The following is a 91,379-nucleotide window of genomic DNA, read 5'->3' as shown; positions in this document are numbered from 1 at the left end:
GCGGCGGGTTTTTCTGGGCCCCCGGGGCGCTTTTCTTGTAGGGGCCCCCCGGGGGGGGGGGCGTTTCGCGGCCCGACCCACCCGGGGGGGGGCCCCGCGGGGGCCACCCGGGCGCCGGCGGGCCGCACTCCGATCGCGAGCGATATGCACGGCTCCTAGCGTTTGACACGTCGAGGTGCATTTCTGACGCTTTGCGGAAACTCGTTCCGCAAGTGCTCCTCGGGGATCCGGAGGACTCACCCATGCGCGCAATAGGCGTCGCACCCGTCGCCCTGCTCGGCGCCGCCGCTCTCGCCCTGACCGCTCCGTCCGCAACCGCGTACGCCGCGACGTCAGGAGGCGCGTCCTCCGCGACCGGATTCACCGTCACTCCGTCGGTGATCACGCCGGGAAGCCAGGTCACCCTGGCCGCCCGGGGGTGCTCCACAACCGCAACCGCCGGCTCGGGCGTCTTCGACACCGTCACCATTCCCACGGGTGGCTCCGTCACCGCCACGGTCGACTGGGACGCGAGACCCGGCGCCTCCTACGAAGTGACGTTCAACTGCGACACGTCGCCCGACTCCACGGCGAAGGCCGGTCTCACCATCGCCGCGGCTTCGGCACCGACCACCCGTTCCACGGTGGCCGCGGCCGGTCCGCAGGGCGGGCCGGGCGACGCCATCGGCACGCTGAACGCCGTGAAGATCGCCGCCGGAGCGGCGCTGGCGGTGGCAGCGGCCGCCGGCTCCGTCCAGGTGGTACGCCGTCGCAGGGAGAGCCGTTCGCACTGACAGCAGGGGCAGTGCCGACCGAGAAGTCGCCCCGGGTCCTGGTACGGGACTCGGGGCGACGGGCATCCCGGGCCGGTGCCCGTCCCGGCCGGGCCGACGGGACCACCGCCGCTGACGGCCCCTCACCGGTTCATCGGCCCAACGCATTTCGCGGCGTCCGGCAGCCGGGCTGTCCCCGATGAGCCTGGGTGACCCGGGCACCACCCGTTCGCCCCCTCCTGGTCGCCGCCCGTCCGTCCCTCGCCTAGCGTTCCTGTCGTCGCGACGAAGGGAGCACCGTGGAACGGGACAACTGGCGCGTCGAGCGGACCAGGCCCTCACCGTGGGGCGCACTCGCCCTGGTGATCCTCACCGGTCTGGCCCTGATCCGGAACGGCGCGGACGTCTCACCGGACCTGCCCGACACATCGGCGGTCGTCGACCATGTCGAAGCCCGGGGCGAAGCGCCCGGCCCGGTCACGCTCAGCGCCTCTGCGGCACCGTGATCCGGTAGCCGTCGTCGAGCAGTTCGGGCAGGTACCGGCGCAGCGCGGCCACACTCTGCGAACGGTCGCCCCCGGCGTCGTGCGACAGCACGACGACGCCGGGAGCGGCCCCCTTCCGGACCCGGCGGACGATGGTGCCGACACCGGGTTCGGTCCAGTCCAGCGTGTCGACGGTCCAGGCCATCGGCTCCATGCCCATGGCGGCACCGATCTCGAAGGAGTTGCGGTTCCACGCTCCGTAAGGTGCCCGGTACCAGAGCGGTGCGGCGCCGGTGATCTTCTCGATCACCTCGCTGGTGGGGCCGAGCTCGTCGCGGACACCGGCCCGGGAGAGCTTGGTGACCAGGGGGTGGGTCCAGGAGTGGTTCCCGATGGTGTGGCCGTCCCCGGCGATGGCCCGAACCAGGTCCTGGTTGTCGTTGGCCATTTCTCCGCAGACGAAGAACATCGCGCGGACATCGTGTTCGCGCAGGGTCGCGAGGATGTGCGGGGTGTAGAGCGGGTCCGGCCCGTCGTCGAAGGTGAGCACCATGGCCTGCCCGATCCCGGGCAGTTCCTCGATCGGCTTCGTACGGACCGGCGGCGCCGCCGGGCGGAAGCGGATCGGGGTACCGGCCGTCATGGGCCGGAGACGGTAGCCGTCCGGTCCGGACCGGACGGCCGGCGGAGGTCCGGCCGCCCCAGCCGTGGGCGGGGCGAGGTACCGGGCCGGCGTCCCGGCCGGATCCGCGACGATCACGCGCACGGCGGCGGCCGTACCGAGTCCGGCGGCCAGTCGCAGCAGCGTCCTGCGCCCCGGCAGCCTCTGGTCATTCTCCATGACCAACTGCTCGCACGGGGCCGGTCCCGCCCTCGCCATCGACACCGGCCGCGGACGGTTTTGCACCCGATGGAGGGATCACCGGCAGGGCATCCGGCAGCCCCGGCCGAGACCGTGCCGCAGCCCGCTCCGGAGTCGGCCCGGACAGCGGATAGCCTCACTGCCGTGACAGAACCGCAGCCTCATAAGTTCGAACGTGGCACTGACGGTCCGAAAGTGATCGTCGCAGGCCTCGACGGGTCCGATTCCTCCATGCGTGCCGCGGCCTACGCTGCGGGACTGGCCCGCCGTCAGGGCGCCGTGCTCGCCCTCGTCTACGTCCAGCCCGTGCTGCCCGCGGGGGCCGCGCTCGGCGCACCGATCGCCGACGCCACCGGCGAGGTCGCCGAGGGGCTGGTGAGCGAGATCCGGGAGGCGACCCGGCGAATGAAGGACATATGGGATGTGCGCTGGGAATTCCACACCTTCCGCGGCGACCCCTACAACGGACTCGTGACCGCGGCGGACGAACTGAAGGCGGACGCCGTGGTCGTGGGCGCCTCGGAGTCGGCCGGACACCGATTCGTCGGCTCGGTCGCGATCCGGCTGGTGAAGGCGGGCCGTTGGCCCGTAACGGTAGTCCCGTAGGCGTCGCGGAATCCTCCGCTCCGCCGGACGGCACGCCGTCTTCCGCACCGGCTCCGCCTGGGCCATCATGAGCGCCCGTCAGGGACAGCCGTCAGCGGAGAGGTGACTCATGGCAAGGCTCCGAGTGGGCGAGGGTGTACTGCGCCGCAAGCCGATCGAGCACATCGACGAGAAAGGGCCCGCGGGGGAAGCCGCCACCCAGCTCACCAGAACGCTCGGACTGTGGCAGCTCACGGCCATCGGCGTGGGCGGCATCATCGGCGCGGGCATCTTCACCCTGGCCGGCACGGTGGCGAACGGAACCGCCGGTCCCGCGGTACTGCTCTCGTTCCTGATCGCGGGTGTGGCGAGTGCCGCGGCCGCGTTCAGCTACGCGGAGTTCGCGGGCCTGATCCCCAAGGCCGGCTCCGCCTACACCTACGGGTACGCGGTGCTCGGCGAGCTGGTGGGCTGGTTCATCGGCTGGGACCTGCTGCTGGAGTACACGGCGATCGTGGCGGTGGTCGCGATCGGCATCTCCGGCTACTTCAGTTTCCTGCTCGGCGAGATGGGGCTCGAAGTGCCGAAGTGGATGCTGGGCGCGCCCGGCACCGGGGACGGCCACCGGGTCGACCTGTTCGCCGCGCTGCTCTGTCTGCTCGTGGCGTACCTGCTCACGCTCGGTATCAAGAACGCGGCCCGCTTCGAGACCGTCGTGGTCGTCCTGAAGGTCCTGGTCGTCCTGCTGGTCATCGGCGTGGGCGTGTTCCACATCAACACCGCCAACTACACCCCGTTCTTCCCGTTCGGAGTGAGCGGGGCCTTCACCGGTGCGGCCACGGTGTTCTTCGCGGTGTTCGGGTACGACGCCATGTCGACGGCGGCCGAGGAGTCCAAGGACGCCCAGCGCCACATGCCGAAGGCGATCCTGTACTCCCTCGCGATCTCCATGGTCCTCTATGTGGCGGCCTGCCTGGTGCTGACGGGGATGCAGAGCTACCAGGACATCGACCCGGAGTCCGGCTTCTCCACGGCCTTCAAGTCGGTGGGGCTCGCCGGGCTCGCCGATGTGATCGCGGTGGGCGCGATCATCGGCATCCTCACGGTGATGTTCACCTTCATGCTCGGCGTGACCCGGGTGTGGTTCTCGATGAGCCGTGACGGACTGCTGCCGAAGTGGTTCGCCAAGACCCACCCGACCCGGCACGTGCCGACCCGGGTGACCTGGATCGTCGGTGCGGCCTCGGCGGTGATCGCCGGCTTCCTGCCGATCGGCGAGGCCGCCGAGCTGACGAACATCGGCATTCTGCTCGCGTTCGTCGTGGTGTGCATCGCGGTGATCGTGCTGCGCTACAAGCAGCCGGACCTGCCGCGCACCTTCCGTACCCCCGGAATGCCGTTCGTCCCGGCCCTCGGGGTGGTGTTCTCGATCTGGCTGATCACCTTCCTCCAGTGGCAGACCTGGGTGCGGTTCGTGATCTGGTTCCTGATCGGCCTGGTCATCTACTTCGGCTACTCGTACCGGAAGTCGAACATGGCGAAGACGCCCGGAACGGGTACGGGTACGGGCTGACCGGCCGGGCGGGCGGCTGCCGCCCGGCCCCGTGCGCGCGCCGCACCGGCCGCCGCCAGGCCGCCGCCCGACCGTTCACCGCACCATTCGCCGCACTGTGCGACCGCTCGTCGCACGAGGCCGCCCACCGCCTGTTCCTCGGCGACCCGATGCGTTCGTATACGCCAGTCGGCAACGAAGCCGCAGGGACCTCGGCGGGAAGGGCGTTCACGATGACCACCACGACGACCGATGAGCGGGCCCTCGCGGATCTCCAGCGGGAGCACGGGCCCGCCCTCCTCCATTTCCTGCTCGGTCTGACCTTCGGTGACCGGCAGCGCGCCGAGGACCTGCTCCAGGAGACCCTGGTCCGGGCCTGGCAGCACCCGGAGGCCTTCGACTCCGCGTACGACTCGATGCGGCCCTGGCTCTTCACCGTCGCGCGGCGGCTCGCGATCGACGCCCGCCGATCCCGGCAGTCCCGGCCCGCCGAGGTCGGCGACGCCGTGCTGGAGACCACGGCGGCCGAGGACGACACCGCGGAAACCACCGTCGCGGCGCTCGACGTACGCGATGCGGTACGCACCCTCAGCCCGGAGCACCGCGCGGTCCTCGTCCAGATGTACTTCCGCGGGCTCACCGTGGACGAGACCGCCCGGACCCTCGGCATCCCTGCGGGCACCGTCAAGTCCCGGTCCCACTACGCGCTGCGCCAGCTCTCCCGCAACCTCCCCGGCTACTCCAGCAGGTCCTCCTCGCGCACCAGGGCGAGCAGGGAGACGGCCTCCGCGACCTCCACGTAATCGGCGGTACAGCGGTCGCAGGACTGCAGATGACGGGAGACCGTACGGGTCTCGTCGGCCGTGAGCGCGTCGAGTACGTAGGCACCCAGCACATGGCGCACGTGCGGGCCCTCCCCGGGATCGGCGGTCATCGCATCCTCGTGTCGTCGACGCATCCGGTGGTGACGGATCCTCTCCTTCTGGCCACGCGGGGCGCGCTCCCCCGGTTCAATGCTCCGTGAAGCGCGGTGCCGAACAGAGAAAGAGGCGAGACGGGATGCGCCCGGAGCGTCAGGATGGAACCGGTGGGGGCGGCCTGCTGGTCCCGATGGCCTGGATGTACGCGGAGTACATCGCCGATGAGCTGCTGCGGACCGGCGATCTGATGGAGCCGTCCACGCTGGAGTACCGCGCGGGGCGCGACGCCCTGGCGCTCACCATATTCCTCTCCGACGGCTCGGTGGCCGATGCGCTGCCCGCGGCCCGGCTGGACGAGCTGCGCCTGCTGACGGCGTACGGGGCGACGTGGTGCGGCTGGGTCCGGGAGCGGCTGGACGCTCTGGACGCGGCCCCGGCGGGCGGGAGGTCCGGTCCGGATCCCGATCTGGCGCTGGCCCGCGCGGCCTGGCGGTGGCTGGAGGAGACCGAGCTGCTCGCGGCCGACCTCGACGCGATCGCTTGGCCGCCCCGGGAGCCGGTGGGCGAGGAGCCGGACGCGGAGGAGGTGGCCCAGGTGTGGACGCCGGCCTGGCAGCTGGGGCTGCCGCTGGGGCATCTGGCGATCCATCTCCACTGACGAGATCCGTGCCCGCCGGTCAGGAACCGTGCACGCCGGCGCGGTACTTCGGCAACCGTACGGTGATCTTCATCCCGGCGCCGATGCCCGTCTCGATGACCAGGCCGTAGTCGTCCCCGTACACCTGGCGCAGCCGTTCGTCGACGTTGAGCAGTCCGATTCCGGTGGAGTGGCCGCCCTCGCCGCGCAGGATGTGACGCAGCCGTTCCGGGTCCATTCCGGTGCCGTCGTCCTCGATGACGACCTCGGCCTCGGAGCCGGCGTCCAGGGCGCTGATGGTGATGCGGCTGGAGGTGACGGCCCCTTCGAGGCCGTGTTTGACGGCGTTCTCGACGAGCGGCTGGAGGCAGAGGAACGGCAGTGCGACGGGCAGCACCTCGGGGGCGACCTGGAGGGTGACCAGGAGCCGTTCGCCGAAGCGGGCCCGTACCAGTGCCAGGTACTGGTCGATGGAGTGGAGCTCGTCGGCGAGGGTGGTGAAGTCGCCGTGGCTGCGGAACGAGTAGCGGGTGAAGTCGGCGAATTCCAGCAGGAGTTCGCGGGCCCGTTCCGGGTCGGTGCGGACGAACGAGGCGATGGCGGCGAGTGAGTTGAAGATGAAGTGCGGGGAGATCTGGGCCCGCAGCGCTCTGATCTCGGCCTCGATGAGCTGGGTGCGGGAGCGGTCGAGTTCGGCGAGTTCCAGCTGTACGCAGACCCAGCGGGCCACCTCTCCGGCGGCCCGCGCCAGCACCGCGGACTCGCGCGGGGCGTAGGCGATCAGGGTTCCCAGCACCCGGTTGTCGACGGTGAGCGGCACGGCGACGGCCCAGCGCAGCGGGCAGTCCAGGTCGTCGCAGTCGCTGCGGAAGGCGGTGTCCCGGCCGCTGGCGAGGAGGGCTCGCACCTGGTCCATGACGTGGCGGCCGTGGTGTTCGCCCGCGCCGTCCCAGACGAGGACCCGGTCGCGGTCGGTGAGGCAGAGCGCGTCGGTGCCGAGCAGGGAACGCAGTCGCCGGGCGGACCTGCGGGCGCTCTCCTCGGTGAGCCCGGCGCGCAGCGGGGGCGCTGCGAGCGAGGCGGTGTGCAGGGTCTCGAAGGTGGCGTGCTCGACGGGGGTTCCGACGTCGCTGGTGCGGACGGGGCGGGCGGTGCGCCGGCCGAGCAGGAATCCGGCACCGAGCACCAGGAGGGCGAGCAGGACGAGTACGGCGTATCCGGCGCCGGTCATCGGTGCCTCCCCGACGTCAGCGCCTCCGGCAGGTGGAAGCGGGTCATGGCCGCGTTGGTGCCTGGAGGTATCCGGCCCGGCGTGGCGAGGGAGACCAGGATCATGGCGAGGAAGCCGACCGGCACCGACCAGACGGCGGGCCAGGCGAGCAGGGTGTGCGGCCAGCCCGGCGGGCGGACCGCGCCGCTGACGGTGATGGCGACGGACAGGAACGCGGAGCCGCCGCCGAGCAGCAGTCCGGCGATGGCGCCGGGCGGGGTCAGCCGCCGCCACCAGATGCCGAGGACCAGCAGCGGGCAGAAGGAGGACGCGGAGACGGCGAACGCCATGCCCACCGAGTCGGCCACCGGCACCCGGCTGACGATCAGCGACCCGGCCAGCGGCACGCACATGGCGAGGACGGTGGCCAGCCGGAAGTGCCGTACCCCGCGCGAGGGGAGCGCGTCCTGGGTGATGACCCCGGCGACTGCCATGGTGAGTCCGGAGGCGGTCGACAGGAACGCGGCGAAGGCGCCGCCCGCGATGAGCGCGCCGAGCAGGTCCCCGCCGATCCCGCCGATGAGCCGGCCGGGCAGCAGCAGCACGGCGGCGTCCGCGTCCCCGCCGTGGATCAGCTCGGGGGCGTACAGCCTGCCCAGTGCGCCGTAGACCGGGGGCAGCAGGTAGAACACGCCGATCAGGGCGAGGACGGCGACCGTGGTGCGGCGGGCGTCGCGGCCGTTGGGGCTGGTGTAGAAGCGGACGACGACGTGCGGCAGGCCCATGGTGCCGAGGAAGGTCGCGACGATCAGCCCGTAGGTGGCGTACAGCGGGTGGTCGGCGCGGAAGACGGACAGCTGCTCGTCGAAGGTGACTCGGGGCCGTCCGTCGCCCTGCCAGGCGAGCACCAGGAAGATCGCGGGGACGAGGAGCGCGGTCAGTTTCAGCCAGTACTGGAAGACCTGTACGAAGGTGATGGACCGCATGCCGCCGGCGGCGACGGCGATGACGACGACGGACGCCACGAGCACGTCGCCGAGCCAGCCGGGCGCCCCGGTGAGGATCTTGAGCGTGAGCCCCGCGCCCTGGAGCTGCGGTACGAGATAGAGCCAGCCCGCCGCCACCACGAAGACGCTGACCAGTCTGCGCACCTGCCGTGACTCCAGCCGTCCCTCGGCGAAGTCGGGCAGCGTGTACGCCCCCGAGCGGCGCAGCGGTGCGGCGACGAATACCAGCAGCACCAGATAGCCCGCGGTGTAGCCGACCGGGTACCAGAGCATGTCCGGGCCGTGCACCAGCACCAGGCCCGCGATGCCGAGGAAGGAGGCGGCGGAGAGGTATTCACCGCTGATGGCCGCGGCGTTGAGCCGGGGCCTCACGGTGCGTGAGGCGACGTAGAAGTCGGAGGTGGTGCGGGAGATGCGCAGTCCGAAACCGCCGACGAGGACGGTCGCGAGAACGACGGCGGCGACCGCCGCCACCGCGTACGTACGGCTCACTGTGCGGGGCGGCCTTCCACGAGCCGGGCGAAGTCGCGTTCGTTGCGCTCGGCCCGTCGTACGTACCACCAGGCGATCAGGGTGAGCGGCGGGTAGGCGGCGAATCCGAGGACCGCCCAGACGAGCGCGGCGCTGTGCAGGGCCTCGAAGACCAGCGGCAGGGTTCCGACGACCACGGCGAGGACCGCGAACGCGGTCGTTCCGGCGCGCAGTTGGCTGCGCATCAGCGAACGGACGTACGCGCCGCCGAGCGCGGTCTGCTCGTCGATCTCCGACTGGGTGCGGTAGCGGGGCAGCGGGCGCACCCGCCGGGGCTCCCCCGTCACCACTTCGCGCCGGGGTGCTGGCTCTGCGGACATGGGCCCGGAGTGTATGCGGCTCCGGACCGCCGTGGGAAGGGCCGGATCCTGGTAGGCGCTGGTCAGCGGCCGGTCTGGCGCATCAGCAGATCGCGCAGCGCACGGGTGTGGCGGCGGCTGACCGCGAGCTCCGCGGTGCCGATGCGGACGCTCATGCTGCCGGCGTCGAGGCGGAGTTCGTCGATCCGGCCCAGTGCGACGAGGTGGCGCCGGTGGATGCGCACGAAGCCGCGGGAGCGCCAGCGCTCCTCCAGGGTGGTGAGGGGGACGCGGACGAGGTGGCTGCCGGTGGCGGTGTGCAGCCGGGCGTAGTCGCCCTGGGCCTCGGCGTAGGCGATGTCGTCGATCGGGATGAACCGGATGACCCCGCCGAGCTCCACCGGGATCTGGTCGCCCGCGGTGTCGAGCACGGGCGCGGAGCGGTCGCCGACCTGTTCGGCGACGCGGCGGACCGCCTCGGCGAGCCGCTCGCGGCGTACGGGTTTCAGGACGTAGTCGACGGCCTTCAGGTCGAAGGCCTGGACGGCGAAGCCCTCGTGGGCGGTGACGAAGACGATGAGCGGCGGTGCGGCGAACCCGGCCAGCAGCTGGGCGACGTCGAGGCCGGTGAGGCCCGCCATGTGGATGTCCAGGAACACGACGTCGATGGCCGCCGGGTCGTCCGGGCCCGCCTCGACGGCGCTGCCGATGCGGCGCAGCGCCTCGGTGGCCCCGGTGGCTCCCTCGGCGCTGCTGATCCGGGGATCGGCGCGCAGGAGGTAGAGCAGTTCCTCCAGGGCGGGTTCTTCGTCGTCGACGGCGAGTACGCGCAGCATGGGCCGGAGTGTAGAGCGCGCACGGGTGTACGGGGGACGGGTGATTCACCGCATCTTCGCGTACCGTCCGGCCCGTACGCCCCGGCGGGTCATTTGAGCAGCCTGGACAGGCGGCGGTCGGCCAGTGGCTTGCCGCCGGTCTGGCAGGTCGGGCAGTACTGGAGCGAGGAGTCGCTGAACGACACTTCGCGGATGGTGTCCCCGCACACCGGGCAGGGCTCGCCGGTACGTCCGTGGACCCGCATCCCGCTCTTCTTCTCGGCCTTGAGCCTGCCGGCCGCGAGGCCGCTGGAGCGGGCGACCGCGTCCTGGAGCGTGGTGCGCATCGCGGTGTGGAGCGTGGTGATCTGCTCGCCGGTGAGGTTGGCGGTGAGCAGGTACGGCGACATCTTCGCGACGTGCAGGATCTCGTCGCTGTAGGCGTTGCCGATGCCGGCGATCAGCGACTGGTCGCGCAGTGCGCCCTTGATCCGGCGGCGTTCCCCGGCGAGCAGCGCGGCGAACGCGTCGCGGTCGAAGGAGTCGGCGAGGGGGTCGGGGCCCAGCCCGGCGATGCCGGGCACCTCGGCCGGGTCGTGCACCAGGTGTACGGCGAGGCGTCTGGTGGTGCCGGCCTCGGTGAGGTCGAAGCCGTCACCGCCGGTGAGCACGGTGCGCAGCGCCAGGGGGCCCTTGCCGGGGCGCGGCGGCTCGGCGGGGAAGGAGTCCTTCCAGCGCAGCCAGCCGGCCCGGGCGAGATGGGTGATCAGGTGCAGTGGTCCGGCGGCGACGTCCAGGAACTTGCCGTGCCGGGCGATGCCGGTGACCGTGGTGCCGTGCAGGGCGGACAGCGGTGGGTCGTACGTCTTCAGGACGCTCACGTTGAGCGGCAGGACGCGGTCGATCTCCTTGCCGACCAGGTGGTCGTCGAGGAAGACCCGCAGGGCTTCGACTTCCGGCAGTTCGGGCATGGTTCCAGACTGCCAAAGGCGTCGGCGGGCCGCCTATCGGAGGCCGTAGACCCGCTCGGCCGTGGTGGCGAACACCCGGGCCCGTTCGTCCTCGGTGAGGGCGTCGGTGAGGGTGCGTGCCGCGCCGACGACCTCCCCGTACGTCGCCGCGAGCCGGCAGACGGGCCAGTCCGAGCCGAACATCAGCCGGTCGGGGCCGAAGGCGTCGAGGACGGTGTCGGCGTACGGGCGCAGGTCGCGCACGGTCCAGGAGCGCGGATCGGCCTCGGTGACCAGCCCGGAGAGCTTGCAGACGGTGTTGGGGCGGGCGGCCAGCGCCCGGACGTCGTCGGCCCAGGGGCGCAGTTCACCGGCGGCGACGGGCGGCTTGCCGGCGTGGTCGAGCACGAAGGTCAGCTCGGGCAGCAGTGCGGCGGCCTGGACGGTGGCGGGCAGCTGCCGGGCCTGTACGACGACATCGTGGACGAGTCCGGCGTCGGCGACGGCGCGCAGTCCGCGCAGGACGTCGGGGCGCAGCAGCCAGCCGGGGTCGGGTTCGCCCTGGACCTGGTGGCGGATACCGACGAGCCGGTCGCCGCCGGGGAGTTCGCGCAGTGCGGCGAGGGTGTCGGCGACGTCCGGCGCGGTGAGGTCGCACCAGCCGACGACGCCCGCGACGAGGTCGCTGTCGTGGGCGAGGGCCAGGAACTCGGGGGTCTCGTCGGGCACGGTGACGGTCTGGACGAGGACGGTGGCCCGCACCCCGGCGGCGCGCGCCTCGGGTTCCAGGTCGGCGAGGGTGAAGTTACGCCGGAGCGGGGCGAGTTCGTCGCCGGTGATCCAGTCCTGGTCGCGTACCGAAAGGTCCCACACATGGTGGTGGGCGTCGACGATCCGTTGCTGACCCGCCATGTCACAGCTCCCAGGCGACCGGGAGCCCGGCTGCGGCGCCGTCGGCCGAGTAGTCGTGCGACACGTCGAGCAGTTCGTCCATCCTGGCCTGCCAGGCGACGTTGACGGGGAGCTGTTCCAGCTCGGCGAGGAGTGCGGCGTAGTCCTCGCAGTCGATGACGTGGAAGAGGTCGGTTCCGCTGCGCCAGATCGTCCAGGAGGTGGCGCCCGCCGCGCGGATCGCGGCGGTGAGCTCCGCCGGGACTTCACGGTGCGCGGCCTCGTACTCCTCGATGCGGTCGGCGCGGACCTTGGTGTGCAGGGCGATTCTCATGTCAGTGTCCGTTCTCGGTCAGCAGGCCCTCGGCGCGCAGTTCGTCCCAGAGCTCGTCCGGGATCTCGCGGCGGAGCAGGGCGGCGGCATCGCGCACCTCGTCCGGGGAGCGGGTGCCCACGAGGACCCCGGCGACGGCGGGGTGGGCGAGCGGGTAGTGCAGGGCGGCGGCCCGCAGCGGGACGCCGTGGCCCTCCGTGACGGCCTTGATGCGCAGGGCCCGGTCCAGGAGGGAGAGGGGCGCGGCCGCGTAGTCGTACGTGGCGCCGGGGCGCGGGTCGGCGAGCAGCCCGGAGTTGAAGACGCCGCCGACGACCACGCTGCGGCCCCGGGCGGCCGCCTCGGGCAGCAGCTCGGTGAGCGCGGACTGGTCGAGGAGGGTGTACCGCCCGGCGCAGAGCACCACGTCGATGTCGGTGTCGCGCAGGAACCGGGTCAGCATCGCGGTCTGGTTCATCCCGGCGCCGATGGCGCCGACGACGCCCTGTGCGCGCAGCTTCTCCAGTGCCGGGTATGCCTCGTGGAACGCGGCTTCCGCGTGGTCGTCCGGGTCGTGCAGATAGGCGATGTCGATGCGGTCGAGCCCGAGCCGTTCCAGGCTGTCCTCGATGCTGCGGCGTACCCCGTCGGCGCTGAAGTCCCAGCGGCGGCGGTGGGTGGCGGGCACGGCGAAGCCCTCGGAGAGACCGTCGGAGCCGCCCCCGGAGCCGGTGGCCATGGCGGGCAGCGGGTCGAGCACCCGTCCCACCTTCGTGGACAGCGCGTACGAGTCGCGGGGCCTGCCGCGCAGGGCCTCGCCCAGCCGCCGTTCGGAGAGGCCGAGTCCGTAGTGGGGTGCGGTGTCGAAGTAGCGGATGCCCTCGTCCCAGGCGGCATCGACCGCGGCGGCCGCCCGTGCCGGTTCGACGGCGGTGAAGAGATTGCCGATGGCGGCCGCCCCGAAGGACAGCTCGGTGACCTCGACCGCGCTGCTTCCCAGCCTGTTGCGCCGCATGCTTCCGCCGCCCTCCCCGATGATCGCTTCCTGCACACAGCGAATATTCATCGGATCACTTGGGCACGTCAACACCTCCGGCGCCACCGTCTGTGACACTTTCCCCGGCAGCTGTCCGATCTATGACCGATCGAGGCGGCGGTCGCTCAGCGCGTCGGCAGCACCGCGAGCAGCTCGGCCACCTCGTCGTCGGCGCAGCGCGCCAGCCGGTCCAGATCGGGCAGCGCCTTGCCGTCGGCCACCAGCCCGACCCGCACCCGGCCGCCGTACGTGGACAGCGCGATGGCGAGGGACTGTCCCCGGGCGAGCGGCGCCATCGGATAGACGGCGCGCAGCGGGCAGCCGCCGAGCGAGAGCGCCGAGCGCGGCAGCGGCACGCTGGTGACCAGGACGTCGAAGAGCATCCGGGCGGCGTTCCCGGCGAGTGGCGCGCCGAATCGGTGGGCCAGCGACGGGAGTTGGTCGGCCAGTACGGCGACCGCACCGGCGCCGCGGAAGGGACCGGCGGCCTTGTTGCGGTCCATGGCGGTACGGACGAGGGCGAGCCGCCGCCACGGGTCGGGTTCGCCGACCGGGAGCCCGAGGAGATAGGCGGAGAGCCTGTTCCCGCTCGCCGCGGCCTGGCCCGGCCTGCGGCGGGAGACCGGCACCAGGGCGCGCGGATCCTCGTCGGGCAGCGGCTCGCCTCGCTCCAGCATCCAGCGGCGCAGCGCCCCGGCGACGACGGCGAGCAGGACGTCGTTGGTCGTGCCGCCCGCGGCGCGGCGGATCCGCTGGACGGCTTCGAGGTCCAGGTCCGCCGTGGCCAGGCGCCGGGTGCCGCTGGAGCGCGCGGTGAGCGCGGGCGCCCCGCGCGGGTCGAGGCGGCTGGCCCGCACCATGGAGGCACCGACACCGAACGCCCGCCCGAGATCCTCGATCCGGCCGAGCGCGAGACCGGCCACCTGGCGCGGGCCGGGCATCCAGGAGCGGGGCGGCACGGTGCGCGCCCGGCGGGCGGGGGCCCCGGTGCGGGGGCGGCCGGCGGCGATCTCGTCGAAGATCCCGGCGCCGATGGCGACCGCGCGCATGCCGTCGGCCAGCGCGTGGTGGAGTTTGACGAGCACCGCGAAGGAGCCGCCGTCGGCGCCGCCGATCACGTACATCTGCCAGGGCGGCAGCCCCCGTTCGAGCGGCCGCTCCATCAGCTCACCGGCGAGCCGGGTGGCGCCCGCCATGAATCCGCCGCCCTCGTCCCGCGACTCCGCGCCGGTCAGCCGCACCCGCTCGATGTGCCGGTGGACGTCGAAGTCCTTGTCCACGAACCAGGCGGCACCGCCGACGGGCAGCAGTACGTCCCTGACCCGCATCCGCAGCCGGGGAATGGCGGCGGCGCGGGTGCCCAGCAGTTCGAGCACGGTCTCCGCGTCGGCGCCGCGCGCCGGGCCGGGGGCCGGGGAGAAGACGGCGAGTGCGCCGAGGTGCATCGGATGGGCATCGGATTCGAGGTGCCAGAAGGCCAGATCGAGGGGTGCCAGCAGCTCAGTTCCCAACGGGTCCTCATGTCATCGAAGACAAAGACTGACGGATCGCAGTCAATCGCTCGCGATCGGTTACGGTCAAGTACAGACATGTTACGTTCTGTTACTGTCGAGTAGAGAAATGCGCTGTCGGCAGATGGGCGTGCTTCCGTCACTCGTGTTCCGGGATGACGAATTCGCACCAGACGGACTTGCCGCTGCCCCGGGACTCCACGCCCCACAGGTCCGTCAGCCGGTCCACCAGCATCAGCCCCCGCCCGGAGACCCCGGCCTCCCCCGCGTCCCGGCGCCTGGGCAGCGCACTGGACCGGTCCTCGACATCGACCCGCAGCCGCCGCTCGGGGCCGGTGAGCACCCGGATGGTGACGATGGCCCCGCCGTCGGTGTGCATGAGCGCGTTGGTGATCAGCTCGTCGGCGGCGAGTTCGACCTCGTCGGCCCGCGCCTTGGCGCCCCAGGCCCGTACCGCTGCCCGGATCATGTGCCGCGCCGAGCTCAGCGCCTCCGGGTCGCTCTGCGCGACGTGCTGCTGGAGACGGCCGCCCGGCTGGGGCGCGTGGGCGACCTTGCGGCGCAGCAGCAGGACCGCGACATCGTCCTCGCCGCCGCGCTCGTCGACCTCCTCGCAGAGCCGGTCGGCCAGCCGCTGGAGGTCCTGCGGACCGTTGCGCACCATGGCCGTCAGCAGCTGTATGCCCTCGTCGAGATCGGCGCCCGGCAGCTCCACGAGCCCGTCGGTGAACAGCAGCAGGGTCTGGCCGGGGTCCAGCTCGACGGTGCTGACCGGGTATTCGAGCCGCCCGAACTCGGCCGACAGCCCCAGCGGCAGTCCGCCGTCCGCGGGCAGCCTGCGGCAGCTGCCGTCGCTCTCGCGCACCAGCGGGTCGACATGGCCGGCCCGGACCAGCTGCACCACTCCGGTGGTCAGGTCGACCTCGGCGTAGGTGCAGGTCGCGAAGCGTTCCGTGTCCAGCTCGTGGAGAAAGACGGAGGCCCGCGCCATCACCGTGGCGGGGCTGTGTCCCTCGGCCGCGTAGGCGCGCAGCACGATGCGCAGCTGCCCCATGACAGCCGCCGCATGGGTGTCGTGGCCCTGCACGTCACCGATGACGGCCCCGACCCGGCCACCGGGCAGCGGAATGACGTCGTACCAGTCGCCCCCGATGTCCCGGCCCAGCCGGGCCGAGCGGTACCGGACGGCGACCTGCGCCCCCGGCACGTCCGGGATCCTGCGCGGCAGCATGGCCTGCTGGAGGCCCTCGGCGAGGTCGTGCTCCTGCTCGTAGAGCATGGCCCGCTGCAGGCTCTGGGCGATGGAGCTGCCGAGCGCCACCAGCAGATTGCGTTCGTCGCCGGTGAAGCCGTCCTTGTCGCTGTAGAGCAGGCCGAGCGCACCGATGGGGCGGGCCTGGGCGATCAGCGGCAGATAGGCGGCCGAGGTGATGCCGAGGTGGCTGATGTGGGGCCAAAGGATCGGGTACGAGGTGGCGAAGTCGGTGGCGGACTCGATGAAGCGGGGCGCGAGCGTGCGCACCACCTCACTCATCGGGTACTGCTCGTCCGTCCGGGTGTACCGGGTGCCGGGCACGAACGAGTCCTCCGGGCCGTCGGCCACCAGATGGATGCGTCCGGCTTCTATCAGCCCCATCACCAGGCTGGTGGCCCCGAGGTGGGCCAGGCCCTGGGAGTTCTTCAGCACCTCGATGACATCACCGACGGTGCGGGCGTGGGCCAGGGCGGCCGTGGTGCCGTCCACCAGGCTGGTGCGGCGGCGCCGCTCCAGGTCCAGCTCGCGGCGGGCGGTGGAGTCGGCCAGCTCCTGGGTCGCGTCGCGGACGATGCCGATGATGCGGTGCGGGCGGCCGGTCCCGTCCCGCCGGATGAAGCCCTGGGTGTGGGTCCAGCGGAGGCTGCCGTCGCGCCGTTTGATCCTGAAGTACGCGCCGTAGTTGCTCTGCCCGCTCTTGAGCGCCTGCGCGACCATGGCGTCGAGCCGCACGCCCTCGTCCGGCGGCACCCGCTGCCCGAGCGACTCCGGCCGGTCGTCGTACTCCTCGGCCCGCAGGTCGAACACGTCGAGCGCGGGCCGGTCCATGTGCATGAGGCCACTGTCGAGATCCCAGTCGAAGCTGCCCATACGGTTCAGGGCGAGGCTGAGATCCGGGTGGGCGGGCCAGTCGTCCGGGAGTGACAGGGCACCCGCTACCCGATCATCCATGCGGGTCACTCTGCCATCATTTGTCCGATTCTTCGAGCGAACCCCGCGCAGCAGAGCGAATCCTCGCCCGCGCCACCCGAGTGCACTTCAAGCCATTTCGGGCGCCGAACGGTGGCCCTGGACGTCTCGCAGGGCGAACCGCCCCGAGGTTGCGGACCGGCAACGGTTACGGTGTCCCATGGAGCACGGTAAGCCCAGCCTTACCTTTACCCTGAGCTGCACTGCCCGCATCAGCACGTTCTAAGGACCAGCACCTGATGACCCGCCCCGTCCGCGTCGCCATAGTCGGAGCCGGCCCCGCCGGCATCTACGCAGCGGACGCGCTGCTGAAATCCGAGGCCGCCCAGGAACCGGGTGTTTCGATCGACCTGTTCGAGCGGATGCCCGCCCCCTTCGGCCTGATCCGTTACGGAGTGGCCCCGGACCACCCGCGGATCAAGGGCATCGTCCAGGCACTCCACCAGGTGCTCGACAAGCCCCAGCTGCGGCTGTTCGGCAACGTCGACTACCCCAACGACATCGACCTGGACGATCTGCGGTCCTTCTACGACGCCGTGATCTTCTCCACCGGCGCCGACGCGGACCGCGCGCTCGACATCCCCGGCAGCACCCTGGACGGTTCCCACGGCGCCGCCGACTTCGTCTCCTGGTACGACGGCCACCCCGACGTGGCCCGCACCTGGCCGCTGGAGGCGGAGAAGGTCGCCGTCCTCGGCGTGGGCAATGTGGCCCTGGACGTGGCGCGGATCCTCGCCAAGACGGCGGACGAACTGCTGCCGACCGAGATCCCCGCCAACGTCTACGAGGGCCTCAAGGCCAACAAGGCCCTCGAAGTGCACGTCTTCGGGCGCCGCGGCCCCGCCCAGGCCAAGTTCAGCCCCATGGAGCTGCGGGAGCTGGACCACTCGCCGAACATCGAGGTCATCGTCAATCCCGAGGACATCGAGTACGACGCGGGTTCGATCGAGACCCGGCGGAGCAACAAGCAGGCCAACATGGTCGCCTCCACGCTGGAGAACTGGGCCATCCGCGATGTCGGCGACCGGCCGCACAAGCTGTTCCTGCACTTCTTCGAGTCCCCGGTGGAGATCCTCGGCGAGGACGGCCGGGTCGTCGGCCTGCGCACCGAGCGGACCGAGCTGGACGGCACGGGCAACGTCCAGGGCACCGGCGCCTTCACCGACTGGGACGTGCAGAGCGTCTACCGCGCGGTCGGCTACTACTCGCAGGAGCTCCCGAAGCTCCCGTTCGACGTGGTCTCCGGCACCGTCCCGCACGCCGCGGGACGCGTCGTCGACGGCGGGGAGCACATGCCCTCGGTGTACGTCACGGGCTGGATCAAGCGCGGCCCGATCGGCCTGATCGGCCACACCAAGGGTGACGCCAACGAGACCGTGGCCTGCCTGCTGGAGGACCAGGCCGAGGGACGGCTGCCCGCCCCGGTCCGGCCCGAGCCGGAGGCCGTCACCGCCTTCCTGGAGGAGCGCGGCGTCCGTTACACCACCCGCGAGGGCTGGTACCGCCTGGACGCCCACGAGCGGGCGCTGGGCGAGGAGCAGGGCCGCGAGCGGATCAAGGTCGTGGAGCGCGAGGCCATGCTGGATGCCTCCGAGCCCCGTTCCTGACCGTACGGCGTACCGGCCGCCGCCGTCGCGGCCGGCCGGAAGGGCAGCTCCGTCCATCTCGGCGGAGCTGCCCGGTCCGGCGGGGTGCCGCGGGCCTCAGCGGCCCTGCAGCGCCTTGACGTTGTCCCCGAAGGTCCAGCCCTTCGAGCCGTCCCAGTTGAGCGACCAGGTCATCAGGCCCTTGAGGGCGTTGCCGTAGTGGTTCCAGGCCTGTGACACCTGGCCCGTCGGCATGTGACCGCCGCCCGCGCCCGGCTGGGCCGGCAGCCCCGGGACCTGCTTGTCGTAGGGAACCTTGATCGTGGTGCCCTGGATGACGAGCCCCTTGTCCAGGCAGTCGGTCTGGGCCGTGAACCCCTCGACCGTGCCCGCCGAGTACGAGTCTCCGGCGCACCCGTACATGCTGCCGTTGTAGTACTGCATGTTGAGCCACCACAGGCGCCCGTTGTCCGCGTACTTCTTCACGATGGGCAGGTACGCGCCCCAGATCGATCCGTAGGTGACGCTCCCGCCGGTGACATAGGCCGTCTCCGGCGCCATCGTCAGCCCGAAGTTCGAGGGCATCTGCGCGAGTACGCCGTCGATGATGCGGATGAGGTTGGTCTGCGAGGCCGACAGCTGGCTGATGTTGCCGCTGCCGGTCAGGCCGGTCTCGATGTCGATGTCGATGCCGTCGAAGTTGTACCTCTTGAGGATCGGCACGATCGTCTCGACGAACCGGTCGGCGACGGCGCTGGAGTTGAGGTCGATACCGGCGGCCGCGCCGCCGATCGACATCAGGGTGGTGAGCCCGGACTCCTTCGCCCGGCACATCTCGGCCGGGGTCGGGACCTTCACGGTGGAGTCCATCCCGTCCTCCCACAGGACGGTGCCGTCCGAGAGGATGACCGGGAAGGCCGCGTTGATCACGTTGTAGCCGTGCTGCGGGATGCGGCTGTCGGTGACCGGGATCCAGCCGAGCGGCGGGTGCACACCGTTCGCCGCGCCGTCCCAGTTCTCCCAGTACCCCTGGAGCACCTTTCCGGCGGGCTTCGACTTCACCGCGCAGGTCTCGTCCTGCGCGCTGCTCGGCGTCGCACCCACCAGCAGTTGTACGACACATGCCGCCGCGAGGCCGACCCCCAGCAGGCGCGATGTCCGACCGAACATGCTCAGTTCCCTTCCTGTCGCGGCCGGGCGCCGCCGGGGCGGTGCTGCTGCCCGAGGCGGTCCGGCACGGGGCGAGTTGGCGCGTGAATGGCATGCCCCTGACAATCCCAGGCGGAATGCGGTCTCGCATTTCACGGCTCGCCTCACGCTAGGGAGGCCCGGACCTTCCGTCAATAGGTCTGGACCAAAGTAGCGACAAGGCCGCACCCCCGACAGTGACGCCGACCCGGCGCGAGAGGGAGCCGAAAGCGTTCACCAGGGGGCCGGTTGTGGCCGCACAAAGGCTTAGCTTAGGCTTGCCTAACTCCTTGCGATCTGCATCGGGGGCCGCCTGTCGTACCCCCGTACGACCGCTCGTTCGGCATGCCCTCCGACAGTCGCGGGGACCTGCTGCTCCATCCGTTCAAACATGAGGAACATCCATGTCCCGGTTCACCCGCGCGCGTCGCCGGACGCTCGCCGCAACTGCCGCCGCCGCAGCCCTCGTTCTCGCCCTCGGCGGCTGCTCGTCGAGCGACGACGGCAAGGAGACCTCCGGCGCATCCGGGAAGAACGGCGGAGCGTTCCCCGTCTCCATCAAGAGCGCTCTGGGCACCGCGGAGATCAAGGAGCAGCCCGAACGGGTCGTCACCCTCGGCCAGGGCTCCGCCGAGACCGCCATCGCGCTGGGCCACACCCCTGTGGGCATCGAGAAGTACGAGTGGGGAAGCGACAAGACCGGCTATCTGCCCTGGATCCACGAAGCGGTGAAGAAGTCCGGCGACAAGCTGCCGACCCAGTTCACCGGCGGTGAGGACATCGACTTCGAGGCCATCACCGAGCTGGAGCCGGATGTCATCCTCGCGCCGTGGTCCGGGATCACGCAGAAGGACTACGACATCCTCAAGGACATCGCCCCCACCGTCGCCTACCCCGATCTGGCGTGGAGCACGGACTGGGACCAGCAGATCGACATCATCGGCAAGGCGCTGGGACAGACGGACGAGGCGAAGGGCCTCGTCTCGAAGATCGAGAAGCAGCTGTCCGACGCGGCGGCGACGCGGCCGAACTACAAGAAGTACAAGTTCTCGTACATCTACAACACCGGCCCCGGCACCCTCGGCGTGTTCAAGCCCGAGGAGCAGCGCGTCAAGATGCTCACCTCGCTCGGTCTCACGGTCGACCCGGTGGTGAACTCCTTCAAGGAGACCAAGGGCACCGACTCGGCGCTCATCGGCCTGGAGAACGCCGAGAAGCTGAAGGACAGCGACCTGCTCTTCACCTTCTACATGGATGACAAGTCCCGCAAGGAGATCGAGGCCCAGCCGCTGTACGCGGCGATGCCCGCGGTCAAGAGCGGCGCCATGGTGTACAGCAACGACAACTCCTTCGTCACGGCCTCCTCGATCATCAACCCGCTCACCGTGCCGTGGGTGATCGACCGTTACCTGCCGCTGATCGACAAGGCCGTCAAGGCCGCCGACAACGGCTGAGGCCGGCCACCACCACACATGGCCACCACGCACGCACCTCCGAGCGGTGCCGGTACCTCACGGACCGGCACCGCTCGGCGGGTGTTCTCCCTCGTCATCGCAGTTGCCGTCCTGGTGCTCGCCGTGCTCGCGAGTGTCATGTTCGGCAGCCGCACCACCTCGTTCGGCGATGTGCTGGACGTCCTGTCCGGCAGCGCGGACCCGAATGTCACCACCATCGTCGAGAGCCGCTACCCACGGACCGCGCTCGGTGTGCTGGCCGGACTCTGCCTCGCCGTCGCGGGCACCCTCATGCAGGGGGTGACCCGCAATCCGCTGGCCGATCCGGGCCTGCTCGGGATCAACGCGGGCGCCTCCGCGAGCATCGTCGCCGCGACGGCGTTCCTGGGGGCGTCGGGCAGCACCGCCACCATGTGGTGGGCGCTGCCCGGTGCGCTGCTCGCGGGTGTGCTCGTCCATGCGATCGGTTCTGCGGGTTCGGGCGGCGGTCTCGTCCGGCTGGTGCTCGCCGGCGCGGTGCTCTCCGCCGTGCTGATGGCGTTCATCCAGGCGGTGACCCTGAGCCGCCCGAAGGTGTTCGACAGCTACCGGTACTGGGTCGTCGGCGCGCTCGGCGGACGGGACTTCGACGTCTTCTGGTCGGTGCTGCCGTTCGCCGTGGCCGGTCTGGTGGTGGCCGCGGTGCTCGGCCCCGGCCTCAACGCGCTGGCGCTCGGCGATTCGACGGCGGCGTCCCTGGGGGCGAATCCGGCACTGGTGCGGGCGGGCGGGCTGCTCGCGGCCACACTGCTGAGCGCGGCCGCGACGGCGGCGGTCGGTCCGATCGCCTTCGTCGGACTGGCCGTTCCGCATGTGGTGCGGGCCGTGGTCGGCGTCGATTTCCGCATGCAGGTCCTTTTCTCGGCGCTGGTCGGCCCGGCGCTGCTGCTCCTCGCGGATGTCGTGGGCCGGGTGGTCATGCGCCCGCAGGAGCTGATGGTCGGTGTCGTGACCGCGTTCATCGGGGCGCCCGCACTGCTCATCGCCGTACGCAGGATGAGGGGCAACGCATGACGTCGCAGGAGGCCGCGGTCCGCACCGCTTCGCCCCGGAAGGTGCTGAGGGCCGGCGGGAGGGTGGCCGTGCCGGTCCGGCGGGTGTCGGTACTGACGGCCCTGGTTCTGCTGGTGCTGCTCATGGCGGGCGCCGTCGCCACGTTGTCGCTCGGGCGGCTCGGCATTCCGCTCGCCGACCTGGCCGGGGCGGTGACCGGCGGGGCCGAGGGCAAGAACGCGTTCGTGCTGGAGCGGCTTCGCGGCCCCCGGCTGACGGTCGCCGTGGGCACCGGTGCGGCACTCGGGCTCTCCGGGGCGCTGTTCCAGTCCGTCACCCGCAATCCGCTCGGCAGCCCCGATGTGATCGGGCTGGCGTCCGGTGCCGGGGCGGGCGCCGCGATCTCCGCGCTGCTGTTCCCGGACACCGTGCCGGTGGCGCTCGGCGCGCTGCTCGGCGCCGTCCTCGCCATGGTGCTGGTGTATGTGTCGACCGGGACCGGGTTCCGCAACCCGGCCCGGCTGGTCATCGCGGGCATCGGGGTCGCCGCGATCGGCACCGCGATCACCCAGTACGTCGTCTACGCCATGGAGCGGGACCGGGCCGCCGTGCTCAGCGCCTACGTCAACGGCAGCCTGTCGGCGCGGTCGTGGGAGGACGCCACCACGATCTGGCTGGTGCTGCTGGTCGTCGCCCCGCTCACCGTGCTCCTCTCCCGGCGGCTGGACATCGGGGAGATGGGCGACGACATCGCGGCCGCGCTCGGCTCCGAGCCCCGCCGCACCAAGACGGCCGCCGTGGTGCTGGCGATCGTGCTCTCGGCGGGGGCGGTCGGTGTCGCCGGCCCCATCGCGTTCATCGCCCTGACGTCCCCGCAGGTCGCCAAGCGGATCACCCGGGTATCCGGCCCCCACCTGGCGCTGTCGGCGCTGACCGGCGCACTGCTGCTGGTGCTGGCGGATCTCTGCGCCCAGCAGCTGCCGCTCTTCGACAACCTGCCCGTCGGCATCTACACGATGGCGATCGGCGGCGTGTACCTCGGCTGTCTGCTGGTACGGGAGTGGCGCCGGGGAGTTCTGTGAGGCGTGGCGCCGTACGCTACTCGCCGCCGAAGTAGCCGTACGGCGCCACGGACACGCCCTCGACGACACACCTCGGGTCGTCCTCGCCGGCCGTAGGGCCCACCTCACGCGCCTCCAGCACGCGCATGGACCAGACGGAGAACCCGGCGTGGAAGTCGTAGCCGATGTCGCACGGCGTGCTGGTGTACCCCTTGGCGTGCAGTTCGGCGACGACGTCGTCGATCAGCCGGTGGGTCAGCCGGATCCCGTCGCAGCTCGCCTCGGCCTCACCGCCCTGCCCGCTGTAGCCGATCTCGACGAGTTCCACGGTGTCGTCGGACGCGTAGGCGATCACGAGCGTCGGTGTGGTGTCGTACACGGCAGGGCCGACGTCGGCGGGGCCGCGACCCGGCCCGCCGACGCGCTCCTCGACCCGGGTCCGGTGGTCACCGATCATGGCGAGGGCGACGCCGCGTCCAGGGATGATCTCCATGTCGGGCATCCTGCCATCGGCGCCCGGGACTTCCTCTCCCGCCCCTCGCACGCCCAGCTCCTCTCCGCCCTCACTCACCACCACTTGAACACGTTCAAGAAAGCTCGTAGAGTCGGCGCCGAGCACAGTTGAACACGTTCAAGTCGGGGGGCGGCGATGTTTGTACTGGTCAATTCGATCGTGATGCTGGGCATGCTGGTGGTGGTCCCCGCGGGACTGCGACTGACCGCTGCGGCCGAGTTGGACCGGATCCGGCGGCTGTGGCCACTCTTCGCCGTTCCCGGCGCCGTCTCGCTGTGGCTGCCGCGCGGCACCGCCGCCACCGCCCTCGCGCTCTGTTATGCGCTCGGCACCGCACTCCTCGCCCTGCACGCCCCGCACCGGCTGCTCCGCAGTCCGTCGAGGTCCACGGCGCCCGCCGAGATCGCCCTGCTCACCGCCCTGGTCACCCCCTCGGTCGCAGCCCTCGCGCTGGTCGCCGAACGTTCGGGGCACCCACTCTTCGGCTTCGGGCTCGGCATCCTCGCGCTGACCGTGCCGCACTTCCACTTCGCCGGATTCGCCGCCGCGCTGGTCGCGGGGCTCGTCTGCCGGGTCGCCGACAGTGGAGCGGGAAGGTTCGCCGCGCTGAGCGTTCCGCTGGGCACCCTGCTCGTCCTGATCGGCTACTTCATCGGGGACTGGGCCGAGCTGGCCGGCGCGGTCGTCCTGACCGCGGGGATGTGGGCCGTCGCCCTCCTCACCTGGCGCTCGGTCCGTACCGGGCAGCGCGACCCGATCACCCGGACGCTGCTCGCCGTCTCGTCCGCCGTACTCGCCGTCACCATGGTGCTCGCCCTGAGCTGGGCGCTCGGCGAGGCCACCGGACTCCCGCATCCCACTCTGGCCTGGATGGCCGCCACCCACGGCCTCGGCAACGCGCTGGGCTTCGCACTCTGCTCGGTGCTCGCCTGGCAGCGGCTGCGCGATCACACCGACCCCGTAGAAAGCAGGACCGCATGAGCTCCCTCAGCTACCCCGAGGCCGGCGCCACCCGCCTCGGCCCGCTTCCCACCGGCTACCACCACCTCCACCACCGGGCCCCGGTCGGGCGCGGCCGGGCCGACCTCGAAGCGGCGGGCGCCGCGGTCACCGGATGGCGCATGCACCGCACCAGCGGGGCCCGGGTCCGCGCCTCGGCGCCCCGTGCGGGGGACGGGGTGCGCGTCCGGGTGTCGCTGGGCATCGGCCCGATCCGGTTCACGGCGCCCTGCCAGGTCGTCTGGACCGTCTACGAGCAGGACCGCATCGGGTTCGCCTACGGGACCGAGGTCAGGCACCCGGAGCGCGGCGAGGAGTGCTTCGTGGTGGAGCTCGCGGACGACGGGACGGTGTGGTTCACCGTCATGGCGTTCAGCCGCCCGGCCGCCTGGTACACCCGGCTCGCCGGGCCCGTCGTACCGGTGCTCCAGCGGTTGTACGCCCGGCGGCTGGGCAGCACACTGCGCCGCATCGTGGACGAGGAGCGCGGCAAGCGGGGCTGAATCGCCGATACTGGAGGTGATGGAGTGGTTCACCGCAGACGGGTACTGGCTCAGCCGGCTGATCTTCCAGCGGGCCCTGGCCGCTGTCTATCTGGTCGCGTTTCTCACCGCCGCGCTCCAGTTCCGGGCGCTGATCGGCGAACGCGGCATGCTGCCGGTACCCGAATTCCTGCGCCGCACCGGCTGGCGAGACGGACCGGGGCTCTTCCGGCTGCATTACTCCGACCGCTTCTTCGCACTCGTCGCCTGGACCGGCTGCGCGCTGGCCGTCGCCCTGCTCGCGGGCGCGGACTCGTACGTTCCGCTCTGGGCTGCGCTGCTGCTCTGGGCCCTGCCCTGGGCGCTGTACCTCTCGATCGTGCAGGTCGGCCAGACCTGGTACGGCTTCGGCTGGGAGTCACTGCTGCTGGAGACGGGCTTTCTCGCCGTCTTCCTCGGCAACGCGCGCACGGCTCCCCCGGTGCTGGTGCTGTGGCTGCTGCGCTGGGTGCTGTTCCGGGTGGAGTTCGGCGCCGGGCTGATCAAGATCCGCGGCGACGAGTGCTGGCGCAGGCTGACGTGTCTGTACTTCCACCATGAGACCCAGCCGATGCCAGGGCCGCTGAGCTGGTTCTTCCACCGGCTGCCGAAGCCCGTCCACCGCGCCGAGGTGGCGGCCAACCATGTCACCCAGCTTCTGGTTCCGGTGTTGCTGTTCACCCCGCAGCCGGTCGCGAGCGCCGCCGCGGGGCTGATGATCGTCACCCAGCTGTGGCTGGTCGTCTCGGGGAACTTCGCCTGGCTGAACTGGCTGACGATCACCCTCGCACTGTCCGCCGTCGACTGGTCCCTGTTCACCGCGCCGCCCGCGCAGTCCGCGCCGCCCCTCTGGTACGAGGTCGTGGTCATCGCGGTGACCGTGCTGGTCGTCCTCCTCAGCTACCGCCCGGCGCGCAATCTGGTCTCCCGCCGCCAGGTGATGAACCGCTCGTTCGACCCCCTGCACCTGGTCAACACCTACGGCGCGTTCGGCAGCATCAGCCGGGTCCGCCTGGAGGTGGTGGTCGAGGGCACGGACGAGCAGGTGCTCCACGAAGGATCCGTCTGGCGGGAGTACGGCTTCCGCGGCAAGCCGGGCGATCCGCGCCGGATGCCCCGCCAGTTCGCCCCGTACCATCTGCGGCTGGACTGGCTGATGTGGTTCGCGGCGCTCTCCCCCGCGTACGCCCGGCCCTGGTTCGGCCCGTTCATGGAGCGGCTGCTGGAGAACGACCGGGACACCCTGCGGCTGCTGCGTCACAACCCGTTCCCCGATGCCCCGCCCGCGCACGTCCGCGCCAGGGTGTACCGCTACCGGTACACGACCTGGCGCGAACTGCGGGCCACCGGGCGCTGGTGGCACCGGACTTACGTACGGGACTTCATGCGCCCCGTCTCGCTCGGTCCTGCCTGGCTCAGCCCGACCAGGCGATCTTGAACACCCAGGCGTGTTTTCCGGTCCGGCGGGCCGCCGCCGGTACGTCGATCACCAGCGAGCCGCCCCGGACACGCCAGTTGAGCGGCCGGTCGTGACCGAGCAGGGTGACCCGGTCACCGCCGCGGACCGGCACCGGCGCCTCGACGGTGAGGGTCGCGCCGGGCCGTGCCAGGGAGTGGATGTAGAACGCCCGGTTCGGCCGCAGGGTGAACCGCAGGTCCTCACCGAGCTGCGGCATCCGTGACCAGTACGTGGTGTCGTAGACCGCCTCCCCGTTGGTCTTCAGCCACTCCCCCGTCTCGCGCAGCCTGCGCTGCATGATGTCGGGGATCGTGCCGTCCGCCCTGGGCCCGATGTCCAGCAGGAAGTTGCCGTTCTTGGAGACGATGTCGACGAGCGAGTGCACGATCTCCTCGGCCGTCATGTACTTCTCGTCCGGCGTCTGGGCGTTGTAGCCGTAGCTGAACGGGTCGAGGCCGCGGCTGGACTCCCACTTGGCGGTGACGATCTGGTCGTACGTCGTGTACTCGGGCGTGGTGAAGTCGTACGCGCCGATCCCGGAGCGGTTGTTGACGGTGACCTCGACCGGGCGGGCCCGGTTCTTCGCGTGGTTGAAGTACTCGGCCAGCACCCGGTGGCTGTCGTTGTCGCCGCCGATGTCGCACCAGAGGATCTCGGGGTCGTACCCGTGGATCAGCTCCAGCATCTGCGGGCCCTGGAACTGGGTGACGTAGTCCTTGCCCGCTGTGTGACCGGTGTACGGGACGGGCTCCAGGGTGTACGGATTGCGCGGGGCGTGGCCCATCCACGGGTGGTCGGGGTTGAACCATTCGGGCATGGAGAAGTACAGCCCGGGGTGGAGCTCGGGGGTGTAGCGGCGCGAGGCGTCGAAGAGCTCCTTGACCAGGTCGCGCCCGGGCCCCATCTTCACCGAGTTGCGGTCCGAGAGCTTGGTGTCCCAGAGCGCGAAGCCCTCGTGGTGCTTGGAGGTGAGGACGTGGTACTGGGCACCGGCGTCCCGGAACAGCTCCACCCAGGAACGCGGGTCGAAGCGTTCGGCGCGGAACCGCGGGATGAAGTCGTCGTAGGCGAAGGACTCGCCGTAGGTCTCGCGGTGGTGGGCGTGGGTGGGGTTGTTGGGGTCCTGCATCTGGTTCCAGTACCACTCGGCGTACTGCGTGCCGACCGGCGCCCAGGCGGGAACCGAGTAGACCCCCCAGTGGATGAAGATCCCGAACTTCGCCTGCTGGAACCAGTACGGCGCCTGGTGGGTGGAGAGAGAGGCGTCCGTCGGTGCGTAGTCGGGGACGCCGAGGGTGAGCGAGCGCCGGACCGTGGCCGCCCGCGCCCCTCGTCCGTGCGCGACAACGTTGCCTTCCCGGGCGGTGCCGGGTGCGGTGCCGGGTCTGCTGCGGATGCCGATGCGGACGCGGGCCTGTTCGCCGGGGGCGAGGCGGCTGACGCGGGCGGGCGCGACGGTACGGGCTCCGGGCACGTCCACGGAGAGGGTGAGGCCGTCGGCGGCGAGGATACCGACGGTGCCGGCGTTGACGACGGTGGCCTCCACGCTCTGGGCACCGGAGTCCAGCAACGAGGTGGTGGAGTGGGCATCACGAAGCGCCAACGCCCTGCCCTGGGCGGCCGGTTGGAGCGAGAGCGCGAAGATGTGCAGGGACGGCTTGCCGGCCTCGGCGGGCTGGGTGGTCGGCAGGGTGAGCGCCACGGCTTCCCTGGCCGGGTCGAGCGGGATCTCGCTGACCGCGATGGACACCGGATGCTGGTCCTTGGCGCCGTCGGCGGTGTAGCGGTACGCGGCGGTGAGGGCGCCGCTGCCGCCGTACCAGTCGGGCCCGCCGAGCAGCGGGGTCGTCGTGGTGCCGTCCGCGTAGTGGACTGTGGCCCTGCCGGACGCGGCGCCGTAGCTGCACGAGGTGAGGAAGAGACCGGAGAGGTAGCGGCCGGGCGGCAGGTCGATGCGCTGGCCGAGGGCGACGACATTGTTCTTGGTCCCGGCCGCGGAGCCGGGGAAGAGGAAGGCGGTGCCGCCGATCTCCCGTTCTCCGGCGGGGAGTTCCTCACCCGGGAAGGTGTAGCCGGATCCGTCGAAGTCGCCGCCGCGGGCGTCGGCGGTGTCGATTCCGTCGTTGTCGAACCACGTGTCGAGAGGCACGGGGACGGCGGCGGGAACGGTGCCCCACCCGCCGCCGTCCGTGCCGGCTCCGGTGCGCGTGACGGCCGCGGGGTGCGGGGCCGCATCGGCGGTGGCGGGGGTGAGCAGGGCGGCGCCGACTGCCGCCCCTGCCGTCATTCCGAGTACATGGCGCCTGGGAAGTTCGGTCATGACATCCGATGATTAGAGCGCGACGCGAACCTGTCAATGCAATCTTCCAGACAGAACGAAACAGGCTTCCCACATCCATCCGATGACTGAGTGAGGACGCGATCGGGTCGGTCTCTCAGGGCCCGACCCCGGCGGCACACGTCACTTGGACTCCTCCCGGGCCCGCAGCAGCTTGGTGATCTGTCTGACGAGTTCGTCGTCGCTGGTCACGGCCTTGCCGGAGACCAGGGCGCCGAGGCGCTCGGCGGTCTGGAAGTCGTAGGCACGCTCCCGGTCCGTACCGGGAACGCTCTCGTACTCGTCCTCCGCGCGGAAGCCGACGGTCAGTTGGACCACCTTCGCGATGATCCAGGTGAGGATGAAGGAGAACGCGATCACGGAGACGATGGCGACGAGCTGCTTGCCGAGCAGCCCCCAGCCACCACCGTAGAAGAGCCCCTTCTTGCCGCTGATCCGCGCGGTGGCGAACAGGCCGACCATGATCAGGCCGATCAGTCCGCCGACGCCGTGCACACCCACCACGTCGAGGGTGTCGTCCACGCCGAAGCGGTACTTGAGCGTGATGGCGAAGGCGCAGACCGCCCCGACGACGAGACCGGTGATGACGGCGCCGAGTGTGTCGACCTCACCGCAGGCGGGGGTGATGGCGACCATGCCGGCCACGGCGGCGGAGACGACACCCATGGTGGTCACCGTGCCGGTGCGCCACTTCTCGACCAGCGGCCAGGTGACCATGGCACCCGCGGCGCCGAGCTGGGTGTTGATGAACGCGGCGGACGCGGTGCCCTGATCGGTGAGCGCCGAGCCGGAGTTGAAGCCGAACCAGCCGAACCAGAGCAGCCCGACGCCGATCACCACGAGCGGAATGTTGTTGGGCCGCTCCTCGCGGCGGGCGAAGTCGCGCGGTGCCCGCAGCACCAGTGCGACGGCGAGCCCGGCGACCCCGGAGTTGAGCTCCACCGGCAGACCGCCGGCGAAGTCCAGCGCGCCGAGGTGCTTGACGATCCACCCGTCCTGGTCGAACACCCAATGGGCGAGCGGGATGTAGACGATGAGCAGCCACAGGACGACGAAGACGAGCCAGCCCTTCATCGTGGCTCGGTCGGCGATCGAGCCGCTGATCAGGGCGACCGTGATGATCGCGAAGCCCATCTGGAACGTGCTGTAGACGTAGGTGGGAATGTGGCCGGTGAGCGTGTTCAGCTCGATGTTGTGCATGAACACGTGGTCGAGGTTGCCGATGAGCCCGGCACCGCCGACGTCCGGTCCGAACGCCAGCGAGTAGCCGATCACCCACCAGATAAGGGTGCCGAAGGCGAGCGCGGCGAAGCTCATCTTGATCATCATCAGGATGTGCTTGGTGCGCACCATGCCGCCGTAGAAGAACGCCAGTCCCGGCGTCATCAGCAGCACCATGGCGGTGGAGGCGAGCAGCCAGGCGGTGTCGCCGGAGTCGTAGGCGGCCGGCATGGGCGCGGGTGCGGTGTACATCGACGGATACCTCGGGGTCGGGGTCGGGGAGGGAAGTCGGGGGATCGGCAGCGGTACGTCACGGCTTGCGCAGGGCAGGGGCGGGGTTGCCGGTGAGCAGTCGGCGCACGGCGTCCCAGGCGGTGTTGTGCGCTTCGGCGACCCTGACCGGGCTGTCGTCCAAGAGCCGGAGCCAGGCGCCGCAGTCCCGGGGCAGCACGCTGACCCCGTACAGGACACCGAGCCCGGTCAGCGCCTCGTGGAGGGTGTCGGCGATCTCGGTTGCCGGGGCGCGGTCGGTGACGACGAAGAGCGACGCCACATGGTCGTGCCCGGCGAACACACCGGGGCCGACGACGCCGTTGCCGCCCGGTCCCGCACCCGGTGCCAGGCGCAGGGTGTCGATGGCGAGGAGGGTGCCGTCGGGCCGGGCGATGTGCAGATCGGTGGCGAGGACCCGGTAGTCGTGGCGCTCGCCGCGGGCGAGCCGCCCGGCGGTCAGGGTGTCGCCGACGACCACGGTGGCGCCCGGTGCGACCGTGACCTCGGTGCGCTGGTAGAACCGCGAGTCCTTGAACGGGATCAGCGGGTCCGGCAGATACTCCACGTAGGCGCCCTCGTCCGCCGTGAGGTGCACGCGCTGGCTCGCGTAGTCGTGCTCCATGCGGAAGACCTTGGTGGCCGCCTGGGTGGTCAGGTGCACCTCGGTGCCGGGGCCGCAGCGGAAGTCCATCCGGTAGCGGTCGGCCTGGGCGATGCCGCCGCCGGTCGCCATCAGATAGACGTAACCCATGCCGGGCATCGCCGGGTCGATCCACAACGGCCGCATGATCTGCAGCGGGGTCTTCTGGTAGCGCTCCACGAGTTCGGTGCGCCCGCCCCGTACGGCGAAGGCCAGATCGAGGATGCCGACCTTGGCCGGGGAACCGGGCCCGAGCGTGTCGGGCACGGAGGCCAGTGCCGCCACGTCCGGGGGGACGCGGACCGCGGTGTAGTAGTCGGGGGCGAGCCGGTCCGGCCGGGGCGACGACGGGGCGGGGCGCATGTCAGATCAGCGCCTTGCGGCGGGATTCGAGGTAGCCCGCGATGTCCTCGATGCCGGTGCCGGTGAGGCAGTCGGTGAGGACGACGGGGCGGTTGTCGCGGACGCGGTGGGCGTCGGACTCCATGACGCCGACATCGGTGCGCACGTACTTGGCGATGTCGATCTTGTTGATGACGAGCAGATCGGAGTCGGTGATGCCCGGACCGCGCTTGCGGGGCATCTTCTCGCCCTCGGCGGTGTCCAGGACGAAGATGAAAAGGTCGACCAGGGCAGGGCTGAAGGTGAGCGTGAGGTTGTCGCCGCCGGATTCGTAGAGCAGCGTGTCGGTGTCGGGGAAGCGCTCCAGCATCTCGGCACCGGCCGCCAGGTTCATCGTGGGGTCGTCGCGCACTGCGGTGTGCGGGCAGGCCCCCGTCTCGACGCCGACGACACGCTCCGGTTCGAGGACGCCGTCGAGGGTCCGGCGGACGTGCTGGGCGTCCTCCTGCGTGTAGATGTCGTTGGTGATGACGCAGGGGTGGTGGCCGCGCTCGATCAGCAGCGGTACGAGCGCCTCGATGAGCGCGGTCTTGCCGGATCCGACCGGTCCGCCGATGCCGACCCGAAGTACGTTGTCGTCCATGGTGCTCCCTGACTCGTGGGGGTGGTTGGATCAGCTGGCGAACAGCCGTGCCTCTGCGCGTTCATGACGGCCCGACATGACGTCCGAGGCGAAGACGGTGGCTCCTACATCCGCGAGTTCGCGTCGCAGTGCCGCCTCCGTGGCCCACTCGATGACGGGTGCGGCGTCCCGCAGCAGGGTCTGTGCCCTGCGGTGGTCGGTGAGCCGCAGCCGCAGGGCGGCACCCGCGAAGCTGGCGCAGAACGCGAACAGGTCCGCGGCGACCGCCTGGCGGACCGGAACACCGGTCGCGGCGTGGATGACGCCGGCGGCCACCGCCTGGGTGCCGGGTGCCTCACGGCGTACGACACGGTCGAAGTGTTCGGTGATCTCCGGGCGGTCGAACACCTCGGCGGCGAGGTCGAGGAGTTGCCGGCCGGTCCGGGTGGCCGCCTGGCGCATCTCGCGTCCCAGCTTGGTGGCGAACAGGTGCTCGTCGATGCGGACGACGGCCGCCGCGTCGCCCGCCCGGGTCGCCCGGTGGGCGAGCGCGAGCGCGGTGGCGTCGGCCGGGCCGACGCCGTGCAGCAACAGGTCCTCCAGCAGCAGCGGCAGGCTCTCCGGGTCCACCGCCCCGGCGTGGGCGAATCCCTCCAGGCTGTGCGACAGCGTGTAGAAGCCGCTCGGGAACGCCGAGTCGGTCAGCTGGAGGCTGACCAGCAGCGGCCCGAGCGCCGGCTCGGGCGTCCGCACCGGGGCGGTGGAGGCGGCCGACGCCGGGGCGGGGTCGCCCAGCGGGTCGCTCTCGTCGCGGTACATCGCCCTACACCAGGAAGTACAGGTGGTTGAGGGGCAGTTCCTCGGCCGGGTCGATGGTGGCGACCTTGCCGTTGAGCGTGACCTTGAACGTCTCCGGGTCGACCTTGATGTCCGGCAGCGCGTTGTTGCGGATCATGTTGTGCTTGCCGATGGTCCGGGTTCCGCTCACCGGAAGGATCTTGCGTTCCAGGCCCAGTTCGGCCGGTACCCCGGCGGCGATACCGGCCTGGGACATGAAGGTGACATGCGTCGCCTGCAGGGCCTTGCCGTACTGCCCGAACATCGGGCGGTAGATCACCGGTTGCGGGGTCGGCAAGGAGGCGTTGGGGTCACCCATCTGCGCCCAGGAGATGATGCCGCCCTTGATCACCATCTTCGGCTTGGCAGCGAACGAGTGGATGGGCCAGAGCACGATGTCGGCGAGCTTGCCCTTCTCGATCGAGCCCACGTGGTCGGAGATCCCGGTGGCGATGGCCGGGTTGATGGTGACCTTCGCGAGGTAGCGCAGCACCCGCTGGTTGTCGTTGCGGGCGGAGTCGCCCTCCATCGTGCCCAGCTTGTCCTTGCAGTGATGGGCGATCTGGAAGGCCCGGGTGACGGACTCACCGACCCGGCCCATGGCCTGCGAGTCGGAGGAGACCATGCTGATCACACCGAGGTCGTGCAGGACCGACTCGGCGGCGATCGTCTCGGCGCGCACGCGACTGTCGGCGAAGGAGACGTCCTCCGGGATGTCGTGGCTGAGGTGGTGGCAGACCATGACCATGTCGAGCAGTTCGTCCACAGAGTTCTTGGTGTACGGCAGCGTCGGGTTGGTGGAGGAAGGCAGTACGTTCGGCTCGCCGGCGACCCGCAGGATGTCCGGGGCGTGGCCGCCGCCCGCGCCCTCACTGTGGAAGGTGTGGATGGTGCGGCCGTCGAACGCGGAACGGGTGTCCTCGAAGAAGCCGCCCTCGTTGAGGCTGTCGGTGTGGATGGCCACCTGGACGTCGTACCGGTCCGCGACGCTCAGCGAGTTGTCGATCACGGCGGGGGTCGCGCCCCAGTCCTCGTGGACCTTCAGGGCGCAGGCCCCGGCCTCGATCTGCTCATTGAGCGCCTCCGGGAGGCTGCCGTTGCCTTTGCCCATGATGCCGAGGTTGACCGGGAAGGTCTCGGCCGCCTGGAGGAAGCGGGCGATGTTGTACGGGCCGGGTGTGCAGGTGGTGCCGTTGGTGCCGTCGGCCGGGCCCGTGCCACCGCCGATGAGGGTGGTGATGCCGTTGGTGAGTGCCTGCTCGGCCTGTTGCGGAGCGATCAGGTGGACATGGGAGTCGATGGCACCCGCGGTGGCGATGAGGTGCTCACCTGCGATGGCCTCGGTGCCCGGCCCGATGACCAGGTTCGGGTGGACGTTGTTCTGCGTCTGCGGGTTACCCGATTTGCCGATGCCGGCGATGAAGCCGTCCTTGATGCCGATGTCGCACTTGACGACACCGACGACGGGGTCGATGACCACGACGTTCGTGATGACGGTGTCGAGTGCGCCCTGGGAGGACGTGGCCTGCGGGTCGGAGGCCATGCCGTCACGCATGGTCTTGCCGCCGCCGTAGACGACCTCGTCGCCGTACAGGCCCTCGCTGTAGTCCTTCTCGACCTCGACGAGGAGGTTGGTGTCGGCGAGATAGAAGCGGTCGCCGACCGTCGGGCCGAACATGTCGATGTACTGCTTGCGCGGCATGATGGACATCAGCGCGAACCCTTCTTCCTTGCCTTGGCGCCGGCGGCGCCCTTGGAGTCCTTGGAGTCCTTGGAGTCCTTGGAGTCCTTCGGGCTCTTGACGCTCTTGGTGCTCTTGGTGCTCTTGGCGCTCCCGCTGTTCCCGGTGCGTTCCTGGGGTGTGTCGCCGCCGCTCTCCTGCGTGCCCTGGAAGCCCAGCTCGATCGCCTTGCGGACGGCCTCCACCTTGATCGGGTGCGAGGCGAGGCTGCCGTTGAGCAGCCCGCTGAAGCCGACGAGCCGACCGGTTCCGGCGTACGCGCACAGCTTCACGTCGCGCGTGCCGCCGGGCTCGATGCGTACCGACGTGCCGGCTGGGATGTCGAGGTGCATACCGAGCGCCTTCTGGCGGTCGAACGACAGTGCCGAGTTGACCTCGAAGAAGTGGTAGTGCGAGCCGACCTGGACCGCGCGGTCCCCGGTGTTGTGCACGGTGAGCTTCACCGTGCGGCGACCGGCGTTGATCTCGATGGGTTCCTTGCCGTGGATGTACCTCTGACGAGGCGTCATGCGGTGCTCCTGATGACTCGGCCCGCACCATGGACATGCGGGTGCGGATGCGTGTGGTGATGTCCGTGACCGTGGTCGTGGCCCTCGCCCGGCGGGTGGGTGTGGGAGTGGCCGTGGTGGTCCGCGGCCGTCAGTCCGGCCGCGATGCCGTCGTCGCCGCGCTCCCCCCGGTGCCGCCGGGCATCGGCCACACGCTCGGCGAGCACCCGGGCCAGCGCCGCGGGAGCGATCAGCGGACCGGCACGTTCGACCCGGATGCCGGGCACGTCGGGCACCGGCGGCTCGGCGAACGCCGCCGGGAGCAGCACCACGTGCCGGGCACCGAGCAGCCCGCAGCGCCGGACCCCCTCGGCCGGGTCCGGGTCTCCCCCGGTGAAGGCGACCTCGACCAGACCGTGGCTCCCGTAACGGCGGACCAGGCTCGCGACCCGGTACAGCTCGGCGTCCTCGAACGGGTCGCCGGCCGGGGCGGTGACGAGCAGCGCGGCGGCCTCCGGGGCGCGGGCCGCCGCCGCGCGCAGCCAGGCGATCAGGTGCTGGGAGGTGCCGAAGGGCTCGGCCAGCACGGTCCCGGCGCGTTCGGCGGCGGGCAGCGCGCGCAGGGTGCGGGCGGTGTCCGCGACGAGCTCCGGATCGCGGCCGAGCGTCATCGGGACGACGCAGCTCCGCTCGCCCCGGCGGCTCAGCGCGGTGACCCTCCGGAACAGTTCGCGCCCGTTGGGCACGACACTCACCTCGGGGTCCACCAGGCCGTGCAGCGCCTCGCCGTACGCGGCCTCGTGGCCGCACACCGCGATCACCCGGCAGCGGTCGGGCATCGGTTCAGCCGCCGATGGGGTCGTGGCAGGACACCAGCTTGGTGCCGTCGACGAAGGACGCCTCGATCTGGAGCAGCCCGAGCATCTCCCGGACGCCCGGCATGGTGTCCTTCTCGCCGATGACGTGCCGGCCGAGTTCCATGCAGTCGGCGACGCTCCTGCCGTCGCGCGCGGCTTCCAGGATCGCCTCGCTGATCAGCGCCACGGACTCGCTGTAGTTGAGCTTGAGGCCGCGGTCCCGGCGCTTGCGGGCCAGGTCGGCCACGACGTACACCAACAGCTTGTCGATCTCGCGCGGTGCGAGGTTCATCGTCAGTACCTTCCTCTGGGATTCGGGGAGGGGCGAAAGGAGCCGGCGGCCGGGCGGTCAGCCGCTCCTGCGGAAGCGGGGCAGCAGGGGGACGGCCGCCATGAGCACCCAGGTCACGAGGATGAAAGGCCAGGTGAAGGTGTGGCCGCCGAACGGTTTGAAGAACGAGGTCAGTGAGGCCGTCAGGCCGGTGGATGCGGCGGCGCCGAAAAGGGCGTAGGCACCGTTCCACACCGTGCCGGTGAGGAAGACCGCGCCGATGGCGATGGCGACGAGCACGGCGTTGTAGCCGTAGATCCCGTTGGCGATCAGTGAGGTGGGGGCGCCGAGCGCCCAGGCGGCGATGATCCCGACGACGCTGCCGGCCGCCGCGTACAACACCACGCGCGCTCCGGAGCAGGCCAGTCCGACGAGCATGATGAGCCCGACGTACCAGGCGTCCACCAGGAAGACCTGCGAGACATTGGTGAAGAAGGCGTGCCACAGGTCGTTCCAGGAGATCGCGGTGTCGCCGCTGGTGGTGCTGGACACGGGCTTGGGCGCGCCGTGCCAGATCCGCCCGAACGACGGGGCACCGAGCACCATGACTCCGGAGACCAGGCAGAACGGTGCGGTGAGCGCGGTCAGTCGGTACGGCGCCAGCAGGGTGGTCAGCGACATCATCAGGATGGTGCACAGGATCGAGCCGATGACCGCGAGCACATAGGTCGCGGGGTGGTTCCCCAGCGAGGTCACCAGCGCGATGCCGGTGAGACAGCCGGAGTAGCCGTGGAGGCCGAGGGCGATGCCGGTCCGGTCGACGCCGAGCACGTAGGCGGTCAGGGTCGAGACGAGGGTGCCCAGGGTGGCGAAGAGGCCGATCCGCCAGCCCGCCGCCCACAGCCCGGCGAGGATGAACGCGCCCGTCCAGATGCCCGGCTGGAGGTCCACCTGTCCGACGCCGCGCACCGACGCCAGGAGGAAGGCGGTCGGTTGCCGGCTTTCGAGCTTCCGGACGGCGTCCGGCTCGGCAATGGGCAAGGGGAGCTCCAACAGCTCGGCGGGCGACGGCCGCCCTCCTGGCGGAGCGCGGAGGGCGGAAATGGCTTATCGCCATCAATGCATATGCCGGACGGGCCTTCTCGCCGTGCGGAGTTCCGGTGCTCCATTCGAGTCCGGAAATGGGCCGTTCCGCGTGCTGCGCGTGTGTCCACGGGCCCGCTCGTTAGGTTCGCCGAATGTCCCCGCGGATGCGACTGCACCACCACACCCACCCCGATCACCATCCCGGAGCGCAGCCGGCCGTCGTGGTGGCCGTCGCGATCGGCGGTGCCGCGGGGACTGCCGCCCGCTACGGTACCGAGCGGATCTGGCCGACCGGCACTTCGGCGTTCCCTTGGACGGTTCTGCTGGTGAATACCGTGGGCTGCTTCCTCATGGGTGTCCTGATGGTCACCTTGAAGCTGCGCTTTCCCGGTTCGCCGCGGCTTCTCAGTCCGCTGCTGGGCACCGGGGTGCTCGGCGGGTTCACCACGTTCTCCCACTACACGGACAATGTGCGGCAGCTCTTCGAGAACGGCAGGCCCGGCTATGCGGTCGGCTGTCTGCTGCTGACGGTCGTGGCGGCCCTGGCCGCCGTGACGGCCGGCGCCTTCGCCACGCATCTGGTCCTCGGACGTGGCTACGCGGCCCAGGACGGCGCCCGATGACCGACTGGCTGCTCGTGCTCGCCGGTGGACTCGCCGGTGCTCCGCTCCGCTATCTGCTCGGTGTGGATGCCAGGTTCCGTCTCCACACCGCGTTTCCGTGGGGCACCTTCGCGGCCAACGCGGGGGCGGCGCTGCTCCTCGGCTTCTTCTCCGAGGCCGTGACCGACGGAGACCTGGGGCCCCGGCTCCAACTGCTGCTCGCCACCGGCTTCTGCGGTGCCCTGTCGACCTGGTCGACGTTCTCGTACGAGCTGCTGACCCTCGCCTCGGCCCGCCGGCTGGCCATGGCAGCCGGGTATCTGGTGCTCACCGTCGCTGCGGGCGTCGGGCTGTCGTTCGCCGGGGTGGCCGTGGCGGGTGCGGTCCTGTGAGACGGCGGTCACCGCAGCCGAACTCCGGCCCGCGCGATGCGGACCGGAGCTCGGCTGCGGTGCTGTGAGGCCGTGTCAGTCGATACCGGGCAGGATGTGCGGCTCGGCGAGATCGTCCTCGTAACCGGCCAGCCGGATCGGTGCGGACCTGGCCCAGACCTCGATGTTCCGGAGCTTCTCGGGCCTGCGGGGCCGGTCTCCGTGCCGTTCGGCAGGTCGCTTCTCTTGCTTCGTCATTTCCGGTGTCGTCACCGCGCACTCCTTTGTGTCGCGTCACCCCGGGCGTCGCCGATGCTCCGGCCTCATCACCGGGAGATCGACCACCCGTATGGGCAGGGGCAAGAACAGTTCGGTCGCGGTGGCGCCGGGTACGGGGCGGGACGGCGACTTGGTTGACAAGCCTGTCCCGGGACGGTCGAGGAAGGTTTGTGGACTCCTCGATTACGTCCGTTCACATCAGGGTAACCAAATGAGCGCTTCCGTGCTCGATGGAACGTGTGCTCTAGGTCACTTTCAGCCACCGGACCAGCCGCCGGATACGGAGAAGACCCGGTCGGGAGCGACTCCCGACCGGGTCAACGACCGTTCATGCACGCCGCATCGGCGGCGACTACCAGTTGGCGGGCGCGTAGTCCTTGAGGAAGCAGCCGTACAGATCCTCGCCCTCCTCGCCGCGCACGATCGGGTCGTAGACGCGTGCGGCGCCGTCGACCAGGTCGAGCGGGGCGTGGAAGCCCTCCTCGGCGAGGCGGATCTTGTCGGGGTGCGGGCGCTCGTCGGTGATCCAGCCGGTGTCGACGGCGGTCATCAGGATGCCGTCCTTCTCGAACATCTCCTGGGCGCTGGTGCGGGTGAGCATGTTCAGGGCGGCCTTGGCCATGTTGGTGTGCGGGTGGCCGGCGCCCTTGTAGCCGCGGCTGAACACGCCCTCCATCGCGGAGACGTTGACCACGTAGGCCCGCTTGGCGGCGGTCGCGGCCATCGCCGGACGGAGCCGGCTGATCAGGATGAACGGGGCGGTGGAGTTGCAGAGCTGGACCTCCAGCAGCTCGATCGGCTCTACCTCCTCGACCGTCTGGATCCAGCTGTTGGTGTCGTGCAGGTCGGGCACCAGTCCGCCCGCGTCGATCGCCGTCCCGGCGGCGATCCGCTCCAGCGACGCGGAGCCGGTGACCAGGGCCAGCTCGGTGACGTCCTGCGCGCTCAGGCCCTCCTTGCGGGCGGCCGGCAGGGCCGCGACCCGGTCGACGGTGCCGCTGCCGAAGGTGCCGATGACCTCGGCGGCGGGCAGCTCGCCCGCCGGGAGCGGTGCCGACTCGGCGTTGACCAGCTCGCTGTACGCGTTGGCGGAGCGGCGCACGGTCTGCGCCGCGTTGTTGATCAGAATGTCCAGCGGGCCCTCGGCGGCGACCGAGTCGGCGAGGGCGACGACCTGGGCGGGGTCGCGCAGGTCGATGCCGACGATCTTCAGCCGGTGGATCCACTCGTCGCTGTCCGGCATCGCCTTGAAGCGGCGGATCGCGTCGTTGGGGAAGCGGGTGGTGATGGTGGTGTGGGCCCCGTCGCGCAGCAGCCGCAGCGCGATGTACATGCCGATCTTGGCCCGGCCGCCGGTCAGCAGCGCGCGCCGGCCGGTGAGGTCGGTCCGGGCGTCGCGGCGCGAGCGGTTCTCCTTCGCGCACTGCTGGCAGAGCTGGTGGTAGAAGGCGTCCACCTCGACGTACCGGGTCTTGCAGATGTAGCAGGAGCGGGGCCGCTGGAGCACCCCCGCGATCTCGGCGCGGGCGGACGACGACGGCAGGACGCCCTGCGTCTCGTCGTCGATCCGCTCGGCCGAGCCGGTCGCGGTGGCCTCGGTGACCGCCTTGTCGTGGGCGGTCTTGGCGGCGCGGCGCTCCTGGCGGCGGCGCTGCTTCACCGTCCGGTAGATCCCGGCCGTGGCGCGGCGCACGAGGATGGCGTCCGGGTGGTCGATCTCGATGCTGTCGAGTTCGTCGAGCACGCTCAGGCAGACGGCCAGCCGCTCCGGGTCGATACCGGTACCGAACTCCTCAGTTCCGGGAGCGAACTCCGGGCTGTCCTCTGTCACCGTCATTGCCGTTCCTCTGTCATCCGTCTCTCGTGGCGCCGACCGCCGTACCTGCTCCTGCCGGGCCGAACGCCCCGATCAAGTCTGCCATGCACCGGCCGCTGCTCCGTTCGCGTGACTTCCCGCACGGCGCCACGGCCGATCGGCGCGGACGCCGACGGCCGCGGGCCGCCCGCGCCCCGCCGTCTCCTCCACGGATCGGTCACATATGCTTCGCTGCCATACGGCCGGGGTGGGCCGTGCCGTACGTACAAGGGGGGGTGCAGTGTGACCGGGCTCCCCGCGGGCGGCTCTCCGGCGAAACCCGTGCGTTCGGACGCCATCCCCGTACAGCCGGGTCCTCCCCCGGTCGGCAGTGGTTCGGTCTGGGACGTCGACGCCGTGATCCTGCTGGTCGAGGACGACGCCGGCGATGCGCTGCTGGTCGAGGAGATGCTCGCGGACAGCGAGCTGGACTCCGCGCTGACCTGGTGCAAGACGCTGGCGGAGGCACGCCGCTTCCTGGCCGGGAGCCGGACCCCGTGCTGTGTGCTGCTCGATCTGCATCTGCCCGATGTGTTCGGCCTGGACGCCGTCACCCAGCTCGTCGAGTCGGCCCCGGACGCGGCCATCGTGGTGCTGACCGGCCGGGCCGAGGCCGATACGGGCCTGTCGGCCGTGGCGACCGGTGCCCAGGACTACCTCGTCAAGGGGCGGCTCGATCCGGAGGCGCTGGGCCGCTCGGTCCGGTACGCCCTCCAGCGCAAGCAGGTCGAGCGGGCGGCGGCGGCGCTGCGTGCCAACCGTCTGATGGCGCAGGAGAACGCCCGCCTGGAGCGCGGTCTGCTGCCGGTGCCGCTGCTGCTCGACGATTCCTTCGAGGCGGTCGCGCGGTACGAGCCGGGCCGGGCGCACGCCCTGCTCAGCGGGGACTTCTACGACGTGGTGCAGACGTCCGACGGCACGGTGCACGCGGTGATCGGCGATGTGTCGGGGCACGGGGCGGCAGAGGCGGCGCTGGGGGTGTGTCTGCGGGTGGCGTGGCGTACGGCGGTGCTGTGCGCGACCGGCCAGCTCGAACAGGTCCGGCTGCTGGAGGAGATCCTGGTCGCCGAGCGCTCCGACCCGCATGTCTTCGCGACCGTCACCTCACTGGCCTTCGACCCCGACCGGCGCCGGGTGCGGGTGGTGCGGGCCGGGCACCCCGGGCTGCTGCTGCGCGGCGGTGCCCGGGTGAGCTGGGAGGAGCCCGAGCCCGGGATGGCGCTGGGTCTGGTGCCGGGTACGGGGACCGGGCGGTGGAGTGCCTCGGAGCTGTCGCTGCCCGGGGACGGCCGGCTCGTACTGTTCACCGACGGGCTCTTCGAGGGGCGTTCGGGGCCGGGCTCCCGGCTGGGCGAGGAGGGGCTGCTCGCCATGGCCCGCAGGCACGGGGCGCTGGCGGCCCGGGATTTCGTGGACACCCTGGTCGACGAGGCCGCCGCGGCGGCGTCCCCGTACGGCGGTCTCGCCGACGACGTCGCCGTGCTCCACCTGGGCTGGGGACGGAGCGGCGCGCGATGAGCGGCCGCGACGCCCCGCCGGACACCCGGCCCGGGATTGCCTCGCGCCTGTCGGTCCAGCGCTGGGTCCATCTGATACTCGCCGTGTTCGTGCTGATCCTCTGCGCCGGTGCGATCGTCGGCGGCCTGGTGCAGTCCCGGATATCCGACCGCACCACCGACCTGGTGGACCGCATCCAGCCCGCCCGCTCCTCTTCCTTCCAGCTGCAGAACGCCCTGCTGGAACAGGAGACCGGGGTCCGCGGCTTCGCGCTCACCGGTGACGCGACCTTCCTGCGGCCCTACGAGGAGGGGATGCGGGACGAGAGCCTGCGGCTGGCCCGGGTGCGCGCGCTCGTCGGGGACGAGCAGCCCTTCGCCGACGATCTCGACCGGATCGCCGCAGCCGCCCGGGAGTGGCGCGGCCGGCACGCCGAGCCGCTGGTCGCCGCGGTCCGCCGGGACGGTCCGGCCTCCGAGTCCTCGGCCCCGATCCGGCAGAGCAAGGACGAATTCGACACGCTGCGGCGGCTGTACAAGGCCCAGCAGGCCCATCTCGACGCGGCGCGCGACCTGGCCCGCGCCGATCTCGGCACCGCCCGCACCACCCGGGACCGGGTGTTCATCGCGCTGGCCGTGGGTTTCCTGGCGGCCGTGGCCGCGCTGGGACTGCTGCTGCACCGGATGGTGGGACGGCCGCTGAGCCGGCTGGCCGCCGCCTCCGACACGGTCCGGTCGGGGGCGTTCAGCAACCGGATCGAGGTCGGCGGACCGTCGGACGTTCGGGCGGTCGCGGCGGCCGTCGAGGACATGCGCCGCCGTATTGTCGGGGAACTCGCCGATTCCCAGGAGCGCGAACAGCTGCTGGCCGAGCAGGCCCAGGAGCTGCGCCGGTCCAACGCGGAGCTGGAGCAGTTCGCCTATGTCGCCTCGCACGATCTGCAGGAGCCGCTGCGCAAGGTCGCCTCGTTCTGCCGGCTTCTGGAGAAGCGGTGCGCGGAGTCGCTGGACGGCCGGTCCCGGCAGTACATCGACTACGCGGTCGACGGTGCGACCCGGATGCAGGTGCTGATCGACGATCTGCTCGCCTTCTCCCGCGTGGGGCGGGTGCACGACAAGTGGAAGCCGGTCGGCCTCGACCGGACGCTCGACCGCGCGCTGGCCGATCTCGCGCTGATCGTCGAGGAGTCCGGAGCCACGGTCGTACGGGAGTCCCCGCTGCCCGAGGTGACCGGGGACGCGACGGCGCTCTCCATGGTCTGGCAGAACCTGATCGGCAACGCGGTGAAGTTCCGCCGGCCTGACGTGCCGTGCCGGATCACGGTCGGCTGTGTCCAGCAGGGCGAGGACTGGCACTTCTGCGTCTCGGACAACGGGATCGGCATCGCGCCGGAGTCCGCGCAGAAGGTCTTCGTGATCTTCCAGCGGCTGCACGGCAGGGACGAGTACGAGGGCACGGGCATCGGCCTGGCGCTGTGCCGGAAGATCGTCGAGGTCCACGGGGGCCGGATCTGGCTGGACGAGGAGCCCTTGGACGGCACCCGGATCCGTTTCACGCTGCCGGTCTCTCACGCCGCGCCCGCGCGCTCCGCCACGGAGCAACCCCTCGCGGACCCGGCAGCCGGGCGGGCCGGCCATGGCTGAGATCTGCCGGGTTCTCCCCGGAGTGGGACCGTTCGTCGCGGGTAGGCGGACGTCGAGAAGCTGTCACCGAACACCCCTGCGTCGCCCTGGCTGGAGCACATGAACGAACAGGTCACCTCGCGACCGGCCGGCCGCCCCTGCCCGGACCGGTCCACGGAGGTTCTGCACAGCGCCGAGGTGTTCGACGGCGAGCCCGGCTGCATCGCGCAGGCCCGGGCACTGGCCGACCGCTTTCTGGTCCGGCTGGCCGCCGAGTGGCTCGCGGTCTTCGGTGAGCACACCCGCACCGATCTGCTGCTGGCGGTGAGCGAGCTGGTCACCAATGCGGACCGGTACAGCCAGGGCCCCTATCTGCTGGAGCTGGAGGGCACCGCGGAGCGCGTCAGCGTCACGGTGTACGACTCCAGCACCGCCCTGCCGCTGTTCTACTCCCCCGACCCGACGCGCCCCGGCGGCCACGGCATGGAGATCGTGGTGGCGCTGTGCGACCGGCTGACCGCGGAGCGGGTGCCGGTGGGCAAGCGCATCCGGGCCGAGTTCGAACTGAGCAGCTGAGCTGTGGGGCGGGCGGGACGCCGCCCGCCCCACGACCAGGTCAGGTGGCGGGGCACCCCGCCACGACCGGGTTCGACGCGTCGCGGACGAGCGCTTCCTGCGCCGCCCGGATCCGTTCGACGTCGGGTTTCACGATCCGGCGGTCGTAGGTGAGCAGTCCGTTCAATTCACCCTCGACGTCCGAGATCTGGGTGTAGACGGCGCCGTTGCTGCCCTTGCAGGCGAGCTTGCGCACTTCGTCGAGCCGGGCCAGATAGTCGTCGGTGTACGTGGCCGGGTCGACCGCGATGTACGACTGCTGTACGGCCCAGGCGTGCCCCGGCACGGCCAGGCCCAGCCCCCCGTACTCACCGCTGACCAGGGCACGTCTCCCGTCGGGCTGCGGCAGCGCGGGGCTCGGGTAGCCGTGCGCGTCGGCGATGTCGCCGTTGCCGCCGTCCACCGCGCCGCAGCAGTTGAGGCCGCTCATGTTGTTCACCGGCCGGGTCGGATCCCAGGACTTGGCCTGGTCCGCGATGCGGGCCTGGTCGTACTGGCCCCAGCCCTCGTTGAAGGTGACCCACATGACGACGGACGGATGGCCGGCGTGTTCGTCGATCATCTCCTTCATCTCGCGCTCGTACTCGGCACGGGCGGCGGTGGTGGGGTTGACGGTGTTCATCGCGGGCATGTCCTGCCAGACCAGCAGGCCCAGCCGGTCCGCCCAGTAGAACCAGCGGTCGGGCTCGACCTTGATGTGTTTGCGTACGGAGTTGAACCCCATCGCCTTGTGCATCCTCAGGTCGTACGCGAGGGCCTCGTCGGTGGGCGCGGTGTGCAGCCCGTCGGGCCAGAAGCCCTGGTCGAGGGTGGCCATCAGGAAGACCGGCTTGCCGTTGAGGACGGTGCGCGGGGTGCCGTTCACCTTCTCCACGGCGATCGACCGCATCCCGAAGTAGCTCCCGACCCGGTCCGCTCCGACGCGGACCTCCAGCCGGTAGAGATGCGGGTCGGCGGCGGACCACAGATGCGGGTCGGGCACCGGCAGGTCCAGTGCGGCACCGGTGCGTCCGCCGGCGGTCGCGACCTTGCGTTCCCCGTCGTACGCGGTCGCCGTGACGGGCACCCCGTCCCGTACCCCGCGCACCTCGACGGCGAGCTTCTCGCCCCGGACGTCGGGGGTCAGCTTCAGCGAGTCGGCGTGGTCGGCGGCGACCGGCTCCATCCACACCGTCTGCCAGATCCCGGACGACGGGGTGTACCAGATGCCGCTGGGGTCGAGGCGTTGCTTGCCCATCGGCGGGTTCTCGCCGTCGGCCGCGTCGGTCGGGTCGTGGACACCGACGATGAGTTCCTGGGTGCGGCCGGGCTTCAGCGCATCGGTGACGTCGGCGCTGAACTTGTCGTAACCGCCCTTGTGTTCGGTGACCTTTCTGCCGTTGACGTACACCTCGGACTGCCAGTCAACGGCCCCGAAGTTCAGCTGGAGCCGTTTGCCGGAGCCGACCTTCCAGTCCCCGGGCACGGTGAAGGTGCGGCGGTACCACATCCGGTCCTCGTGCCGCTCGATCCCGGAGAGCTGCGATTCGACCGGGTACGGCACGAGGATCTTCTCGCCGAGCTTCCTGCCGGTGGGGGGCCGCTCCCCCGCCTTCGCCGCGGCGAACTCCCAGGAGCCGTTGAGGTTCTGCCAGTTGTCCCGGGTGAGCTGGGGCCGGGGATACTCCGGCAGCGCGTTGTGCGGGCCGACCTCGTCGGCCCACGGGGTACGCAGCTCGTACGTGGAGCGGTTCGGCCCGCCGGCCCAGAAGGCCCCGACGGCCTTTCCGTCCTCCCCGGCCAGGGCGCCCGCGCCGTCGTAGCGGACATCGGCGAGCCCGGTGGCGTCACCGGCCCTGTTTCCGACGACGGGTTCCTTCAGCGCCACCGTCAGGCTGCGCGGGTCGGCCGGATCGGCCTCGACCGCGCCGAGCGGCCACTCGGCGCCGCCGATGACGGCGTCGAGGTGGTTCACCAGCCCGGCGGGCGGGGGTGCGAGCTTCTGCGCGAAGTCCAGCTTGAGCGTGCGGCCGTCGGCGAGGACGGTGGCGGCGACGGCCCCGTCGTACGCGAAGCCGTCGGGCAGCCGGAAGGCGGACTGCGGCACCGGCACCTTGCTGCCGCCGGGTTCGGTCCACTTCAGGTGGAGGTTGGATCCGCCCTGGTGCTCGAAGAACTCCACCTTGAGGTCGTACGCCCGGCCGGCGGTCAACTCCACGGGCGGCGAGGTCTGTTCCTTCTCCCAGTCGTCGACCCAGTGGTCGATGACCGGCCTTCCGTCGATCCAGAGCCGGAAGCCGTTGTCCCCGATCATCGAGAAGAGATGGGTGCCGGTCTTCTCCGGCACGATCTTCCCGGTCCACCGGATGCTCACGTCGTCGTTCTGCCCGGTGGCCGAGGACAGCCGGGGCTCCAGCGTCGGGAAGTCGATGTCCGGGTCGAATCCGGTCGCCCGGAGCTGCCCGAAGTCGAAGGCCCCGGGGGCGGACTGGGTGTAGTACTCGCCCTTCAGACCATGCACGTCGCCGGGGTCGGGAGCGGCCGATGCGGTGGGCACGGCGGTCAGTCCGGCGGCGCCGAGAGCTGCGGCGAGAAGCAGTACCGGTTTCTTTCTGATGCGCACGGAATCCTCCTGGCTGAGGAAGGGTGGCGGCTCGTTGCTGCACGATGTACAACGTTGGAAGGAACGGCAGTTGGCATGACAGCACGACATCCGAGCCCGTGTCCAGGTGCATGACAAGCAGGGAACGGCGGTGGCGTCAGATGCTTCCGGGTCCGGCGCCTTCGAAGACGCAGTCCCCGCACAGGCCACCGGCCGGTGTGCGGTAGTACAGACAGCAACTGCGGCGGCGGAAGGCCGCGTCGTGCGGGGCTCCGGTGTTCCGGAGGTCCGGGTGGTCGAAGAGTTCGGCGGCCAGTGCGCGGGCCCTCGCCGCCGCGTCGGGGCGGTGGTGGGTGCGTGCCCAGGCGAGGAGCTGCCGCAGGGCTCCGGCCAGCGCGGACCCCGCGTTGCCCCACAGCAGCCGGTCGGACAGCGGGCCCTCCCGGTGGATCGCCTCGGCCAGGGGTACGAGGTGGCCGTGCTGGACGACTTCACGGATCCGGCAGGCGGTGGCGGGCAGCGACTCCCTGCCGTCGAGCCACAGGTCGTCGGGGGCCGGGAGCAGGCCGTCCCAGTGGAGGGCGCCCGGCGAAAGGGCGGGGAAGCGGCCGGTCAGTGCCGCCGGTCCGAGTGCGACCGACCAGAGCCGGGAGGCCAGCCCCAGGTGCGCGATCGAGACGGCGACCCTGCGCTCGGAGGTGTCCAGCCGGGCGGAGACCGTGTCGATCCGGGCCGTGAGCGGGGCCTGCTCACCCGCGTACAACCGCGCGAGCGGGCGGTGCGCCCCGTCGGGCGGCGCGGTGGTCCGCAGCGCGAAGAATCCGCCCGGTGAGGCCGCTGTGGTCCCGTCCATCGCACGTGCTCCTTCCCGGCGTTCCGGCCACCGGTCCCGACTGCGCGGCCACGCCGGCATGCCACGGCCCGGCGCTCACCGTAACCCCGAGGGGTGACGGCTCCTGATCCCTACGGGGGAGAACTACCCTCCGGAGGAGGACACTGGGACCACGGCCGTACTACTGAGGCAGTACGCCGAATCGCCGTCTCAAGGACGACGACGCAGCCGCGTCGAAGGGACATCGTGGTGTACATGAGTTCCCTTGCGCTGTCCGTGCTGCTGTCACTGGTCTCCGCGGTCGCGTACGCGGCCGGGGCGATCGTCCAGGAGCGCGTGGCGACGACCGGCGACGGTCACTCACTGGCACCACTGCGCAACCGGGTCTGGTGGGCCGCCGTGGCGCTGAACGGCGTGGGCGCGGTGCTCCATGTCGTGGCACTGGCCTACGGCCCGCTGAGCCTCGTCCAGCCGCTCGGTGCTCTGACCATCGTCTTCGCCCTGCCGATGGCGGCGATCTTCGTACGCCGCCGCGCGGGAGCCACCGCGTGGCGGGGCGCGATCATGGCGACGACCGGCCTGGCGGGCCTGCTCGCGCTCACGGGGAACGCCGAGTCGCATGCCCTGAACGGCCGGGATCAGCTGATCGTCGCCGGGGTGACGCTCGGTGCGGTCGCGGTGCTCCTGCTGATCTCGACGGGGGTGCGCCGGCCGGTGGTACGGAGCGTGGTCCTGGCCGGGGCGGCGGGCATCGCGTTCGGCATCGCCTCGGTGTTCACGAAGACCGTGGCGGTGGGGCTGACGTCCGGTGCGGTGGGGGCCGGGCTGCCGGCGCTGCTGGCCATCGCCGGTTTCGCGGCCACCGGGCTGCTGGTCTCCCAGGCCGCGTACCGGGGCGCCGGGCTGACCGCGCCGCTGGCGACGGTGACCGTGGTGAACCCGGTGATAGCGGCGGTCGTGGGCCTCACGATGTTCGGCGAGCAGTTCCGGCACGGCACGGCCGGGACCATGCTCGCGCTGGCCTGTGCGGTGGTCGCCGCGGGCGGTCTGATCCTGCTCACGACGGAGCGGCTGGGCGCCGAGCACCGGGCCGCGCAGGCGGCGGACGACGGGCTCCCGGACGCTCCGGCGGACGGAGAGCGTGCGGCCGGGGAGCTCGTGAGCCTGGAGCGTGTCGGCGTGAAGTGTGCGGGCATGGAGCGTGCGGGCTTGGAGCTTGAGGACGGGGAGCTTGAGGACGGGGCGTGCGCGGGAGCGGCGCCCGGGCATGCGACGACCGCCGCAACCGTCGGGGCGGTCCGGGGTACGTTCTCCGCGACGCGTCGTCCCATGCCCGTGCTGATGCCGCTGGAGTGTCTGGGCCGGGTGGTCTTCGGGCCGGGGATGTCGCGGTACACCGGACCTGCGGAGCCGGCCGATCCCGATGACGCGGCCGGCCCCCGGAGCGCCGTTCAGACTCTGACGCCGCCCGCCCTGAGGTAGACCAGCGGGTCGATGTCCGATCCGTAGCCGGGGCCGGTACGGATCTCGAAGTGCAGGTGCGGCCCCGTGACGTTCCCGGTGGAGCCCGAGCGCGCGATCCGCTGGCCCGCCGAGACATGGCGGCCCTCACGCACGTGCAGCGCGGAGAGGTGCGCGTACTGGCTGTACTTGCCGTCGCTGTGCCGGATGACGATCTGGTAGCCGTACGCGCCGCCCCAGCCCGCCGAGACGACCGTGCCGGAGGCCACCGCCCTGATCGACGTACCGGTCGGGACCGGGAAGTCGACCCCGGTGTGGTAGCCGCTGGCCCAGGAGCCGGACTGGTGGTACGGGGTGCCGATGCCGGCCGCGACGGGTGCCACGAGACCGGCGTGCTGCTCCGTGCGCGGCTTCGGCCGGTGGCTCTCGGCCTTCTTCGGATGCGGCTTCGGCTTCGGCTGCGCGCTGCTCGGGTGCGGCTTCGGCGTTGCGGTGTCGTGGCGGGGCTTCGCCGTCCGGTGCTGCGAGGCGGCGGCCTGCTGCTTGGGTTCGGCGGCCTGGTGGTGGGGCTTTTCCTTCGGACGCTCCGGTGCCGCCGAGCGCTGCGGTGCGGTGGACTTCCGGGGCTTCGGCTCGGCCTTCGGCTTCGCCTGCGCGGGCGGGCCCGGCCTCGCGGGCCGGGCCGTGTCCAGGCTCAGGCGCTGCCCGGGCAGGATGAAGTCCGGGTCGTCACCGACGACCTCGCGGTTCTGCGCGTAGAGGTGCTGCCAGCCGCCCCGGACGTGCTCGGTCGCCGCGATCGCGGAGAGCGAGTCGCCGCGTGCCACGGTGTACGACTCGCGCTTGCCGGGGATGGTGGTCGGCGTGGCGGGGGCGGAGGTCCGCTTCGCCGTGGGCTTGCCGGAGGCGGCCCTGTCCGGGGAGGTCTTGCCCGGCGCCTTCACATGGCTGGTGCCCTGCGACTGCGGGGCGATGTCGGCGGCGTCACCGCGGCTCCTCAGCCCCGCCTTGGCCGAACAGCTGGGCCAGGCGCCCGGACCCTGCGCTTCGAGCACCTTCTCGGCGATGGAGATCTGCTCGCCCTTGGTGGCCAGATCGGCGCGCGGGGCGTAGACCGTGCCTCCGTACGCCGCCCAGGTCGAGCGGGTGAACTGCAGCCCGCCGAAGTAGCCGTTGCCGTTGTTGATGTGCCAGTTGCCGGTCGACTCGCAGGCGGCGACCTTCTCCCACACATCCGTGGACGCGGCGCCCGCCGAGGCTGCCGCGATGAGCGGGAGCGCGAGGCCCGCACCGCCCGCGGTGACCGTGAGCGAGGCACGGTTGATCCGGCTGGGCTGATATCTGCGGTGCCGTCCGTTCGCGGCCATGACTTGGCTCCCCCACTGGCAGTAGGACACGTCGCAAGCGCCCAACTTATGTGCAGGCAAAGGGCGGTGACAAGAGAGCGGCCGGACTCTCCCGTCACGGCCGGCCCGCCGGTCACCGCCCCCGCCGGGCGGTCACGGTACGGGCGTGCCCTTCCGGGAGGCGGCACGGTGCCGGGCCGCGTCCACGAGTGCGGTCATGACCCGGGTGTCGTGGCCCATCTCGGGATGCCACTGGACCCCCAGCACCAGGCTGTCGTGGCCGGTGAGTTCCACGGCCTCCACGGTGCCGTCGGGGGCATGGGCGCTCGCCGTGAGGCCGGATCCCAGGCGGTCCACGGCCTGGTGGTGATAGGTGGGCACCACGTCCGGATCCGCGACGGCCGCCTCGTACGCCGTACCGGCCACGGGAATGACGGGGTGTTCGCCGAAGACGCCGGGGCCGCCGGTGTGTCCGTCCAGGTGCTGGTGCAGGGTGCCGCCCAGCGCTACGTTGAGCAGCTGCATGCCCCGGCAGATGCCCAGCAGCGGCACGTGCTGGGCGATCGCCGCCTCGATCAGGGCGAGTTCCCACGCGTCGCGTTCGCGTGCGGGCGGACCGGTGCGGGGGCCGGGCGCCTCGCCGTAGCGGGCCGGTTCGACATCGGCGCCGCCCGCGATGACCACACCGTCCAGTGCCGCCACGGCCTCCCGGGCCGCGTCGGCGGTGTCGTCGGGCGGCAGCATCACCGCCAGGCCGCCGGCCGCCCGGACCAGGCGTGGGTAGGCGGCGGGCAGCAGGACGGCCGGTGTGTCCCAGACGCCCCACCGGGCCGGTTCCTGATAGGTGCTGATGCCGATGACGGGCCGGGTCATGGGCCCCTCCTCTGGTTCGTTCGCTGTTCGGTCGTGGTGCCGCCGCGGCCGCGTACGGGTGCGGCGGCGCGGGCGTACAACGCCCCTGTCCCGCGGTCCCGTTCAGTCCCGCGACAGTTCTGCCTCGGCCGCCGCGAGGGCGGCGAATTCCTCCTCAGGGGCGCTCGCGACGAGGCGGTGTCGGCTGTAGAGGGCGAAGTAGGCCAGCGCCACCACGTACACGCCGAGCGCGATGAACGCGGCGTCCCGGTCCACCAGGAAGGTCGCCACCAGGGCCGAGCATGCCAGCACGAAGGCCACGGACGAGGTGAGCGCGCCGCCGGGCGTGCGGTAGGGCCGTTCGAGGTGGGGTTCGCGCCGGCGCAGCACGATGTGGGAGAGCGCCATCAGGGCGTAGCTGATGGTGGCTCCGAACACGGCGACGTTCAGCATCCGGCCGCCGTTGCCGATCCAGGCTGCCAGCGTGAAGCCGATCGCACCGGGGATCAGCAGGCCGAGGTAGGGGGACTTGCGGCGGTTGGTCAGGGAGAGGAAGCGGGGCAGGTAGCCGGCCCGGGAGAGCGCGAACAGCTGGCGCGAGCCGGCGAAGATCAGGGAGAAGAAGGAGGCCACCAGGCCCGCCAGGCCCGCGTAGTTGACGAAACGGCTCAGGGCGGTGGGATCTCCGTCGCCCTCCAGCGCGACCACGAGGGGGTTGCCCGCCTCCTGGATGGCCTTCGCGCCCTGTGCGCCGGTGGCGGAGAGGAAGGTGAGCACCGCGAGGCCCACCAGCACGGTGAGCGAGATGGCAAGCGCCCTCGGCATCGACCGGACCGGGTCCTTGGCCTCCTCGGCTGCGAGCGGCACGCCCTCGACGCCCAGGAAGAACCACATGCCGAAGGGGAAGGCGGCCCAGATGCCGAGGAGCCCGAAGGGCAGCCAGGAAGAGGAGCCGAGTGCGCCGGTGTCGACCGGAATGTCGTTGAGGCGGTCGGCGTCGAATTCGGTGAACGCGCCGATGGCGAAGATCAGCAGGGCCGCCACGGCGACGGCGGTCACGATCAGGCTGAACCGCAGCGCCTCGCCGACACCCCAGAGGTGGATCCCGATGAAGACGGCGAAGCAGGCGAGATAGACGGGCCAGCCGGAGGTGAGCCCGAAGAGGCCGAGGGACTCGACGTAGTCACCGATGAACAGCGAGATGGCGGCGGGGGCGAGGATGTACTCGATGAGGATGGCCGTACCGGTCAGGAAGCCGCCCCAGGTGCCCAGGGCGCGGCGCGCGAAGCCGTAACCGCCGCCCGCGGTGGGCAGGATGGCGGAGAGTTCGGCCAGCGCGAAGACCAGGCACGCGTACATCAGGCCCATCAGCACGGTGGCCGCGGCGAGCCCGCCGAAGCCGCCCTTGGACAGGCCGATGTTCCAGCCGGAGTAGTCGCCGGACACGACATAGGCGACGCCGAGTCCGGTCAGCAGGAGCCAGCCCGCGCTGCCCCGGCGCAGCGTACGGCGGTGCAGGTACTCGTCCTTGCCGGTCATCGCGCCGGCCTTGTCGCCGGGTGGGCTGGTGGATGTGTCGGTTCCCTGGGCCATGGGGCGCTCCGGATGTGTGTCGACGGCGCTGCGTCGAGGCGTGGCAGACGAAAAGGGCGCATCAAAGGTTCGTCGCCACACCTTTGTGGAACGTCAGGGGAAACACAAGGGGCGCGCGTTAAACAGTGGTTACGGATGTGCGCCCTGCTCGTGACGGGTGCGCCGGGCGCCTCCCGAGTCGATCCACCACCGTCGGCCGAGCCCTCTTCCCAAGCAATGGTTCCCTGTCATACCTTATGAATCTCGGTGCACCCAAGGAGGAATCCCGTGGCAGACCGCACACCCCCGCTCGCCGTCGAGGAGCTGCGCTCGCTCGTGGCGAGCGGGGCCATCGACACCGTCGTCCTGGCCTTTCCCGACATGCAGGGCCGGCTCCAGGGCAAGCGGTTCGCCGCCGGGTTCTTCCTCGACGAGGTTCTGGAGCACGGTACCGAGGGCTGCAACTATCTGCTGGCCGTCGACACCGACATGAACACCGTCGACGGCTACGCGATGTCCTCCTGGGAGCGCGGCTACGGCGACTTCGCGATGGTCCCGGACCTCGACACGCTGCGGCTGCTGCCCTGGCACGAGGGCACCGCGCTGCTCGTCGCCGACCTCGCGTGGAACGACGGCGGCCCGGTCGTCGCCGCACCGCGCCAGGTGCTGCGCCGTCAGCTGGACCGGCTGGCCGGCCTCGGTTACCGGGCACAGGTGGGCACGGAGCTGGAGTTCATCGTCTTCAAGGACACTTACGAGCAGGCCTGGGACCGCGGCTACCGCGGGCTGACCCCGGCCAATCAGTACAACATCGACTACTCCATCCTCGGTACCGGCCGCGTCGAACCCCTGCTGCGCCGCATCCGCAACGAGATGCAGGCGGCCGGGCTGACCGTCGAGTCGGCCAAGGGCGAGTGCAATCTCGGCCAGCACGAGATCGCCTTCCGCTACGACGAGGCGCTGGTCACCTGCGACCAGCACGCCGTCTACAAGACCGGCGCCAAGGAGATCGCCGCGCAGGAGGGCGTCTCGCTCACCTTCATGGCCAAGTACGACGAGCGCGAGGGCAACTCCTGCCACATCCACCTCTCGCTCACCGACGCCGACGGTGACAACGCGATGTCGGGTGACGGCCCGGACGGCATGTCCGACCTGATGCGGCACTTCCTCGCCGGGCAGCTCGCCGCCCTGCGCGACTTCTCCCTGCTGTACGCGCCGAACATCAACTCCTACAAGCGGTTCCAGCCCGGCTCCTTCGCGCCGACCGCCGTCGCCTGGGGCCACGACAACCGCACCTGCTCCCTGCGGGTGGTCGGCCACGGCCGCTCCCGCCGCTTCGAGAACCGGCTGCCCGGCGGCGACGTCAATCCGTATCTCGCCACCGCCGGACTGGTCGCCGCGGGGCTGTACGGCGTGGAGCACGAGCTGGCGCTGCCGGAGGTCTGCACGGGCAACGCCTACACCGCCGAGTACGAGCAGGTGCCGACCACCCTGCGCGAGGCCGCCGATCTGTGGGAGGCCAGCCCCATCGCCAAGGAGGCGTTCGGCGAGGAGGTCGTCGCGCACTATCTGAACATGGCGCGTGTCGAACTCGCCGCCTACGACGCCGCCGTGACCGACTGGGAGCTGCGCCGCTCCTTCGAGCGCCTGTGACCGCCGTCCCGCCCCTCACCCCCGATCGAGGCCCGTACGTGTCCCACCAGTCCGCACCGCACAGCCTGGACATCCTGAACCCGGCCACCGCCGAGGTCATCGCCACCGTCCCGGCCGCCGACGCCGCCGACATCGACGCGGCCGTCGCCCGCGCCGCCACCGCCCAGCACGTCTGGGCCGCGGCAGCACCCGCCGACCGCGCCCGGCTGCTCCGGCGGTTCGCCGCCACCGTCGACGAACACATCGAGGAACTGGCCCTGCTGGAGGTCCGCGAGGCCGGTCACACCATCGCCAACGCCCGCTGGGAGGCGGGCAATGTGCGCGACCTCCTCGACTACTGCGCCGGCGGGGTCGAACGCCTGCTGGGCCGGCAGATCCCGGTCGCCGGCGGCATCGACTTCACCCTGCTGGAGCCGCTCGGCGTCGTCGGAATCATCGCCCCGTGGAACTTCCCGATGCCGATCGCCGCCTGGGGCGCGGCCCCGGCGCTCGCCGCCGGCAACGCCGTACTGCTCAAGCCGGCCGAGACCACCCCGCTGACCGCGCTGCGCCTGGCGGAGCTGGCTCTCGAAGCCGGGCTGCCCGGCGGACTGTTCCAGGTGCTGCCTGGCGAGGGGCCGGTGGCCGGCGCCGCCCTGGTGGACCACCCCGGCGTGGCCAAGATCGTCTTCACCGGCTCCACCCGGACCGGCAAGCACATCATGACCCGGTGCGCCGAACGCGTGAAGCGCCTCACCCTGGAACTGGGCGGCAAGAGCCCCAACGTCGTCTTCGCCGACGCCGACCTGGAGGCCGCGGCGGCCGGAACGCCGATGTCCTTCCTGGACAACGCCGGCCAGGACTGCTGCGCCCGGACCCGCATCCTGGTCGAGCGCTCGGCCTACGACCGCTTCCTCGATCTGCTGGCACCGGCTGTCGCCGCCGTGGTGGTCGGTGACCCGTCGGACGAGAAGACCCAGATGGGTCCGCTGATCTCGGCCGTCCAGCGGGAGCGCGTGAGCGGGTTCGTGGATGCCCTGCCCAACGGCGTACGGACGATCCTCGGCTCGGCGCCCGACGGCCCCGGGTTCTGGTACCCGCCGACCGTGCTCGCCGGGGTGTCGCCCGACGCCCCGGTGGCCGTCGACGAGGTGTTCGGGCCGGTCGCCGTGGTGCTGCCGTTCGACGACGAGGCGGACGCGGTACGGCTGGCGAACGCGACGGAGTACGGTCTCGCCGGATCGATCTGGACGCGTGATGTGGCCCGCGCGCTGCGGGTCGGCCAGGGGCTGCGGGCCGGGAACCTCTCGGTCAACTCGCACTCCAGCGTCCGCTACGCCACACCCTTCGGCGGCTACAAACAGTCCGGACTGGGGCGCGAGCTGGGCCCCGACGCACTCGCCGCCTTCACCGAAACCAAGAACGTCTTCATCAGCACGGAGGCCTGAGCACCATGACCGACACCACCGCTGTCTGCCGCCGCCTGGTCGGCCGCACCGCCGTAGTCACCGGAGCCGGGAGCGGCATCGGGCTGGCCACCGCCCGGCGCCTGGCCGCCGAGGGCGCCCACGTCGTCTGCGCCGATGTGGACGAGGCGAGCGGCAAGGCCGCCGCCGAGGAGGTCGACGGCCTCTTCGTACGTACCGACGTCACCGACGCCGAGCAGGTCGAGGCGTTGTTCAAGGCCGCGTTCGACACGTACGGCTCGGTCGACATCGCGTTCAACAACGCGGGGATCTCGCCGCCGGAGGACGACTCCATCCTGGAGACCGGTCTCGAAGCCTGGCGCCGGGTGCAGGAGGTCAACCTCACCTCCGTCTACCTGTGCTGCAAGGCCGCCATCCCGTACATGCGCCGCCAGGGCAAGGGCTCCATCATCAACACGGCCTCCTTCGTGGCCCGGATGGGCGCCGCCACCTCGCAGATCTCCTACACCGCGTCCAAGGGCGGCGTGCTGGCCATGTCGCGCGAGCTGGGCGTGCAGTTCGCGCGGGAGGGCATCCGGGTCAACGCGCTGTGCCCCGGACCGGTCAACACCCCGCTGCTCCAGGAGCTGTTCGCCAAGGACCCGGAGCGGGCCGCGCGCAGGCTGGTGCACATCCCGCTCGGCCGGTTCGCGGAGCCCACCGAGATGGCCGCCGCCGTGGCCTTCCTGGCCAGCGACGACTCCTCGTTCGTCAATGCCACGGACTTCCTGGTCGACGGCGGGATCTCCGGCGCCTACGTCACCCCTCTCTAGACGGCGTGCGGTGAGGCTGCGGGACGCCGCGGCCCCGACCGTACGACCACGCCGCCCTGCCGGGGGCCACCGGACCGACGGCCGGGCGTCACCGGACGCCCGGCCGTCCTGTCTGCCCGTCCCCGATGTCCGCCCACACCTGTCCGCCCACACCACAGGAGTGTCCTCGGCGTGCCCAGATCCCGTCCCGCATCCCGGTTCGTACGGCGTTCCGCCGCACGGCTGACCGTCACAGCGATCGCGCTGGCGGCGGCCCTGGCCACCGTCACCGCGCCCGCAGGGGCCCACGACCGCCCCGGCCATGGCCGTACCTGTCCGCAGCTGTCCGTGTCCACGGGCTGGTACGGGTCCAACCAGGCCCGCATCCAGCGCCTCATCGACCGCTACGGAAGCTGCTCGCCGCACCACCGCGACGGCCGTGCCGCACCGGTGGCCGTCTTCGACTGGGACAACACCGTCATCAAGAACGACGTCGGTGACGCCACCATGTTCTGGCTGCTGCGCAACTCCCGGATCCGGCAGCCCGAGCAGGGTGACTGGCGCACCACCAGCCGCTACCTCACCGACGCGGCGGCCGAGTCGCTGCGCGCCGCCTGCCCGGACGGCACCGGCCGCGACCGCACCCTGCCCACCGCGACCGACACCGTCTGCGCCGACGAGATCCTGTCCGTCTACAGCGAGGCCACCACCACCTCGGGGCAGGACGCGTTCGCCGGCTACGACCGGCGCACGATGGAACCCTCGTACGCCTGGCTGGCGCAGCTCACCCACGGCTGGACGGCCGCACAGGTGCGCTCCTTCGCCGCAGCGGCCCGCGCCGAGAACCTGGCCGCCCCCGTCGGCGCCACCCAGCGGGTCGGCAGCACCACCGACGCCACCGGCTATGTCCGCTACTACGACCAGCAACGCGACCTGATCCGGGCGCTGCGCCGGGCCGGATTCGACGTGTGGATCGTCTCCGCGTCGCCGCAGCCCGTGGTCGACGTCTGGGCCAGGGGTGTCGATGTCGCACCCGGGAACGTGATCGGCATCCGGTCCACCACCGAGCGCGGCCGCTACACCTCGCACCTGAGCGCCTGCGGCACCGCGCGCCCGGGCGCGGACTCGCAGATCACCTACATCGACGGCAAGCGCTGCTGGATCAACAAGGAGATCTTCGGCGTGCGCGGTGCGGCCGCCTCCCGGGTGCAGGACCCCGCGAGGCGCCCGGTGTTCGCCGCCGGGGACTCCGACACGGATGTGTCGATGCTCCGTGACGCGACCGGGCTGCGACTGGCCCTGAACCGCAACAAGGCCGAGCTGATGTGCCGTTCCTACGACAACGCGGACGGCAAGTGGCTGGTCAACCCCATGTTCATCGCGCCGAAGGGCCGGCTGAACGGCGCCTATCCGTGTGCCACCACCGGCTACACCACGTCGGACGGGACCTCGGGTCCGGTGCTCCGTGGCGACGGCAGTGTGATCCCCGATCAGCACGACACCGTCTTCGCGGGCTGAGACGGAAGGGGCACGGTGTACGTCCAGGGGCCGTCGCCGCGGTACTGGCCGGAGGTCACGGTGAACGTGACGGCGCTCGCCGGGGTATTGGTGAGCGTGAACCACAGGGCGGGGTCGCCGGTGTCCGGTGCGTCGGCGTAACGGGCGGCCGGCTCACGGGACTTGCCCGCCGCCGTGGCGAACGGTAGGCGTTGGGGCGCACCGAGAAGTACGCGGCCGGCCTTCGCCGGATTCGGAGGCGTCGTCGGGACGACGAAGCCAGGGTGCCGCTCCACATGGTCCGACATCAGGCCTTTGGCACGATGATTACGTGAATCGTTGCCGACTCGGCAGCGACAGAAGCAGGTTCAAAGGCGTGGGACAGGATGTTTGAGGAACGGCCGGTAGTCCACGACTGCCGCTCGGGCGGCTCTCACACCCCCTGGGGCGCGGGGTCCGACAGCACCTCCCGCAGCCGCGCGGCGAACGCCTCGGGGTTCTCGGCGCAACCGGTGTGCCCGCCGGGGAACTCCACGAGCCTGCCGGTCCCCCGGTCCGCCAGCCGGGCACCGGGAACCGCCGTGAGCAGGGTGCGGGAGTCCTCCCCGACGCCGATGACCAGCTTCTCCGCGCCGCGCCCCAGGGCGGCCGGGTCCGGCACGTAACCGCTGAACGAACACAGCACATGCTCCAGGAACACCGGGAGGTTGACCCGCATCCGCCCGAACGCCTCGGCCTCCCGCGCGGACGGCTCGGGCGCCGCCCGGTGCCCGCCCCCGGCGGGCTCGGGCGCCTCCGGGTCCGTCAGCCCCTCGGTCATGGTGGCCAGCGCCGCGGCCACCCCGTCGCTGCGGAAGGAGTCGCGTACCGCGGCGAAGAGCTTCCGCCCCCGTTCCGGATCGGGCAGCAGTTCCACCAACGGCGGTTCGTGCGCGACCACCCGGTGCAGCCGCTCCGGGTGACGGGAGAGCAGGTCCAGGGCGACGATCGCGCTCGAACTGGAGCCGAAGACGGCCACCGGCCCGCCGTCCGGAGAAAGCAGCTCGATCAGCCGGCGGGCGTCCTCGCTCTGCACCTCCACCCGCTGATCCTCCGGCGCACCGTCGAGAACGCTGCGCGAGTAGCCGCGCGGGTCGAAGGCCGCCACCGTCCAGCTGTCGGCCAGCCGCGCCGCCATCCGGTCGTAGAGCCCCGCGTCACCGCTGCCGCCCGGCATCATCACAAGCAGCGGGCCCTCACCGCGCACCTCGTAGTACAGCGTCGCCCCGGGCACCTTCAGATGTCCGGTGCGCTCCGGAGCCATGTGATCAGCCATTGCCGTTCTCCCCCTCCTCAGTACCTTCGGCCGTCGCGGACGGCCAGTGCTCCAGCAGGAAGTGCAGGGCCTCGACGGACCGCTCCCAGGACGTCTGTACGTCGCGGGGCGCACCGAAGCCGCCGCTCGCCTCCAGGGCGCAGTAGCCGTGGAAGGTACTGCGCAACAGCCGTACCGCGTCCGTGAGGTCGGGCTCGGCCAGTCCGTAGGCGCGCAGCATCGCGCCCGTGGTCTCGATGGTGCGGTGGTACGCGGTCGACTTGGCGACGATCTCGGGGTCGACCCGCATCTGCGTCGCCTCGTACCGTCCGGGCCGCTCCAGCGCGAAGGCCCGGTAGGCATCGGCGAACGCGACCAGGGCGTCCTTCCCGGCCCGGCCGGCGACCGCGGCGCCGATCCGGTCGATGAACTCCCCGGCGGCCAGCAGTGCGACCCGGGTCCGCAGGTCGTGCAGATTCCTGACGTGCGAGTACAGGCTGGCGTCCTTGACCCCGAAGCCTCGGGCAAGTGCGGAGATGGTGACCTTGTCGAAGCCGATGGAGTCGGCCAGATCGGCCGCCGCCACCACCACGCGTTCGGTCGTGAGACCCGCGCGAACCATCCGCCACCTCCATCGAAGCCCACCTAGAACCTCTAGGGGATTTCCTAATATACACAGGTGGCTCCATTCGGGCGACGCCGAACAGGCCGTTCCCGCACCCCGTATCCATACTGAAGATCCCGGCATTCCTGAAGATCCCGGCATCCCCGAAACAGATTGCAGAGCACACAGATGAGCGGCACTGCGCAGATCGGCGTCACAGGGCTCGCGGTCATGGGCCGCAACCTCGCACGCAACTTCGCCCGCAACGGATTCACGGTCGCGGTGCACAACCGGACGACCGCGAAGACGGACGCGCTGGTCGAGGAGTTCGGCGACGAGGGCTCCTTCGTCCCCGCGCACACTCCGCAGGAGTTCGTCGCGGCGCTGGAGCGTCCGCGCAGGCTCATCATCATGGTGAAGGCGGGCGATCCCACCGATGCCGTGATCCAGGAGTTCGCCCCGCTCCTGGAGGAGGGTGATGTCATCATCGACGGCGGCAACGCCCACTTCGAGGACACCCGCCGGCGGGAGAAGCAGCTGCGCGAGCGCGGCATCCACTTCGTCGGCGTCGGCATCTCGGGCGGCGAGGAAGGCGCGCTGAACGGCCCGAGCATCATGCCCGGCGGTTCGGCCCGGTCGTACGAGTCGTTGGGGCCACTGCTGGAGAAGATCGCTGCCCGGGCGAAGGACGGCGCCCCGTGTGTCACGTATATCGGTCCTGACGGTGCCGGACACTTCGTAAAGATGACACATAACGGCATCGAGTACGCGGACATGCAACTCATCGGCGAGGCCTACCAGTTGCTCCGCGACGTGGCCGGATACTCCCCCTCGCGGATCGCGGACATCTTCCGCGCCTGGAACACCGGGCGCCTGGACTCGTACCTCATCGAGATCACAGCAGAAGTGCTCTCGCATGTCGACGCGGCGACCGGTAAGCCCTTCGTGGATGTTGTGCTCGACCAGGCGGAACAGAAGGGCACCGGCCGTTGGACCGTGCAGGTCGCCCTCGACCTGGGCGTTCCTGTCTCCGGCATCGCCGAGGCCGTCTTCGCCCGCTCCGTCTCCGGGCACGCCGCCCTCCGTGATGCCTCACGCCACCTCGCCGGACCGACCGCCCGCAAGCTCGGTGAGGACGAGGCGGCGGCATTCGCCGACCAGGTCGAGCAGGCACTGTATGCCTCGAAGATCGTCGCCTATACCCAGGGCTTCCACGAGATCGCGGCCGGCAGCGAGCAATACGACTGGGACATCGACCTCGGGAAGGTCGCCGCGATCTGGCGCGGCGGATGCATCATCCGGGCCGCGTTCCTCGACAGGATCACCAGCGCCTACGAGGCTCAGCCCCGGATGCCGAGCCTCCTCTCCGACAAGAGCTTCGCCGAAGAGATCGCCGCCGCGCAGAACGACTGGCGCACCGTGATCGCCACCGCCACTGCCCAGGGCGTCCCCACCCCCGCCTTCGCCGCCACCCTCGCCTACTACGACTCCCTGCGCGCCGAGCGCCTCCCCGCCGCCCTCACCCAAGGCCAGCGCGACTACTTCGGCGCACACACCTACCACCGCACCGACCGCGACGGCACCTTCCACACCCTCTGGGGCGGCGACAAAACCGAAGTCGAAAGCTGACCCACACCCGCGGCTTCACTTCGGCCGCGGGAACAACGGGCGAGCCTGCGGGTCCGGGCAGCACCCCGTCCGCGGCGCGGGTCGTCGTCGCGGACATCGGCGTCCGGGGCCGCCGAAGGCCGGCAGCGCACGGGGCATGGCCTGCCGGAATAAGCGGTCTGACAGAATGAGTTCCGAAAACTCAGGCGACGCGCGTCAGGAAACCGGTGTGAATCCGGTACGGTCCCGCCACTGTGACCGGGCTGCGACAGCCCGGAAGCCAGATACTGGCCGCGCCGCCTTCTCGTACGACCCAGGGGACGAGGACATCCCCCGGAAAGGCTCGGCCATGCCCCCGATACGCCGTGTACCCCTCGCGCTCATACCACTGCTTCTGCTGCCGCTCACCGGCTGCGGAACCGACGGCGAGGGCAGGGCAGAGGCCGCACCGGCCGCCGACGGTTTCCCCTACACCGTCACCAACTGCGGTACGAGGACGACCTTCGACGCCCCGCCGGAGCGGGTCGTCACCATGAACCAGCACGTCACCGAGATCATGCTGGCCCTCGGGCTCCAGGACCGGCTTGCCGGGACCGCCTACCTGGACGACAGCATCCTGCCGGAGTACCGGTCCGCGTACGAAAAGACCAAGGTGCTCGCGAAGGAGTACCCCTCCAAGGAGGTGCTTCTCGGCGCCAACCCCGACTTCGTCTACGGCGGGTACAGCAGCGCCTTCGACAAGGCCAAGGGCCAGGACCGGGCGGGGCTCCAGAAGGACGGCATCAACACCCGGCTGAACATCGAGAACTGCACCAAGGGCAAGGTCGGCATCGATCAGCTCGCCACCGAGATCACCCAAGTCGCCAGGGTCTTCGGCGTACCGGAGCGCGGCAAGAAGCTGATCGCCGAGGAACGACAGAAGATCACGAAGGTCGAGACGGCGCTCAAGGGCTCCGCACATCCCTCGGTGTTCGTGTACGACTCCGGGGAAAGCTCCGCGTTCACGGCGGGCGGCAAGGGCGTCGGCAACGAGATCGTCCGGCTCGCCGGGGGCCGGAACGTCTTCGCGGACCTCGACGCCACCTTCGGCGACGTGTCCTGGGAACAGGTCATCAAGCGCAAGCCCGAGGTGGTCGTGATCTACGACTACGGAGGCACCACGGTCGAGGCCAAGAAGAAGCGGCTGCTGAACGACCCGGCACTCGCGGACGTGCCGGCGATCAAGAACGAGAAGTTCGCGGTACTCCCGCTGTCCTCGGCCGTGCTCGGTGTCCGGGTCGCCGACGCCGTACAGGACCTGGCCGGGCAGCTGCACCCCGGCACTCCGTGAGCGCGGGGTCCGCCCGCACCGGCCCGGAGTCCGTCCTCCGCTCGACCCCCGTCGTGATCGGCGCCCTCACGGTGCTGCTGCTCGCGGCGGCGGTGGCCGGTCTGGTGCTCGGCCCGGTACGGATTCCGCCGGGCGAGGTATTGAGGACGGTCCTGGGCGGTGAACGCTCCGGTGCGTTCCCGACGATCGTGTGGGAGGTACGGCTGCCCAGGGTGCTGCTCGGGGCCGTCGTCGGCGCCGGGCTGGCACTGTCGGGCGCGGTGCTCCAGGCGCTGGTGCGTAACCCGTTGGCCGATCCGTTTCTGCTGGGCGCCTCGTCCGGGGCGTCGGCCGGCGCCGCCGTGGTGGTCGTGCTGGGGGTCGGCGCCGGGGTGGCCACCGACGTGGCGCTGCCCCTCGCGGCGTTCGCCGGGTCCATGGCCGCGCTGGTCGCCGTCTACGCGATGGCCCGGCGCGGCGGCACCATGACAACGGGCCGGCTGATCCTGGCCGGGGTGGCGATCCAGTACGTGCTGTCCGCGTTCACCAGCCTGATCCTGGTGCTGTCCTCCCGGGCCGAGCATGTGCGGGCGATCCTGTTCTGGACCCTGGGCGGCCTGGGCGGTGCCCGCTGGGACCAACTGGCGCTTCCCGCCGTGGTATTGGGCGTCGGTGCCGTCCTCCTGATCAGCCTGGCCCGTCCGCTGGATCTGCTGCTCACCGGGGAGGAGGGGGCCCGAAGCCTCGGCCTGGACCCCGGACGCTTCCGGGGCGGGGTCTTCGTGCTGGTGTCACTGATCATCGGCGTACTGGTGGCCTACAGCGGGGCGATCGGCTTCGTCGGCCTGATGGTCCCGCACGCCGCCCGGCTGATCGTCGGCGCGTCCCACCGCAGACTGCTGCCGGTGACGGCGCTCGGCGGGGCCGTCTTCCTGCTGCTGGCCGATCTGCTGGCGCGGACCGTGGCGGCCCCCGAAGAGATTCCCGCCGGGGTGGTCACCGCCCTGGTGGGTGGCCCGTTCTTCCTCTGGCTGCTGCGCCGCTCCAGCCGTACCGAAGGGATCAGCGGATGAGTCCCGCACCGTCCCCGACGGCACTCGCCGCCGACGGGATCGGCTACGAGGTGGCCGGCCGTACCCTGCTCGACGCGGTCACGCTGGACGCCGCCCCCGGCGAGACGGTCGGCCTGGTCGGGCCGAACGGCAGCGGCAAGACCACCTTCCTGCGCTGTGTGTACGGCGCCCTGCGACCCTCAACGGGCCGGGTCCTGCTGGACGGAGCGGACGCCGCAACGCTCGGCGTGAAGGAACGGGCCCGCCGCGTCGCCGTCGTACCGCAGGACAGCCCCGGCACCTTCGGCCTGACCGTGCGCCAGATCGTGGCGATGGGCCGAAGCCCGCACAAACGGTTCTGGGAGCAGGACGACGCCGACGACGCCCGCCGCATAGAGCAGTCGCTCCAGCGCGTCGGAGCGGCGCCCCTGGCCGACCGGCGGTTCGAAGAACTGTCCGGCGGGGAACGGCAACGGGCCCTGATCGCCCGCGCCCTGGTCCAGGAACCGGGGCTGCTGGCGCTCGACGAACCCACGAACCATCTGGACATCCGCTACCAGCTGGAGATCCTCGGCCTGGTGAGGACCCTGGGCACCACCAATCTGCTGGTGCTGCACGACCTCAACCTGGCCGCTTCCTACTGCGACCGGCTGTTCGTCCTGAGCGCCGGACGACTGGTGGCGTCCGGCTCCCCGCACGCGGTACTGACGGAAGAACTGCTGGCCGAGGTCTACGGCATACGATCCCGGATCGGCGTCCACCCGGTCACCGGCTCCCCCAACGTCGTCTACCTCCCGCTGTCATGAGTGACGGCGACTCCCCCGCCTGGACGCCCTTGCCGCACGGGCCACGCTGGCAGGTCACCGAGGGCGAACCGCCCGCGAGCGAAGCGGGGCAGTGGCTGGCAGCCGACCGACTGGCCGATCCGGCGGGCGAGGAGCTGTCCACGCTGCTGGAGCGCGAGCGCACGAGCAGCGGCCACCGCACCGGCCATGCGACCGCGCTGACCCTGATGGCGGTGTACGCGGGCTGGGTCACTGCCGCCGCCGTGCTCCATTGGGCGCTGTACGACGAGGTCCCGGACATGCGGTCCGGCAATGTCCTGGTGCGCCCCGCCGCGCACGGGATCGGCGGAGTCCGGGTGCGCAGGGCCCGGCTGTTGGTGCCCCGGGCCGGGGAGGACTCCGTACGGCTGCTGCACCGCACCGTGCTCGACGGGCATCTGCTGCCCATCGCCGATGCGCTGCACCGCCGTACCCGCGCCGGGGCCAGGCAGTTGAGTGGAGGAATCGCCCATGGCTGTGCCACGGCGCTGTGCGCGTACGGTGCCGAGGTCGATCTGCTGGCCGCCCGCTGGTGGCAGTTCGTGGACACCGCACCCGGCGGACTGGCGGCGCTGGGCGAGGTGGAACGGGTCCGGCGAACGCCGGACGGCCCGGAGCGGCTGGTCTATCTGCGCAACACCTGCTGTCTGTACTACACGAGCACGGAGGCGGTGCGCTGTGCGAGCTGTTGTCTGACAGGCCGCGAGGAGCGGCTACGCGCGTACGCGAGGCCGAAGTAGCACCGGCGGCTCCGAGGTCCGGGCGCCGGTTGCGGCGAGAACGGCGCGCAGTCCCGGCGGACGACCTCGGCCTTGAGCCGTTCGGCGAGCCGGGCGGCCAGGGCGAGAACGACTGCCGCGAGGGTCGAACGCAGCCGCTCGGCGCAACCGGCCGTTGTCCGGAATGCCCGGTGAACGGCCACCGTGCGCGGTCCGGCAAGGTCCGGGCGCGGTGGCCCATGGCTCAGCGGTGGGCGAACACCGGGGGCGCTTCTCCGTGAAGGCCGTCATGCCCTCCTTCTGGTCTGCGGTGGCGAAGACAGCGTGGAAGAGGCGGCGTTCGAAGCGGACCCCTTCGGTGAGGATGGTCTCGAAGGCACGGATCACAGCCTCCTTCGCCATCATCGCGACGGGTGCGGACATCGCGGCCACGGTTGCGGCGACGGCCGGCGCCTCGGTGAGCGTGGCGGCTTCCGCACCCATTACGCCCCCGGAGACCGGCGCGTCGAGTGCGCGGTGCCGCCGCCCAGCAGTGCGTCCCGGGCGACGTGTGCACCCAGTTGACGCCGCGAGGCGATCAAGCCCTCGTATTCCTGCTCGGTGAGCGCGATCCTGGAATCCCCGTCGACCGTCACGATTCTCGGTTCGTGCCCGGCGGCCCCGCCGTCCTCACCGTTTTCCGCCGCGCCGCGCGCAAGGCCCGTTTCCAGGCGCCGATCCGCTTCGTCCGCCGCGATGCGGTACCGGGCTCCGCGACCGGCTGAACCCCGGCGGACTGCACCCTGCCGCCGGTCGCACATCGCACCGCACCGCACCGCACGATCGAGAGGAACCTCATGCGTCAGGACCTGATCCGCCGTGCCGCCGTGACCACCGGCCGTTGCGCGGCGGCGGCGTCGGGTCGGCTCGTCACCGGATGTCCGCGTACCGATCCGTGTGCCGGGTGAGACAGCGGTATCCGGCCCCCCTGAGCGAGCCGGCTTCCCTCCGCAGGCAGCCCACGGCTCTCGCGGTCCATGGGAAGCGCTGCCCATCGGGCATTTCGGCGATCTGGACTACGAACCGCGCGACCACGGCGCAGGGTCGAACGTGCCGGGAGGTCTTCGACGGCGTCCTCGGCGACCGGCCCCACCGAGTGGACCGCCGCCGGGACGATGTGGAGGTGACCCCGGCCGACCTGTTGTCGGTGCGCCGGATCAGCGGGCCGCCGACCCCCGGGGGTGTGCGCACCAACGTCTCCGTCGCGCTGCGCTGGTTCGCCGCCCGGCTGCGCGGGCAGGGCGCGGTGGCGCTGGACGGCTGATGGCGGACGCGGCCATCGCCGAGATGCCCGGGTGCTTCCCGAGTGTCCTTTGTCACTTTCCGAATCCTGGACGGTTCTCGTCCCCACTGAGTGACGGCCCGTAGTCTGACGGAGCAGCTGGTTCGCCCTGTCAGCCAGGCAGGGAGTCGTAAGAGGGAACCCGGTGGGAATCCGGGACTGCCCCGCAGCGGTGAGCGGGAACGACCGCCGTCATACGCACTGGGTCCGAGGTACCGGACCTGGGAAGCGACGGCCATTAGGTGTCCTCCGAGAAGAGGGCGTGCCCGCGAGTCCGAAGACCTGCCAACTGCCCGTGTGCGGACCACTCCGCGCGCGGACACCCCGGTGACCTCGAGGGCGGGTCGGCGTACATACCAGACGGGACGACCGCGCCTTTGCCGCGCGGGATCATCACCTCTGGTTGGCCATTCCTTCGCGCTCTCGTCCCGTCTCCGGGGCCCAGGGATTCATCTCGCGAAGGAGATCTCCGTGACCAGCAAGTCCGCAGCCGCGGCAGCACGGGCCACCGTGTACGGCTACCCCCGCCAGGGCCAGAACCGGGAACTGAAGAAGGCGATCGAGGGCTACTGGAAGGGCCGCGTCACCGCCGATGCCCTCCGGGACACCGCCGCCGACCTCCGTCGGAGCAACTGGCGGCAGCTCGCCGACGCGGGCGTCGACGAGGTGCCCACCGGCGACTTCTCGTACTACGACCATGTCCTCGACACCACTGTCCTGGTGGGCGCGATCCCCGAGCGGCACCGCGCAGCCGTCGAGGCCGACGCGCTCGACGGCTACTTCGCCATGGCGCGCGGCACCCAGGAGGTGGCACCCCTGGAGATGACCAAGTGGTTCGACACCAACTATCACTATCTGGTGCCGGAGTTGGGCCCGGAAACGGTGTTCACCGCGAACTCCGCCAAGCAGGTCGCCGAACTTGAGGAGGCGCTCGCACTCGGTCTCACCGCCCGGCCGGTCCTGGTCGGCCCCGTCACCTACCTCCTGCTCGCCAAGCCCGCTCCCGGCGTGCCCGCGGACTTCGACCCGCTCACCCTCCTGGACCGGCTGCTCCCGGTGTACGCCGAGGTGCTCGCCGATCTGCGCGCGGCCGGCGCCGAATGGGTACAGCTCGACGAGCCCGCTCTGGTGCAGGACCGAACCCCGGCCGAACTGAACGCCACCACCCGCGCCTACCGCGACCTCGGCGGCCTCACCGACCGGCCCAAGCTGCTGGTCGCCTCCTACTTCGACCGTCTCGGCGACGCCCTGCCGGTGCTCGCCAAGGCCCCGGTCGACGGCCTCGCCCTGGACTTCACCGAGGCCGCGGCCGCCAACCTGGACGCGCTGGCCACCGTCGGCGGACTCCCCGGCAAGCGGCTGGTCGCCGGAGTCGTCAACGGCCGCAACATCTGGATCAACGACCTGTCGAAGTCCCTGTCCACCCTCGGCACCCTGCTCGGGCTCGCCGACCGGGTCGACGTGGCAGCCTCCTGTTCCCTGCTCCACGTCCCTCTGGACGCGTCCGCCGAGCGGGATGTCGCGCCGCAGATCCGGCGCTGGCTGGCCTTCGCCAAGCAGAAGACCGCCGAGATCGTCACCCTCGCCAAGGGCCTCGCCCAGGGCACCGACGCCATCACCGCCGAACTCGCCGCCAACCGCGCCGACCTGGCCTCCCGTGCGGGCTCGCCGATCACCCGCCATCCTGCCGTGCGGGCCCGCACCGAGGCCGTGACGGACGCAGACGCCCACCGCTCCCAGCCGTACACCGAGCGGGCCGTGGCCCAGCGTGCCCATCTCGGGCTGCCGCTGCTGCCCACGACGACCATCGGCTCGTTCCCGCAGACCGGCGAGCTGCGCGCCGCCCGCGCCGACCTGCGCGCCGGGCGCATCGACACGGCCGGGTACGAGGAGCGCATCAAGGCGGAGATCCAGGAGGTCATCTCCTTCCAGGAGAAGACCGGCATCGACGTCCTGGTGCACGGCGAGCCCGAGCGCAACGACATGGTCCAGTACTTCGCCGAGCAGCTCACCGGCTACCTCGCCACCCAGCACGGCTGGGTCCAGTCCTACGGCACCCGCTACGTCCGCCCGCCGATCCTCGCCGGGGACATCTCCCGCCCCGAGCCGATGACCGTACGCTGGACGTCCTACGCCCAGTCGTTGAGCGACCGGCCCGTCAAGGGCATGCTCACCGGGCCGGTCACCATGCTCGCCTGGTCCTTCGTCCGCGACGACCAGCCCCTCGGCGACACCGCCCGGCAGGTCGCCCTCGCCCTGCGCGACGAGGTGGACGACCTGGAGGCGGCCGGGACCTCGGTCATCCAGGTGGACGAGCCCGCGCTGCGAGAGACGCTGCCGCTGCGGGCCGCCGACCGTCCCGCCTACCTGGCCTGGGCGACCGAGGCATTCCGGCTCAGCACCTCCGGTGTACGGCCCGGCACTCAGATCCACACCCACATGTGCTACGCCGAGTTCGGTGACATCGTCCAGGCGATCGACGACCTCGACGCCGACGTGATCAGCCTGGAGGCAGCCCGCTCGCACATGCAGGTCGCCAGGGAGCTGGCCGGCCACGGCTACCCGCGCGAGGCCGGACCGGGGGTCTACGACATCCACTCGCCTCGTGTGCCGGGGGCCGAGGAGGCCGCCGAGCTGCTGCGTACCGGACTGAAGGCCATCCCTGCGGAGCGGCTGTGGGTCAATCCCGACTGTGGGCTGAAGACCCGCGGCTGGCCCGAGACCCGCGCCTCGCTGGAGAACCTGGTCAGCGCGGCCCGCACGGTCCGGGGTGAACTGACCGCCTCCTGACCGGTAGATCCCGGTGGGGCCGGGGCGTCACAAGCGTCCCGGCCCCACCGGTCGGCACGTCATGGCCAAGACACGAAGAAGGCCCGCGGGTTCCTGGATTCCGTGGCCGGGACACTCGATGGCGACGCCAAGTCCGAGTCGCGGGAGAACCTGTCGGACTCCGGTCCCCTGCGGGCCCGCCCGGCCCTGGTCACCGAGGTACGCCGACGCGCGCACCAGGTGCGCGCCGTCATCGGGACGGGACGCACCCCGCACCGCGGTCCCGCCTCCCGCCGCGACAGGGCTTGGGCCCACGCCGGGGGCATCGCCCCGAACGACCCACGCGCCGCGACGCCCGTCGGTCTGGGCTGCCGGATCCGCGAACGCCGTGACTGCGCACAGCGAGCCCGTCCATCGGGGGACGGCCGGCCGTCGGCCTCGACCGGCGCACGTACGTCCCGTATCCGGTCGGGATCCATGGTCCATGACGGTGGGACGGTGACAGGACAGCCACACGGCAGGGCGTGGTGCAGGCGCCGTCTCCAGCGCGACAAGCCGGTGCCGGGCGACTCCCGGCAGCGCCTTTCCGAGGGGCACCGGCCTCCGGCACGGGGGACCGGCAGCTCCCCCGGGGCCGGTTCCCGCCCACCGGGCGATGAAGCCGCGCCGCCGCGACAACGGCTGCTCCTGGTCCCTGAGCGAGCGGGAGCCGGACACTCCACGCCCGGTCAGGCACGGGCCCGAATGCTGCCGGACACCGGTCAGGCGGTCTTTCACCTACCCTTATTGCACAGCGATTGCAATTAATAGAGATGGGCAGGAGGGTGGGACGTGGAGTCTCCAGTGGTGCTCGGTATCGAGTCCTCGTGCGACGAGACCGGCGCGGGTCTCGTACGCGACGGGCGTCTGCTCGGGCATGCGGTGGCGTCGAGCATGGACGAGCACGCACGCTTCGGCGGAGTGGTTCCGGAGATCGCCGCGCGGGCGCACCTTCATTCCTTCACGCCTGTCATCCGGGAGGCCCTGGACCGAGCCGGGCTGGGAATGGCGGACATCGGCGCGGTGGCCGTGACCACCGGGCCCGGCCTCTCGGGCGCGCTCCAGGTGGGACTGGCCGGAGCGAAGACCCTGGCCTTCTCGCTGGGGGTGCCACTCCACGGGGTGCATCACCTGGCGGGTCATGTCGCCGCCGACACCCTGGAGCACGGGCCGCTGCCCGATCCCTGCATGGTCCTGATCGTCTCCGGCGGACACACCTCTCTGCTGCTCGTACGGGATCTCGCCCGAGACCCGATCGTGCACCTGGGCGACACCATCGACGACGCGGCGGGCGAGTGCTTCGACAAGGTGGCCCGAGTGTTCGGGCTGCCGTATCCGGGCGGGCCGGCCATCGACCGCACCGCACGGGAGGGCGATCCGCGCGCCGTGGCGTTCCCCCGGCCGCTGACCGGAGCACGCGACGCACGCTACGACTTCTCCTTCTCCGGGCTCAAGACCTCCGCCGCCCGCTGGGCCGAGCAGCACCGGCTGCGCGGCGAGGAACTTCCGCTCGCGGACGGGGCGGCATCGCTCCAGGAGGCCGTGGCCGATGTGCTGACGCGCAAGGCGGTGGCCGCCTGCCGCGAGCACGGCGTGGGAACTCTGGTCGTCGTAGGCGGGGTGGCCGCCAATTCCCGGGTGCGGGCTCTGGCGGAAGAGCGCTGCCGTGCCGCCGGGATCGCGCTGCGAGTGCCGCCGCTGAAGCTGTGCACCGACAACGGGGCGATGATCGCGGCCGTCGGTGACCTGCTGGTCCGGGCGGGAGCCGAGCCCGCCCCGCTGAACGTGTCCATCGACCCGTCCGCCCCCCTGGAGTATGCGGCACTGCACCCTGTTGCGCCCGCTGCCGTGAGGGCGGCGTGAACACCGTGACCGTCAGCCGGATTCCGGGCGCGGAGCTGTCGAGCAGGGCGGAGGAAGTACGGGGGGTGCGCGGACGCGTTCGGCTCCCCGCCCTGGTCGCAGGACGACGGTGGCACTGACGGATTCATGCGGAGGATGGCCTGCGACACGGGGCGGCCCGGGTTCGCAGCCGCCCTCGCCGCATCGGGGGACGCGGTCGTGGGCTTCTCCACCGGCTGGACCACGCCGTCGGTGTTCCCCGCCGGGCGCTGCTGTCCACAGGTGGCCGCCGCCCTGGGCGCCGAGCGCACCGCCGCGTGGCTCTGTGGTGGCCGGGAGGTCGACGAACTCGCCGTCACCAGCACCGCCCGAAACCAGGGCACAGGCGCCGCACTCCTCGACGCCGTGACCGCCGGCGCACCCGATGGCCGGTGGTGACTGCTGACGTCCGTGCGCGCCGGATCGGCCCTCCCGGACCCGGCACCTCGGATATGACGCAGCAGCGGGTCAGGAGCCCGGACGGGGGGCTCGCAGGTGTTGACGCTGTGCCAGCTCTTCGTCGTCGACCAGGGTGAGCATGGGCTGACCCGGCGCACACATCATCGTGACGAGGAAGCGGCTCCAGGATTCCGTCCGGTTGTTCCCGTCCTGGTAGTGGATGACATCGCCGCCCGGCTCCCAGAACGTCTCCCCTGCCTTGATCACACGCTCGGGCTCGCCTTCCAGCTCAAAAAGCATCTCCCCCTCCAGCATGTAGCCGAAGGCGGGCCCCGAGTGCCGGTGCGGAGGGGTACCGGGGTCGCCGGGAGGGAACTCGATGAGGACGGTCATCGCCTCCGCCCCATCCGGAATGGACGGCGGTTTCGCCGACTGCAGCACAGTCAGCGCCGTCTTCCACGCTTCTGAGCGCGGTTGACTCTCAGCGCCGTCTGCTGCCGGCTCATTGTTCGACATGGTGCGGCCTCCGGTGATGGGCTGGGTGACTCAGTAGAGCCAATCGCTGTAGCGGTTGGGGGCGTTGCCGGCGTCGCCCCTGGCGGTGAGGGCATCTCCGTGGACGGCGGCGAACATGCCGGCGGTGTCGTCGGTGACGACCGTGCGGCCGTCGGGGTGGGCGTTCGAGGTCCGGAAGAAGGCCGGGGACGCGTCGTCGAAGGTCGGGGAATTCGTCAGGTTGACGACCGCGTCGGCGCCGGCCACCGCCTCCGCCAGGCCCTGGCCCGTGATCACGTCGACACCTGTGGACAGCGAGTGCGGCACGGCCTCGTTCCCGGACGCGTTCAGCTTCTTCACGACCTGCGACCCGATCGGGCAGGTACCACCGATGACTGCGATATTCATGGGGCACCTTTCGTCGCGCGCCGATGGGCCATACGTCCAGATTGCGGCTGTGCAGTGCGCAGCGCACGCGGACCGCGCGCACCTGGGTGTCCTGGTGGAGCAGCGTGCAGACGGCGACGCTGACGGCGATGGGTGCATATGGGCGACTGCGAAGCAGGCAAGAGGGCGCGCAGACAGGCGTGTGCTCATGTGCGGCGGTTCGGGCGTTCGTCCCATCGGCGCGTCGCCCATGCCCGAAGAATCAGGCTGCGCACGGTGATGATGGTGTCAGCGAGGTCGAAGAAGGCGTCGATGACAGCCGACAGGCTGCCCGCGGCGCTCACCCGGGGGCAGCGCGACTTCTTCGGCGCGCACATCTACCGTCGCACCGACCGCGAGGGCTGCTTCCACGTGCTCCGGCGGTGACCGGTCGGAGGTCGTCGCGGGCTGAAGCGGCGACGACGGGGTGGCCCCCGGCCCGCCGTCGGGCTCGCTCGGCCGGGTGACCCGGGTTGCGACGGTGTCGCGCCCGTGCGTAAGTAGCAGCGGACCCGCGCCCCGTCAGCACCCCGAGTCCGGAGCCCTTCCCCGACGTTGCCGCCCCCTGGAGCCCACGTATGCCCGACGCCACCGCGGAACCGGATCCCACCGCGGCCCAGCCCGTCGTCGCGCCGCTGACCAGCGCCGCGCTCATCCTGGTCGCCACGATCGAGCCCGGTGGTGAACCCGCCGTGCGCGAGGTGCTGCCCGATCTCGCGGCCTTCGCACGCTCCATCGGCTTCCGGTTCCCCGACGCCGGGCTGGCCTGTGTGACCGGCATCGGCTCGGGGGCCTGGGACCGGCTGTTCGACGGGCCGAGGCCGGAGCAGCTCCACCCGTTCCAGGAACTGCACGGCGCCAAGCACCATGCGCCGGCCACCCCGGGGGACCTGCTGTTCCACATCCGGGCCGAGCGGATGGATGTGTGCTTCGAGTGGGCGACCCAGTTGCTCGACCGGCTCGGCGGGGCGGTGACCGTCGTCGACGAGACGCAGGGGTTCCGCTACTTCGACCACCGGGACCTGCTCGGTTTCGTCGACGGCACGGAGAACCCGGTAGGGGCGGACGCCGTCTCGGCGGCCCTGGTCGGCGCCGAGGATCCCGCGTTCGCGGGCGGCAGTTACGTCATCGTGCAGAAGTACCTGCACGACCTCACGTCCTGGAACGCGCTGAGCACCGAGGAGCAGGAGCGGGTCATCGGGCGTACCAAGTTCGACGACATCGAGTTCGCGGAAGACGTCAAGCCCGCCGATTCGCACATCGCCCTCAACACGATCACCGACCCGGACGGCACGGAGCACGACATCCTGCGGGCCAACATGCCGTTCGGCAGCTTCGGACAGGGCGAGTTCGGCACGTACTTCATCGGTTACGCCGCCGATCCGGGGATCACCGAACAGATGCTCCGCAACATGTTCCTCGGCAGCCCGCCGGCCACCCACGACCGCATTCTCGACTTCTCGACCGCGGTCACCGGCACGCTCTTCTACGCCCCCGGCGCCGACTTCCTCGACGCCCCGCCGCCCCCGCCCTCGTCGGCCGGGGCCGACACCGTACCGGAGCCCGCGTCCGCGCCGGTGACGGCGAAGACCCCGGCCGCGGCCGCTCCGGCCGACGGTTCGCTGCACATCGGCAGCCTGCAAGAAAGCGCCCAGTGATGAACAATCTGCACCGCGAACTCGCCCCTGTCACGGAAGCCGCCTGGGACCAGATCGAAGAAGAGGCCCGGCGCACCTTCAGCCGCCATGTGGCGGGCCGCCGGGTCGTCGATGTCACCGGTCCGGACGGCCCCGAACTGGCGGCCATCGGCGACGGTCACCTCCGCGACATCGATCCGCCCACCCCGGACGTGATCGCCCGGGCCCGTACCTCGGTGCCGGTCATCGAGTGGCGCGTCCCGTTCACGGTGACCCGGTCGGCCGTGGACGACGTCGAGCGCGGCTCGGACGACAGCGACTGGCAGCCCGTCAAGGACGCCGCCCGGACCTGTGCGTTCGCCGAGGACATGGCGATCATCGACGGGTACGCCTCGGCCGGGATCAGCGGCCTCCGGGACGGCTCCTCCCACTCGCCGCTGACGCTGCCCGCCGATGCCCGGGACTACCCGGCAACCGTCAGCCAGGCGCTGACCCGGCTGCGGCTGTCCGGTGTCGACGGCCCGTACCGGCTGCTGCTGGGCGCCGACGCCTACACCGAGGCCACCGAGACCTCCGACCACGGGTACCCGGTCGCCACCCACCTGACCCGGCTGCTGGACGACCAGATCCTGTGGGCGCCCGCCGTCACGGGCGGGGTGCTGCTGTCGACCCGTGGCGGCGACTTCGAACTGCGCCTGGGCCAGGACCTGTCGATCGGCTATCAGGACCACGACGCCACCAGCATTCGGCTCTACTTCCACCAGGCGTTCACCTTCCGGATGCTGACGCCCGAGGCCGTGGTCCCGATCATCGCCTGACGTACTGCCCCCGGTGTCCGGTCGCCCTGACGTTCCAGGTCAGGGTGTCGGTGGCCAGGGCACGGACGGCGGGGTCGCGGATGGCGTCCGTACGGTCGACGGCCTCGGCGGTCACCCGGTGGCCGCGGCCGTCCGCACGAACGCCGAGCGCCGCAGGGGTGACCGTGGTCCGGCCGCGGGCTGACACCTTCTCGACGCCGTCCACATACCAGCGCAGCCCGGTCCTGGCGAGACCGGGCCCGGATGTGCGGCGCCCGTCGGTGGTCCCGGCGGTGGGGGTGCCGAGGTCCGCCAGGCTCACGGCGATGCGCCGGCCCGGCCCGACGGCGATCGCGGTGTCGACGGTGCTGCTCAGCGCGTTGCCCGCGCGGTAGAAGCCGGCGATCATCGCCTCGCGTCCCGGCAGGTTGAACTCGGTGTTGCTCAGCTCCCGCATGATCGACGACCCGGTGGGGCGGTTGAGCCCGAGCGGGTAGTAGGCACTGCCCTCGAACGTACCGACGGTGCCGCCCGCCGGATCGCTCTGTCCCAGCCAGCGGTACCACTTGGCCTGCTTCTCGGTGAGCTGCGCGGCGGTGTAGGTGGTGGAGTTGATCCCACCCGGCTCGCCGCCGGTCCACGTCCCGTACTCGGGGTAGGTGTACTCGTCGTCCAGCAGGCCGACCGAGTGCCCTATCTCGTGGGCGGCGATCAGGCTGGACGAGGCGTGGTCGGAGGAGAGGGTGGAGACCCCGTTGAAGGGGCGGCCCTCGGCCAGGAGGCCGGAGTAGCCCGCGCCTCCGTACTTGGTGGAGTTGGCGATCACGACCACGAGGTCGGCGTCCGGCGCCTTCGCGGCGTACCCGGCCACCTTGTCGATGTCGGTACAGATCAGCCGCTCGATGTCGGAGCACCAGAAGTAGCTTCCGAGCGCGGTGTCCTTGACGGTGTCCGCGCCGGGGTCGCCGCTGATGCCGGACTCGTTGGAGACCGCGTCGACGGTCCAAACGTTGAAGAGGCCCTGGTAGCTCTTGTAGGGCTCCAGGGCGGTGATGTCGGCCCACTTGGCGGTGGCGTCGGCGTGGAAGTCGCCCTGTTGGTCCGCCGTGTAGCCGTCGCCGATGATCACAATGTCCAGCCGGTCGTCGGACGGACCGGTCACCGCCTGTTCGCCCACCGTGCCGTCGACGGCGGCCCCGGCCGCGCTCAGTGGTGCGGCGGACTTCCCTTTCCGTACGGGGGTGCTGGCGGGGACCTCGACGGTCCGGCCCGAGCCACCGGGGTCGGGGAAGTACTCGGCGGAGACGCGCCGGTCACCGCCGGTACCCGTGGGGGCGGCCGAGGCCGGTGCGGTGGCGGCGGTCGCCGCCAGGAGACCGGCGAGGGCGAGCCCCGCCAGAGCTCCTGCCGCGTGACGCGTGCGGGGTCGTATTCGCATGGACAACTCCTCCGGGTCCGGGGGGACTTGCAGGCCACGACCATCACGTAACCCATGAGTTAACTCAACTTAATGCGATGCTTAACCTAGAGGCGTTCGGGCTTTCGAACAAGGCCCGAACGCCCGGCGGTTGAGGCTCGTAACCGGGCATTTACGATGCATGGACCGCATTTCGGAGCGGGGCGAGGCGGAAGGGGCGGCGCGATGGACGGGAAGCGCACAGCGAGTGGGGGCGCGCGGGGCGAGGGCGACCCCGGAGCCGTCGGCCGCCGGGTCCAACGTCTGCGTACCGAACGCGGTCTGACGCAGCGACAGCTCGCGGAGCCCGCCTACACGCCCGCCTACATCTCCACACTGGAGGCGGGCCGGGTACGCCCGTCGGAGGCGGCCGTGCGCCACCTGGCGGACCGGCTCGGCGTCAGCTACGAGGAACTGGCGACGGGACGCCCCGCCCATCTCGCGACCGGACTGCGGCTGAGGCTGGTCGAGGCCCAGCGGACACTGGCCACCGGCGAGGCCGAGGACGCCGCCGTCGCCTACGCCGGCCTGCTCGCCGAGGCCGTCCGGCACGGGCTCCAGGACGAACGCGCCGCGGCGGTGCTCGGGCTGGGCCACTGCGCACTGGAGACGGGCGATCTGCCCGCGGCCCGCGAGCACTTCGAGGCCGCGGAGAAGCTGCTGGCCGACGCCCCGCTCCCCCGGCGCGCCCCGGCCGTCCGGGGCAGAGCCGTCGCCCACCTCCTGGCGGGCGAACTGCGGTACGCCTGCTATCTGCTGGAGAGTGCGATCGACGAGCTCAACACCTCGGGGCTCCAGGACCCGGGCGCGCTGTTGCTTCTCTACACGGCCGCGATCGCCCCGTACATGGACATGGGCGCCCATGCCCGCGCCGCCCAGGCGGGCGAGCTGGCGCTGGCCCTCGCACCACAGGTGTCCGATCCGGAGCTGGTCGCCGGACTGCACCGGAGCGTCGCCCGTACGCTCATAGCGGCGGGCCGCACCGCTGAGGCGGACGCGTCACTCGCCAGGGCGGCCGAGATCTACCAGCAGCTCCAGATCCGCACCGAGCTCGCGCACTGCCGCTGGATGCGGGGCTATGTACACGCGCAGGACGGCGATCTGTCCGGCGCCGAGGCCGAGCTGCGCGCCGCCCGCGACATGCTGGCCTCGAAGCGGGCCGCCCTGTACACGTCCCAGGTCGAGGTGGAACTGGCGGATGTACTGCGCCGGCGCGGAAAGACCACCGAGGCCCGGGAACTGCTGCACCGGCTCCTCGGCGAACTGCACCCGGACCGGGGATCGGTCCACGCGGGCGGCGCGCACCGGCTGCTGGGCCTGATCCACGAGGAAGCGGGCGAGCTCGATTCGGCCGAGGAGCACTACGTCACCGCGCTGGCCCTGCTGGAGCGGGCGGGTGCGGCCGGGGACCTCGCGGACATCTGCCGGCTGCTGGGCGATCTGCTGCGGCGCGTGGGCCGGACCGAGGCGGCGATGGACGCCTACCGGACCGGGCTGGGCCACCGGGCCTCCCCCGGCAGCACCACACTGGGCCCGGCACCGATCCGCCCGCCCACGGCCTGAGCCCGGCCGAAACGACTACCGGCCCACGGCCCGGGCCGGAACAACTGCCCACCCACGGTCTGAGCCCGGCCGAGCAAGGCTGCCCGCCGGCCGTCACCCGCCGCGCCGCTGCGGTGACGGCTCCGGCACCGGTGCGGGGTGCGGTTCGGGCGGCTGCGGGATCGGGTCCGGCGCGGGGCCGGGCGGGACGGGGCCGGGTGGCGGAGGCGACGGCTCCGGCAGCGGCGACGGCGGCCCGGGCATCGGTCCGGGGGTGGGCGCCGGCGGCACCGGGTCGGGGTACGGATTCGTCATCGGAGGCCTCCGAACGGTTCGGGTGGATCTGCTTCCACCGTCTCCCGGAGCGGCTGCCCGCGCCTGGCGAGTTCAGGCGCACAGGTTCCGGATGACCGGCCGGGCCGGCGGCCGGTACCGAAGGGCGCACGGCGGTCAGCGTGCCGCGGCGGCCGCCGCGTCGAGACCCGGCCCGGGGCTGGAGAGCACCGGAATGCGGGTGCCCGTACGGGTGACCGCGTCGGCCATGGACGCCTGCGCCAGCACGATCACATCACAGTCCGTGACCGCATCGGCGGCGGCCGCGACAAGGTCCAGATAACCGTCCCGGTCACCGGCCTCGAAGCGTGCCCAGGCACCGTCCACCACGACGGTGCGCACGTCCACGGCCCGGTCCCCCGCCTCTTCGGCGAGCAGCGCGAGGGTCGGCGCCAGAGTGCCGGTGATCGAGGCCAGCACCACCACGCGGTCCTGCGCCGCGGCGGCGGCGGCCATCGGGCGGTCGACGCGCAGCACCGGAACACCGAGCGTCTCCGACTCCGCCTCGGCGACGGCGCCGATCGTCGAACAGGTGCAGAGCACCGCGCGGGCGCCGTCCGCGACGGCGCCCGCGAGCAGGTCCCGGACATCACCCGCCACCGCCTCGGGGCCCGATTCCCTTGCTTCGGCGAGCAGGTCCTCATGCACCAGATGGCGCAGCGCGAGTCCAGGATGGCCGGCATCCCGGAGCGCGTCGAAGACCGGGATGTGGACCGGGGAGGTGTGCAGCAGCGCGAGTGTCATCCGCCGAACGGTACAGTCCCCGGCCGACGTGGTCAGTACAGCTCGGGATGGGACTTGAGCTGCGTCTTCGCCTTTTCCACCAGTTCGGCCGGGGCCTCGGGGGCCTGGTCGGGGTGGCGCAGCGCCCACTTCGCGGCGTAGGGGCAGAGCGGCACCACTGGCACCCCCTCCCGGGCCGCCATGGCGTAGAACTCCTGGACGAGGGCCCCCGCGATGCCCTTGCCCTCGTGGTCCGGCTCGACGACCGTGTGCACGGCGACGAGCGCGGCGGGGTCACCGTCCATCACGAAGTACGCGATGACTCCCGCGGCCTTGCCGTTCTCGTACGCGAGCAGGTTCCCGCTCGCCCGGTCGTCGCGGATGTCGAGTTCGATGCGCTCGCTCTGATCTGCCATGCCGATGCTCCCTCTGGTGGTCGTTCCGGGTCAGCGCGCCGCGGGAACGGCGTGCGGGCTCCGTTCGGTGTCGGTGCCGGGTACGGGTTCCGAAGCGTCGGCACCGACTTCGATGATCCGGTTACCGGCGTCGACGTGCACGACGCGCGGCCTCAGGCCGCGCGCCTCGGCGTCGTCGACCTGGGCGTAACTGATCAGGATGACCAGGTCACCGGGGTGGACGAGGTGGGCGGCGGCGCCATTGATGCCGATGACACCGGAGCCGCGCCCGCCCTCGATGACGTACGTCTCCAGACGGGCGCCGTTGTCGATGTCGACGATGTGCACCAGCTCGCCGGGCAGCAGATCCGCTGCTTCCATCAACTCGGCGTCGATGGTGACGGAGCCGACGTAGTGCAGGTCGGCCTGGGTCACCGTGGCTCGGTGAATCTTGGACTTGAACAAAGTGCGAAGCATTCTGTACTCCTGGAAGACAGCTCCCTGCCGGCTTTTTGCAGGTCAAGGGCGTTTGCCAGTGTACAAGGGCACGCCTGGGACTCGTAGTTCGTACGGACGAAGTACGCGGTGAGGTGACCCCGGAGCGTGGCTCCCTGAGTCCACGCTCCGGGGTCACCTCAGTATCGCCCGCCCCCGAAGGTCACTCCTGGTCGAAGGAGAGCCAGGTACCGGCGAGGCCCTGCTGGCCCGCCCCGGGCCTGGACCAGTCGCAGACACCGTCCCGGAAGATCGCCTGCAGATCCTTGAGCCGGCCCTCGGTCACCGGCACTCGGTAGTCCGAGCTGTCCACGGGACGCTTGCGGCACTTGACGATGTCGTTGGCCACATCGGCTCCGGCGACCATCCGCGGCGAGGTCCACACCGGATAGAGGGTGTTGCACGCGGTGTTGTCGATGCCCTCGACCTGGGGCTCCTCGATCTTCTTCGCGCCGATGCCACGGGTCCAGCAGGCGTCCGTGAGGCCCTGTGGCTTGTTGCGGACGATCTTCTCGATGGGGGCTTCGTCGCCGGCGTCCGCCTTGATGCCGGTGAGCCACCGGTCCATGTCGGACAGCATCCCGGCAAGAGTGAATCCGTGCCCGTTGGATCGGGTGAGCATGATCTGGTTGGCGTGGGTGCCGTTGGCCTTGTCCAGGCGCGCCCGGGTGGAGAAGGAGTGGAAGCGCATGTGCATGTCGCCGGCGGCCGCGTCGTCGGTGTAGTCGCGGTAGTCGATGATCGGGATGTCGGCGAGGCCACCGCCGCCGTTCAGCATGCGACCCGTGCGGTAGGCGAGCCGTACCGCCTTGAGATCGGCGACGGTGCGCCCCGCGGCGGGCTTGGCGTCGTCGTCGAGGCCGCCGATGCGCCGGTTCAGGTCGATGAACTGGTCCATGTCGATGGTCCCGTTGTTCAGGGCCTCAAGTCCGTACTGGATACCGGTGTTGTCGAGCGGCCTGCGTGCCTTCCCGGTCTCCGGTACCTCGCCGTAGACGTTCACGGCGTGGCTGTAGACGTCACAGCGGGCACCGTCCGGGTTGGTGCCGGGGTCGTAGCGCTGGTCCTCGGGCAGCTGGGCCGGGCAGAACACCGTGGGGTCGATACGGCCTGCGGCCCGGGCCAGGCTGCCGATGCTCTCCCACTTGCCGAACCCGGAGACCGCCCTCTGCTGCTCCTCGGTGAACGCGCCCGGTGCGACGTCCTTGAAGTAGTGGTTCAGAAGCTGGGCGTCGCTGAGCGTCTGTATCGTCCCGAAGCCGACGTCGGGGAAGCTGCAGCCGGAGAGGATGCCGTCCAGCAGACCCGGGTAGTTGTCGGCGATCTGATGGGTCTGGTACGAGCCGCCGGAGCAGCCGTTTCCGATGGTGAAGGCCGGTTCGCCGTACGTCTCCACGAAGCGTTCCTTGACCATGCTCATGGTCTCGGCCGCCAGCAGGTCGTTGCAGTTGTTGCCGAAGACGTTCAGCGTGGACGAGGCGACGCCGTAGCCCTTGCTCAGATAGGTGTCGTTCATGATGCCGACGGTGTTCCGGCCCTGGACGTACCAGCCGCCGTTGCACCCCCCGCCGAAGCCGTAGACGAGGCGCCCGTTCCAGCCCGGTCCACGTTGCAGCGGGTCGGGGGCGGCGGACTGCGGATCGTGCAGCACGGCCGTCTCGTAGATGCCGCGGTTGATGGTGCCGGTCTCGACGCGGACGATGTACGGCACCTTGTTGCCCGTGCTCGTCGTGGCCGTCGCCAGGTCGGCGGGGCGGACGCTCTCGTCGGGCAGCGGAACGAACTTCCCGGCCGTGGTGCGGTACATGTAGTCGACGCGGGTCTCGGCCGAGCAGTCCTTGTCGATGGGCTGCCCGAGCGTGCCGCCGGTGACCGTCTTGAACGCGGCGGTGTCGCAGACGAACGGCTGCTCGTGCGGCCCGGCGAACACCGGCCCCGTGATGGGGTGGTTCTTCAGGGTCAGTTGTCCGGCACCGGCGCCCTGAGCGCGGGCCGTGAGCGTGTTGTCGCCCTTGGACAGCTCCTTCACCACGCCCATCAGCGCATGGTCGCCAAAGGGACGGAAGCTCGACGTGACGTCCCGGCCGTCCACCTCGACCCGGACCTTGTCGGCCGCTATGGAGGCGGGCACCTCGACCCGTATCAGGGCGTCGTCCCCCGACACCGTGCCGGGTCGCGACGACACGGCTGTCACCTGCAGCTTCTCAAGTTCCTGGCTGCCGGCCGGCGTCGCCGACGCACCTACCAGGACGCCCATGAACGCCATGCCGGCGAGGACCAGTCGGACCGGTCTCGCGGATCGTGTGAATGACACCACGGAATTCGCCTCGTTTCTGAAGTCGGAGATCGTGCTCGGAGTGCGGACGCGGGCTGCGGACCCGCGCGGCCGACCGGCCCTGGCCGCCTACCAGTTGGTGAACGCCCCGTCCGCCGTGCGCAGGTGCGGGCGCTCGGCCGCTGTGGCCTGGTGCCGGCGCGCCGCCTCCCGGTCGATGTCGACGCCGATGCCCGGCAGTTCGCTCAGTTCCACCCGTCCCGGCAGGATCGTCGGCCGTGCGGTGAAGAGGGCGGCGATGGCCGGGTCGGGGTCGGTCTGGTGCTCCTGGATCGCCACATTGGGGCAGGCCAGGTTGAGTTGGAGCGAGGAGGCGGCGGTGACCGGGCCGAGTGGGTTGTGGGTGGCGAGCTTGATGTGATGGGTCTCCGCCATCGCCGCGATCTTCTTCGCCTCGGTCAGGCCCGCGGCCACCCCGATGTCCACACGCGCGTAATCGATGAGGTCGTCCTCGATGAGTGTCCTGAACTCCCATTTGGATCCGTACTGCTCACCTGCGGCCAGCGGCACGCCGGTTCGGGCCCGCAGCATGCGGTAGCTGTCCGGGTTCTCACAGCGCAGTGGGTCCTCGACGAAGTACGGGCGGGCCGCCTCGATCTCCCGGCACAGGGTCAGCGCCTCCGGCGGATCCAGGCGCGTATGGACGTCGAGGATCAGCTCCACCTCGTCGCCGACCGCGTCCCGGACCTCATGGAAGAGGTCGACCGAGTCGCGCAGGCAGCGACGGGCGTCGAGCGTGCCGTCGGCGTCGTGCGGCGAGGCGAACCGCAGATGGCGCCAGCCCTCGGCGACCAGGCCGCGGCAGCGGTCCAGGAACCACGCGCGGTCGTGGTAGCCGTCGCCGACATGCACATAGGCGGGTACGTGATCACGCACCCGGCCGCCGAGGAGTTCATGCACCGGTACGCCGAGCGCCTTGCCCCGGATGTCCCAGAGGGCCACGTCCACCGCTGCGACGGCCGCCCCGAGTATGCGGTCGGCGGGGAAGAACCCGCGCCGGAACATCACCTGCCAGAGGTGCTCGATCCGTCGCGGGTCCTCGCCGACTATCAGCTCCGCGAGGTGCTCAAGACCGCCCGCGACCGCTCGTTGGCGTGACCTGATGCCGACCTCACCCAGGCCGTGGATGCCCTCGTCGGTGTCGACCACGACCAGCATCATGCTGTCGCCGTGGTCGGGGAGAGTCAGGACTTCCAGGCCGGTGATCTTCATGCCGCTCCTCTATGAAAACGTTCCCGCAATTTCAGTGCAGTTCTTGGGAACACATCATCGACAGCAGTTGAGGCACAGTGCAAGACCCATGCATACAGAAGGTTTTCCTCGCTGAAATAGTCCTGACACACGTCTTGACACGCCATGGGAACGTTCGCAAACATCAACCGCATTCGCAGGATCCAGCTGCGAGAGGACCGGGATCCCCCGGCTCAGGACGATGAGGAGGCCCCGTGGCAGTCACGATCCGGGAGGTGGCGAGCGCCGCCGGCGTCTCGGTGTCGACGGTGTCCCGTGCGTTCACCGCACCCGACCAGGTGCAGCCGAAGACCCGGCAGCGCATCCTCGACGCCGCGGCCGGACTCGGCTACTCGCCCAACCCGGCGGCCCGTTCGCTGCGCGGCGGCGGCACCGGAACACTCGGCCTGATCGTCCCGGACATCGCCAACCCGTTCTTCCCGCCGATCATCAAGGCGATGCAGGCCCGCGCCCGGCACCTGGGCTACACGGTCCTGGTCGCCGACAGCGACGAGCGCGAGGCGGACGAGCTGGCGGCCATCGCGGCCGTGTCGAAGCGGGTCGACGGCCTGATCCTCTGGGCCTCCACCCTCACCGAGGACCGGCTCCACGAACTCGCGGGCCGGATGCCGCTGGTGGTGGTGAACCGCCATGTGCCGGGCATCCCCGAGGTCCGGATCTCGCTCACCGCCGGCATCGCGCAGGCCGCCGAGCAGTTGAAGGCGTACGGCCACCGGCGCTGCGTCTTCATCAACGCCTCCCGCGCCGAGCTGAGCCGCGGCAAGTCCATCCAGGAGTCCTTCGAAGCGCTCGACCTCTCATTGTCCGAACTCGGACCGTACGAGCCACGGTTCGAGACGGGCGTGCACGCCGCCACTCTCGTCGCCGCCCATGAGGCGACGGCCGTGATCGCCCACAACGATCTGGTCGCCCTGGGTGTGCTGCACCAGATGGCCAACCTCGGTGTGCGCGTGCCGCGCGACGTCAGCGTCATCGGTATCGACGACACACTGCTCGCCTCCGTCTCCACCCCCAGCCTCACCACGATCAGGATCGACCCCGAAGAGATCGCCACGCGTGCGGGGGACCTCCTGATCGAGACGATCGCGAACACAACAGGCGGTACCGGGCGGGGACTCGACGTCGCTGCCCCCTTCGTGGAGATCGGCTCCCGTCTGATCCCCCGCGCCTCGACGGGCCCCGCCCCCTCCCACTGACCCACGACGCACGCCATCACAACGAACAAAGCACAGCACCGAGCCCACTCCTGCCCTTCTTGGAGCCGATATGCCCAGAAACTCCCGCCGTGCAGCCATACTTGGCTGCATGGCGCTGACCACGACCCTCGTGGGCTGTTCCTCCCTCACCCCGAGCAGCGCCGGCGGGGACGGCGATCTCGTGCTGCGGGTGCAGGGCATGCCGCCGGCCACCGACAAGCCCGGGGTCGCCCTGTTCAAGAAGCAGGTGGCCGACTTCGAGAAGGCCAACCCGGGCATCAAGGTCAAGGGTTCGACCACGGTCTTCGACCCGCTGACGTTCTCCGCGAAGCTGTCCGGCGGCAATGTCGAGGACGTCATCAAGGTGCCGCTGACCGAGCCGCAGCGGCTCATCCAGCAGAAGCAGGTGCAGCCGATCACCGGGCAGCTCAAGGAGTGGAAGCACTTCAAGGAGTTCAACCCCCAGGTGCTCCAGCCACTGACCGACAGCGCCGACGACGTCTACGGCGTACCGCAGAATCCGTACGCCCAGGGCCTGGTCTACAACCGCGAGCTCTTCGAGAAGGCCGGCCTCGACCCCGACCGGCCGCCGGCCACCTGGGCGGAAGTCCGCACCGCCGCCAAGCGCATCAGCGACAGGACCGGGAAGGCGGGCTTCGTCCACGAGTCCAAGGACAACCAGGGCGGCTGGCAGCTGACGATGCTGTCGTACGCCTTCGGTGGCGAGCTGGAGAAGGAGCAGGGCGGCAAGTACACCGCCACGCTCACCGGGGAGCCGACGAAGAAGGCGTTGCAACTGCTCAAGGACATGCGCTGGAAGGACGATTCGCTCGGCAAGACCCTCCTCAACAACCAGAACGACGTGATCAAGCAGTTCGCGGCCGGGCAGGTCGGCATGTTCATGGGCAGCCCGGGAACGTACCGGCTGGCGAAGATGCAGTTCGGCATGGAGAACACCGACGCCTTCGGAGCGGCCCCGATGCCGCAGTCCGGCGGCGACGCGACGCTCACCGGCGGCGACATCTACATGGTCCCGAAGTCCGTGGACAAGAAGCATGCGGCAGCCGCCGTCGAGTGGCTGACCTTCGCCTACGCCAAGCCGCAGTACAGCACCGACCTCGCCGCCGAGCAGGCCAAGGCGCTCTCCACCGACCCGAAGTCCGCGGTGGGCGTGCCGACGCTGCCGGTCTTCGACAGGAAACGGCAGACCGAGATCGACGCCGCGATCAAGCCGTACGTCAATGTGAAGCTTCAGAACTTCAAGCCGTACACCGACGGGCTCTCCACGCTGAAGCTGAAGCCGGAGCCGCCGTACCAGGCGCAGAAGCTGTACAGCGCGCTCGACCCGGTGGTCCAGGCGGTGCTCACCAAGCGCGACGCGGACATCGACGCCCTGCTGGCCTCGGCCGAGAAGGACGTCAATGCCAAGCTCGCCGCGGACCAGAAGTAGCCGGCCCATGGCCCTGCTCACTCCGTCCCGGCGTCCGGCCGCCGTGTCCAAGGAGCCCGTGCCGCGCACCCTGCCGCGGCGGCGTGGCACCGGCGCCCGCAAACAGTTCACGGCCTGGCTGTTCCTCGTCCCCACGCTGCTGATCTTCGGGCTCTTCGCCTGGTGGCCGATCGTGCGCAGCCTGCTGCTCAGCTTCCAGAAGACCAACCTCGTCGAGCCCGCGGTCTGGATCGGCCTGGACAACTTCCGTGCCCTGTTCGACGATCCGCTGCTCGCGACCGCCGTCGGCAACACCCTGTTCTTCGTGGTCCTCGGCCTGCTGATCGGTTTCCCGGCGCCGCTGATCCTGGCCGCGATCATGTCGACGGTGCGGCGCGGCGCGGGCGTCTACCGCTTCCTGGTGTATCTGCCGGTGGTCATCCCGCCGGTCGTGGCGATCCTGCTCTGGAAGTGGTTCTACGATCCCGGGAGCGGGCTCTTCAACAACGCCCTCGGCAAGGTCGGGCTCGGCCCGTACTCGTGGCTGGAGTCCTCCGACAGCGCCATGCTCTCGCTGGTCCTGGAGTCCACCTGGGCGGGCATGGGCGGCGCCGTCCTGATCTACCTCGCGGCGATGGTCGGCATCCCCGGCGAACTCTATGAGGCCGCCGAGATGGACGGTGCCGGGATCTGGCGGCGGATCTGGCATGTGATGCTGCCCCAACTCCGTTCGGTGATCGGGCTGCTGCTGCTCGTCCAGCTGATCAACACGGTGCAGGTCTTCACCGAGCCGTATGTCTTCACCGGCGGCGGACCCGAGAACTCCACCCTCACGGTCCTGCTGTTGATCTTCCGGTACGCCTTCCAGGACGGCGAGTACGGCCAGGCCGCCGCGCTCTCCTTCCTGATGGTGCTCGCCCTCGCCCTGCTCTCCGCGGTCTATCTGCGGGCCACCCGCAGCTGGAGCACTTCATGACCACGCTCACCACCTTCGTCTCCACCAACGACCGCCAACGCCCCGGCGTACGCGCGGCAGTGCGCTCCATCCAGGTGTTCACCCTGATCCTGCTGCTGCTCATCGGCATCGGACCGCTGTACTGGATGGTCAAGGGCGCGGTCTCACCGCCCACCGAACTCACGACTCAGCCGCTGGCCCTCTGGCCGGACCGGCCGGCCCTGGGCAACTTCTCGACGGCTTACACCGATCTGAGTGTCGGCCGCTATCTGATGAACACCTTCCTGGTGGTCGGCGGATCGTGGTTCGTCCAGCTCTTCGTCTCGGCCACGGCGGGCTTCGCCCTCTCGGTGCTCAAGCCGAGGTTCGGCAAGGTCGTCTACGGGGCGATCCTCGCCACGATGTTCGTGCCGTACACGGTGAACATGGTCAGCCTCTTCATGACCGTGATCGATGTGCCGTTCCTCCACCTCAACCTGGGCGACACCTACTGGGCGATCTGGCTGCCGGCGGGCACGAACGCCTTCACGGTGCTGCTCGCCAAGCAGTTCTTCGACGCCCTGCCCAAGGAGCTGTTCGACGCGGCGCGGGTCGACGGGGCGAGTACCCGGCAGCTGCTCACCAAGATCGTGCTGCCCATGAGCAAGCCGGTGCTCGCCGTGATCAGTCTGCTCGCGGTGATGCACTCCTGGAAGGACTTCATCTGGCCGCTGGTGGCCATCACCGACCCCGAGAGGCAGCCGATCAGCGTCGCTCTGGCCCAACTCGCCACGCAGGCTCCGCAGGACCAGCTGATCGCCACGATGGTCCTCGCCGTCGCCCCGCCGGTGCTCGTCTTCGTCGTCTGCCAGAAGTACATCGTCGCCGGGCTCGGCTTCACCGGCGTCAAGGGCTGAGTTCCGCCGGAATCGACGGACGAGCCCCGACTCCCCCACCACGCCTTCCGCTTCGAAACCTCCGGAGCATCCGGAACACCCCGACCAAGAGAAGGGCACCTCCATGTCAGTCGCCCGGCGCAGATTCATCCAGGGCACGGCCGTCGCCACCGGCGCCGCACTGCTGCCGACCGTTCCCGCGTACGCCGCGGACCCGGTCACCATCGAGGCCGACGGCATCACCCTGGTCGGGCGTGGTGACGGCAGCGTCCTCGTGCAGGACGGCGCGGGCACCGACCGCATCCTGCTCAGCCACTTCATGATCAAGGACACCGCGCTCGGCCAGCAGCGCACCTTCGGCGGCACGCCCGCCCGGATCACGCTCCCGGACGGGCGGCCCGCGATTCAGGTCACGTACACGATGGCGAGCGGCGCGCCCGGAGTCACGGTGCGCGGCACCTTCGACGTCACCCCTCACAAGGCACACATGAAGTGGGAGGTCGGCGGATCCAGCACGCTCACACCGGCCGGCTTCATGTTTTCCCGCACGGTGTACGGAGCGAGCGCGGCGGAGTCGTACGAAGCACTGACCGTCTGGGAGAAGGACGCCCGGGGCGGCATTCCGTACGAGGTGAACGCGGGCGGCGCGTACGTGGAGACGTGGGCGGGATCGAAGGGCTTCTTCTGCCTCTCGTCCACCAACCCCGCGAACACGAACGCCACATGGGTCCATTCCCCCGGGACCTCGACCGGCGCGGGCACCGCGGTCACCGAGGCCGATCTGGTCCTCGGCGATCTGCGGCCGCGCGGGGCGGGAGCCCTCGCCGCCGAGCGGCCGCTCGGCGTGGAGGTGTGGACCGACCAGCCGTTCAACCTCTACAAGGCGGCCGGTCAGACGATGACGCTGAAGGCGCAGGTCGTCAACGGTTCCGCCGCGGCCAGGACGGTGACGCTCACCTGGTGGGCGCGGGACTTCGACGGCAGGAGGATCGCCGGTGGAACGCTCCACAGGAGTCTCGCGGCGGGTGCCGCCTGGAACGCCTCTTTCCCCCTGACCTCGCCCTCGCAGAGCATCGTGTTCACCGGGGTGGAGGTGGTCAGCGGCAATGACAGGGCGCTGGCCCGCACGAATCTGAGCGTGCTCCCGGACTTCGCGTACAAGGCGGGGAAGGAGTCGATGTTCGGCCTCGCCAACTACCCCTGGCTGCTCAAGCCCGGCAAGGACGCCGTACTCGGGCTGGTCAGGACGCTCGGCATCAAGTGGATCCGGATCGCCTACGCCGGCGCCCCGGGCATCGACACCGCGACCCTGGACGCGAACGGCATCGGGCACAACGTGGAGCTGAGCGGCATCCCCGTGGGCGGCAGTCCGGAGCAGATCGCGGCCTGGGCCGACACCAACGTCGCCAAGGCCCTGGACGCCGAGGCCGCGTACTTCGAGGTGAGCAACGAGGTCAACCAGCCCTGGATGTCGGGCCGCGGCGCCGACGCCTACGTCCGGGACGGTCTGCGCCAGGTCACCACGCGCCTCGACGCGGCGGGCTCGCGGATGAAGGTCATGAACGCCGGCCTCGGCGGCATGGACTACGTATGGACCGAGAACTTCCATGACGCGGGCGGCTGGGACCTCATCGACGCCTTCGCCTTCCACCCCGGCCGCGGCAATTTCACGCCCGACTTCGCGCCGCCGCCGGAGGAGTGGACGCAAGGACCGTCCGGCACGTACTGGAATTTCCTCGGCGCGCTGCGCAAGGCGAACCAGGTTCTTCAGGAGTACGGCGGCGACAAGGAGCTGTGGCTCACCGAGGCGTACGCACCGACCCGGCCCAACGCGTGGTGGAGCGACACCTACCGGCACGCCGCCGAGAACACACTGCTCACACTCGCGCTCGCCAAGTCCGAGAAGGTACGCGCCGTCAACTGGTACCAGCTGCACGACTCGGTGCTCTACCACCCGCAGGAGGCCGACCCGGCCAACCCCGAGTACCACTACGGCCTGATGAACCGCGACACCAGCGCCAAGCCCTCGCTCCTCGCCTTCGCGACCGCCGCCCGGGTCCTGGACGAGGCCGAGTTCGTCCGGCATCTCGCCTTCGCGGACCAGGACATCAAGGGGCTTCTCTTCACCACTCCCGACGGACCGGTGTCGATCATCTGGAGCCGCAAGGACGGGTACATCCTCAACTCCGAGCACGGCGAGGATCCCTGGTACGCGTCGCCCGAGCCCTGGATCGACACCTGGACGACCAGGACCCCGGTCGTGGCCCACTCGGGGACGGTCGACGGCACGGTGCGGGAGCTGAACTGCATCGGCCAGGAGCGCCGTCTGAAAGCCTCCAACGGCAAGGTCACGCTCACCCTCGACGGTGCCCCGCGCATCTACTACGGCCTCGCCGCCAATCCCGACTGGAAGTAAGTGACGTACGACATGAGGAATGAAACCGCACGGCACGACATCACCGTCGTCGGCGGCGGCCTGGCCGGGGTCTGCGCGGCGATCGCCGCGGCCCGGCTCGGCCGGAGCGTCGCGCTGATCAACAACAGGCCGGTGCTCGGTGGCAACGCCAGCAGCGAGGTCCGGGTCTGGGTCGTCGGCGCCACCGGCCACGGCAAGAATCACCATGCCCGTGAGGGCGGCATCATGGGCGAGCTGCTCGTGGAGAACCAGTTCCGCAACCCGGACGGGAACCCCTACTACTGGGACTCCGTGGTCCTGGACGCCGTGCGCGCCGAGCCCGGCATCACGCTCTATCTCAACACCGATGTGCGCGAGGTCGACGCCGAAGGGCCGGACGAGGCCAGGCGAATCACCTCGGTCACCGGCTGGATGATGGGCTCGGAACGGCGGATACGTTTCGAGAGCCCCCTCTTCCTCGACTGCACGGGAGACGGCCTGATCGGCCACCTGGCGGGCGCCCACCACCGCATCGGCCGGGAGTCCCGTGCCGAGTACGACGAGGCATGGGCCCCGGAGACGGCCGACAACATCACCCTGGGATCGACTCTCCTCTTCTACACGAAGGACGCCGGCCACCCGGTCAAGTTCGTGCCGCCGAACTTCGCCAAGGACATCACCCGGACCTCCATCCCGCAGCGGCGCATCATCAAGTCCGGTGACAACGGCTGCGCGTACTGGTGGATCGAGTTCGGCGGTGAGCTGGACACCGTCCACGACAATGAACGCATCCGTGACGAGCTGTGGGCGGTCATCCACGGCATCTGGGACCACATCAAGAACTCCGGCGAGTTCGACGCCGCCAACATGACGCTGGAATGGG

At 70.8% G+C, this 91,379-nt stretch carries 82 protein-coding genes, 4 pseudogenes and 2 riboswitches; of the genes and pseudogenes, 43 read left to right on the top strand and 43 right to left on the bottom strand.

The window, feature by feature from the left end; genetic code table 11:
• Nucleotides 1–242: 242 nt before the first annotated feature.
• Both ACFVH0_RS25310 and ACFVH0_RS25305 read left to right on the top strand, forming a co-directional pair.
• Complete coding sequence (locus tag ACFVH0_RS25310; RefSeq protein WP_385823633.1) at nt 243–773, top strand: hypothetical protein; 531 nt, start codon at nt 243–245, stop codon at nt 771–773.
• Between the two features lie 278 nt (nt 774–1,051).
• Complete coding sequence (locus ACFVH0_RS25305) at nt 1,052–1,258, top strand: hypothetical protein (protein ID WP_385823631.1); 207 nt, start codon at nt 1,052–1,054, stop codon at nt 1,256–1,258.
• Here the strand turns inward: ACFVH0_RS25305 and ACFVH0_RS25300 are convergent.
• Complete coding sequence (locus ACFVH0_RS25300) at nt 1,236–2,078, bottom strand: polysaccharide deacetylase family protein (protein WP_385823628.1); 843 nt, start codon at nt 2,076–2,078, stop codon at nt 1,236–1,238. The genes ACFVH0_RS25305 and ACFVH0_RS25300 overlap by 23 nt on opposite strands.
• 165 nt (nt 2,079–2,243) lie before the next feature.
• Here ACFVH0_RS25300 and ACFVH0_RS25295 point away from each other — a divergent pair, with 165 nt between their 5' ends.
• From ACFVH0_RS25295 to ACFVH0_RS25285, 3 genes are all read left to right on the top strand, one after another.
• The gene (locus ACFVH0_RS25295; protein ID WP_385823626.1) at nt 2,244–2,705 is read left to right on the top strand and encodes a universal stress protein; all 462 of its coding nucleotides are present in this window, start codon (nt 2,244–2,246) and stop codon (nt 2,703–2,705) included.
• Between the two features lie 109 nt (nt 2,706–2,814).
• Complete coding sequence (locus ACFVH0_RS25290; protein WP_385823624.1) at nt 2,815–4,257, top strand: amino acid permease; 1,443 nt, start codon at nt 2,815–2,817, stop codon at nt 4,255–4,257.
• Nucleotides 4,258–4,469: 212 nt separating this feature from the next.
• Nucleotides 4,470–5,039, top strand: coding sequence for a sigma-70 family RNA polymerase sigma factor (locus ACFVH0_RS25285; RefSeq protein WP_385823622.1), 570 nt, complete (start codon nt 4,470–4,472; stop codon nt 5,037–5,039).
• On the opposite strand, the gene ACFVH0_RS25280 is transcribed toward ACFVH0_RS25285, so the two are convergent.
• Nucleotides 4,973–5,170, bottom strand: coding sequence for a zf-HC2 domain-containing protein (locus tag ACFVH0_RS25280; RefSeq protein WP_385823620.1), 198 nt, complete (start codon nt 5,168–5,170; stop codon nt 4,973–4,975). The genes ACFVH0_RS25285 and ACFVH0_RS25280 overlap by 67 nt on opposite strands.
• Nucleotides 5,171–5,295: 125 nt before the next feature.
• Between ACFVH0_RS25280 and ACFVH0_RS25275 the strand changes: the two genes are divergently transcribed.
• Entirely contained in the window at nt 5,296–5,814 is a 519-nt protein-coding gene (locus tag ACFVH0_RS25275) for a hypothetical protein (protein WP_385823618.1), read from the top strand.
• A gap of 19 nt (nt 5,815–5,833) precedes the next feature.
• Here ACFVH0_RS25275 and ACFVH0_RS25270 read toward each other — a convergent pair whose 3' ends face one another.
• The 10 genes from ACFVH0_RS25270 to ACFVH0_RS25225 form a co-directional block, all read right to left on the bottom strand.
• Entirely contained in the window at nt 5,834–7,024 is a 1,191-nt protein-coding gene (locus tag ACFVH0_RS25270) for a sensor histidine kinase (RefSeq protein WP_385823616.1), read from the bottom strand.
• Complete coding sequence (locus ACFVH0_RS25265) at nt 7,021–8,502, bottom strand: cation acetate symporter (RefSeq protein ID WP_385823614.1); 1,482 nt, start codon at nt 8,500–8,502, stop codon at nt 7,021–7,023. Before ACFVH0_RS25265 ends, ACFVH0_RS25270 begins: the two co-directional genes overlap by 4 nt.
• Nucleotides 8,499–8,861 (bottom strand): hypothetical protein, encoded by a 363-nt coding sequence (locus tag ACFVH0_RS25260; protein WP_385823613.1) that lies wholly within the window; start codon nt 8,859–8,861, stop codon nt 8,499–8,501. Before ACFVH0_RS25260 ends, ACFVH0_RS25265 begins: the two co-directional genes overlap by 4 nt.
• Nucleotides 8,862–8,923: 62 nt before the next feature.
• A complete protein-coding gene (locus ACFVH0_RS25255; RefSeq protein WP_385823611.1) occupies nt 8,924–9,676 on the bottom strand; it encodes a LytR/AlgR family response regulator transcription factor in 753 nt (250 codons plus the stop codon).
• A gap of 89 nt (nt 9,677–9,765) precedes the next feature.
• Entirely contained in the window at nt 9,766–10,626 is an 861-nt protein-coding gene (locus ACFVH0_RS25250) for an Fpg/Nei family DNA glycosylase (protein ID WP_385823609.1), read from the bottom strand.
• A gap of 33 nt (nt 10,627–10,659) precedes the next feature.
• Complete coding sequence (locus tag ACFVH0_RS25245) at nt 10,660–11,517, bottom strand: amidohydrolase family protein (protein ID WP_385823607.1); 858 nt, start codon at nt 11,515–11,517, stop codon at nt 10,660–10,662.
• Between the two features lies 1 nt (nt 11,518).
• Complete coding sequence (locus ACFVH0_RS25240) at nt 11,519–11,830, bottom strand: L-rhamnose mutarotase (protein ID WP_384751099.1); 312 nt, start codon at nt 11,828–11,830, stop codon at nt 11,519–11,521.
• A gap of 1 nt (nt 11,831) precedes the next feature.
• Nucleotides 11,832–12,824: an aldo/keto reductase gene (locus ACFVH0_RS25235; protein WP_385823605.1), complete on the bottom strand. Its 993-nt coding sequence runs from the start codon at nt 12,822–12,824 to the stop codon at nt 11,832–11,834.
• A 146-nt stretch (nt 12,825–12,970) separates the two neighbouring features.
• Nucleotides 12,971–14,356, bottom strand: coding sequence for a wax ester/triacylglycerol synthase family O-acyltransferase (locus ACFVH0_RS25230; RefSeq protein ID WP_385823602.1), 1,386 nt, complete (start codon nt 14,354–14,356; stop codon nt 12,971–12,973).
• A gap of 139 nt (nt 14,357–14,495) precedes the next feature.
• The gene (locus ACFVH0_RS25225; protein WP_385823600.1) at nt 14,496–16,562 is read right to left on the bottom strand and encodes a SpoIIE family protein phosphatase; all 2,067 of its coding nucleotides are present in this window, start codon (nt 16,560–16,562) and stop codon (nt 14,496–14,498) included.
• Between the two features lie 257 nt (nt 16,563–16,819).
• Here ACFVH0_RS25225 and ACFVH0_RS25220 point away from each other — a divergent pair, with 257 nt between their 5' ends.
• Nucleotides 16,820–18,187, top strand: coding sequence for an FAD-dependent oxidoreductase (locus ACFVH0_RS25220; RefSeq protein WP_385823598.1), 1,368 nt, complete (start codon nt 16,820–16,822; stop codon nt 18,185–18,187).
• 96 nt (nt 18,188–18,283) lie between these two features.
• On the opposite strand, the gene ACFVH0_RS25215 is transcribed toward ACFVH0_RS25220, so the two are convergent.
• Entirely contained in the window at nt 18,284–19,336 is a 1,053-nt protein-coding gene (locus ACFVH0_RS25215; protein ID WP_385823596.1) for a chitinase, read from the bottom strand.
• 422 nt (nt 19,337–19,758) lie between these two features.
• On the opposite strand from ACFVH0_RS25215, the gene ACFVH0_RS25210 reads away from it, so the two are divergent.
• From ACFVH0_RS25210 to ACFVH0_RS25200, 3 genes are read left to right on the top strand one after another with little or no spacing between them, the layout of a single operon-like run.
• Nucleotides 19,759–20,808 (top strand): iron-siderophore ABC transporter substrate-binding protein, encoded by a 1,050-nt coding sequence (locus ACFVH0_RS25210; RefSeq protein WP_385823595.1) that lies wholly within the window; start codon nt 19,759–19,761, stop codon nt 20,806–20,808.
• Nucleotides 20,809–20,826: 18 nt separating this feature from the next.
• Complete coding sequence (locus ACFVH0_RS25205; RefSeq protein WP_385823593.1) at nt 20,827–21,861, top strand: FecCD family ABC transporter permease; 1,035 nt, start codon at nt 20,827–20,829, stop codon at nt 21,859–21,861.
• Nucleotides 21,858–22,922, top strand: a complete 1,065-nt coding sequence (locus ACFVH0_RS25200; RefSeq protein WP_385823591.1) for a FecCD family ABC transporter permease — start codon at nt 21,858–21,860, stop codon at nt 22,920–22,922. Before ACFVH0_RS25205 ends, ACFVH0_RS25200 begins: the two co-directional genes overlap by 4 nt.
• Nucleotides 22,923–22,938: 16 nt before the next feature.
• Here the strand turns inward: ACFVH0_RS25200 and ACFVH0_RS25195 are convergent, their stop codons facing one another.
• Nucleotides 22,939–23,394 carry a hypothetical protein gene (locus ACFVH0_RS25195; protein ID WP_385823589.1) on the bottom strand — a complete coding sequence of 152 codons (456 nt, stop codon included), beginning with the start codon at nt 23,392–23,394 and terminating at the stop codon, nt 22,939–22,941.
• A gap of 156 nt (nt 23,395–23,550) precedes the next feature.
• Between ACFVH0_RS25195 and ACFVH0_RS25190 the strand changes: the two genes are divergently transcribed.
• From ACFVH0_RS25190 to ACFVH0_RS25180, 3 genes are read left to right on the top strand one after another with little or no spacing between them, the layout of a single operon-like run.
• Entirely contained in the window at nt 23,551–24,396 is an 846-nt protein-coding gene (locus tag ACFVH0_RS25190; protein ID WP_385823587.1) for a YndJ family protein, read from the top strand.
• Entirely contained in the window at nt 24,393–24,917 is a 525-nt protein-coding gene (locus ACFVH0_RS25185) for a DUF1990 family protein (protein ID WP_385823585.1), read from the top strand. Before ACFVH0_RS25190 ends, ACFVH0_RS25185 begins: the two co-directional genes overlap by 4 nt.
• Before the next feature lie 19 nt (nt 24,918–24,936).
• Nucleotides 24,937–26,373 carry a lipase maturation factor family protein gene (locus tag ACFVH0_RS25180; protein WP_385823583.1) on the top strand — a complete coding sequence of 479 codons (1,437 nt, stop codon included), beginning with the start codon at nt 24,937–24,939 and terminating at the stop codon, nt 26,371–26,373.
• Here the strand turns inward: ACFVH0_RS25180 and ACFVH0_RS25175 are convergent.
• From ACFVH0_RS25175 to ACFVH0_RS25130, 10 genes are all read right to left on the bottom strand, one after another.
• Nucleotides 26,351–28,714, bottom strand: a complete 2,364-nt coding sequence (locus ACFVH0_RS25175; protein ID WP_385823581.1) for an alpha-L-fucosidase — start codon at nt 28,712–28,714, stop codon at nt 26,351–26,353. The two genes, ACFVH0_RS25180 and ACFVH0_RS25175, sit on opposite strands and share 23 nt — an antisense overlap.
• A 141-nt stretch (nt 28,715–28,855) precedes the next feature.
• On the bottom strand, nt 28,856–30,205 hold the full coding sequence (locus ACFVH0_RS25170; protein ID WP_385823579.1) for an ammonium transporter: 1,350 nt from the start codon (nt 30,203–30,205) through the stop codon (nt 28,856–28,858).
• Nucleotides 30,206–30,263: 58 nt separating this feature from the next.
• Nucleotides 30,264–31,229, bottom strand: coding sequence for an urease accessory protein UreD (locus ACFVH0_RS25165; protein WP_385823577.1), 966 nt, complete (start codon nt 31,227–31,229; stop codon nt 30,264–30,266).
• A 1-nt stretch (nt 31,230) separates the two neighbouring features.
• Nucleotides 31,231–31,851: an urease accessory protein UreG gene (gene ureG, locus ACFVH0_RS25160; protein ID WP_385823575.1), complete on the bottom strand. Its 621-nt coding sequence runs from the start codon at nt 31,849–31,851 to the stop codon at nt 31,231–31,233.
• Nucleotides 31,852–31,881: 30 nt separating this feature from the next.
• Nucleotides 31,882–32,649, bottom strand: coding sequence for an urease accessory protein UreF (locus ACFVH0_RS25155; protein ID WP_385823573.1), 768 nt, complete (start codon nt 32,647–32,649; stop codon nt 31,882–31,884).
• Between the two features lie 4 nt (nt 32,650–32,653).
• On the bottom strand, nt 32,654–34,378 hold the full coding sequence (ureC, locus tag ACFVH0_RS25150) for an urease subunit alpha (RefSeq protein WP_385823571.1): 1,725 nt from the start codon (nt 34,376–34,378) through the stop codon (nt 32,654–32,656).
• Entirely contained in the window at nt 34,378–34,917 is a 540-nt protein-coding gene (locus ACFVH0_RS25145) for an urease subunit beta (RefSeq protein ID WP_385823569.1), read from the bottom strand. Before ACFVH0_RS25145 ends, ureC begins: the two co-directional genes overlap by 1 nt.
• Nucleotides 34,914–35,735 carry a cobalamin biosynthesis protein CbiX gene (locus tag ACFVH0_RS25140; RefSeq protein ID WP_385823567.1) on the bottom strand — a complete coding sequence of 274 codons (822 nt, stop codon included), beginning with the start codon at nt 35,733–35,735 and terminating at the stop codon, nt 34,914–34,916. The genes ACFVH0_RS25145 and ACFVH0_RS25140 overlap by 4 nt, the downstream gene beginning before the upstream one ends.
• A gap of 4 nt (nt 35,736–35,739) precedes the next feature.
• Nucleotides 35,740–36,045: an urease subunit gamma gene (locus ACFVH0_RS25135; RefSeq protein WP_342280936.1), complete on the bottom strand. Its 306-nt coding sequence runs from the start codon at nt 36,043–36,045 to the stop codon at nt 35,740–35,742.
• A gap of 57 nt (nt 36,046–36,102) precedes the next feature.
• The gene (locus ACFVH0_RS25130) at nt 36,103–37,065 is read right to left on the bottom strand and encodes an urea transporter (protein WP_385823565.1); all 963 of its coding nucleotides are present in this window, start codon (nt 37,063–37,065) and stop codon (nt 36,103–36,105) included.
• Nucleotides 37,066–37,262: 197 nt separating this feature from the next.
• On the opposite strand from ACFVH0_RS25130, the gene ACFVH0_RS25125 reads away from it, so the two are divergent.
• Nucleotides 37,263–37,733 carry a fluoride efflux transporter FluC gene (locus ACFVH0_RS25125; protein ID WP_385823563.1) on the top strand — a complete coding sequence of 157 codons (471 nt, stop codon included), beginning with the start codon at nt 37,263–37,265 and terminating at the stop codon, nt 37,731–37,733.
• The gene (locus tag ACFVH0_RS25120) at nt 37,730–38,104 is read left to right on the top strand and encodes a fluoride efflux transporter FluC (RefSeq protein WP_385823561.1); all 375 of its coding nucleotides are present in this window, start codon (nt 37,730–37,732) and stop codon (nt 38,102–38,104) included. Before ACFVH0_RS25125 ends, ACFVH0_RS25120 begins: the two co-directional genes overlap by 4 nt.
• A gap of 75 nt (nt 38,105–38,179) precedes the next feature.
• Here the strand turns inward: ACFVH0_RS25120 and ACFVH0_RS25115 are convergent, their stop codons facing one another.
• Together ACFVH0_RS25115 and ACFVH0_RS25110 are read right to left on the bottom strand one after the other, a co-directional pair.
• Complete coding sequence (locus ACFVH0_RS25115) at nt 38,180–38,341, bottom strand: hypothetical protein (protein ID WP_385823559.1); 162 nt, start codon at nt 38,339–38,341, stop codon at nt 38,180–38,182.
• 373 nt (nt 38,342–38,714) lie between these two features.
• Nucleotides 38,715–40,199: an SDR family NAD(P)-dependent oxidoreductase gene (locus ACFVH0_RS25110; RefSeq protein ID WP_385823557.1), complete on the bottom strand. Its 1,485-nt coding sequence runs from the start codon at nt 40,197–40,199 to the stop codon at nt 38,715–38,717.
• 261 nt (nt 40,200–40,460) lie between these two features.
• Between ACFVH0_RS25110 and ACFVH0_RS25105 the strand changes: the two genes are divergently transcribed.
• The 3 genes from ACFVH0_RS25105 to ACFVH0_RS25095 all read left to right on the top strand — a co-directional run bounded on the left by ACFVH0_RS25105 (nt 40,461) and on the right by ACFVH0_RS25095 (nt 43,912).
• A complete protein-coding gene (locus ACFVH0_RS25105) occupies nt 40,461–41,735 on the top strand; it encodes a PP2C family protein-serine/threonine phosphatase (protein WP_385823555.1) in 1,275 nt (424 codons plus the stop codon).
• Nucleotides 41,732–43,357 (top strand): ATP-binding protein, encoded by a 1,626-nt coding sequence (locus ACFVH0_RS25100; RefSeq protein ID WP_385823552.1) that lies wholly within the window; start codon nt 41,732–41,734, stop codon nt 43,355–43,357. The genes ACFVH0_RS25105 and ACFVH0_RS25100 overlap by 4 nt, the downstream gene beginning before the upstream one ends.
• A gap of 99 nt (nt 43,358–43,456) precedes the next feature.
• Complete coding sequence (locus tag ACFVH0_RS25095; RefSeq protein ID WP_385823550.1) at nt 43,457–43,912, top strand: ATP-binding protein; 456 nt, start codon at nt 43,457–43,459, stop codon at nt 43,910–43,912.
• 40 nt (nt 43,913–43,952) lie between these two features.
• Here ACFVH0_RS25095 and ACFVH0_RS25090 read toward each other — a convergent pair whose 3' ends face one another.
• Entirely contained in the window at nt 43,953–46,643 is a 2,691-nt protein-coding gene (locus ACFVH0_RS25090) for a PA14 domain-containing protein (protein ID WP_385823549.1), read from the bottom strand.
• 46 nt (nt 46,644–46,689) lie between these two features.
• The gene (locus ACFVH0_RS25085) at nt 46,690–47,385 is read right to left on the bottom strand and encodes a (2Fe-2S)-binding protein (RefSeq protein WP_385823547.1); all 696 of its coding nucleotides are present in this window, start codon (nt 47,383–47,385) and stop codon (nt 46,690–46,692) included.
• A 234-nt stretch (nt 47,386–47,619) separates the two neighbouring features.
• Here ACFVH0_RS25085 and ACFVH0_RS25080 point away from each other — a divergent pair, with 234 nt between their 5' ends.
• A complete protein-coding gene (locus tag ACFVH0_RS25080; protein ID WP_385823545.1) occupies nt 47,620–48,846 on the top strand; it encodes a DMT family transporter in 1,227 nt (408 codons plus the stop codon).
• On the opposite strand, the gene ACFVH0_RS25075 is transcribed toward ACFVH0_RS25080, so the two are convergent.
• The 3 genes from ACFVH0_RS25075 to eat all read right to left on the bottom strand — a co-directional run bounded on the left by ACFVH0_RS25075 (nt 48,816) and on the right by eat (nt 52,616).
• Nucleotides 48,816–50,192: a peptidoglycan DD-metalloendopeptidase family protein gene (locus ACFVH0_RS25075; RefSeq protein WP_385823543.1), complete on the bottom strand. Its 1,377-nt coding sequence runs from the start codon at nt 50,190–50,192 to the stop codon at nt 48,816–48,818. The genes ACFVH0_RS25080 and ACFVH0_RS25075 overlap by 31 nt on opposite strands.
• A 132-nt stretch (nt 50,193–50,324) precedes the next feature.
• Nucleotides 50,325–51,044: a gamma-glutamyl-gamma-aminobutyrate hydrolase family protein gene (locus ACFVH0_RS25070; RefSeq protein WP_385823541.1), complete on the bottom strand. Its 720-nt coding sequence runs from the start codon at nt 51,042–51,044 to the stop codon at nt 50,325–50,327.
• A gap of 102 nt (nt 51,045–51,146) precedes the next feature.
• Nucleotides 51,147–52,616 (bottom strand): ethanolamine permease, encoded by a 1,470-nt coding sequence (eat, locus tag ACFVH0_RS25065; protein WP_385823539.1) that lies wholly within the window; start codon nt 52,614–52,616, stop codon nt 51,147–51,149.
• A 267-nt stretch (nt 52,617–52,883) separates the two neighbouring features.
• Between eat and ACFVH0_RS25060 the strand changes: the two genes are divergently transcribed.
• The 4 genes from ACFVH0_RS25060 (at nt 52,884) to ACFVH0_RS25045 (ending at nt 57,963) form a co-directional block, all read left to right on the top strand.
• Nucleotides 52,884–54,248, top strand: a complete 1,365-nt coding sequence (locus ACFVH0_RS25060) for a glutamine synthetase family protein (protein WP_385823537.1) — start codon at nt 52,884–52,886, stop codon at nt 54,246–54,248.
• Between the two features lie 38 nt (nt 54,249–54,286).
• Nucleotides 54,287–55,675 (top strand): aldehyde dehydrogenase family protein, encoded by a 1,389-nt coding sequence (locus tag ACFVH0_RS25055; protein WP_385823535.1) that lies wholly within the window; start codon nt 54,287–54,289, stop codon nt 55,673–55,675.
• A gap of 5 nt (nt 55,676–55,680) precedes the next feature.
• On the top strand, nt 55,681–56,466 hold the full coding sequence (locus ACFVH0_RS25050; protein ID WP_266687058.1) for a 3-oxoacyl-ACP reductase: 786 nt from the start codon (nt 55,681–55,683) through the stop codon (nt 56,464–56,466).
• Between the two features lie 171 nt (nt 56,467–56,637).
• Nucleotides 56,638–57,963, top strand: a complete 1,326-nt coding sequence (locus tag ACFVH0_RS25045; RefSeq protein WP_385823533.1) for a haloacid dehalogenase-like hydrolase — start codon at nt 56,638–56,640, stop codon at nt 57,961–57,963.
• Here the strand turns inward: ACFVH0_RS25045 and ACFVH0_RS25040 are convergent.
• From ACFVH0_RS25040 to ACFVH0_RS25030, 3 genes are all read right to left on the bottom strand, one after another.
• Nucleotides 57,936–58,250, bottom strand: a complete 315-nt coding sequence (locus ACFVH0_RS25040) for a phospholipase domain-containing protein (protein WP_385823531.1) — start codon at nt 58,248–58,250, stop codon at nt 57,936–57,938. The genes ACFVH0_RS25045 and ACFVH0_RS25040 overlap by 28 nt on opposite strands.
• Before the next feature lie 125 nt (nt 58,251–58,375).
• Nucleotides 58,376–59,257 carry an alpha/beta fold hydrolase gene (locus tag ACFVH0_RS25035; protein ID WP_385823529.1) on the bottom strand — a complete coding sequence of 294 codons (882 nt, stop codon included), beginning with the start codon at nt 59,255–59,257 and terminating at the stop codon, nt 58,376–58,378.
• Complete coding sequence (locus ACFVH0_RS25030) at nt 59,250–59,858, bottom strand: TetR/AcrR family transcriptional regulator (RefSeq protein ID WP_385823527.1); 609 nt, start codon at nt 59,856–59,858, stop codon at nt 59,250–59,252. Before ACFVH0_RS25030 ends, ACFVH0_RS25035 begins: the two co-directional genes overlap by 8 nt.
• Before the next feature lie 171 nt (nt 59,859–60,029).
• Here ACFVH0_RS25030 and gndA point away from each other — a divergent pair, with 171 nt between their 5' ends.
• The 5 genes from gndA to ACFVH0_RS25005 all read left to right on the top strand — a co-directional run bounded on the left by gndA (nt 60,030) and on the right by ACFVH0_RS25005 (nt 65,373).
• Nucleotides 60,030–61,469 carry an NADP-dependent phosphogluconate dehydrogenase gene (gene gndA / locus ACFVH0_RS25025; RefSeq protein ID WP_385823525.1) on the top strand — a complete coding sequence of 480 codons (1,440 nt, stop codon included), beginning with the start codon at nt 60,030–60,032 and terminating at the stop codon, nt 61,467–61,469.
• A gap of 166 nt (nt 61,470–61,635) precedes the next feature.
• Nucleotides 61,636–61,759, top strand: a riboswitch (cobalamin riboswitch).
• Nucleotides 61,760–61,797: 38 nt separating this feature from the next.
• Nucleotides 61,798–62,778 carry an ABC transporter substrate-binding protein gene (locus ACFVH0_RS25020; RefSeq protein ID WP_385823523.1) on the top strand — a complete coding sequence of 327 codons (981 nt, stop codon included), beginning with the start codon at nt 61,798–61,800 and terminating at the stop codon, nt 62,776–62,778.
• Nucleotides 62,775–63,830: a FecCD family ABC transporter permease gene (locus ACFVH0_RS25015; protein ID WP_385823521.1), complete on the top strand. Its 1,056-nt coding sequence runs from the start codon at nt 62,775–62,777 to the stop codon at nt 63,828–63,830. The genes ACFVH0_RS25020 and ACFVH0_RS25015 overlap by 4 nt, the downstream gene beginning before the upstream one ends.
• On the top strand, nt 63,827–64,615 hold the full coding sequence (locus ACFVH0_RS25010) for an ABC transporter ATP-binding protein (RefSeq protein ID WP_385823518.1): 789 nt from the start codon (nt 63,827–63,829) through the stop codon (nt 64,613–64,615). The genes ACFVH0_RS25015 and ACFVH0_RS25010 overlap by 4 nt, the downstream gene beginning before the upstream one ends.
• Nucleotides 64,612–65,373 carry a hypothetical protein gene (locus ACFVH0_RS25005; RefSeq protein WP_385823516.1) on the top strand — a complete coding sequence of 254 codons (762 nt, stop codon included), beginning with the start codon at nt 64,612–64,614 and terminating at the stop codon, nt 65,371–65,373. The genes ACFVH0_RS25010 and ACFVH0_RS25005 overlap by 4 nt, the downstream gene beginning before the upstream one ends.
• A gap of 243 nt (nt 65,374–65,616) precedes the next feature.
• Here ACFVH0_RS25005 and ACFVH0_RS25000 read toward each other — a convergent pair.
• A pseudogene (locus ACFVH0_RS25000) lies at nt 65,617–65,817 on the bottom strand (enoyl-CoA hydratase-related protein); the annotation flags it as partial.
• Between the two features lie 625 nt (nt 65,818–66,442).
• On the opposite strand from ACFVH0_RS25000, the pseudogene ACFVH0_RS24995 reads away from it, so the two are divergent.
• The 5 genes and pseudogenes from ACFVH0_RS24995 to ACFVH0_RS24975 form a co-directional block, all read left to right on the top strand.
• Nucleotides 66,443–66,681, top strand: a pseudogene (locus ACFVH0_RS24995) (malate synthase A); the annotation flags it as partial.
• Between the two features lie 75 nt (nt 66,682–66,756).
• Nucleotides 66,757–66,978, top strand: a riboswitch (cobalamin riboswitch).
• 166 nt (nt 66,979–67,144) lie between these two features.
• The gene (metE, locus tag ACFVH0_RS24990) at nt 67,145–69,463 is read left to right on the top strand and encodes a 5-methyltetrahydropteroyltriglutamate--homocysteine S-methyltransferase (protein WP_385823514.1); all 2,319 of its coding nucleotides are present in this window, start codon (nt 67,145–67,147) and stop codon (nt 69,461–69,463) included.
• A 294-nt stretch (nt 69,464–69,757) separates the two neighbouring features.
• Nucleotides 69,758–69,930, top strand: a pseudogene (locus ACFVH0_RS24985) (short-chain fatty acyl-CoA regulator family protein); the annotation flags it as partial.
• A 343-nt stretch (nt 69,931–70,273) separates the two neighbouring features.
• On the top strand, nt 70,274–71,344 hold the full coding sequence (gene tsaD / locus ACFVH0_RS24980; protein WP_385823512.1) for a tRNA (adenosine(37)-N6)-threonylcarbamoyltransferase complex transferase subunit TsaD: 1,071 nt from the start codon (nt 70,274–70,276) through the stop codon (nt 71,342–71,344).
• Between the two features lie 135 nt (nt 71,345–71,479).
• Nucleotides 71,480–71,761, top strand: coding sequence for a hypothetical protein (locus tag ACFVH0_RS24975; protein ID WP_385823510.1), 282 nt, complete (start codon nt 71,480–71,482; stop codon nt 71,759–71,761).
• A 69-nt stretch (nt 71,762–71,830) separates the two neighbouring features.
• Here the strand turns inward: ACFVH0_RS24975 and ACFVH0_RS24970 are convergent, their stop codons facing one another.
• Together ACFVH0_RS24970 and ACFVH0_RS24965 are read right to left on the bottom strand one after the other, a co-directional pair.
• Nucleotides 71,831–72,277, bottom strand: coding sequence for a cupin domain-containing protein (locus tag ACFVH0_RS24970; protein WP_385823508.1), 447 nt, complete (start codon nt 72,275–72,277; stop codon nt 71,831–71,833).
• Between the two features lie 30 nt (nt 72,278–72,307).
• On the bottom strand, nt 72,308–72,664 hold the full coding sequence (locus ACFVH0_RS24965; RefSeq protein ID WP_385823507.1) for a hypothetical protein: 357 nt from the start codon (nt 72,662–72,664) through the stop codon (nt 72,308–72,310).
• 138 nt (nt 72,665–72,802) lie between these two features.
• On the opposite strand from ACFVH0_RS24965, the pseudogene ACFVH0_RS24960 reads away from it, so the two are divergent.
• The 3 genes and pseudogenes from ACFVH0_RS24960 (at nt 72,803) to ACFVH0_RS24950 (ending at nt 75,137) form a co-directional block, all read left to right on the top strand.
• Nucleotides 72,803–73,094: pseudogene (locus ACFVH0_RS24960) on the top strand (hypothetical protein).
• Nucleotides 73,095–73,260: 166 nt separating this feature from the next.
• Nucleotides 73,261–74,340 (top strand): Dyp-type peroxidase, encoded by a 1,080-nt coding sequence (locus ACFVH0_RS24955; protein ID WP_385823505.1) that lies wholly within the window; start codon nt 73,261–73,263, stop codon nt 74,338–74,340.
• Entirely contained in the window at nt 74,340–75,137 is a 798-nt protein-coding gene (locus tag ACFVH0_RS24950; RefSeq protein WP_385823503.1) for a family 1 encapsulin nanocompartment shell protein, read from the top strand. Before ACFVH0_RS24955 ends, ACFVH0_RS24950 begins: the two co-directional genes overlap by 1 nt.
• Here ACFVH0_RS24950 and ACFVH0_RS24945 read toward each other — a convergent pair.
• Complete coding sequence (locus tag ACFVH0_RS24945; protein ID WP_385823501.1) at nt 75,127–76,554, bottom strand: M64 family metallopeptidase; 1,428 nt, start codon at nt 76,552–76,554, stop codon at nt 75,127–75,129. The two genes, ACFVH0_RS24950 and ACFVH0_RS24945, sit on opposite strands and share 11 nt — an antisense overlap.
• A gap of 204 nt (nt 76,555–76,758) precedes the next feature.
• Here ACFVH0_RS24945 and ACFVH0_RS24940 point away from each other — a divergent pair, with 204 nt between their 5' ends.
• Nucleotides 76,759–78,135, top strand: coding sequence for a helix-turn-helix domain-containing protein (locus ACFVH0_RS24940; RefSeq protein WP_385823499.1), 1,377 nt, complete (start codon nt 76,759–76,761; stop codon nt 78,133–78,135).
• A gap of 429 nt (nt 78,136–78,564) precedes the next feature.
• Here the strand turns inward: ACFVH0_RS24940 and ACFVH0_RS24935 are convergent, their stop codons facing one another.
• From ACFVH0_RS24935 to ACFVH0_RS24915, 5 genes are all read right to left on the bottom strand, one after another.
• Nucleotides 78,565–79,191 carry an aspartate/glutamate racemase family protein gene (locus ACFVH0_RS24935; RefSeq protein ID WP_385823496.1) on the bottom strand — a complete coding sequence of 209 codons (627 nt, stop codon included), beginning with the start codon at nt 79,189–79,191 and terminating at the stop codon, nt 78,565–78,567.
• 32 nt (nt 79,192–79,223) lie between these two features.
• Nucleotides 79,224–79,586 (bottom strand): GNAT family N-acetyltransferase, encoded by a 363-nt coding sequence (locus ACFVH0_RS24930; protein WP_385823494.1) that lies wholly within the window; start codon nt 79,584–79,586, stop codon nt 79,224–79,226.
• A gap of 30 nt (nt 79,587–79,616) precedes the next feature.
• Nucleotides 79,617–80,042 (bottom strand): aspartate 1-decarboxylase, encoded by a 426-nt coding sequence (gene panD / locus ACFVH0_RS24925; RefSeq protein ID WP_385823492.1) that lies wholly within the window; start codon nt 80,040–80,042, stop codon nt 79,617–79,619.
• Between the two features lie 181 nt (nt 80,043–80,223).
• Nucleotides 80,224–82,245, bottom strand: a complete 2,022-nt coding sequence (locus ACFVH0_RS24920) for a DUF6351 family protein (protein ID WP_385823490.1) — start codon at nt 82,243–82,245, stop codon at nt 80,224–80,226.
• A gap of 219 nt (nt 82,246–82,464) precedes the next feature.
• Nucleotides 82,465–83,607 (bottom strand): mandelate racemase/muconate lactonizing enzyme family protein, encoded by a 1,143-nt coding sequence (locus ACFVH0_RS24915; RefSeq protein WP_385823488.1) that lies wholly within the window; start codon nt 83,605–83,607, stop codon nt 82,465–82,467.
• A gap of 233 nt (nt 83,608–83,840) precedes the next feature.
• Between ACFVH0_RS24915 and ACFVH0_RS24910 the strand changes: the two genes are divergently transcribed.
• From ACFVH0_RS24910 to ACFVH0_RS24885, 6 genes are all read left to right on the top strand, one after another.
• Nucleotides 83,841–84,842, top strand: coding sequence for a LacI family DNA-binding transcriptional regulator (locus ACFVH0_RS24910; protein ID WP_385823486.1), 1,002 nt, complete (start codon nt 83,841–83,843; stop codon nt 84,840–84,842).
• A 109-nt stretch (nt 84,843–84,951) separates the two neighbouring features.
• Complete coding sequence (locus ACFVH0_RS24905; RefSeq protein ID WP_385823484.1) at nt 84,952–86,292, top strand: ABC transporter substrate-binding protein; 1,341 nt, start codon at nt 84,952–84,954, stop codon at nt 86,290–86,292.
• Between the two features lie 7 nt (nt 86,293–86,299).
• Entirely contained in the window at nt 86,300–87,247 is a 948-nt protein-coding gene (locus tag ACFVH0_RS24900) for a carbohydrate ABC transporter permease (RefSeq protein WP_385823482.1), read from the top strand.
• The gene (locus ACFVH0_RS24895; RefSeq protein ID WP_385823480.1) at nt 87,244–88,122 is read left to right on the top strand and encodes a carbohydrate ABC transporter permease; all 879 of its coding nucleotides are present in this window, start codon (nt 87,244–87,246) and stop codon (nt 88,120–88,122) included. Before ACFVH0_RS24900 ends, ACFVH0_RS24895 begins: the two co-directional genes overlap by 4 nt.
• 103 nt (nt 88,123–88,225) lie before the next feature.
• Nucleotides 88,226–90,517 (top strand): hypothetical protein, encoded by a 2,292-nt coding sequence (locus tag ACFVH0_RS24890; RefSeq protein ID WP_385823478.1) that lies wholly within the window; start codon nt 88,226–88,228, stop codon nt 90,515–90,517.
• Nucleotides 90,518–90,529: 12 nt separating this feature from the next.
• Nucleotides 90,530–91,379: FAD-dependent oxidoreductase (locus tag ACFVH0_RS24885; RefSeq protein ID WP_385823476.1), on the top strand; the 850-nt coding region annotated here is incomplete at its 3' end.

This window comes from Streptomyces sp. NPDC127117, assembly GCF_042677325.1.
Taxonomy (GTDB): domain Bacteria; phylum Actinomycetota; class Actinomycetes; order Streptomycetales; family Streptomycetaceae; genus Streptomyces.
The sequence above is the reverse complement of the archived record's forward strand: the minus strand, read 5'-3'. Positions and strand labels throughout refer to the sequence as shown.

Bases quoted from the DNA above. Each gene is read 5' to 3' on its own strand.
- ACFVH0_RS25310 (WP_385823633.1), top strand. From the start codon at position 243: ATGCGCGCAATAGGCGTCGCACCCGTCGCCCTGCTCGGCGCCGCCGCT.
- ACFVH0_RS25300 (WP_385823628.1), bottom strand. From the start codon at position 2,078: ATGGAGAATGACCAGAGGCTGCCGGGGCGCAGGACGCTGCTGCGACTG.
- ACFVH0_RS25290 (WP_385823624.1), top strand. From the start codon at position 2,815: ATGGCAAGGCTCCGAGTGGGCGAGGGTGTACTGCGCCGCAAGCCGATC.
- ACFVH0_RS25285 (WP_385823622.1), top strand. From the start codon at position 4,470: ATGACCACCACGACGACCGATGAGCGGGCCCTCGCGGATCTCCAGCGG.
- ACFVH0_RS25280 (WP_385823620.1), bottom strand. From the start codon at position 5,170: ATGACCGCCGATCCCGGGGAGGGCCCGCACGTGCGCCATGTGCTGGGT.
- ACFVH0_RS25275 (WP_385823618.1), top strand. From the start codon at position 5,296: ATGCGCCCGGAGCGTCAGGATGGAACCGGTGGGGGCGGCCTGCTGGTC.
- ACFVH0_RS25270 (WP_385823616.1), bottom strand. From the start codon at position 7,024: ATGACCGGCGCCGGATACGCCGTACTCGTCCTGCTCGCCCTCCTGGTG.
- ACFVH0_RS25260 (WP_385823613.1), bottom strand. From the start codon at position 8,861: ATGTCCGCAGAGCCAGCACCCCGGCGCGAAGTGGTGACGGGGGAGCCC.
- ACFVH0_RS25255 (WP_385823611.1), bottom strand. From the start codon at position 9,676: ATGCTGCGCGTACTCGCCGTCGACGACGAAGAACCCGCCCTGGAGGAA.
- ACFVH0_RS25250 (WP_385823609.1), bottom strand. From the start codon at position 10,626: ATGCCCGAACTGCCGGAAGTCGAAGCCCTGCGGGTCTTCCTCGACGAC.
- ACFVH0_RS25245 (WP_385823607.1), bottom strand. From the start codon at position 11,517: ATGGCGGGTCAGCAACGGATCGTCGACGCCCACCACCATGTGTGGGAC.
- ACFVH0_RS25240 (WP_384751099.1), bottom strand. From the start codon at position 11,830: ATGAGAATCGCCCTGCACACCAAGGTCCGCGCCGACCGCATCGAGGAG.
- ACFVH0_RS25235 (WP_385823605.1), bottom strand. From the start codon at position 12,824: ATGCGGCGCAACAGGCTGGGAAGCAGCGCGGTCGAGGTCACCGAGCTG.
- ACFVH0_RS25225 (WP_385823600.1), bottom strand. From the start codon at position 16,562: ATGGATGATCGGGTAGCGGGTGCCCTGTCACTCCCGGACGACTGGCCC.
- ACFVH0_RS25220 (WP_385823598.1), top strand. From the start codon at position 16,820: ATGACCCGCCCCGTCCGCGTCGCCATAGTCGGAGCCGGCCCCGCCGGC.
- ACFVH0_RS25215 (WP_385823596.1), bottom strand. From the start codon at position 19,336: ATGTTCGGTCGGACATCGCGCCTGCTGGGGGTCGGCCTCGCGGCGGCA.
- ACFVH0_RS25210 (WP_385823595.1), top strand. From the start codon at position 19,759: ATGTCCCGGTTCACCCGCGCGCGTCGCCGGACGCTCGCCGCAACTGCC.
- ACFVH0_RS25205 (WP_385823593.1), top strand. From the start codon at position 20,827: ATGGCCACCACGCACGCACCTCCGAGCGGTGCCGGTACCTCACGGACC.
- ACFVH0_RS25200 (WP_385823591.1), top strand. From the start codon at position 21,858: ATGACGTCGCAGGAGGCCGCGGTCCGCACCGCTTCGCCCCGGAAGGTG.
- ACFVH0_RS25195 (WP_385823589.1), bottom strand. From the start codon at position 23,394: ATGGAGATCATCCCTGGACGCGGCGTCGCCCTCGCCATGATCGGTGAC.
- ACFVH0_RS25190 (WP_385823587.1), top strand. From the start codon at position 23,551: ATGTTTGTACTGGTCAATTCGATCGTGATGCTGGGCATGCTGGTGGTG.
- ACFVH0_RS25185 (WP_385823585.1), top strand. From the start codon at position 24,393: ATGAGCTCCCTCAGCTACCCCGAGGCCGGCGCCACCCGCCTCGGCCCG.
- ACFVH0_RS25180 (WP_385823583.1), top strand. From the start codon at position 24,937: ATGGAGTGGTTCACCGCAGACGGGTACTGGCTCAGCCGGCTGATCTTC.
- ACFVH0_RS25175 (WP_385823581.1), bottom strand. From the start codon at position 28,714: ATGACCGAACTTCCCAGGCGCCATGTACTCGGAATGACGGCAGGGGCG.
- ACFVH0_RS25170 (WP_385823579.1), bottom strand. From the start codon at position 30,205: ATGTACACCGCACCCGCGCCCATGCCGGCCGCCTACGACTCCGGCGAC.
- ACFVH0_RS25165 (WP_385823577.1), bottom strand. From the start codon at position 31,229: ATGCGCCCCGCCCCGTCGTCGCCCCGGCCGGACCGGCTCGCCCCCGAC.
- ureG (WP_385823575.1), bottom strand. From the start codon at position 31,851: ATGGACGACAACGTACTTCGGGTCGGCATCGGCGGACCGGTCGGATCC.
- ACFVH0_RS25155 (WP_385823573.1), bottom strand. From the start codon at position 32,649: ATGTACCGCGACGAGAGCGACCCGCTGGGCGACCCCGCCCCGGCGTCG.
- ureC (WP_385823571.1), bottom strand. From the start codon at position 34,378: ATGTCCATCATGCCGCGCAAGCAGTACATCGACATGTTCGGCCCGACG.
- ACFVH0_RS25145 (WP_385823569.1), bottom strand. From the start codon at position 34,917: ATGACGCCTCGTCAGAGGTACATCCACGGCAAGGAACCCATCGAGATC.
- ACFVH0_RS25140 (WP_385823567.1), bottom strand. From the start codon at position 35,735: ATGCCCGACCGCTGCCGGGTGATCGCGGTGTGCGGCCACGAGGCCGCG.
- ACFVH0_RS25135 (WP_342280936.1), bottom strand. From the start codon at position 36,045: ATGAACCTCGCACCGCGCGAGATCGACAAGCTGTTGGTGTACGTCGTG.
- ACFVH0_RS25125 (WP_385823563.1), top strand. From the start codon at position 37,263: ATGTCCCCGCGGATGCGACTGCACCACCACACCCACCCCGATCACCAT.
- ACFVH0_RS25120 (WP_385823561.1), top strand. From the start codon at position 37,730: ATGACCGACTGGCTGCTCGTGCTCGCCGGTGGACTCGCCGGTGCTCCG.
- ACFVH0_RS25115 (WP_385823559.1), bottom strand. From the start codon at position 38,341: ATGACGAAGCAAGAGAAGCGACCTGCCGAACGGCACGGAGACCGGCCC.
- ACFVH0_RS25110 (WP_385823557.1), bottom strand. From the start codon at position 40,199: ATGACGGTGACAGAGGACAGCCCGGAGTTCGCTCCCGGAACTGAGGAG.
- ACFVH0_RS25100 (WP_385823552.1), top strand. From the start codon at position 41,732: ATGAGCGGCCGCGACGCCCCGCCGGACACCCGGCCCGGGATTGCCTCG.
- ACFVH0_RS25095 (WP_385823550.1), top strand. From the start codon at position 43,457: ATGAACGAACAGGTCACCTCGCGACCGGCCGGCCGCCCCTGCCCGGAC.
- ACFVH0_RS25090 (WP_385823549.1), bottom strand. From the start codon at position 46,643: ATGTCGTGCTGTCATGCCAACTGCCGTTCCTTCCAACGTTGTACATCG.
- ACFVH0_RS25085 (WP_385823547.1), bottom strand. From the start codon at position 47,385: ATGGACGGGACCACAGCGGCCTCACCGGGCGGATTCTTCGCGCTGCGG.
- ACFVH0_RS25080 (WP_385823545.1), top strand. From the start codon at position 47,620: ATGAGTTCCCTTGCGCTGTCCGTGCTGCTGTCACTGGTCTCCGCGGTC.
- ACFVH0_RS25075 (WP_385823543.1), bottom strand. From the start codon at position 50,192: ATGGCCGCGAACGGACGGCACCGCAGATATCAGCCCAGCCGGATCAAC.
- ACFVH0_RS25070 (WP_385823541.1), bottom strand. From the start codon at position 51,044: ATGACCCGGCCCGTCATCGGCATCAGCACCTATCAGGAACCGGCCCGG.
- eat (WP_385823539.1), bottom strand. From the start codon at position 52,616: ATGGCCCAGGGAACCGACACATCCACCAGCCCACCCGGCGACAAGGCC.
- ACFVH0_RS25050 (WP_266687058.1), top strand. From the start codon at position 55,681: ATGACCGACACCACCGCTGTCTGCCGCCGCCTGGTCGGCCGCACCGCC.
- ACFVH0_RS25040 (WP_385823531.1), bottom strand. From the start codon at position 58,250: ATGTCGGACCATGTGGAGCGGCACCCTGGCTTCGTCGTCCCGACGACG.
- ACFVH0_RS25035 (WP_385823529.1), bottom strand. From the start codon at position 59,257: ATGGCTGATCACATGGCTCCGGAGCGCACCGGACATCTGAAGGTGCCC.
- ACFVH0_RS25030 (WP_385823527.1), bottom strand. From the start codon at position 59,858: ATGGTTCGCGCGGGTCTCACGACCGAACGCGTGGTGGTGGCGGCGGCC.
- gndA (WP_385823525.1), top strand. From the start codon at position 60,030: ATGAGCGGCACTGCGCAGATCGGCGTCACAGGGCTCGCGGTCATGGGC.
- ACFVH0_RS25020 (WP_385823523.1), top strand. From the start codon at position 61,798: ATGCCCCCGATACGCCGTGTACCCCTCGCGCTCATACCACTGCTTCTG.
- ACFVH0_RS25010 (WP_385823518.1), top strand. From the start codon at position 63,827: ATGAGTCCCGCACCGTCCCCGACGGCACTCGCCGCCGACGGGATCGGC.
- ACFVH0_RS25005 (WP_385823516.1), top strand. From the start codon at position 64,612: ATGAGTGACGGCGACTCCCCCGCCTGGACGCCCTTGCCGCACGGGCCA.
- ACFVH0_RS24975 (WP_385823510.1), top strand. From the start codon at position 71,480: ATGGCCTGCGACACGGGGCGGCCCGGGTTCGCAGCCGCCCTCGCCGCA.
- ACFVH0_RS24970 (WP_385823508.1), bottom strand. From the start codon at position 72,277: ATGTCGAACAATGAGCCGGCAGCAGACGGCGCTGAGAGTCAACCGCGC.
- ACFVH0_RS24965 (WP_385823507.1), bottom strand. From the start codon at position 72,664: ATGAATATCGCAGTCATCGGTGGTACCTGCCCGATCGGGTCGCAGGTC.
- ACFVH0_RS24955 (WP_385823505.1), top strand. From the start codon at position 73,261: ATGCCCGACGCCACCGCGGAACCGGATCCCACCGCGGCCCAGCCCGTC.
- ACFVH0_RS24950 (WP_385823503.1), top strand. From the start codon at position 74,340: ATGAACAATCTGCACCGCGAACTCGCCCCTGTCACGGAAGCCGCCTGG.
- ACFVH0_RS24945 (WP_385823501.1), bottom strand. From the start codon at position 76,554: ATGCGAATACGACCCCGCACGCGTCACGCGGCAGGAGCTCTGGCGGGG.
- ACFVH0_RS24940 (WP_385823499.1), top strand. From the start codon at position 76,759: ATGGACGGGAAGCGCACAGCGAGTGGGGGCGCGCGGGGCGAGGGCGAC.
- ACFVH0_RS24935 (WP_385823496.1), bottom strand. From the start codon at position 79,191: ATGACACTCGCGCTGCTGCACACCTCCCCGGTCCACATCCCGGTCTTC.
- ACFVH0_RS24930 (WP_385823494.1), bottom strand. From the start codon at position 79,586: ATGGCAGATCAGAGCGAGCGCATCGAACTCGACATCCGCGACGACCGG.
- panD (WP_385823492.1), bottom strand. From the start codon at position 80,042: ATGCTTCGCACTTTGTTCAAGTCCAAGATTCACCGAGCCACGGTGACC.
- ACFVH0_RS24915 (WP_385823488.1), bottom strand. From the start codon at position 83,607: ATGAAGATCACCGGCCTGGAAGTCCTGACTCTCCCCGACCACGGCGAC.
- ACFVH0_RS24905 (WP_385823484.1), top strand. From the start codon at position 84,952: ATGGCGCTGACCACGACCCTCGTGGGCTGTTCCTCCCTCACCCCGAGC.
- ACFVH0_RS24900 (WP_385823482.1), top strand. From the start codon at position 86,300: ATGGCCCTGCTCACTCCGTCCCGGCGTCCGGCCGCCGTGTCCAAGGAG.
- ACFVH0_RS24895 (WP_385823480.1), top strand. From the start codon at position 87,244: ATGACCACGCTCACCACCTTCGTCTCCACCAACGACCGCCAACGCCCC.
- ACFVH0_RS24890 (WP_385823478.1), top strand. From the start codon at position 88,226: ATGTCAGTCGCCCGGCGCAGATTCATCCAGGGCACGGCCGTCGCCACC.